Raw genomic sequence first — 115343 nt, 5'->3', positions numbered from 1 at the left:
GAATGGCAAAGAGATTATCCTTCTCGTCGTGGTGATGCTGCAAATATTGTAGATTACATGAAAGGTGAAAAATCGGGTATTATGCCAATTATGACAGACTCAGAAGAGATTTTACAGTTTGGAAACAATGCTTACGGAAAACCTGCAACTGCTCTTAATATTTTGAGAGAAACTGTAATGGGAAGAGAACTTTTTGATTATGCTTTCAAAGAATATGCAGAGCGTTGGGCATTCAAACATCCCAAACCTGCTGATTTTTTCCGTACTATGGAAGATGCTTCTGGAACTGATTTAGATTGGTTTTGGTGGGGTTGGTTCTATACGACTGATAATGTAGATATTTCTATTGAAAATGTAATGTTCTTTGAGCCAAATTCTGCCAATGCTGAAATAGCAAAAGCAACTACAACAGAACAAGAAAGCATCACAGCACAACGCAACAAAGCAGCTATCGAAAAAACTCGTTTGGAGCGTCGCCCACAGCTTAAAGATTTCTATAACTCGTACAATGATGGAATTACAGAAGCAGAAGCAAAGAAAAATTATGAGGATTATATGAGTAGTTTAACAGATGAAGAGCGTACTTTTATTAAAAACAATCCTTATTTCTATCAAATAGATTTCAAAAATATAGGTGGAATTGTAATGCCTGTTATTATTGAGTTTACTTACGCTGATGGCAGTAAAGAAACACAAAAAATCCCCGCAGAAGTGTGGAGAAGAGATAATGAAATGTTTAGTAAAGTCTTCATGACGAAGAAAAAAGTTGTTTCTTTCCATTTAGACCCAAATCTTGAAACGGCTGATACAGATGTGTATAATAATTCGTATCCTCGTCAAGAAGTTCCTACTCGTTTTGAGCTTTATAGAAGAGATAATAGTTACTCTTCTCCAAATCCAATGCAAATGAACAAAAAGAAGAAAAATTAATAGCATTTGATACATCAAATTATTACAAATCAAAAAACTCATTCTATAAATTTTTTATGGAATGAGTTTTTTTATGCCTCTACAAAATCATTGTACTATTACAAGCTATTTTCTCAACTATTAAATTTAAAATTAAAAACTACTTCTATTCATTGTATGCTATGTTTTTACAAAAAAAAATATAAAAAGTTGTACATGTAATTTTTTTTTCACAAACTATTTTTTTTAGTATTGTATATCAGTTGATTACTGACTAGGTTTAATTCTATTATTTAAACACTTAATTTTTTAAGAAAATGAAAAAATCAATGAATTTTTATGCGCCTATATGGCTGTTTGTGCTAGGTTTGGCTTTTGGGCTTTTTAGCTGTGAAAATGTGGATAAAGAAGGTGACCCTTGTTATGATGAGCCTAATCCTCTATATTTTGCTATTACAGACTCAAGTTATAATAATCTTTCTCCCACTAAAGAAGATAGTTATTATGATTTAGATTATGTTCACATAATAATGCACGATGGTAAAAAAGTAGATGATTTAAAATACATGTATGCAGGACAACAATTTGATACTTTTTTTTCAGCTAACAAAGGATATATTTTTGTTTCTGATTTCTTGGGAGATATCGCTAGTTCAGAAGAATGGAATTGTAACCATATACCTAGTGAAAATTCTATTACTTATATGAATAAACCATTTTACCTTCACTTGAGTATAGACGATATAGATACATTAATGTGGAAGCAAGATGGTTTATATCATAATGGACAAAAAGCTCCAGTAGATAAAAAAACACCATTTATAATTCGTAAAAAAGCTGACTAAGCAAAATAATAAAAAAACTGCTGTTAATTTTGATACTGTTTGTACTAGGTACAAATCTATCATTTGCTCAAAAAGAAAATGACCCAGAAAGGGCTTATGGAACTCGTAATATGACTGACCAAGAAATGGAAACCTTACCTTGATACGGAAATAATCAGTATTTATTAGACTTAGAATATTCATATAATAAATTCATTCATTACATTTGTAAAACTACTTATGAATAAAACTCTACTAGCTAATTTTTAGCTTTTTTATATTTCAATTTTAAACACTTAAATTTTTAATACTATGAAAAATTTAATTAATTTTTATGCGCCTATATGGCTGCTGGTGCTGGGTTTGGTTTTTGGACTTTGGGGATGTCAAGAAGATGCTTCTGAAGAATTTGATAACCCTAATGCTCTTACTATAGGTTCTCCTATGAATCTTCTAACGATGAATTTTGTGATTGCAGATTCCTCTTATACTAATTTAATGAAAGGAGAAGGTCGTAATTTTTATGACCCAGAATATATTTATCTAGAAACGTTTGATAAAAAACATAGAGATAATCTAAGTAAAAGGTTTCAAAATAGGTCTCATGCTCCTGTTTATGAGGGGTGGGTCTTTGAATCTAAATTACTAGCACAAATAGCTAAGGACAGAGATTATGAACCAAAATGTCAGAAACCAGAATATGCCAATAAACCCTTATATCTTCATTTAAGCCCTATAGATATAGATACACTAATGTGGAATCCAGCAGATACAAGTTTGTATCACAATGGAAAAAAGGTAAATAAATTTAATGCCTTACTTAAATCAACTAATGACTAAAATGAAAAAATATTTATTTGTTCTCTTCTTTATATTGAATTTTATCTCTTTTTCTTTTGCACAGAAAGTGGATAGTTTGTATGATTGTGCTACTCCTTACTTTACCAAAAGTCAGATGCAAGAATTACCTTGGTATGGAAATAATCAATATTTACTAAATACTTTATGAAAAAACTCTACTAGCTAGTTTTTAGCTTTTTTTAATTTATTTAAACACTTTAATTTTTAAGAAAATGAAAAATTTAAAATTCAATTTACCGATATGGCTGCTGGTGCTAGGTTTAGCTTTTGGGGTGTGCTTATCAAGTTGCAATAAGAATGAAGGAGAACCCATGACAAATGAAATAGCAGGAGATTTCGTTTTTGCTTTTGTAGATTCGAATGCTAACAATATTTGTAAATCAAAAGAAAATAGTCCCTACGATGTAGATGCTATCAAAATTGTTATGCATGATGGATATGAAGTAGAAGACTTATATTACTATACGCCTGGACAAGGACAGAACGATTCATCACACCCTTCTACTAGAGGATTAGTATTTGGTTCTCATTATATATTTACGATAGTAGCTGATTTTACAGAAGCACATCAAAAATATAGTGATAAGCCTTTTTACTTGATAATAAATGAAGAGGATACAGATACACTTATGTGGAATTCACAAGCAAAAAGATTCTTTCATAATGGTAAAGAAGCTCCTGTTGATAGATATGGTTCTCCACATATGTTAATAAAAGGAAAAGGTCTTTAATATGAAGAATATACTACTACTGTTTGTTTTGGTACTAGGTACGATACTTACAACTAATGCACAAGTAAAGGTAGGAGAATGTGGAACAGAACCTCTTACGCAAGAAGAAGCTCAAAATCAACCTTGGTTTGGAAATAATCAATTTCTATTAGACTTAGAATATTCATATAATAAATTCATTCATTACATTTGTAAAACTACTTATGAATAAAACTCTACTAGCTAATTTTTAGCTTTTTTTAATTTATTTAAACATTTTAATTTTTAAGAAAATGAAAAATTTAAAATTCAATTTACCTATATGGCTGCTGGTGCTAGGTTTAGCTTTTGGTCTTTTTAGCTGTGAAAATGTGGATAAAGAGGGAGAGCCTTGTTATGATGACATCACTCCTTTAACTTTTACTATGACTGATATGCTAGGAAACAGTCTTTCTTCTACTAAAGAAGATAGTTTTTATGATTTGGATTATGTACATGTGATTATGCATGATGGAAAAAGAGTAGATGACTTGAAGTATGAATATAACCCTTTCAAATCTTACCATCCATCGAATGAAGGGTATGCGTTTCTTTCAAATTTTTTAGGAGATATTGCTTATTCTAATATTAATAAATGTAATGGAGATGAAAAGCAAAACCCAAACTCTATAAAATATACTAATCAGCCTTTCTATTTAGTGTTAAGTCCAGATGATACAGATACTCTACTTTGGGATGGAACTAAACTTTATCATAATGGAAATCCTGCTCCTAAGGATTCTTCTCCATTTATGATACGTAAAAAAGGAAATTAAAAAACATGAAACAATTACTGTTGATATTGATGCTATTTGTACTAGGTACGAGTCCATCATTTGCACAAAAAGAAATAAACGAAACTGATACTTGTGGAACCAAAAAACCTACAAGAAAAGATGCAGAAAAGCTTCCTTGGTATGGAAATAATGAATTTCTATATGATTTTTTGGATATTTCAAAATAAATAAATTAACCTATGACAAAAACTCTACTAGCTAATTTTTAGCTTTTTATATTTCAATTTTAAACACTTAATTTTTTAATACAATGAAAAATTTAATGAATTTTTATGCGCCTATGTGGCTGCTGGTGCTTGGTTTTGCTTTGTTTAGCTGTGATAGTGAAGATATTACTGCTAGTGATGAAGAACCTATTTTTTATACTAATAGAGGAGGGATTGCTTTTGCAATAGTGGATAGAGAATATAACAATCTCTTTAAAGATGAACAAAACAGCATTTATGATATGGATTATATTCATATTGTTACTGCTGACGGAAAGTACAGAGACAACTTGAGAAAACAATATATAGAACATTATCATATACCCTATTATGAAGGATATACTTTTGTTTCTACTTTACTATCACAGATATCAGCATCTGGAAGCCATGATAAAGACCATATTAAACCAGAATATGCTAATAAACCTCTTTATCTTCATTTAAGTTCTACTGACATTGATACTCTTGTTTGGAATGGTAATGAGAAAAAATTGTATCATAATGGAAAAGCTACGAACAACAATGCAATCGTTAAAGATTTGAAGAAATGAAAAAGTATATATTTATTTGGCTGTTTGTAGTACTAGGTACTACATCAGTATTTGCACAAAAAGATGGTGACAGCACATATTATTGTGGAACTCCTAACCCTACAGTAGAACAAATGGAAAAACTGCCTTGGTATGGAAATAATCAATATTTACTAAATACTTTATGAAAAAACTCTACTAGCTAATTTTTAGCTTTTATTTAATTTATTTAAACACTTTAATTTTTTAATACAATGAAAAATTTAAAATTCAATTTACCGATATGGCTATTTGTGCTTCTTTTTTCTTTTAGTTTATTTAGCTGTGATAGTGAGGATATTACTACAGATAGTAACCAAGATTATGGAATGCCTAATAATAGTGGAGGAATGCTCTTTGTAATAGCAGATTATCAATACAATAATCTTTTTAAAGATACTAAAAAAGGTTATTATGATATGGATTACGTATATCTCATTACAGCTGATGGAAAATATAGAGATAACCTAGGAGAACAACATTTAGAAAGATCTATTGAACCTATTTATAAAGGATGGGCTTTTATTTCTCCTTTACTTGCTCAGATTTCTAGTAGTGGCATTTATGAAAAAAAGTTTTGGAAAACTGAATATGTAGATAAACCCCTATATCTTCATCTAAGTCCAACTGATATAGATACACTTATGTGGAGTAGTGAAGATAAACGCCTTCATCACAATGGTAAACTAATAAATAAATATAACGCAATATTAAAAGACGTAAAAAACTAAAACAAATGAAAAGATATATATTTACTTGGCTGCTTGTTATACTAGGTATTGGATCAGCTTATGCACAAAAAGACAGCTTGATTGAATGTGGAACTCCAAATATACCGAGGTCAGAAATGGAAAAACTGCCTTGGTATGGAAATAATCAGTTTTTATACGACTTTTTAGATGATTTAGAAGGTTCAAATAAACGTACAGAACGTGATTTTCAAGGCTATCAAGTTGCTGTACAGATTTGGGTATATCATAAAGACGATGGTAGTGGAACAGTTCCTGAAAACTGGGAAATTATGCGTTGGCTCAATATGGCAAATGATATTTACAAACTGAATAATATTCCTATAAAACTCTATTTGTTGTGTGATCCTGTTCATGTTAATCGGACTCGTTATTATGATAACATAACTTATGCAGAGTTTGAAAATATGATAGGTGAAAGCTATAACCCAAACGCATTAAACGTACATTTTGTCAGAGATAACCGTGTGAATGGAAGGTCTGTATTTCCTAATTATTTCCCAAATCCTTATAGTCTGATGATAAAGACTGGTGATAGAGATGTGATAGGAAGTTTAGAAAATATAGATAATGAAGATAATCAAAAAAGCTTTGTTTCTACACTTGTACACGAGATAGGACATACTTTAGGTTTATCTCATACTCATCAAGGAGGGGAAGTGACTAGTAATATTGCTAATAATGCTCTTGCAGGTAGATGTGAACAAGAGTATGTAGATAGAGGTAAAATATTAGAAGCTAGTTGTTCTCAATTTTATACTACCCCATTTTTAGCAGCCGAACGTAATGGAGATGCACTTATGGATACTCCTGCTGACCCAGATTTATTTTTAGACGATAGATGGTGGGTAACTGATGGCTGTAACTATGCTCCTAATATAGGAGGACATTCAATACCTATATCAAAAGATAAAGATGGAGTTTCTTGGCAACCTTCTGCTATTAATATCATGTCTTATTCTCGTCCTATTTGTAGAATTAGAGAAGGTTCTATTACTACTTTACAAAAAGGTGTAATGTTGTGGTATTTAGAAAATCATCTTCAAAGTAATTTTGGTTTTCCTCCTTATGATCCCAATCCCATTGTTCACAACGATGCCGAAATAGACGAATATGAAAACGACAACACTAGAGAAACAGCTAATTTTGTCAATCTCTCACGTCTGACACGTCAGCATCATACACTACACGTAGATAAGGGTGGAACGGAAAAAGTATGTGATGAAGACTGGCTTACTTTTGATGTGACTTATACTCGCAAGGTAATCGTAGTTACTCGCCCAGCACCAACAGGAAATCTAGGTGCAAATACTTATTTAGAGTTATTTAGGTATCAAGCAAATTCAAGTGGTAACTTTACTTTAGTGCCTGTTGCTCAAGATGCTAACAGTAGTATTTATGGAACAGGTTACTCTCGCATCATAGAAGATAATCTCCCAGCAGGAAGGTATTATGTAAAAGTTAGTAGTCTTTCAAGTGGCTTAGGACATTATGTAATCGGTATTTTTCCAGAAAGAGAAAGTTGGGGTGGCTATCCTAGTGGCTCTGGAGGAACTGGAGGAAGTACACCAGACGGAGAAGTAGAAGTCGTATTGGGTACTCCTACTGGTGCAGGTGGTGATATAGATGGAGATGGAACAGTTGATTATCTATGTGATGATACACAGTTTGCTATTAATGGAATAGATTTTAGTGATCCTTTATGGTCTGTAGAGTGGAGTGTAAATAATTCTATTGCTACAATTGGAAGTAATGGCTTACTTCAAACAAATGGTTTTTATGGCGATGTAGTTATTACAGCTATGATTAAATATGATGGTGTACTTGTAGCCAATGCAGTAACATCAGTTTGGATAGGCAAACCAGAATCACCAACTTTGAATATTACTGGTTTGCGAGATAATAATGTAAAATGTGAGGGTGAACCTATTTATTTGAGTGCTGCTAATTCTACCCAAGGTTTTGCGACTCACTACAAATGGACAGCTTATAAAAACTTAGTACAAGTTTATGAAACGACTACAACAGGTTCTTATTTAGGAGTAAACGCTTTTATAAGAAACTTACCTGTGGGTAATTATTTTGCAAAAGTATCTGCTTGTAATGATTGTGGATGTAATGAATCTCAATTTGTAAGTTTGACAGTTATTTCTAGTAAAGACCCAGAGTGTGGAAGTCTTGGGGGAGGAAGAGGAAAAGTACAAATCAATTCTATAATTGAAAATGAAATTGTTATTTATCCAAATCCAGTAAGTAATCAACTAACTATAAAACTTCCACCTATTTATAGTGATAATTCTACCCAAGTAGAATTATACAATAGCATTGGTCAGTTAGTTTTATCAAAGAGTTATGAAGAAACAAATATTGAACTTCCTGTTTTATCTTATCCAAAAGGATTGTATATTTTGAAAATACAAAACGGAGAAGAACTCAAAACAGAAAAGATAATTATAGAATAATTTGATTGAATAAAACATAAAACTCATTCTATAAATTTTTTATGGAATGAGTTTTTTTTTGAAAAATCATACTCTACCTTATACCAAAATCAAATTACATCTAAAAACTATATGATTGTCTGACAATTTTTGTGAAAGTCATCAATGAGGATTTTTCTGCAACTAGATGAAGAAAATGATTAAGGAATTAAAATTAAATAACATACTCATTTAAAATAACAAATTATTGATATTCAGCGCATTACATTTGTAATCTTTAATTATCTTCGCTGCTTTGGCAGGTCGTAATTGTTCCTAAAGGAATAAAATAAAAAATAAATTGTTACTTTCCATAAAAAAATGAATTATAGAAAATAAAAGCTCTCATTAAGTTTTATTGAAGATTTTATCAAAAAGATTGAGAAAGATTTTGAGAAAGACACAAATTTTATTTTCTTATTTGGCTATATTCTGTAAATTTACCATTACAAACGAAATTTAAAATAAAACAGACCTATACACACTAGCTCTATTTTCAAAAAATAGTAGCTTATAATATAAAATTTTATGCGAGTAATTCAATTTAGAGAAGCCCTACGTGAAGCCATGAACGAAGAAATGCGTCGTGATAAAAGCGTTTTTTTGATGGGAGAAGAAGTAGCAGAATACAATGGAGCTTATAAAGTCAGTCAAGGAATGTTAGAAGAATTTGGCGAAAAGCGTATCATTGATACACCGATTGCCGAACTTGGTTTTGCAGGAATTGGCGTTGGTGCAGCTATGAATGGCTTGCGTCCGATTATCGAATTTATGACTTTCAACTTTTCATTAGTTGCTATTGACCAAGTAATCAATTCAGCTGCCAAAACACTTGCTATGTCGGCAGGACAGTATGGCGCACCGATTGTTTTTCGTGGACCAACAGGAAATGCAGGACAGTTAGGCGCACAGCACTCTCAAAACTTTGAAAATTGGTATGCCAATACACCTGGATTGAAAGTGGTTGTTCCAGCTAATCCGTATGATGCAAAAGGCTTACTCAAATCATCTATTCGTGATAATGACCCTGTAATTTTTATGGAGTCTGAAATGATGTATGGCGACAAAGGTGAAGTTCCAGAAGAAGAATATTTAATTCCTTTGGGTGTAGCTGATGTAAAACGTGAAGGAACAGATGTAACTGTCGTTTCTTTTGGTAAAATTTTGAAAGTAGCTCAACAGGCTGCTGAAGAATTAGAAAAAGATGGAATTTCTGTTGAAATAATAGATTTAAGAACTGTTCGTCCGATTGATTATGCTGCCATTATAAAATCTGTCAAGAAGACAAATCGTTTAGTCATTGTAGAAGAAGCTTGGCCTCTTGCTTCTATTGCAACTGATATTACCTACAATGTTCAACGCCATGCTTTTGATTATTTGGATGCTCCTATTCGTAGAGTAAATTCTATGGACGTTCCTTTGAGTTATGCACCAACGCTTATTGAAGCTGTTTTACCAAATGTAAAACGCACTATCGAAGCGATTAAAGATGTAGCTTATGTGAGCTAAAAATTAAAACAAACCTACACCGTTTTTGAAACCTTGTAGGTTTAAACACTAAAAATATTTTGATTTATCAATAAAATAACGAAATTTACAGTCATATTACTGTATTTCAAAATTTATTTCTCTTTTAAAACATGAAAAAACGAACCATTTTTACTCTTGTATTTTGGCTTTGTGCAATTGCACTTGGTTATGCCCTTGTTGATACTATCAAAACGAGTATAGAACAAGAACAACTTATTAAAGAATCTGAAGCTCGTGTTATCGAACGCCTCAAAATCATTCGTGAAGCTCAAAAAACATATCAACTTCGTTATGGAAAATATGCTGCTAGTTGGGATTCACTAGAAAAGTTTATGAAGGAAGGTGTTATTTATAATGTCAGTAAAAGAGAAGTTGTAATTCCTAAAGACAAAATTCGTACACTTGAAACCTATTATTTAGGTGATAGCGTCAAAACTTATTATGATACATTAGGAACAATTCCTGCAATTAATAGTGTTTTTGAAGAAGGAAAACCTACTTTTAATTTGGATAGTATGAGGTTTATTCCTGGTAAAAAAGAAGGCAAGCAATTCAAGATGTTTGTAGAGAAAAAACCTACTGGAAAAACAGATATTATGGCAGATTATATTGAAGTAATTGACCCTTTTCCAGTTAATCCAGAGCGTTCTGATGAAAATACAAATCGTCGTACAAAATTCTTGCGTTTTGGTTCTTTGAATGAAGTTTCGACAGTTGGTAACTGGGAAGATAAATAAACAAAAAAGTATATCAGTTCTATCATAATAAAAACGATTATCAATTTATTTGGTAATCGTTTTTTTATGTGGAAAAATTGAAAATAATCTAATCTTTAAGTTGCTTATTTACGTTCAAAGTATAAGGATTTTCCTTGATAAATAAATTTAAAACAGCCAAATTATGAATGCTATAATTCTTCAAAATTGGAAAAGTAATAAAGCGTTTCTTTTACTTCTTATTCCCGTGCTACTTTTAATGGGACTTATTTTTTTGATTCAATCTCCTTATTTTAATCAAGGACTTACTCAATCAAATAATTTTATTTTAGCCATCAGCATTGATTTTGTTTTTACTATTCCACTTATTTATTTTTTTGCAATCCGAAAAACTAAAATTCCGAACCTGACAGCTATTACATTAATGATTGCAGGACTTTTTTTAGGGTTGTATTTTTTACCAAAAGAAAATCAGAATTACCTACAACTTTTTAAAACCTATTTTTTTCCTATAATTGAACTCAGTATTTTGAGCGTTGTAATTTGGAAAGTCAGAACAGCTATCAAAAAATATAAAAATCTGAAATTAGATTATGACAGAAATACAGCAGAAATATCTTTTGATTTTTTTACAGTATTAAAAAATAGTTGTGAGGAAATTTTACCAAAACTGCCTGCTTCTTTATTAGCTACTGAAATAGCAGTTGTTTATTATTCAGTTATTAACTGGAAAAAAACCAAAATAAATACTACAAAAGAATTTACTTATCACGCAACTAGTGGAACAGTCGGACTTTTAGGAGCTTTGGTTTTCATTATTACTATCGAAACGATTGCTCTTCATTTGTTATTAGGAATGTGGAGTAACATTGCAGCTTGGATTCTTACTATTTTGAGTATTTATACAGGTTTTCAGATTTTAGCTTTTGCAAAATCAATTTCTAAAAGACCAGTTTTGATAGAAAATGATATACTTTACTTGCGTTATGGCATAATGAGTGAAACTGAAATTGAACTAAAAAATATCAAATCAATAGAAATCTCTGAAAAACCATTAGAGGAATTAATGGAAATGGAAACAATAGAAAATAAGGCGAAAAGCAAATTGTATCAGAAACTTTCCCCCTTAGGAAATCTTGAACAGCATAATATTATAATTCGTCTTCATAAAAAAAGGAAATTAAATGGAATTTATGGAATAAATAAAGAATTTGAAGTCTTGGCTTTTCATGTAGATGAAAAAGTAGATTTTGTAAATCAGATTCAAGAAAGAATAGAATCAAAGTAAGAAAAAACAAAAGGCAAGATACATAAAATAGTATTTTGCCTTTCATTCATAATCTAATATTCAACATTCACAATTCTCTAGTGCGTATAATCTCTCATCAAGATAGCTTCTAATTGTTTCATTCCTTTTGTAGCTACTTCTTCTATAAAGTGAAGGTTAGGGAACGCACGAACAGCAGGAACTTTTGGGTCAATGATATATTTAGGAGCTTGGCGAGGGGCGTAATCAAGCAGACCAGCAGCAGGATAAACCAAAAGGGAAGTTCCCACAACGACAAAAATATCTGCTCCCATAGCTTCCATAACAGCTTGTTCCATCATAGGAACAGGTTCGCCAAACCATACAATATACGGACGCATTTGTGAGCCTTTAGGGCATTTTTCACCCATATTTAGCTCCCAACCTTTCATCGTAACAATATGCGAATCATCTACCGAACTTCTAGCCTTCATTAGCTCGCCATGAAGATGCAAAACGTGTGAAGAACCTGCACGCTCGTGCAAATCATCTACATTTTGAGTGATAATAGTAACATCAAAATTGCGTTCTAATTGAGCTAATATTCTATGTGCTTTATTGGGTTTTGCCTCCAAAACATTTTTTCTACGTTCATTATAAAACTTTAATACTTTCTGTGGATCAGCTTCCCAACCTTGGGGTGATGCTACTTCTTCTACTTTATGTCCTTCCCAAAGCCCATCAGAAGCTCTAAAGGTTGCAATTCCACTTTCTGCACTTACGCCAGCACCTGTCAAGACTACAATTTTTTTACGCATAGGTATCGATGAATAGGATTTATAAGATATATAAGATTTTAGATTGCGAAAATTTCGAAACATTTATAAAGTCAATTTAATCATATATAGCTATACTCCTCCATTAATTAGATTTCGAAACTTTCTCTTATCAGTACACCTTCAAGGTGTCAGATAGTTCGTTTTATTAACTGTACTGACACTTATTAAAATGTCCGACAGGTTTACTTTTTCGAAAACCAAAAGGGTATGAGTATAACATTTTTCAAACTGTCAGCTACTTTAAAACCAAATAAATAGCATATATTTTTTTCTATCGTATCATTTTAATAATACAAAATACAAAGTTCTCAAAATAATTTGAAATAGTAGTATAGAATTTAAAATAATTTAGTTTTATATTAAAATGAGATACAAAGCTACTTTGTTTGAATTTCTACTAATTTTTGAAGTTCTTTGTCTTGATAATTTTCTTTTACTTGTATGACTGCATTGATTTTCAGTTTACAATTCATCATTCACAATTTTTATTTTTATGCCCACCCAAGAACAAATTGTACATTATTTTTATCGTCTATTTCGTAGTGCAGGAATAGAAGTTCAGATGGCAAAATATCTAAATGCGCTGATTGGTGTAGTTGTTTTATTGATTGTAGTTTATATTTTGGATAAAGTTGTCAAACAGCTTTTTGTAAATCTTATTACCAAAATTTCAGAAAGAACGACGAATCAATTTGATAACTATTTAGTCAAAAATAATGCTGCTGGACTTACAGCTCATCTTTTTATTCTTCTTTTTATTGTCTATGCACTGCCTTTTGTACTTTGGGATTTTCCTCAAACATATATTTATATAGAAAAAGCAGTTGATATTTTTGCTACGTTTGTTGTTGTTTTGTTAGTTCAGAGTGTTTTGAGAACTTTTAGTGATTATCTCAAAACGATGCCTACTTTTAGAGATAAACCAATTCATAGTTATGTGCAGGTTTTTATGATTTTTGCTTGGTTGGCTGCTGTCGTGTATATTTTTACAATTCTGACAAATAAATCCCCTTGGACTTTTTTTTCTGCGTTAGGTGCGCTTTCTGCTGTAATTTTACTCATTTTTAAAGATACAATTTTGGGTTTTGTGGCGAGTATCCAAGTTACGGTCAATGATATGGTCAGAATTGGTGATTGGATAACGATGGACAAATACAATGCTGATGGCGATGTGATAGAAATTAGTTTAGCGACCGTAAAAGTGCAGAATTTTGATAAAACCATTACGACGATTCCTACTTATTATTTGATTTCAGATTCGTTTAGAAACTGGCGAGGAATGACACGTTCGGAAGGAAGAAGAATAAAGCGTTCGATACTTTTGAAAGTTTCTAGTATTCATTATTTGAGTAATGAAGAAATAACAGAACTCAAAAATATTGATTTGATAAAAGGCTATTTAGACACAATGGACAGCGAAGTAAATAATTACAACAAGGAACATAACAGCAATAAAACGCTTCTTTTGAATGGAAAAAACATGACAAATTTGGGTGTTTTCAGAATTTATATTGAAGAATACCTAAAACAAAACCCTCACATCAACAACGATATGATTATGATGAGCAGACAATTAGAAGCTACTCCACAAGGTGTTCCTTTAGAAATTTATGCTTTTAGTAAGACTAAAGTGTGGCTAGAATATGAAAAAGTGCTTTCTGATATTTTTGACCATTTATTTGCTGCTGTTCCTTATTTTAACCTAGAACTTTTTGAAGCTCCTTCGAATGTTTTGGCAATTAAAAGAGAGAAGAGGTAATTTCAATTACGAATTACGAATTAAAAATTACGAGGTAAGCCAAGCCTAAAACCTCCAATTCCTGCACATAAATCTGCGAATGTGAAATTGTTTTTTGTTGTTTTCATTTTGTAAAGATAGGAAATTAATGAATTAAATAAATGGCTATTTTTTTTGATTGAACTTACTAATATATTTATTATTTTGCCTATTTATAAATTTAATTATTGAATAATAATGAATAACTACGACTTCTCAACTCTTAATGATAAAGAATTTGAATCTCTTGTAAAAGATTTATTAAATGCTGAGTTTAAACTTGAATTACAAGATTTCAAAAAGGGAAAAGATAAGGGAATAGATTTGAGATATTCAACTTCTGAAAATGATAATTCATTAGTAGTACAAGTTAAACAGTATATAAAATCAAAATATTCTAATCTAAAGTCTGATATAAAAAAAGAACTTCCTAAAGTAAAAGAATTAAATCCAAATAGATATATAGTAGTAACATCTTTAGAGTTAGCTGCTTATGAAAAAGATGAATTGAAAAAGGAATTGCATCCATTCGTTTTGAGTTCACAAGATATAATTGCAAGAAATGAATTGAATGATTATTTATCCAAAAATGAAGAAATAGAAAAAAAATATTTCAAGCTATGGTTTTCAAGTATCAATGTATTTAATTCTATTCTAAATAATGCTGTTGAAGGAAGAACAAGGTATTTGCTAGAAAAAATAAGAAGAAAATTGCCATTTTACGTTCCTACTAAAAAAACAGATGACGCAAATAAGATACTAGAAAAAGAAAAGCTATTGCTTATAACAGGTCAGCCAGGAATTGGAAAAACTACCTTAGCAGAAATTTTATTGCTTGATAAAGCTGAAAAAGGATATAAAATATATCAGATTGAAAATGTAAGAGATGCAGAAGATGTTTTTTCTCCAAATCTTAAAGAAAAACAGCTATTTTATTTTGATGATTTTTTAGGTTCAAATTATTTAGAAATAGTAAACGCTGATAAAACTGAAACTCAACTAACTAATTTTATTGATAGAATTAGAAATTCAGAAAATAAGTATTTAATACTGACAACCCGTACAGTAATTCTCAACTATGCGAATGAAAAGTATGAAAAAATAAGTCGTGAATCTTTAAAAAGAGATAAGTTTGAAATAGAATTAACAGATTACAATAATTATCAAAAAGCTCTTATATTATACAATCATTTATATTTTAATCAAATTAGTAATGATTTATACGAAATTATTATTCAAGAAAGATTTTATTGGAATATTATAAAACATAAAAATTATACTCCTCGCCTTATAGAATTTTTAGTAGAGAAAAGAGAAATAGAAAACTTAAAACCCATTGAATATAAAGAGCTAATAATAAATAATTTAGAATACCCTGAAAAAATTTGGGAGTCTTCATTTAGAAATCAAATATCTGATTTAGATAGGTTTTTATTATTTACCTTATTTAGTTTTGAAACAGAACCTAAAATAGAAGTATTGAGAGAAGCATATGAAAATAGATTAAATTTCGAAAGAAAAGACCATAATCTATCTGTAAGTTCTAATGCTTTTGAGAAATCAATTAGAATTTTGCAAAATGGATTTATAGTATTAAAAATTTATGATAGAGATTCAAATAAACAATATTTTGATTTTATCAATCCATCATTAACAGACTTTTTGATTCCATATATTGAGAAATCCTACTCAACAAAAAAAGATATAATTTCTAGTGTACTTTATATAGAGCAATTCAGAAGGTTTAATCCTAGAGAAAAAGTGTTCACACTTGATAGTGACCTTCAAAATATCATTTTTGATAAGATAGCTAGTAATATTTGGACAGCACATACTGATGGTCTGTATTATAAAGACTATAAAGTTTATATAGAACAATTAGATATACTGTATAATTATTGTGAAAGCTGTGACATTGATTCTCAGTTTTTGACTATACTAAAGAATATCAATTTTTTAAATGTAAATGAAAAAATGATAGTGATTCTGTTTAATGCACAAGAGTTAGAGAATAGCTTTATTTATTTAAAAGAGAATTTTATGGAATATATAGGAATATTGATAGAGAGGGTAGATAGTATAGAAAATGCTGATAAAATAATAGAATTATTCGAAATTTATGGATATGATTATAAAGAATATTCAGATTATGCAGGGTCAGACTATATTCGTGAGATGATTGGAAATATATTATATAATGAAGAAGAAAAAATAAAAGACGAGCATGAAACTACTATTTTAGACTTTGATGATATATATTGGGAATATGAAAAGTTAGATGATTTATTAAAGAAACTACAAAGTCAATTCTTAGAATATGAAAAATTATCTCTTCACAGGGATTATAAAATGTATTTAGATGAGAATTATTGGGAAGAAATAATTGAACGAAATAAAGAAAAAGCAGCAAAGGAAGAATTGGCAGCAGAAGATAAATATGAGTATTATCAAGAAAGTAATGATTTTGAGATTGATAATTTATTTAATTAAAAAACTCCGAACTAAAACCACAAAAAAAACTGTTTGCCTAAAAAAATAGAACAAACAGAAATACAAAAATCAAGAGGTATAAGTATTGCAAAAGATACCGTTGAGGTAATCACAAATGAAAGTAGAGACATCAAAAATTCAAAAAATTACTGAAAATTTGGCAACAAAGGGGATTACATATTTTTTATCTACCACCTTATTCTCCACACTTAAATATTATTGAAAGACTTTGGAAAGAAATAAAAGAAGGCTAGATAAAACCATCTGATTATACAACTGCTGATGATTTATTTTATGTGTAAATAGAATATGTGAAGCCTATAGGAAAAGAGCTAAAAATGAACTTTTCTGAATACTCTTTTTAGGTATATTTAATTATGCTCAATTACTTATTACCAACAAGAATTCCTATAATCGTTTGTTTGTTATTAAAAATTCTACAGGTTCAAGTCCCTCAATGAAAAATATCAATTGCTTTACAATGATGATTAGTTTAGTTCCCCTTCCTCCCCTTTCTGAACAAAAAGCAATAGTAGAAAAAGTAGAGCAGTTAATGAATTTTTGTAGTGAATTAGAGAAGGAAATAGAAAAAAGTGAGCAGTATGCCGATAATCTAATTATTCTCTCTCAAAATAATTCAATCTCTTGTTTTTTTACAGTTTTATCTTGGTAAATTACTCTCAAAAAGTCGTTTTTATTTACTGTAAAAAATGGGAGAAATTGTTTAAAATTTCTTCATTTTTTTTCTAAAAAAAAATCATTCTTAACAATGTAAAATTCAAAATTTATCTTGCAGAAACGCTAATTATTTTTTAATGACTACGAAACTCAGAGTTAGAAGTAATCTAAACTTAAAAACAAAATTTTTTTCGCCTTACGTAACATTTTGGTAAAGATTAAGTAATACCGAAATCTACACGAACCCATTCAGAGTATCATAAACGGCGATTATGCGTTTAAAATAGTGGTATTACTATTAAAAAGGTAGCGTATTCTTAGATGAAAAACCGATTTTTTTTCTCAGTTTTTTTTCTCAATTTTGTTATCACAATCCACATACACGGAAAGATAATTACTAGCCTCTCTGTCTTTTTAGGAAAATCAATAAGCATGACAAATTTTATTGACTTTCAAAAAATAAGTTTACAAAAGAGGGTAGTTTTTGCACCCCCAGTTTTTGGTAAAATTAAATTTTTAATAAAAAATGGGTAAAGGAATTTTTGTCTTTATATAAAAAATATAGAGTAGTGGACAGGGTTATAAAATCTTCGGTGGGAACACTGACAATGGCTAGAATTTTAGATTTATTTTTTGCCATTGTTAATAAGGAACGTGAATTAAATAAATTTACATTTTAAAACAGGGAATAAAATAAACAAATAATGTGTGTGTTTTTCTTGAAAATGGGCTATTTTGATTTTTCAAAAGCTTTTTATTCAATCAACTTTAACTAATTGAATGCACAACTTTTGAAATTCTAAAAGTGTAAATTTATTTTTTTATCATTCCTAATTAAATACTACCGAAAATAAACCTTGTAGTTGTTGGTGTTCCCATCCGATGACAAACTATTACTCTAAAAAAATTTAAATTATAGATTTTATAATAGTAGAGCTACAGATTAGATTTTGTGGTTAGTTATCAAATCAAAGACAACCAATAAACTAAACAGGAATTAGAAAAACGAATACAGTAAAATAAAGACAACTAAAAGAATAAATTAGTACTCAAAAATAAAAGGCATTAATAGTAGTAAAATCTTTAATTAGATTGCCTTTTTTGATTTTATGAGTAAAAGAAATTTGGATAGTGTGTGGAAATTTAGTTTTTTAAATTAATTATGGTATCACTTTCTCAACAAAATACGGCTATCTCATTGAACCCACACTCAACAAATAGTGGTGGTTATAAGGATTGTCAGACAGTTTGGCAGCAGTGTTTGGAGGTAATTAAGTCTGAAATTCCAGAACAGAGTTTCAAAACTTGGTTTATGCCTGTCCGACCATTGCGCTTGCGCCAAAATATTTTGACGATTCAAGTACCGAGCCTCTATTTTTACGAATTTTTAGAAGAACATTATGTTCTTGTACTCAGAAAAGCGATTATCGAACAGTTGGGAACACATGGAAAATTAGAATATTCTCTTCTTCCTGAAAAAAAACAATCCCCTTTGTTTGATAATTCGTTTGACGAAAGTATAGAATCCACAAATCAGAATCAGCAAGGTCAAAAAATACAAAAAAATAATTTTAATTCTTCTTCTCATGTTCATGAGACTCATGAAGGAGATAATTCTGACACTACTTCTATTCAAACAAGTTTGTTTCAGAATCAAAATTCAACTCAACAAAATAATAATCAAAAGGATACAGATTCAGACAATCCGATAGTATTAAATGGCAATTCGAATTATGAAACGGCTACTTCTAGAAGTCAATTAACTAATAATAATTCAAATTCGACTCAGCAATCAACTAGACAGGAGTATAAACAAGAATACAGACCCGAATATAGAAAAAATAATGAGCTAGAAAACCAAGTAGGAAACCAACAATCAACTAGACCAGAAAACAGAACCAGTCATACTGCAAACCAGTTTAAACCACAGGTTCAGAAGTCGTCTAATTTTCAACCTTCTACTTCACAATCTTCTCAACAATTCTATCATCAAAATCAGCAGCGAACACAAGATGTTCAGCAACAGTCTAATTTTCGTCCTGTCAAGACAACACAAGCATTGCCTCACAATCTCAATCCGAGATATACCTTCGATACTTTTGTAGAAGGTGAGTGTAATAGTGTTGCTTTTGCAGCAGGTAGAGCGATTGCCAAAAATCCAGGAAGAACGAGTTTTCACCCTTTGGTTTTATATGGTGGTGTAGGTTTGGGCAAAACGCACTTGGCACATGCGATTGGCAACAAAATCTTAGAACATCATCCAGAAAAAAGAGTAGTTTATGTATCAGCCGACCAATTTGCAAATGATTTTGTAGCTTCTGTACGTGAAAACGAAATTACGCAGTTTACCGAACAGTATTATCATTTGGATGTCTTAATCGTTGATGATATTCAGTTTTTGTGTGATAAGGTAAAGACTCAAGAGAGTTTTTTCCATATCTTCAATCACTTGCATAGCGCAGGCAAACAGATGATAATGACTAGCGATTGTGCACCTGCTCAGATGAGAGGTTTGCAAGAGCGATTACTTTCTCGTTTCAAATGGGGAGCAATCCTAGATTTGAAAGTTCCTGATATAGAAACTAGAAAGGCAATTATTTATACAAAATTACAAGGATACGAAACGCAAGTTTCTTTAGATGTCATTGATTTTCTAGCAAAAAGTGTAACGACAAATGTTAGAGAATTAGAAGGTGTAATTACCTCACTTTTGGCTAAATCATCTTTAGCTGATATGAGTATTACGTTAGACCTTGCTCGTCAAGCACTTGGTGCAGTAGTGGCTCATCAAAACGAAACACACGAACTTTCTATTGATGCGATTGAAGAAATTGTAGCTGCTTTCTTTCAAGTTACTTTAGAACAACTTAAAGGAAAGACTAGAAAAAAAGAAATTGCAGTAGCTCGTCAGTTTGCCATGTATCTAACAAAAGAATATACTGATTTGCCCTTAAAAGCAATCGGTTGGCATTTTGGAAAAAGAGACCACAGTACAGTTATTCACGCTTGTAAAGTTGTTCCTATCAAAATGGAGCAAGAAGAATCTTACAAAAAGACGTTTGATGAGATTATTAAGCGAATAGAACAGCTTTAAATTTGAATTTAGTCGCTCGTGAGGACACAAGCAACGGTAGAAATTTAATTTTATTCATTTATAAAAAAAAGCCAATAAGTTCCTTTTAGTTCTTATTGGCTTTTTTAGTTGTTTGTTATTCTATTATGTCTTTGTTATTTCTGTTTTCTCCTTTAAAATAAGAATGACTCAATTCGAAAATACCAAAAGAATCTCTGTAAGCATTAAATATATTTTGAATATATTCTTGTTGATTTTGCGACATCATTTCATATATTTTTGATTTTATGCGTGGATATTCTTCAAAAATTTCTAATATATTAGCAAGTGGTAAAATATAAAGTTCGGTTACGGCATCACAACAAATGGCATTGTATAATCTATTAGTGCCATTTACTAGACAATTTTCTCCAAAAAACTCTCCCTTTGTTACCTTTCCTAACTCTTCAAAACGCTCTCCAACATCCAAATCTAGTCGTATTTGACCAGATTTTACCATATAAAGAGCTTGACTAGGATCATTTCTAAAAAATACAACTTCATCTTTTGAATAATTTCTTAAATAAAGATTAGGAAGAAAAACCATTAATTCTTCGTCAGTAAGACATGAAAAAATCAACATTTTTCTAAGAAAATCCATCAATTTTTTATCTTGAGAAGAGTATTTACGAGCAAATGGATTCCACATACAAATAAAGATTAGAAGTTTGAATTTAGATTTCAGAAGTGAAATACAATTATAGAAGTTGTTTAAGAATAGATTTTAAAAGCTAAGTTTGTTAGATGGTCTGTCCTTTGGAGCTGACCTATTTTATCCAAAAATATCCAGTAGTATGCTTTCTAACATCAAAATTAAGTAAAAATATGAAGTTAATTTTCAATATTTTCTTGAATAAAAATTTGACTTGAAGTCAAATCCAGACATAGCAAATTTCCCAAAAACCATTTTTTATTGTAAACACAACCATTATCTAAGCAAATTGAAGGGAGCTTTAAATTAATATCTTGTAAAATATACTCTAAAAAAGTGGGATTATGTCCGATGATAATCGTTTTATCATAAAAAAAATTATTTTTTCCTCATTAGTAATTGCAAAACCTCTCTTCCAAAGCATTGTTTCAAAATCTAAAAATGGATTATTAATTTCTACATTAAAACCAGCATGAACTAGAAAGTAATTATCTAATTCATAGAAATAAGATAAATTAGAAACGAATTTATAATGCAATTCTGAATAATTATTTGTCTTATCTAAATATTCATTTGTACTTATTCCTTCATAATCCTCAATGAGCATTTGTTCATGATTTCCACGTAAAGGAAAAATTTGATAACCATTTTTTTCTTGATTTTCTTGAAGTTTTATGATTAAATCTACTACTCCTTTGCTATTTTTTCCTTTATTGATATAATCTCCCAACAAAAAAAGTTGGTCATTTTTAGTTAATTTAATCTGTTTTAATAGGGCTTCAAAAGTAAATAAGCAGCCATGAATATTAGGAATAACAAGCTGTCTTCCATTTGGATTTTTAGAAACAAACTTTGAAAATTTTGCAAGTGTGAGTATTTCAAATCAGAAAAATACAAAATTCCCTAAAACTCACAGAGTTTTAGGAAGTTTTATATTTTTCTGATAACTGATTTTAGTAGTCGCTGTAAGTAGATTCATTTTGTGCTAAAGCAAGTTCTAATTGCTCGTCATTTGGAGCTACACCGTGCCATTTGTGAGTTCCCATCATATAATCCACACCATGTCCCATTTCTGTTTTCATCAAAATCATTGTTGGTTTGTCGTTTCCTGTAAGGTCTTTTGCTTGTCTTAATATTGGAATCAAAACATCAAAATTATTTCCGTTCTGACAAGTAATTACATTCCAACCAAATGCTTTGTATTTTTCTTCTAAGCCTTTAAGGTCTCCAAGGTTCATTACATCTTTTACATCTCCGTCGATTTGTCTTCCGTTTGCATCAATGATAGCAATAAGATTATCTACTTTTTGATGCGCTGCAAAGATAGCAGCTTCCCAAACTTGTCCCTCTTGCTGTTCGCCATCTCCCATCAGAACAAAAACAGTTTTATTGTCTTTATTCATTTTCTTAGAAAGAGCTGCGCCAATCGCCACAGAAAGCCCTTGTCCTAAAGAACCAGAAGCGATACGAATACCTTCTAACCCTTCTTCTGTTGCTGGATGTCCTTGCAAACGAGAATTTATTTTGCGAAAAGTAGTCAAATCATTAATATTAAAATAACCACTACGAGCCAAAACGCTATACCAAACTGGCGAAATATGACCATTTGACAAGAAAAATAAATCTTCATTAGGCGCATTCATATCAAAAGATGGATTGTGTTCCATAATCTCAAAATAAAGAGCTACCAAAAGTTCGGCACATCCCAAAGAACCTCCTGGGTGTCCAGAATTTACTTGATGCACCATTCTAACAATATCTCTACGGACTTGCGAAGTCATATTTTCTAAAAATTCTTTATCGTTTTTTTTGTATGAAGTCATTTTGAAGTGTTTTTAAAAAAGATTGAGTAAAAGTCGTCGGTGGGGACACCGACAACGGCAAAAATAAGTTTTTGTATTTTATGACACTTAATATTTTACAAAAGTACAAAAGACTGGCTATTCAAACTAGATTTATAGTGCATTATCGTAAAAAATATATAATTTACAATTTTCAAAATAGTAGGTTAAAGGCTTGCCTTTGACAGGAAGATAGTATTTTTTTTCAAATTAAATATAAAACAAAAATACAGTCAAAGGCAAGCCGTTTGACCTACGAATACAATTCAAAACAAAAAAATCAGAAAGCCTTTCGACTTTCTGATTTTTCATTTTAATAAAACAACTCAACATTATTTCAAACTTACTTTGAAACTTTGTTTTTTAGATTTATTTTGAATAAACCATTGTTTGAGTTACACGCTCACTTCCGTTACGGATTTCAGCGATATAAAGACCATTTTTCACTTTATTTTGATTTACATTCCAAGTATATTGGTGTGTTCCGATTCCATAAGAAGACAAATCAGCAGTTTCAACTACACGACCTACTGCATCATAGATAGTAAGAACGGCAGGAGAAGAATTTTTCAATTCGAAACTGATTGTAGTTTGAGTACTGAATGGATTTGGGAAAGAAGGCATCAATTTGATAGATTCTACACTATTTTCATTAATGTCATTTTTTGTATCAACATTTCCTAAAGTATGTAAAACACCATCTACAACTGCAATACTTGTAACTAAAGACTTGCTAAAGTTTCCGTTTTCAGCTTGAATAGTAATGCTATAAATACCTTCGTCTAATTTGTCATTTACAGTAGCTGTAAACTGACCGTTGTTTTGCTTAAATTCTAATACAACTGCTTTTTGTGATTTTACGTCGTTTGAAGTAAGTGTCATTACACCTGTTACTTTAGCACCTTGTGTATTGATTCCTAATTCGTTGATAAGAGAAATATTCAAGTTGATTGTTTCTCCCACATTATAAACATATTTTTTGTCATTCAAATCACTTGTCATACGAAGAGTAACTCCTTCATTTGCAGTAACTAAAGCAACAAATGGAGCTTGAGATTCAATAGAGTATGTTCCTACTTGTGGATTCTGAATAGAAAGTGTAGTAGCAAAACCACCTAACATATCATTTGCTTTTTCAGAAACACGTAGAGCTTTAGGACTTACTTTTTCTCCGTTTGGAGCAATAATTACAAACTCTTCGTTTGCTTCTAAGTGATGAATATCTAACATTGTTTCTGTTACTCCTTTTTCTACCATAAAATTACGGCTAGTTTTTTCAGAGCTAAGAACTTGTACTCTACTTTCAATAACTGCATTTGGATTAGTAAATTCGCCATCTACTGGTTTAGCACCTACTTTAGAAAGGTTATAAGGTAAATTATTTTTTACTGTATTCCACATATAGCTTCCTTCGTGTACTTCACTATGGTCAAGGTTTGTGGTAGAGTTTCCATATCCACTATGTAATGTTGTAGAATTAGGACGTTTTGAACTTTTGTAAGTAACAACACCATCATTTCCACCTGACCACATTCCACCACCATTCCAGTTTAAGTATTGTCCTGGAATCCAAAGAATTCCACCATACCCCCAAGCACCTACTGTACGGAAGTTAGTTGTATTGTTTGAATTATTGTCTGTTTGAGAACGGAAGTAACTTGCATAACCTGTTTGAAGACAGTTAGTAGCATCATTTACTTGACCAAAAACACCTGATAACCAAGAAACCCAACCACTTTGAGCTAAATCAGCTAGAGGAGTTCCATGGTGAGGAGAACTAAGTGTGATTACACGTTCTACTTTGTTTTTTCCTCCATAGTGTACTAAAGCTGCATCTGTATCCAAACCACCTTTACTGTGTGCTACAACAACTACTTTATTTACACCAAAACGATTTGTAATTGTTCCAAGCATTCCACTAAAAAGCTGACCATTTACCCACATGTCTTTGTCTGGGTTTACAGAAACAAATGCTGTGCGATAACCGTCTGCATACGCTTTATTATACATATCGTTTCCATCCCACCATGTACTAGCACGAGAAGAATAACCGTGAATAAAAACGATTACAGGAGAACCTGCTCTAAGATTTGAAGGAGTAGCTCCGTAATAAATGTTACCTGCATCACTTTCGCCACTTCCTAAAATATCACCAGCAACGCTAGTCATTTGAGTAGGAGCTACAAGATTTGTTTCTTGAATTTGTTGAGCAACTGCTCCAAAGCTAAAAAGCAAGAAAACGAAAAATGCGATGATTGATTGAAAAATTCTTTTCATAATGAGGGAATATTAATTGTTTGTGTGTATAACTTAAATAACTTGTCTCAATCTAATTTTTACCTATTTAGTAAACTAAATTACATCAAAGGTTAATTAATTGAATTAATGAGTATGTATTTTTTTTTAAAATTTTTATCTTATGACTGCTAGTCATAATGTGAGCCTTTATATAGTATGCGTGCATAACTATAACACAAAGTAAACACATAACTTTCTGATTTGCAAGTTATTACCAAAATAATTTTCAATATTTTTTAATAGTAAAGCTATTAATTTTCTCAAAAAAATACAATTCACTTCCTTTACTAATTTACTCAACATCGTACCACCGTTCACAAAAAAACACATTAAAACATACAGAGAGTAGTTTTTTGCTAAAATAGTATTTTTTAGTTAATTTGATTAACTAAGCTAATATTCTTCAAAAAATACAATAAATAAAATAGATTTTTTTTCAGTTTTGCAGAAAAACCAAATAAAAAAGGTTCTTTATGAATTCGGTTGCAAATACACTTTATCACTAAAAATAAATCGTATCATTTTCTTGAAATTATGAGTGTATCTAAATCCTCTAGCTACTCTTTTAATTACCTGTATAGTTGAATTAATTCCCTCTAAAATACCATTTGTTAGTTTAGAAGAAAAGTAATTTATAATACCTTCAAAATGACGATATATTGTCTTTGTGAATGGATTTTTGGGTTTTATTTCTTCTGCAAAATCAGCCATAAACAGTAATTGTGCTTTGGCTTCTTCTATTGATTTGTTCTCGTAAAAACTTTCAAGTTTTTCCATACTAAGTACTAGACTATCATAAATTGGTGTTTTCTTTAACTTTTCTAAGTGTTTGTATAATAACTTAATTACATGCCATTTATCAAAAGTAAGAGCTGCATTTGGAAAATATTCATTGGCTGCACTAATGAAAGCAGGAGACATATCAATAGAAATCTCCTTTACTGTATTAGGATTAGGATGGTGTAGAGCTAATTGCTCAAAAGTAGCCCCTGATTTCCCATCTTCTATTGCAATTATTTTTGAAGTTTCCATATCTATAAAAGAAGTGATATAATCATGTCCTTTTTTAGTAGAAGTTTCATCTGCTCCTATTTTTCTAACTGCTCCTAGAGGTGGATTTTCATTTAAGTCTTGCGTATAATAGTGATAAATGTGTTCCACTCGCTGTGTATAAATACCTAGTTGTTTAGCTACTTTTTGAAAACAATGATATATTTTTAGTAAATCCATTACTTTTTGCTCATAAAGTAGAGTAAAACGAGAAAACTCTCTAGAAAAATCTACTTTAAGTTGAGAAGTTTCTTTAGTAATTTTGTTTTGATAAATAGGTAGTTTACAATGAATAAAACAGCGATATTCAAAAATATTTAAATGCTCCCACTCTCTATCTTTATAGCTATGAATACGCCAGTCTTCAAAAGCAGAAGGACGGTAAGTAGAACAAACTTCAACATAAACATGAACCTTTTTGGCTAATTCATCTTTATCAATTTGACGAATATGAAAAGGAGCGACAATATGTAATAATTCATCAAAAACAATTACACTATCCATAAAAATGATATTTGTAATAAAGAGAAAATAAATGCTAATTTAAACATTTGCAACTAAAATCATAAAGAACCATAAAAAAAGGCTTTTTTCTGTGTTTGCAATAGAAAAAAAATCAGAAAGCCTTTCGACTTTCTGATTTTCATTTTAATAAAACAACTCAACATTATTTCAAACTTACTTTGAAACTTTGTTTTTTAGATTTATTTTGAATAAACCATTGTTTGAGTTACACGCTCACTTCCGTTACGGATTTCAGCGATATAAAGACCATTTTTCACTTTGTTCTGATTTACATTCCAAGTATATTGGTGTGTTCCAATTCCATAAGAAGCCAAATCAACTGTTTCAACTACACGACCTACTGCATCATAGATAGTAAGAACAGCAGGAGAAGAACTTTTCAATTCAAAACTAATGGTAGTATGAGCATTGAAAGGATTTGGAAAAGAAGGCATTAACTTAATAGACTCTATGCTATTCTCATCAATTTTAGTAGGAATTATTGTTTCTGCTTTTACATCATACAATACACCATCTACAACTGCAATACTTGTAACTAAAGATTTGCTAAAGTTTCCATTTTCAGCTTGTATAGCAATGTTATAGATTCCTGCTTCCAATTTATCATTTACAGTAGCTGTAAACTGACCATTGTTTTGCTTAAATTCTAATACAACTGCATTTTGTGATTTTACATCATTTGAAGTAAGTGTCATTGCACCTGTTACTTTTGCGCCTTTTGTATTGATTCCTAGTTCATTTATAAGAGAAATATTCAAATTAATTGTTTCTCCAACATTATAAACCTGTTTTTTATCGTTCAAATCACTTGTCATACGAAGAGTAACTCCTTCATTTGCAGTAACCAATGCCACAAAAGCAGATTTAGATTCAATAGAGTATGTTCCTACTTGTGGATTCTGAATAGAAAGTGTAGTAGCAAAGCCACCTATCAAATCACCTGCTTCTTCAGAAGCACGCAAAACTTTAGGACTTACTTTCTCTCCATTTGGTGCAATGATTACAAACTCTTCATTTGCATTTAAAGAATGGATATCTAACATCGTTTCAGTTACGCCTTTTTCTACCATAAAATTACGGCTTGTTTTTTCAGAGCTAATTACTTGTACTCTACTTTCAATAACTGCATTTGGGTTTGTAAAATCATTTTCTACTGGTTTGGCAGCTTCTTTAGAAAGGTTATAAGGTAAATTACTTTTTATAGTACTCCACATTTTACTTCCTTGTTGTATTTCAAGGTGATTTACGTTTGTTGTCCAGTTTCCAAATCCACCAAGTAAGTGCATCGCATTAGGACGTTTTGAACTTTTGTAAGTAACAACACCGTCATTTCCACCTGCAAATGGACCACCACCATTCCAGTCAAGATATGCACCTGGAACTGAAAGAAGCACACCATATCCCCAAGCACCTACTGTACGAAATTTAGCTTTAGAATAATTTGGGTGATTAGCTGTTTGTGTACGGAAACCACTTGCATAACCTGTTTGAAGACAAAAAGTAGCATCATTTACTTGACCAAAAACACTAGATAACCAAGATACCCAGCCACTTTGAGCCAAGTCTGCTAGAGGAGTTCCGTAGTGAGGAGTACTAAGTGTAATTACACGTTCTACTTTTGTATGTGCGCCATAGTGTACCACAGCAGCATCTGTGTCTAAACCACCTTTACTATGTGCTACTACTACTACTTTATTTACACCAAGATGATTTGTAATTGTGCCAAGCATGTTACTAAAAAGCTGACCATTTACCCACATATTTTTGTCTGGGTGTACTGAAACGAATGCTGTACGATAGCCGTCATTAAATGCTTTTGTGTACATATCATTTAAAATCCACCAAGAACTAGCACGAGAAAAATAACCATGAATAAAAACGATTACAGGAGAACCTGCTCTAAGGTTTGATGGAGTAGCTCCATAATAAATATTACCTGCATCGCTTATTCCACTTCCCAAAAGACTTCCAGAAATGCTAGTTATTTGTGAAGGAGGAACAAGATTATTTTCTTGAATCTGCTGAGCTACTGCTCCAAAGCTAAAAAGTAAGAAAATACAAAAGGCTAGTGTGGTTTGAAAAATTCTGTTTAATCTGTTCATAATAAAGGGATATTAATTGTTTGTGTGAAAAATTGTAATTCATCTTGTAAACCCAACTTAATGACTTATTTTATTGATAAATTACATCAAATGTTAATTAACTTGAGTTAATGAGTATGTATTTTTTTACAATTCTCATCTTATGACTGCTAGTCATACTGTGAGTTTTAATATAGTATGCGTGCATACCTATAACACAAAGTAAACATATAACTTTCTGATTTGCAAGTTATTACAAAAACAATTTTTAGTCTTTTTTAATAGTAAAACTATTATTTTTCTCAAAAAAATACAATTTACTTCCTTTACTAATTTACTCAACATCGTACCACCGTTCATAAAAAACACGACAAAACATACAGAGAATAGTTTTATTACAAATATCCACTTTTTTAGTTAATTATATTAATCATTATCAAAATTCTTAAAAAAATACAATAAATAAAAATCTATTTTTTTTCATTTTTACAAAAAAAAACAAATAAAAAAAGGCTTTTTTCTATTTTTGCAATAGAAAAAAGCCTTAATTTTGACATGTGCATAATTATTACACTACAAAAATTAGTTCTTCTTTAAAGATTATTGAACAAGAATTAGTTTATAGATTATCTCTGAATCTCCTTCACTTCTGCCCAATGTCATTTCTGTTTCTGTTAATTCTATAATGCTTGCATTATTAGGAAAGACATTAATTCTAGAAAACTCAATATATCTTTCATTAAAGATAAATTTCCATCTTCCATTCGAATTTGCTTCTCCATTTGTTAGTGTTCCTTTATCAAAGACACAATTAAATGTATATGTTCCATCAGTCTGATTTTCTCTAAAAAATTGAAGTGTATTATCTTCCTCATAATCATTAATTAATTCAGGACCATCATTTAATTTTATAGATGTAAATCTCCACGTTTTTGATACTTGTCCTGCTAGTAAATCTAATGGTGGAATCGGACGTACTTCAAAATTTAATACTTGAATAATAGTAGATTCTCCTCCTTCATTGGCTACTCTCAAACTCACATCATATCTACCAGGAGCATCAAATGGATGAGAAAGCGAAATTAGAGTAGAATCTTCGTTAATAATAATTTCTTGTGGGTTGGTTACTATTGTTCCATTTATTTTCCATTCCAATTCTTCAATATATCCACCTGTTTTAGTAGCTTGTAGCACCACCGATTCATCAGTATAAAATATTCTATCTGCTGACGGAGCATTTTGCCATGTTACAACAGGACGATCAGGAAGTTCTTTTGGCGTTGGATCATCTTTTTTATCTCCACAAGAAGACAAAACAAAACTAAATAAGATAAAAGCTAGAAAATAAAATACAAAACGATTTGACATATTTGAAATGATTAGAATAGATAAATTGATTTTATAAAATTGGTATAACTAAAAATAATACGTTAGTTTTGAACCTTTTAAAAAAATAAATAGAGGTTAGTAATTAGACTGTTTTTTGAGCTAAACTGCTGCATTAATCTTTAAAATGATTTAATTAGAAATTATTTTTGGCAAAAATCGTCATTTTTTTTCTATTTTGCTTTATAATTTTGGTTTTTAATCTCTTTACTACTATTTATATAAATTTTCTAGTCAGAATACATTAGTCATATTAAATGAATACATTCGAACATATTTTAAAGAATTGTAGCACAAAAGAAAAATTAGCTTACCTTCAATTAGTTATTTTTATTGCTTTTAGTGACCACCACTTATCCGATGATGAAGTTGCTTTCTTAGAAAAAATAACAGAAATAGCAGAGCTTTCAGAAGAGGAACAACAAATACTCGCTTCTTATTCTCGCCAACCAACAAGTATAGATATACAACTTTGTGCCCAAAATATAGCTAGAAGTCCATTACGAGAAATTTTATTGATTGATTTGATGGTAATTGCTCGTTCGGATGATGAAGTAGCCACCGAAGAACGAAGTGCCATTACTCAAATAGCTGTTCTTTTAGGTGTACCTTTAGATGAGGTCATTCGCTTGACCAATTCTGTAAATAAATTTAGTAATTCAGAAAATGATGCTCCTCAAGAATGGTTAAGTCAAAGCATGATTACTATCTTATATAAAAACATAACACCAACATCATCAAAAAAATTGAGTATGGTCGGAAAAATAAAGAAGTTTTTAGGAATTTTGAAGGGATAGTTTTTTTGTCAGTATTCAATATTAAATTCTTCTATCATTTTCAAATAAGCATTTTTCATAAATTCTATATTTTCTTTTGAATTCCAATGGTTTACATTGGGATGAAACTGTTCGATAATCAAACGAGAATTACTATCAAAATAGGTGTTCTGCTTGCTACTGATATTAAAAACAGGTTTAATATAATAAGCACTAGTATTAATTTTTTTTTTATACTTTATACCATCCCATATAGCAGTTCCTATAATTTTTTCTTTGGAAAAGTTCTTAGGAATAATAAATAACTCTGAATTCCACAAACCGTCTAAATTATTCCGATTTATTGTAAAATAAAGATTTTTAGTAGTGTCAATACAAACCAATATTCCAATATCATAAGGGGCTTTTAAAACAACAGGAGCAAGCGAATCTGTAGAAAAATTATATATTTCTTTATGATTACAAGGATAACCAATTTCATAATAGATAGCTATTTCTTGTATATTATCATTATTCAAATCTAATAATTCAATATTTTTCCAATAGGAATATAGCTCTTTTTCATCTTTGTCTATGATAGTAAATTGTTTATCATTCTGTTTTTTTGAAGCGTAATATCTGTAATATTTCATATTCATGTTTTCTGAAAAAACTACAAAGACAAAAACCTTATCTTTATGTTTTCGCTGCACAAACTCATAACTATACATAGATTTCTTATTTTTACTATAAATTGTATCTTTTATAATCGTATAAAAAGGAACATTCTCATGTTTTTTAGAAATTACATGAAAAAGTGAATCTGTATTTTGCCCAAAAACAAAACCTATTTTTAGCAAAAATAAAAGGGTAAGAACAATATATTTTGTCATTATTTTTTGTTTATAATATGATATAGTTAAGCTGTTGAAATAAAAATGAACGTATTTAGTACGACTGCTTTTTCATCAAAAAACTGATTTCTTACCAATAGAAAAAAATAGACAGAATTATACCCTTCTAAAGTAGTAAAGCTATTCGATAGCTTGGCAAAGACAATTAGAAAATTACAAACTGAATATTCAGCGTAGCTAATTATGATTAGAATACAAAAATAGCTGTATTATAGTTTAATTTTTAAGAAATTTATTGCTAAATTGAGCTATCAAAATATAGAAAACGAACTTATTTTATTCTATCCTTATAAAAAATTTGAAAATGAACGAAAGAGATAAAGAATACGAAGAATACAAAAAAGAGCAAGAAAAAGAACCAAGCGACTACCTAGAAGCCAATAAAAAAATGTGGAACTCACTTACTGAAGCTCACCGAGATTCTAATTTTTATAATGTTGCACAGTTCAAAAAAGATAGAAATTCATTGAATGCCATTGAAATAAATGAAGTAGGCAACGTAAAAGGAAAATCACTGTTGCATCTTCAATGTCATTTTGGAATGGATACGCTTTCGTGGGCAAATATGGGTGCAGAGGTTACAGGAATGGATATGTCTGATGCCTCAATAGAATTAGCAGGTGAACTTTCTAGAGAAATAGAAACACCTGCAAATTTTGTAGTTTCTGATGTCTATTCGCTTAGAGATAATTTAGAAGGCGAATTTGACATTGTTTTTACTTCGTATGGTGCGATTGGTTGGCTTCCCGATTTGAATAAATGGGCTGAAATAGTAGCAAGTTATATCAAAGAAGGTGGTTTTTTTTATATGGTAGAATTTCACCCTGTGATTTATATGTATGAATGGGGAAATAACTTTGCGCTTCAATATTCTTACTTCAATGAGTCTTCAATTATAGAAGAAGTCGAACAATCTTATACAGGCGATAGACACAAACAAAAACAAGTTTCTTATTCTTGGAATCATTCTATTAGCGAAATCATTAATTCGCTGCTTGCACAAGGATTGCAATTAGAATTTTTTAATGAATATGAATATAGTGTTTACAACTGTTTTCCAAATTTGAAAGAAATAGAAAAAGGAAAATTCCGTTTCAAACCTCCTTATGATAAACTTCCTCATACCTTTTCATTGAAAGTAAGAAAACCATTTTCTAAGAAAAAAATCAGTGGAAGAATTGATGTGTAAGACATCAATTAAAGAACTGGTTCAAGCGTCGACACTTGAACCAGTTTTTTAATTCAATTTTCTGGAAAATACTTCAAAAAAGGATTAATAATTTTTTCATCATTTGTTTTGATAGCAAAGACGACTTCTTCAAAACAGTTTTCAAATTTTGTAGTCAGAAGTTCGTAAAAAATCTTGGCAATATCAGCAGGTTCGTTTTGAAAAACTCCACATCCCCACGCTCCCAACACTAAATTTTTGTAACCATTACGATGTGCAATAGCCAATACTTTTTCAGTTCGCTGATACATAACAGGAATAATTTGGTCTATTCGTTTTCGCTCTTGCCTTTTGACCACTCCTGCATTTACGGCAGCCGAAGTAAGAATACTTACTTTTTGTGGTTTGTCTAAATATTCTCCTTCATCATTTTTGAAAATCGGAACATTAGGCGAATAAATCATTGTATCGGTATAAAGCATGCTTTTTCTACTGCGATGAAACTGATAATATTCTTCAAAAAACTCAAAACAACACGCACTAAGTCCTGTTACTCGTGCGATAGATTCCTCTTGTGCTTGCGCTCCAGTCAGAAAACCACCTCCAATATTTTTGGCAGAGGCGAAATTCAGACAAAAAACAGGTTCATTATTCGCCTTCAACAGATTATCAATTACGACCATAACTGATTCATTCTGTGTATAAAACTTTCTTTTTATACTTTTCAGAGGTTCATAATGAGCTTCTAGCATAAAATTATCTTTTGCTTCAAAAAGCTCTGAGTTTTTCTGTGCTTGTTCTTGAATTTTTGATATATCTACTTTTTCGCCTTTCTGATTGATATAAAAACCATTTTTGATGACCTCAACGGTATCTTTTGCAATACTTATACGTCTTGATTTTTGCATTTCTATTTGTTTGAGTTGTTACAGTTGTTAGTTGTTTTTTAGGCAAACAGTTTTCTATATGGTTTTAGTTCGGTTTTATGAGTATTCTATTTTTCAAAATTGTATTTCAGTAATTCATATCTGTCTATAAAATCTTGTCCACTATCATATTCTGTTGGATTTATATAGGAAATCACACCTATTTGAGAATCTAAAAATTGTTTTAATTTCAAATAATACTTCCTTTCTGTTTCCAATGTTCCATCTAAAGTTAGACTAACAACCATCATATTATCAGTTGTGATATTTACTCCTACCATAATTTTATCTAAATTATTTGGTTCTTTCGTCCAATAAAACCTTTGACTTAGATTTGGAGTATTTATAAAATAATCAATCATTTCCTCTTCTGATTCAAAAATATAATTTTCATCATCAATTTTAGAATAAGACAAAAGGTCTAATTTTTCATAAGTAGGCAAAAATTGATTCAAAAGTTTATAAATGACTTTTTTTGATTTTTGCTTTACCAAAACTTGACAAATAATATCTTTTATGACTTTTTTGTTTTGCATTTAATTTTAGAAATTGTTTGAAGAGTAGAAAAACTGTATTTTGTATGCCACATCACAACTATATTAATTGGTGTAATCTAAACAAAAATATAGTTTGACAGAATACATAACAAATATGGCGAAAATTAAGAATCAAAAATCTTTAATTATCGTATTCCACATTCACAAAAAAACCTAATAAATCCCCTTTCATTAGCCTGCCAAGAAAGTTTTATAAAAAGTATAGCTAAATTTAAAGTTGTAAAGAAAATTCAACTTTTAATAAACCTATACCCAAACATGATAAAACAGACAATAAAACAAAGTCTATTTTTACTACTCACTTTATTTGCATTTACAGCCTGTAAGCAAGAAGTAAAAAAAGAAACCACAGAAACACAGACAGAAAACACAACAGAAAATTTATTATTACAAGAATGGACAGGTGATTATGGTGGAGTTCCTGCTTTTGATAAAATGAGGCTAGAAGATATCAAACCTGCCATGCTCAAAGGAATGGAAATGAATTTGGCTGATATTGAAAAAATAGCCAACAATCCAGAGCCTGCTACCTTCGAAAACACCATTGAAGAAATGGAACGTGCTGGAAAAGAACTAGACAGAGCTTTCAATTATTACGGAATTTGGAGTAGTAATATGTCTTCGCCTGAATTTAGAGCGATTGATGAAGAATTATCTCCTAAATTTTCTGAGTTTCAGTCTAAAATTACTCAAAACGAAAAACTTTTTCAGCGTATCAAAACTGTTTATGATAACTCACAAACTACACCTTTAGAGGCTGATAAACAACGTGTTTTAGAACTGACCTATAAAAGTTTTGAAATGAATGGTGCAGAACTTAGTCCAGAGAAAAAAGAAAGATACGCAGCTATTAATAAAGAACTTTCAACACTTTACACTAAATTTTCAAATAATGTTCTGCACGATGAAGAAGGTTATATTACTTATTTGGATTCTTCTCAATTAGGAGGCTTGTCAGAAGGTTTTGTTAAGTCTGCTGCCAAAATAGCTACTGATAACGGAAAAAAAGGAATGTATGCCATCACAAATACTCGTTCTTCGATGGATCCGTTCTTGACATATTCGACAGAAAGAGATTTGCGTGAAAAAGTTTGGAAAAATTATTATTCAAGAGGAGATAATGCAGATGAATACGACAACAACAAAATCATTGCAGAAATCTTGAAATTACGTAGAGAGCGTGTTGAGCTTTTAGGGTATAAAAATTATGCAGAATGGCGTTTGCAGGACAGAATGGCAAAAACACCAGAAAATGCAATGAATTTGATGGAAACAGTTTGGAAGGCTTCTATTGCTAGAGTGGATGAAGAAGTCAAAGACATGCAAGCCATAGCAAACAAAAATGGAGATAATATCAAAATTGAACCTTGGGATTATCGTTATTATGCCGAAAAGGTAAGACAAGCAAAATATGATTTGGATTCGGAAGAAGTAAAACAATACTTGCAACTTGACAAACTTACCGAAGCGATGCACTATGTAGCAGGTCGTTTGTTTAATTTTAAATTTACACCAGTTCCAGAGGGTTCTGTTCCTGTTTTTCATGAAGATGTAAAGGTTTGGGAAGTAACCGACAAAGACACAGGCGAGAATATCGGACTTTGGTATCTTGACCCGTATGCTAGACAAGGAAAGCGTTCGGGAGCGTGGGCGACAAGTTACAGAAGTCATACAACTTTTGATGGAAAGAAAAATGTTTTAGCTTCCAACAACTCAAATTTTGTAAAACCTGCACCGAATCAACCTCTTTTAGTTTCTTGGGATGATGCAAATACATTTTTTCATGAGTTTGGACACGCACTTCACGCTCTTTCTTCAAATGTAAAATATCCAACTTTGAATGGTGGTGTGAGAGATTATACCGAGTTTCAGTCGCAGCTTTTGGAGCGTTGGTTATCTACTGACGAGGTAATCAATAATTATTTGGTGCATAATAAAACAGGCGAACCAATGCCAAAAGAGTTAGTAGAAAAAATCAAAAAAGCAGGAACGTTTAATCAAGGTTTTGCTACAACAGAATATTTAGCTTCTGCCATAATGGATATGAAATTTCACTTAGCAGACCCAGCAACTATCGACGTAGATAAATTTGAACGTGAAACATTGGAAGAGTTAGGAATGCCACAACAGCTTGTCATGCGCCACAGAACGCCACATTTTGGACACGTTTTTTCAGGAGAAGGCTATGCGACAGCGTATTACGGTTATATGTGGGCTGATGTTTTGACAGCTGATGCAGCCGAAGCCTTTGCAGAAGCTCCAGACGGTTTTTATGACAAAGAAATGGCTGATAAATTGGTAAAACATTTATTTGCGCCAAGAAATGCCATAGACCCAGCCGAAGCCTACAAATTATTTAGAGGACGTGAAGCAAATATGGAAGCTCTGATGCGTGATAGAGGTTTTCCTGTTCCGAAGAAGTAATTTTTTAGAATAGATAAATTTATTGAAACCACCTTTGAAAATATTTTTGTTTTTGGAGGTGGTTTTTTACTGGAAGTTATGTAATACCCAAACTTTTAATTGTTCTGGAAACTCATATCCTCCTCCATCATGTATAAATCGTTTTTTTAGTCTAGATACCTCTGCATTTTGTTTGTTTAGATTTCTTACTTCATCGAAAAACGTATAATATTCTGTTTCATTTATTAAATAAATTAACTGATTGCGTTTTTCTATATACTCTAAATATTCTATTACAGAATCTAATACATTTTCTCGTTTATCGAATAGTTCTGTTGGAATATTTTTTACTGGATTTTTATCTAAAAATAACTCTTCTAATCTAGGTAGTTCATTCAGAAAATCTAATGATATACTTGATATTTCATTACTACATATGTTAAGTCTTTGTAAGTGTTTTAGTCCTTTCAAAGCAGAAATATCTTTTATTTTGTTACATTCTACATTCAAATATGTTAGAATTTTTAAATTTTTCAAGAATGAAATATCTTCAATTTTATTCTCAAATAAACTAAGCGATTGTACTGTAGTCAAATGTTCAATGAAAGAATATTCTAAAATATTATTTCTACTCAAAAAAAGTCCTTGTAGTCTTTTCATTTTGCTAATTGGAGTATAGTCTTGAACAAGATTGTTACTCAAGTCAAGATGTTTCAAATTAGAATATTGTGTAAGAAAAGAAATATCTGAAATCTGATTATTTGCTAAATACAAACGTTCTATAAAATTCAAATTTGATAAAAAATCTGTATTTGTAATTATATTATCTTGTAATTTAATGTGATATAAATGCTTCACTTTTGCTAACTCTTTTAGCACCTCTTCATTACCAGTAAGTTTACATCTTGATAAATCTATAGATGAACTCTTAGTTTTTAAGTTTTCTTCAATACACTTTTCTATTTCTTTTATGTTAGACATTGTAATTATTTTCTTTAAATAGTTTAACAAAAGTAAATATAGCTATTTTTTACTTTTTGTGATAAAATGAAGCAAATTGTTTATTTGAAACCACCTTTGAAAACTCTTTTTTTGTTTTTAGAGGTGGTTTTTTACTAAAAATGAAATTTTAGCAGTAAATTGATGTTTTCTAAAACTCCAAAACAGACTATGAAAAGATTTATTCAATTACTTGTTCGCTTCATTTTTTATAGAACTTATCGTAATATTGAAAAGACGATTACTTCAATGATTGATAATTCAGAAGGAATACTAGAAGATATTAAAGTAGATGAAACAGTAAAGTTTAAGAGAAAATGGGAATCACAACTTTTTAATATTTATGATAATCCACAAGAATGTCCTGTTTCAATAAAAGAAAAATTAGATAAATATACTTTAGGACAGAACTGGGAACTAGCTTGGGTAAAAGCTACCTTTGAACTGATTGGACTGTCTCAAATAGAAAATCATGTTGATAAACTTAAAAGTATAATTGAGGAGTGTCATATCTGGTATTCTATAGAAGCAATGAAAGTATTAGTAAAGTATCCAGATTTTTTTGACGAGGTAGAGAATATTGAATTTATTGAAAAGGCTTTTGAAAAGAAAGGGAAGTTTGGTCCGTATGGACACATTTACATGAAATATCTTTCAGCTCTAAGAGATAAACCTCTAGTCATCTCATTACTTTCTAGATTAATTACTCGCAGTATAGTGAAAGATAACGATTGGGCTTATTTAAGAAGTTTCTATCTTATCAAAGATTTATACGAACAAGAAAACCCACTTATTGAAAAATACTGTTATTATTTTTTTGATATAGCTATTTCTGAGCAAAGAATTAAAGAAGGAAAATATTCTAGAAGGTTTAAATTTACTAAACCACTTAAAGCTCATTCTCTCAAAATGTATTTAGAAATAAAACCAAATGATGTTTTTGCCCTTGATGTTTTAGAAAAATGGAAAGCAAGAGAAACAGATGAGGAAATTTTGAAAATTTTGAATTGATTTAATTCTGAACCTTTCCCACCAAAAAAGCAGTTTCCTAACTACAATCATTTTCTATCAAAAAAAGCAAACTATCAATGAGTTGGAAAATTGTAGAACGAAAAATCGGAAAAGCAGGAAACCTCAAACAAAGACAAAAAAGACAGAGAGAATGGGATAAAAAATATGGCGATAATTGGCTTATCGGTTATGTAATTGATGGCGAATTTATTTCACAGGAAGATGCGTTAGAAAGTATCTATTATAAAAGTTATGAATTGCATTTTGAAAATAACCCTGCTGATTTGGAGGAATTGATACAAACTGCCAAATTTTTAGAAAATCCACATGCAAAAGCTACTGGAGGAGTAGATTTACAAGTTCCTGCCATTATGAGTTATTTGGATAGAAATGATTTGAAACTGCTCGGAAATGAAGTCGTTGATATTGGAACGTATGGAGAACCTTCGCACAAAATAAGTGTTCGTTTGAGTCCACTTACCATAAAAGTAGTTTTGAATCCTAAAATGATGTTAGAGAAATTTTGGCAAGAAAAAAAATGCTTGGCTATTTGGGAAGAGGAAGTATAAAACTAAATTTAAACACCCTTTTTTAAAAAAATCTAATAAGTAGTTATATGCTACAATTTTGTTAGATTTGATTTTTTATTTCAAAAAACACAATTTTATATTTCTGATGCGTTTTATAGCTCCCCTAAGTATTTTTCAAGAACAGGAACTTCGTCGTTATTTATCTAGTAGTGATGTAAAACTCTTACCAAGAGAACGTAAACGATTTAGTTCAATTTGTTTGAGTTCCAAACATAAGTTTACTATTAAGGAGCTTTCAGCACAATTTGATGTGAGTGAAAATAGTATAAAAAGTTGGTTTGATAGGTACGAATCAATGGGCTGTTTGGGGCTTTTAGATAAAAACATGGCTCATTCTCAAAGTAGTTTAGCTACTGAAAATGCAGAAATTATTTTAGAAGCTGTAAAACAAACACCTCAAAATTTAAAAAGAACCGTTGTTTTATTGAAAAAAGAACATCAAATTGAAACTAATCCTTCTATTCTAAAACGTTTTCTTAAAAAAAAAAGTGGAGTTGGAGACGAATACAAAAATCGCTAAAATCTCAACGAGATGAGTGGATGCACGACTTTTTTAAGAAAGAGCTTGACTGGTGGTTAAAAGAAGAAGAAAAGGGAGAGGTAGAAGTGTGGTTTAGTGATGAGAGTAGTTTTCATCTAAATCCTAATAGTATGTATGGTTGGCAAGAAAAGACTTTGGAGACGCTTAAAAAAGTATTTTTACCTGCCAACCGTGCTAGAGGAGCAAATATCTTAGGATTTATGCGAACTAATAATGAAAGCGAATTTTATGAATTCTATCAATCTATGGATGCAGATACGTTTATTGCTTGTGTAAATAATTTTATTGAAAAACGAGCAAAAGGGCAGAAAATACTCTTGATTTTAGATAGAGCGACCTCTCACAGCAATCATAAAGTAGATAAAGCAATAAAAAAGTGGAAAGAAAAAAATGTATTTATTCAATTCCTTCCTTCTTATTGTTCAGACTTAAATTATATTGAAATGTTGTGGAAACATATTAAGCATTATTGGTTAGATATAGCAGCTTGGACAAATGTGAAAACGCTCCAAAAGGCTGTTTTAGATATATTAGCTCAGTTTGGAAAAGAAAAAGAATATACTATAAATTTTGCACCCTCTTAATTAAAATAGCATTATTAATAAGAGAAAATCAAAAATAACAAAATTGTTATGAGCAACTACTTAATAAAAACATTCATTCAACAGACTTTCTAATAAACTAGAAAGTCTGTTTTTTTTGTACAAAAAGAATGTATTTTTATCTATATTTACAAAAATAGAAAATTGAGATTATTCATAACTGCTAACTGATTATTTACCGTTGTCGGTGTCCTCACCGACGACATTATCCATTTTTTTATATCTGTACAACTCGTCCGTAATTACCAAAGAGAACTTAGCAAAGTCAAAGATTTGGGTGCTAGAAACGAAATGGCTCTCAAACGTCCGTTTTCTAACCTTTTGTATGCGCTGTGTCAAGCCAAAAATCTAACTTTGGTAGAAGAGATTAGTATCAAAAATCCAGAAGGAAAGACAATCAGACCAGACGGAATTGTAAAAGGAGTAAACCGACTAGATTGGGGATATTGGGAATCAAAAGATGAAGCTGACGACATTGAAGACGAAATAAAAAAGAAATTTGCTAAAGGTTATCCCAACGATAATATCATTTTTGAAGATACACAACAAGCCATTTTATACCAAAATGGAAAACGTGTGGCTACGGCAGAAATGCAAGATGAAGGTGTAAATTTGTATTCTCTTTTGCAGCAGTTTGTTAGTTTCGAAAGACCAGAATATACCGAATTTAGACAAGCCTTAGAGAATTTCAAGACAGATATTCCTCCAATTATTAAGGAATTGCGTCAGCTCATGGACGAGGAAGCCAAAGAAAATAAGGAATTTGTAAAAGCAAAAACGAAATTTTTAAAGATTTGTCAAGATAGTATCAATCCAGATATTACACCAAAAGATATTCGTGAAATGCTCGTGCAGCACATTCTGACACAAGATATTTTTAATACCATTTTTGATGAAGCTGATTTTCATAGGTCAAACAATATTGCTTCCGAACTAGAAAATGTCTTGAAAACTTTTTTTACAAAGAATATCAAGAGAAATTTTTATCCCAAAATCCGAAATTATTATGCCGTCATCAAAACGGTCGCTGCACGAATAGAAGATGTACAGGAAAAACAAACCTTTTTGAAGGTCATCTATGAAGATTTTTATAAAGCCTACAATCCAAAAGGTGCTGACCGACTAGGAATTGTCTATACGCCCAATGAAATTGTACGTTTTATGATTGAGAGTACCGACCATCTTTTGTATGAGCATTTTGGTAAAGAACTGTTGAGCCAAGGCATAGAAATTCTTGACCCAGCCACAGGAACAGGTACTTTTATTACTGATTTGATAGATTATTTTCCTTCTTCAAAAATAGAACAGATAAGACACAAATATCAAAACGAAATTCACGCCAACGAAGTCAGTATTTTGCCCTATTATATTGCCAATCTGAATATTGAATATGCCTATCAACAAAAAACAGGAGAGTACAAAGAATTCGAAAACCTCGTTTTTGTGGATACCTTGGATAATATGGGTTTTGGCTTTGCAGGAAAACAAACAGGACTTTTTACGAGCCTTTCGGCTGAAAACTTAGACCGTATCAAGAGGCAAAATGAACGCAAAATTTCGGTTATTATTGGAAATCCTCCTTACAATGCCAACCAACAAAACGAAAATGATAACAATAAAAATAGAGAATATCCAGCTTTAGACAAGCGAATAAAAGATACGTATATAAAAGAAAGTACGGCACAAAAAACGAAAGTATATGATATGTATTCTCGTTTTTATCGTTGGGCTGTGGATAGATTGGGCGAAGAGGGAATTATTGCTTTTGTTACGAATCGTAGTTTTATAGATAGCCGAACTTTTGATGGTTTTCGAAAATGTATTTATGAAGATTTTGATTATGTTTATATTGTAGATACAAAATCAGATGTACGAGCAAATCCCAAAATTGCAGGAACAACACATAATGTTTTTGGTATTCAGACAGGTGTAGCAATTATGTTTTTGATAAGAAAAAAGGAGTAGATACACACCGTCATGTGTAGCAGATGTACACCGTCGTGTGCATAATGTGTGATAATGTATGCATAAATATTAAAATAAAATTATTATAGAGACGCACGATGGTGCGTCTGTACATAAGGAAAGGAGAAGAAATTAATTATGGCAAAATATAAAGGAAAATATCGTTCGGAGTCGCATCGTTTGAGAGGATGGGATTATAGCAGGGAAGCAATTTATTTCATTACATTTTGTGTGCAAGATTTCGAATGTTTGTTTGGTAGCGTTATCAATACCGTAGATTCGCATAATGTAGATTCGCACCGTCGTGCGAATCATAATGTAGTAGATTCGAACGACAGTGCGAATAATAATAATAATAATGAGACGCACGACGATGCGCCTGTACGGAAGAGAGCAAGGATGAAATTGAATGAATTTGGGAAGATTGTGGAAGCAGAAATTCAAAAATCAATAGAAATACGAAGCAACTGGATATTTCACGAATGGGTTGTGATGCCGAATCATGTGCATATGCTTATCGAAATTGAATCCAATGATAATTCTGTACAGATGCACAATCGTGCATCTCAAAATAATAATACTAATAATAGGATTCACGATAGAATGATTCACGACGGTGAATCACTACGATTACGGCGAATGCCAAATTCTATTTCTTCCTTTCTGGGAATTTTCAAAACGGTTGTAACAAAACAAATAAATCAGTTACGGAACACAAAAGGGGAAAGAATATGGCAACGCAACTATCACGACCACATTGTTAGAAATTATCAATCGTTTCAAAGAATAGCAAATTATATCGATCAAAACCCTCAGCGTTGGTATGAAGACCGATTCAATCCTACAAAAAAAACAAAAAATGAAAAAAGCTAAAATATACTACTTCACACTTACAGACGAACAACGAAAAGAAGAAAAATTAGAATGGCTAAAAAATACGAAGTTTAAGAAAATTCCTTTTGAATTAATTACACCAAGTAAAAAAAATAATTGGCTTAATCTGGCTGATACAGATTTTGAGGAGTTAATGCCTATTTGCAGCAAAGAAGCAAAAGCAGGAAAAGATGAAAAAGCTATTTTTAAATTGTATGCAAATGCTCCTTTATCAGCTAGAGATGAATGGGTTTATGATTTTGATGAAGATAATTTAAAAAATAAAACAGAATTTTTTGTAGATAATTATAATGATTTGTTATCTCAAAATGATAAATCTTGGAAAACTGTAATTAAATGGAGTGAATCATTAAAAAGTTTATTTAAAAGAAATATAGCTTTAATTTTTAATAAAGAATTAATTACTAAATCAAATTATAGACCTTATGTAAAACAGTTCTATTATGCTGATAAGTCTTTAAATGATAGATTAACACAAAATCATTATGATATTTTTGGTTTTGGTCAGAAAAAGGCAAAGAATTAATGGAATTGCATCTTGATTATGAAAAGGTAGAAAAACAGGATTTGCAGCGAGAAGAAAACACGCTCAAAAGTAGTAGTCTGAATAAAACCAAACTAAAAGCTGATAAGAAAAAGAGTGAGATTATTTTAGACGAACAAACGACACTCAAAAACATTCCTGCTCTTGCTTGGGAGTATAAATTAGGCAATCGGAGTGCTTTAGAGTGGATTCTTGACCAATACAAAGAAAAGAAACCACGAGATGAAACGATTAGAGAAAGATTCAATACCTATAAATTTGAAGATTATAAAGAAGAAGTTATTGAGCTTTTGCAGCGTGTTTGTACGGTAAGTGTAAAGACGATGGAAATTGTGGGGGAAATGGAAAAAATGTAGCCATTTAATTTATTAAATTCATTCTCATTTGATAAATCAAATAGTTACATCAAAATTTAATAAAAACAACATGAAACATATACGACACGGAAAATATCGTTTAACAAACTATGACTATTCAAAAGAAGGAGCGTACTTTATAACTGTACGTGTTTTGGATAAGGAAAATGTATTATCTAAAATAGAAAACAACTTAGTTTGTCTTACCCAGATGGGACAAAAAGCAGATAGAATAATTAATTTGACTGAAAATTAATATAAAAATGTATTTATAGACAAATATGTAATTATGCCAGATCATTTTCATTTGATTGTGAAGTTGTTTAAGAATGAGTTTTGTACGTATTTTTGTTGGTGTCGCTACGCTAAAACACGAACCTTTAGGTTTGTACTGACAACAATAGATGTAATTTCTTATCTTGTACTTGTTCTTTTTAATTTTTTAAGACTAAATCTTCTATTATTTTAAAATTTTTATTGTTGGGTACATGTTTCGAATTTTCTAACAAGATGATTTCATCTAGTGAAGGAAATATTTTTTTAGCTCTTTTTATCATTTTCTTACCAGGAAACATCAAGTCATTTTCACAGGCAAAAATCGTAATAGGAACTTTAATATTCATTGCCGAATTTCTAGTGATTATAGGCAAAGGAGAAAAATCCATATTACAATTCTGAAACGTAGTTGACATAAATTGCAAAGCAAAATCGTCATATTCAGAAAAAAGAACGTTCATAACCTTGTTAATATATTGTGGATTATTGGTTTTTATGAATTTTTTTAAAGGCATAAACATTTTAAATAAACCCAAAATAGGATTTCCATTTACAATATAAACAGGTGCAATTAAGAATGCTTTTTTTATAAGTGTTTCGTTGAACTCTAAAGTCTTTAAAGAGATGAAACCCCCAAATGAAAAACCAACTAATGTAACTTCTTTTAGGCTTAACTTTTCAATGAGTTCCATCAACCATTTTCCATAATCTAATGACCTCATATCCAATCTATTCTCAGCACTTTTATTAGGTTGTGCTAACACATCTACGGCATACACACAGTATTTTGAAGATAAATTTGGAAACGATTCTAAGATTTGAGGCGCACAACCACCTGTTCCGTGAATTAGTAATAAAGGAGGTTTTTTAGTATTACCAGTAATTATAATATTAGTAGCTCCGAATTTTGTTTCTACCAACTTTTCTGAATATTCAATATTCAACTCATTTAACTTTTGATTGTAAAGGGTTATAATTTTTTCTTTTCCTTCTTTTGATTTGAAAAACATGTGTTGTTTGTCTTTTGATTGATGGTTATGATTGATGTATTTAAAATATTATGACAAATGACTTGTGAATAATTGGATTTTACCTTTAAACATTTTTCACTTTGTTCAACTTTTTTATCGCTCTTGTATAAGAATAGTAGCGTTATGACCACAAACTTTTCAATTTAGACCAAAGTTCATTGTTGTTACTATTTTGGGTTTTGTTCTCTCCTAATGATTAACCAAATAGCAAAAGTTACTTCCCAGAACCCTGCTAATATTAGTAAGTACATACTCCATTCTTTGCCAAATAACTCCATTAAAAAGCCTATAGCCATAAAAGTGTATCCAATAAGCCCCCATAAAGCCAGCCATTTTGGTAAAAGATTATGTTTGTAGCATATATAACACATTGGAATACTACCAATTCCTAAAAAAAACATTGCAATAAAATAACCAAAATCCAAAGAAATACTAATTGCAGGAATTAGGTTTAAAAGAATACTACCAAGTGCTAATGCTTCGATTACTCTTGACAAAAAGTAAGTGTTTCCTATTAAAAGGTTAAACTTGATTATGGTTTTTCTTAGAAAAAAACCAATCAACAATACTGCAACTGAATTTATGATGATTAGCACAGACCCAAAGTATTTATAGGCATCTAGCTCACTTTCAAATAAACTGCGCCCAATACCATAAAATAAAAAAGCCAAAAGAAATAAGACACCAATAACTCTTGATTTTATAAACTGAATTGTTTTGTTATACTTTTTCATTTGTTAATTAAATTTTAATATTAAAGATTTAATTCTTAGGTCTTAATGCTTCAATGATTTGAGCATCTACCCAAAAAACATCTACATTTTCAAAATCATCTGATCCTACATTTCTACTAAAGAAAAGGTATTTACCATCTGGCGTGATACTCGCAGAAGCTTCCCATGCGTTGGTGTTTATTTTATCTCCCAAATTAATTGCCTTACCCCAAGTACCATCTTTTTGTTTAAAACTGATATAAATATCAGAGTCCCCAAAACCATCTTCTCTTTGAGCGTCAAATAACAAATACGATTCATCTGGGGCTATAAAAGGATGACTTAAAAAAGCTCCTGTGTTTATTGTTTTGGGCAAAGCTATGGGTTCTTCATGCTTTCCATCTATCAAACGTGAATAGCGAATTGGAAAAGTGGAATCAGACTCTATATAAGTGTCAAAATAATACGTGCCATTTGCAGATGATGAAAGACGCATAATATACATAGAATCATTACTTACCGTGGGTGGTTCAAGGTTTTGTAATTCCGACCATCCAGATTCCGTTCTTTTTAAATATCTGTCACCTAAATGCATGGTTTCACCGTCTGGAGAAATTACTGGTCTTCCTATCCATGGTGATGCTATTTCTGATTTTTCCCAAATCCCATTAATTTCATTGTATTTATATTCATAAAAAGCTGATTTTTTATTTTCTTCTCCTCTTCTAACAAAATAAAATGCCTTCATATCTGGGGTAAATGCACTAGTGGATTCATACAAATCTGTAGATACAAGACCTGGAGCAAATGGTATAGGCATTAATCCTGGTGGTTTTTGTCCAAGATAAATTTCTTCTAAACTTGCTTCCTTATTTACTTTTGATTTATGCTCTGCATTTTTACAGGAGCTAAAAACTAATGCTATTACAATTAGTAAAGAATAATGTGTTTTTTTCATTTTATAATTTTTAAGATTCACTTATTTTACCAAAATCCAAATTTCAAATAGTAACAAGTTGATACATATTATAATTCTACCCTACATATATGGCGAACCTATAACGTGAAAAACCAAATCCCAAATAATATGAGCTGTTATTGCTATTAATAAACCTCGTTTCCAATACACCCAACCAAAGAATGATCCTGTAATTAGATTACCTATCATGGTGGAGGCAACAGTAACCAAAGTAAAATTTGAAAAGCTTTTTGATAGTGGCAAATGCATTAAGCCAAAACATATTGCCGTAATTATTATGCCTACCCAAACCACAGTATTTGTAGGTTTAGTTTCCTTTTTTAAAAATTGAATTACTGCTATAATTAGAGACATTAATCCTAATCGAAACATAATTTCTTCTGTAATTCCTGCCGAAAATGATACGATAGCATAAAATAGTTTAGAAGGTCTTTCAATAATACTCGTTGCAGGACAGTAATATCTAATGAATTTATGAACTAAAAGTATTACTAATGCTAAACCCACGCTAAGACCGATAGAATATAAAAGTTTTTTAGTAAAAAATGGATATTTTGTTTTTTCACTATTTGAAAAAAAACTTTCTACTACAGGTACTCCTAACTTTGCATTTCTTGATAACCATAAGCCCACAAAGACCAAAACCACTCCTAAAATAAAACCATAAATACTTGTTTGTATTATATCAGTAGCTATCGAATCTGATAATTTTACACTTGCATCACCAGCTTCAATTTTTAATCGTTTTAATTCTCGACTAAAAGGAATATTTAGAAGTGTGCCTATTACGAATAGAATAACTATAACACTCGCTGTTTTAATATGCGTATAATTATTTGTTTTCATTTTGCTTGGCTAATTTATAGCTAGGTCTTATGCCAAAAATTAGTAAATAACCTATCATCCAAAATTCTCCTATGGTTGCAGGTAGAGTAAGAAAGTTATTGTAGCTAAAATCAATTCCTGTGTAGTGTATGACTGTAGAAATTAGATAGCCTATACCACCTAAAATAATTATTCTTCCTAACCAGACAGGTAACCTTTTAGATTTGATAACTATGTATCCCATTGGAAATAACCATAACCCGAAAAATAGACTACCAATACCCCAAGCATTCGAAATAATATTTTGAAAAACCTGAATTAGTAAAACTTTGTCTTCCATGGCACTTATTTCAGAATTTGCAATACCTATTGCTGAGGCGATTGAAATTGCACTAATCATAATGGCTAAAGCATTTACCATTCCCCATATACCTAGCGTCCATGCTTCCCATTCATAATTATCTTTAAATAATTTGAAAAACCAAACTGCGGTAAGTGCCTGAGAAATCACTATACCAAATTCTAATAGCAACCTAATTCTTGCTGTAGATTCTAATTCTACTAAATTTGTTAGCGTTTGTTCAGGATTACCAGACACAAATATTTGAGAATGAAAGACCATAAACCCTAGAATTCCTGTAATAGCCATCATTAAATACCATAAGCCAGTTATTCTAGCGGTCTTAATTAAATTTTTCTGTTCTGTATTTGCAATCATAGATGATTTATTTTTATTATTTTATACTAATTCTGACTCTGTAAAAGGGTAATTGTTACAGTTTTGCCCTAATGGCACTCAACGTGTTTATATAGTTTGTTACGTGTTTTAAGCAACTAATTACCGACCAAGAAAGTCCGCAAGGACTTTCGCAAGTAGGCAAAAAGCCAGCAATAAATTATATATGGTGTTACCAAACGTATTTGTTGATATTACCAGCTTCGAAATCATTCCTCTTGATTAATATATTTTAACCCTTCGTATAGAGCTACTAATGGTACAGAGCGATGGTTTTCTTTTTCAAAATATTCTATTTCGATATTTAGAGGTTTATCCGATTTCTTTGTTATTAAAGTATAGAGAGAGTCGTGTCTTTGTTTATTCCTTTCGTAATTAGCCTCTCCTTGATTGGCAGTAGCGATATAAAGTTTTTTATCTAATGATATTGAGGAAGTAGAATCAACTTTGTTTTTCATCATCTCCTCATTCCACCAAATACTTGGGTCTATAGAAATGTAAGCATTGAATACGCTGTTTTCATCCATATAGGAATTTAGTGTAAGTAGTCCTCCTAAAGAATGCCCAACAAGAGTTCTAAACGGCTCTGTCTTATACTTTTTATCAATATAAGGCACTAGTTCTTTCTCAATGAAATTCAAAAAAATCCTTCCACCTCCCATATTATTCGGTCGTTTGGTCTTAATTTTTGTAACTGTAAAATCTCGTTCTCGGTCAACATTCTCTATGGCTATAATAATACTTTCAGGCATTAAATTGTTTCGATTCCTATTAGAACTCATAAAATGTACTATTCCAGATGCTGTTTTAAAATGAGTATATCCATCCAATAATATGATAACTGGATATTTTTTATCAACTTCAGATGAATTATTGTATGAATCGGGAAGACTTATTAAACAGGTTCTTTCTTCATCTAAAATATTAGATTTAATAACGAACTTACTGCCTACTATAATATCATCTGTTTCATTCTGTCCAAATGTGGTTTGTACTCCTGAAAGAAGAATATATAAAATTACAAATGTCAAATTTTTCATAGTTTGCTTTATATGTTTGGTAACAATAGAATATATAAGTAGTAGGACATAATTAGCGAGTGATTTTTATGATCAATATGATAGTTACAGGATAATACAATGAAATTAAATAAGTATTAAAAAAAACAATTACTATTATCCGTATTTGTATTTATCTTGTATTTCATCTTAAAAATCATATAAATCCCTCGCTAATCAGTTATATGTATTGTTAATTTTGTACGACTACTTACAATAGATAAATTTTTATAACCAACTAAACCCTAATCCTACATTAAAGATTGCTGCATCTCTATTTGCATCTCCATCTAAAGACACATGACCAAAAACTAATTTTGACTGTACATTAAGTGCGAAGTTTTTCTTTTTATAAATTTCGTAACCTGAACTTACCATTATGGCAGTACCAAAATTCCAATCATCATTGACATCGTCTTCAATATCATATAGTGCTGGTGAATCTATTGCTAAACCAACTCCACCATGAATCCACCATCTATCTTTTACCCAATATTGTAGCGATGGAATAACACCTCCAAAGCTCCTGTCATTATCTTGAAATTCGTATATATTTCCTGGTAAAGAGAGAGTAATAGCAAGATTTTTATTTAACATGTGACCAAACTTTACATCTGGAAAAACGAACGTTCCTTGAGCTTTGTCGAAAGTTTGAATTTCATAGCTATCTTCTATACTGATAGCACCACCACCTACCACGAATTCAAAGATGAAACCGTCCCTTTGAGTGGATACTTCAGAATTTGCATTTTGTGCATAAGCTCTACTGGATAATAAAACGAAGGCTACAAAAGCCATTTTTAATAAAAATTGTTTCTTGATTGTTTTCATTTTTTTAGTTTTTGTGTTAATTGCATTTTTTAGTGTCATAATTTTACTGTTCTTTTGGTTAGTGGTAGAAGACAAAATTTTTATACAAAATAAATCAGTGATACTGACTATTCTATTAGTATGTACAGAGTCTAAAAAATAATACAAAAATGTACCTTTCTTTTGTTTATGCTTTTAATCTACTGATATTGAGTGTTTTATGTACTGTGTATGGTAAAGATTGGTATATATGTCGTTTTCTGAAGGGTATGGCTTATATACATTGTTAGCCTTTTGTTATTTTTTATTTAGGGCTTCAATTCTTTCTTTATAGTAATCGTTACCACTTAATTCAAATGCCTTATTTAAGTATTTTAAGGCATTTTCTTTATCGTTTTGAGATTCATAATACTCAGCCATCGAATCATAAGCATTTGCACTTGTTGGATTGTACTTAATATTCATTTCAAAAAACATGAACGCTTTTTTAGGTTGTCCCATTTGCATATTCATGTAGCCATAGCCATTTAACATTTCGTCTATCATTGGTGCAGTGGGAACACCAAAATGCTCGGTATAGATTTGTTCCTGCTCCTTCAATAGAGAAACCAATTCTTCTATAGGTGTTTCTGGATTATTATATTTTTGTGGAGATTTGAACTGATACCATTCAAAAAGAAATATAAGCCCATCTCTCATTGATGGTAACGGAACTGTACCATGTAAATCTTCATTATAAACCTTCCATGAAAAGTTTAATCCATTCTGTTTTTGAGATTTAGTATAATTTGAAAACTCAATGATTGAACGTGGAAACAAAGTATATTCTGAAGAATCCTCCATGATATTATCTATATTTATCTTTTCATTTTGCATATGTAACATCTCTGCAGCAAGTGAAACAAAAAGCGATTTTCCACTATAATCTTCCGTTTTTAATTTTTCTTTAGCTTGTTTTAATAATTTTTGGTCATCCCAATCCAAACTTGGATCTATAGCAATATAGTTTTGAAAGAGATGTTTATGATTAACCAACATATTTATAGTAAACTGACCTGCATAGGAATGACCAATTAATGTCCGATAGGGCATAGTTGGATACTTACTATCAATATATGGGATGAGTTCATCTTCCATAAATTTAGTAAAGGTTTCTGCACCTCCAGTTTCACTATCAAATGCACTACCACGTCTCATTTTTATCTGCGAAGTAGTTAAATCTCTTGTTCTATTTGTTTTATTAGAAACCCCAACAAGTATCATATGTGGTAGGTAATGCCCCCAATAATTGCCATAAACAGCTTCCAAAGTGCTTTCTAGTGAAAATCCATCCATAAGATAAATCACAGCATATTTTTCTTCACTATCTGGCTTGTAATTATCAGGCAATTTTACCCAAAAGCTACGGCTTTCACTTAAAGTTTTAGAATATATGGAATCCACTATTCGATTTTGAAATTGCTCTGTTTGGGACTCAGTTGTTTGTGCAATTGTATGTTGATTTACAATCAAAATTGATACGATAAGTAAAAATAGAAGTGTGTAATATTTCATTTCAAATGTAATTAAGTACAAAGTTTAAACTAAGGTTTAAGGTAATAAATTTGTACGGTTATAAATTTAATCATTTCTGACAAGTCAAGGATTCTTAGCCTTGGCTTGTCAGAACTAAATTTAAAACTTCCACCCCAAGTAAAGATTTGGCTCAAAAAGAAAGACGTTTCCATATTTATCGTCAAACTCCTTAAACCCTTCAGGAGAATTGTTGTCAAACATCCACTGGTTGCAATGAACCTGAGGTTCAATGAAAAATCGTTTTTTCTTCCCAAATGCAACATGGTAGCCCAAATGAAGCGAGTTATAAACTTTAAATCCATTTTTAATTTTATTACCGTCTAAATCCGTGTAGGTTTGAATTTGTGGAACGACTTCAATAGAAGTAAATAACCCTTTCCAAAGCATACGTTGGTACGTGATGCCAATTCCTGTTTCCCTTAAATATCCATCGTAATATTCAGTTCCAGAGTCTATTTTATCGACAACACCATCCCACCAAGTGATTCCCATTGGTTGAAATAATCGCCAGGTGACAAACTTTACCCCAATGATATTCTTATTATCTAGGTTGCGTTTAACATGTAACTCTACCATTTGAGTACTTGTTCGTTTGCCCCAACCAAAGATAAGCTCATCAGGAACAATATAAGGCATAACTACCCTCCACTTGTGATCCACTTCGGTTTCTTTAACTACTGTTGAGTCAGTTTGAGCAAAAGCACTAAACGTGCAAAAAAATAAAAGAATTGCAAATAAATTTTTCATAATAATAATTTTTTAATAAAAAAGTAAGTTCTACAAAGAACCTCCCATTATTTTTAGTTCAAGGGGAGAAGTCATCATCCGATGATTATGTACTCTGCTTTATCGATTTGATAATACAAAGATGGGGTATAAAGGAAGGTGAATCGTTCTGAATTATAATTATGCACTTAATAGTGAGATTTAGGACTTTTTAAACAGTCTTAAATTTGATTAGCCCTCAACCAAGCTTTTGGTGTCATCCCTTGGTTTTTTTTAAAGTAGGCATTGAATACCGATTTAGAACTAAAACCACTTTCATAAGCTAATGCTAAAAGAGTAAGATGGCTATTGGCAGGATTTAGGGCATTCTCTTTGAAGTTTTCCACACGGAAACTATTGATATATTCATTGAAGTTTTGACCAATTTGTTCATTCAGCAACCAAGAAAGCTTGTTACTGCTAATATTCACGCTTTCGGCTAACTCTCGTAAAGATAAAGATGGGTTCTGAAACCATTTTTCTTCCTGCATTCCTTTTTCTAAAACATCTAATGCAATATTGATTTCAATATCTGACATTAATGCTTTAGTAGAGGTGGTTTGTATTTTTATTTTGGGATTAGATGGCAATAGTTCTAATCGGAAAGCAGCTTGTACTAAATCCTGAAACCTCTTATACTGATATAGAGGTTTAAGCAGTGGAATATTCATAAAGTTTATGATTTGACCAGTATGCATCTTGATGTTTTCTTCCAAAAAGTCCAATGCCATTTCGTGTTTGTCCAAATGAACCAATAAAAAAAGTTGCCAAGGAAAAAGTGTTCCTCCAGAATCTTCTTTTATCATTAAACTAACCCTGCTGATATCAATGTCGATTTTATCTTCAGAATTGACTAATTTGTATAACACTCTACATTCTTCTGGTCGCTCAGCTAAAGGGGTTTGACTCAAGAAGTCATTTAGATTTTCATAATCTTTGGTAAGAATTAAGCACAGTTGTTTTAACGCAATGGAATGTGTGAAATTGGGGTTGATGCTCAATGAGGTTTCTATACACTCCAATGCTTTTGTGTAATCCTCACTTAAATAATGAATATTTGCTTTGGTAAAATAATGATTCGGAGATAAAGGATTTATTTTTAAAATATTATCAGTATGCCAGTGCGCTTTTTTGAAATAACCTACTGCTGTATATAATTCGCATAAACCTTCTTCTGCTTCCGTATAGGATGGATTAAGTTCTATTGCTTTTTGAAAAAATTTATGCCCATTGATGAAATCCCATTTGCCCCAAAAGGACAATGTTGCTTTACTAAAACTCCCTACATAGGATTGTTTGTCCAGCTTAAAACCTTTACTGAGCTTCTCTTCTGACATCTGCAACAAGCCTTGATTATTTCCCCAAGATCCAGCCATGGCATAACAATACGCCAAACCAAAGTAAGGCAAAGCAAATGAGGGATCTATCACTACACATTGCTCATAAAGTTCTATTGCATTCGCAATTCCTTCACCATCCCACATTAAATGCTGATAACGACCTTTAAGATACAGGTCGTAAGCCTCCATATTTTTAGTTGGAGGTTCAATTAAATGTTTTTGAATATTGAGGTGACCAAAATTTTCTCGAATCTGGTCAGCAATGAGTAAACTGACTTCATCTTGTAGTGCAAATATGTCTTCCAAATCCCGATCGAAATTCCTTGACCAAAAGTGAGTACCGTCGTTAGTACTGATTAATTGCGCTGTAATGCGAACCCTGTTTTTGGCTTTCCGAACGCTTCCCTCCAAAACTGTACTTACTCCTAACTGCTTACCAATGGTTCGCACGTCTATATTTTTATTCTTAAATGCAAAAGAAGATGTGCGAGCAATGACTTTTAAGCCTTTCACTGTGGTTAGTGCATTGATTATTTCTTCAGTAATGCCATCACTGAAGTATTCGTTCTCAAGGTCAGCACTCATATTAACAAAAGGGAGAACCACAATGGATTTGTTGGATGATGATATGGGTACATGGTTGCTCATTTTCTACTATACTTTATCAAGGCTTCTACAAACTGACATTGAATTTTTAATAATTTTCTTTTTAATTGACTACAATGTTGTTAATAAGAGCAGTTACAGATTAAATGCACTTAACTTTCGAATGGCAAGATACTTAATTAAAACCAAAACTGTTTCGCTATTTCTCCCAAATTGCTATTATACATTGTGTGTGTCTTAAATGGGTTGTGCAGTAAAATTGTGTTTTTTCATTTTTGTCAATGGTTAAAATAAAAGATTTCGTTTATAATAAAAAACTCTTCTTGTTATCAAACACAATTTTACTGCACTACCAATTATCTCAGTATAATAATTATCATTTATAACTTACTTAGGATTTGTAATCCAAACAGTTGCATCAGTAATAAAACCGACATCATTCATAGAAAGAAGAGATAGTATAAGCAATTTTAGTTCCTTGTAGTTTTGTTGGGTTAGTTTTCTCTTGATTCATACCTACTTTATCAAAAAATGGTGTTACAACCCCTAAGATTCTTTGAGAGCTTAGGGGTAGATTTCTAAATACTATTTAAATTTTGTAGGTGCTGTGTCCAATTTTGTAGGGCGAAAAATAGTTGCTTTCTCTTCAATTTTAACAAACGGAATTTCATCTCCATCTTTAAGTTTAAATAACTCAACTGTTTCTAATAAAATACCTTCTTCATATTTGTAATGTTGGGTAATTCTCATTGTATTATAGGGTGCAAAGGCACTAATTCCATCTAAAGAAAATGTCATCATTTGTTCTCTAAATTCATTGTCAGATTTGCCTGTTCCATTTCCTAATGATGAATTTATAGTAGAAATGATTTGGGTTTGATTAGCTGAAAAGTCAATTCCAAAGAACATCGTTTGTTCTCTTTTTCCAGCTTTCCCATCATAATTTGGATGAATACGGTGCATATTTTTGACCGATTTCCATGAGTTGCCATATCGTCGTTGCACAACTTCAAAAGTATAATCATTTGATTGATTTCTTTGATATTTTCCATCAACATAAATATATGATTCTCCACTTCCTTGCCATATAATAGGATAATTATCTTCTAAGTTTGGAAGTTTTTCACTTGTCGGAATAATTATTTGACTAGATGTACCACAAGATGTTAGAGAAAAAGAAAAAATAATTGCTAATAGAATATAGATTGCCGTTTTTGTCTGTTGCATAAAAAAATACTTTAAGAGTGAATAATAATTACACTACAAAAGTATGGAGCTATGCTTTGAAAAAAATTGATGTATGTTACAATCGAAATTTAGTTTGCAATTTCTTTTCGAATTCGGCTCAAACTCTCTCTTTCAATTCCTAAGTAAGAAGCTAAATGATAGAGTGGTATTTTTTGGATAAATAGAGGATAATCTTTTAGCATTTGTAAATATCTTTCTTTGGCTGACAAAAATAAGAAAGACTCAAAACGATTTGTAGCTGTCGCATATACACTCTCAGCAATAATTCTTCCAAACCTTTCCCAGTTTTTAGATTCTTGATAGGCAATTTGCAAAGATTGGGAGTTAAATGTAATTAATTCACAATCTTCTAAGGCTTGAATATAATATCTACTTGAAGTTCCTTTCAAAAAATCTAAATATGAAACAGCATAATCATTTTTTAAGAAAAAGTGACTATTGATTTCTTTCTCGTCAGATGAATAAAACAAGCGCAAAACACCTTTTTCAACAAAAGCAATTTCATTTACCTTTTGTCCTTCTTTCAATAAAAATTCTCCTTTTTGTACTGTTTTATGTTTTAAATGTGGAGCAAACATAGAACATTCTTTTTCCGAAAAATCAGTTATTTTTCTAATCTGTATTTTGAAATTATCTAAATTCATATGCCATTTTTCATAAAAAAAGTTTTTTTTAATATTTTTCTCCCCTGCTGTCCCTCACAAGATTGCCCTCGCCGAGTGAGCAATATGTATTCGGCTTGTAGCCGTGTATTTGTATTCAATGTTATATAGTTACAAACCTAAGAAAATTCTATCAAAATCACGAAATGTCAATATAGTTAAATGCAAAATTCCCTAAAACTCTTTTGAGTTTTAGGGAGTTTGTGTTTGCCCATTTCCTAATTTCTATTCTCTAATTCCTACTTTGGATTTGTAGCCCAAACAGTTGCATCAGTAATAAAACCGACATCATTCATAGAAAGAAGAGAAGATATAGTGTGAGCAATTTCACTTCCTTGTAATTTTGTTGGATTGGCTTTGTCTTGTTTTGCTCCTAATTTATCAAAAAATGGTGTAACTACTTCACTAGGATTGACTTGCATAACTCTGACATTGTATTTACGAAGTTCTGCACGCCAACATTCTGTCATGGCAGCTAATGCAAATTTACTAGAACAATAAGCTGTTCCGTTTGCAAAACCTTTTTGAGAAGCCGTAGAAGCAATATTGATAATATTACCTGTATTTTCTTTTTGGAAATGTTTGGCTGCTTCTTTTCCCACCATAAATGCACCTTTTACATTTACTTCCCAAACTTTGGTAAAATCTTCTACTGAAGTATCTACAAGTGCATTAAAATTTCCAATTCCTGCATTATTGATAACAACATTAATTCCTCCCATTTCTTGAAGAGCTTTTTCGAAGAGATTCTTTACATCAACTTCATTCGAAACATCAGCCGTTGTTCCTTTTATTCCTAATTCTGAAATAGCCTTTTGTACGTCTTTTGCATGTCTAGCACATATAAAAACATCTGCTCCTTGTTCTTTTAAAAGTTTAGCTGTTTCATAGCCAATTCCTGTACTTCCACCTGTCAAGATTACTTTTGCGTCTTTGATATTCATAAAAAATGAGGGTATTTTAGTTAAAATATAAATGTTCAATCAATCAAAGGAATTAAAATCAATATTGTTTTAAAAATAAAGTAAGAAGTCAAATTTATGAAGTTAGAAGTAAATGCAAAATACATTTAAACCACAGAGGAATAAAGAGTTTAAAGAGAATATAAAATATAAATCTTCTTATAAAACATCTTTCTCAAAATACAACTCTTCCGTAATCCGTAATCTAAAATTCGTATGTTTCTTTCCACTCTTTAATAGTATTACGTTTTTTGATTATTTCTCCAGTTTCTTCGACTATTTGTGGTTTTATTTTTTGTCCTGTCGTGATTTTTTTAATCTTGAATTTTGGCAATTCTTGGGTATAATAGAAAGGTTGATTTGGTTTATAGATTTCTGTATCCATATTGTAAAATGGAATAACTACATAGCCATATAATCTAAACTCTTCTGGTAAATCTTTTTTATTTTGAGGATAGACATATAAGAAAAATTCATTTTCAAGATTTCTAGCTGGTAATTTTGGATTGTAGTAGGTTAGTTTTTGTTTGTCTTCACTCAAATAAACACCAAAAAATTCACTATCAATAATTCTATTTCCATCTACATCTTTTACTTTATAGGTGTTTTTGGCTGCTTCTTCGGTACTTCTTCCTTGCATAATTTTATTATAAGTCGGTTTTTCTTCGATGCGCCATTCAAAATTATTAAGTTCAGAGTTTTTCTTTGTTATAAGTTGAGGAGGAATTACTTGTCCTTCGGGTTGTTGTAAAAATAAAATTTCTTCCAGTTCATTATCTGCAATAAATTTCATAATGATATTACTGCATTTTATATAATTCATTCCTTTTAAGAGCGTTTCTTTATCTTTTTGTTCATCCAAAATAAAATAAATACTCTCGCCATTTCCATCGACATTTACTCGTTTGATATAACCACTATCAAAAACAGCCAGTAAATCCCGTCCTTTTATTTGATTGAATTGTCCAAAAACATCAGCCGAAATAACAAAGGCTTTGTCTGTAATTGTCAAAGAATCAACAGTATTATCTCTTAATTTTGCTTTAATTTTTGTTCCTGAAAGTTGATTTGAAGTATTCCACAAAACAGGGTCATCATTAAAATAAATAATCGAATCCTTCAAATCATAATTCAAAGAATCACAAATTCCTTGAATGTCTCTTTTGTAAATCTTGACATTTCGATATCCATACAAACGCTGTTCAGTTATGGTATCATTTACTGCAATCAATGTATCAGCCGAAATATAAAGTGTATCATTTTTGAAAGGTTTTACCAAAAGAGCATCGCCATAAGCATCCAAACGGCTTTTTATTCCATCATAATAGGCTTCATCTCCAAAAATGGTAATTTTTTCTTTTTTGTAAAAAAGTTGGACATTTTCTTTAAACACTCCTTTTTCAGTCAGGTTATCATAATCGATAAAATTTGCCGAAATAATATATTCTCTATTTTCGATACGAGTGGGTACATTTGCTCCTTCTGCCGTTTTCAAAATGCCTGTTTGAGCATTGATTTGAGTTCCCTTTACTGCATTGATTGTTCCGTCTTTATTAATTATTTTTCCTTCTGAGTCAAAAAATATAGTTTTTGTTTGTGTATTATAAACTACTGATTCAGCAATTAATTGTTGGTCTGGACTCAAAGCCTGTACATTTCCATTAAAAGTAGCCACCCTAGAATTGGTATTATAAGAACCTCTATCACTTGTCAGTCGTGAAGTTTTGTCAGTAACCGTTCCTCCTTCAAAATAATTAGCCGTTTTTGTTTTGAGGTCATAATTTAATTTTCGTGTTCTGACCGTTTTTTCTTGGTCTTGCATCACTACATTTCCTCTTACTTTTGCTATTTTGGTATAACCATCATAATATAATGTATCGCCAACAAGCGTAAGGCTATCTTGTTCCACAAAACGAATATTTCCAAACGCCTCAATTTGATTTCTATCAATATATTGAAAAACACTATCAGCATACATAACCGTATTTTTTTGCTTAAACTGAACTTGTCCACGTTCGTCTTTTTTAAGAATACGTATTTTTTCACCATTTGGTAAGACAGCGCCTTCCAAAACACCAGCTTGTAAAAGCTCTACCCTTGATACAGCTTGAGTGGTATCTTCAATAGTCTCTAAAGTTGGTTTTTTTTCTATGGTTTTGTTAGTTGCTCCATTAGTTGATTTTTGGGCAAAAGAATTTTGAGAAGAAAATCCTAAAAAAATAAATAGTATAACAAATAAAAATCTCATAAAACTATAAAGTAGATTAGCTCGTGTCCTCACCATAGCTGTAAGGTTAAAAATTTATTTGTCTTTCTGTTCCGTAGGAACTTTATATTGGTAGCAAAATAAAAGGTAAAATTGTATTCTGTTCCGTTAGGAACTTTATATTGGTAGAATTTTTAATACAAAATGTTACCAATATAAAACTCCTACGGAGTAAATGAGATATAATTTCATCGTTTTTACTACCAATATGAAACTCCTAATGGAGTAAAAATCAAAATTCGTTAATAGCCTTACGGCTATGGTGTCCTCACGAGCGATTATTTAATTCAATCTACAAAGTTAGTCTATTTTAATTCCATTTTTAATAAACCTATTCAGAAAACAAATTATTTTGTATTTACTTAATGATTGATAAAGCTATTTAACGGATTTGACTGTATTTTTTCTGTTTTACTAAAAAGGATTCAAAGAGGAAGTTTTAAGTATTTTTTGTTTTTTTAAACTTTATTTTCTAACAATCCGTATTTTAAAGTATATAAAAAGGGTTTCCTCTTTTGAGAATTTAAAAAATATTGAACTCACCAAAAATATTATTGATTATGAATAAGTTTGACAAAACACCTGAAAATGATATAAATGGCTATGAACTTTTCTGTAAGAGATGGAATATAGAGGATGTTAAAACAGTAGAAGATATGTATCACTTAGAAGATTTGAAAGCATTTTTGCCTGATGAGCCAACAGACAAAGATAAAGTAGCTTTAAATAGTGTTTTGGGGGCAAGCTTCGATAATTTTTATGGCTATATGGATTACCAAAAATCTACAAATACATTTGAGCTTATTATGCAATGGCGTGAAAAAACAGGGAAGTTTGAGGTGTGATTGTAAAATGTAAATCGTAAATTTGCTATTGTGATTTTTAAAAAAGACAATGAATTTGGGATAATAGAAAAAATATGAAGGGTAGTATTAATAAAAATCTTATCAATAGTTTATTAGAAAACAATCAAACTCAAGAAATTGAAAAGCATTTGATTTATTTTTTTGTACAGAATAATGTTGGAGACTTAGGAAAAGTTTCCAATCTTAATAGAAATATTTCTTTTACCACTTTCTACACTTGCAACATAACTTCTATATAAATCAGAATCATAAGCCAAATTTTTTTGAGAAATACCTTTAATTTCTCTAAGTTCTTTGATACGATTTCCTATTTTAGATTGTATTTCCATATTGCAAAAATGAATTTTTGTGGACTATAAGTAACAATTTAGAAAAAAAATAAAAAAAAAGAACACAAAAAAAAGCCTATTCAAATGTTGAATAGGCTTTTTGTACTCCGTAGGGGAATCGAACCCCTGCTACCAGGATGAAAACCTGGCGTCCTAACCGCTAGACGAACGGAGCATTTTTTCACTCTAAAATTTCTACTTTAACTTTATAACCAAAAAATAATCTATTATGATTTACCATAAGGTTATGATGTTGTACTCCGTAGGGGAATCGAACCCCTGCTACCAGGATGAAAACCTGGCGTCCTAACCGCTAGACGAACGGAGCATTTTTAATTGTTCTTATTAATATTGAACAATTTTGCTTTGCTTTTTTAAAGAATTTCAAACCATTTTTGTGTGTTTGTTTTCCCTTAATGCGATGCAAAGGTACGCCTTTTTTTTATATCTGCAAATAGAATTTTAATTTTTTCTTAAAAAACATCATCTTTTTTCTTTGTCTAACTCATTTGAAAGGCATTTTTAGCTTTTTGATTTTGAAATTTAGAGCTTTTTTTTATCCTAAATTATTGATTTTCAAATCTTAACAAAATTAAAATCCTTATTTTGCTTGTCATAAATACTCAACTTATTTTTTTTGAAAAAAATTCAAATTAAATTAATTTATTTCAAAAGGAATAGATTTATTGAATCCTAGTCTGATAATTTTAATGAATTTGTGAGAAAGTTTGCTTCTAATTTTTTGATAGGTGTAGCATTGATTATAAATTTGAAATTACTACAATAATAAGCCACAAAATATAAGTAAATTGCTAAAAGGATTATTTTTTTAGAAAAAATAAAATTATTTTTCAACCCAATAAAATTCTATAAAATCACAGAAAACCCAATTAAACTCAACGTATAAACACTTGAGATAAGTAGGCAAGAGATAAAAAAGAATGAATTTTGAATTTTAATTTTGTTTAAAAAGATTCAAAAAGCAGATTAGTAATGAATTATTAATCCTATAAACTGTTGTTTTATAAAATAAATTACGTAATTTTGCACCACTAAGAAAAAAAACAATTCGTAACTCACTATGAATCAATAGAATAAATAAAAATAGCGATTTAAGCATTTTTAGTTTTTTCTGAAAAATTGATTTAGAATTTGTTAAATAATTATAAAAATACTCTCAAGCCTTTTACATTAGTTTTTACTACCTTATGCAGTCTATTAGAAATATCGCTATTATTGCTCACGTTGACCACGGCAAGACTACTCTTGTTGATAAAATGCTCGTTACTGGAAATTTGTTTAAAGAACACGAACGTCCAGGCGAACTTATTATGGATAACAACGACATTGAGCGTGAACGTGGAATTACAATTTTAGCTAAAAACGTTTCTATTGACTACAAAGGAACAAAAATTAATATCATAGATACTCCAGGTCACGCCGATTTTGGTGGTGAAGTAGAACGTGTTTTAAACATGGCTGATGGTGTGCTTTTGTTGGTTGATGCGTTTGAAGGTGCTATGCCTCAAACTCGTTTTGTACTTCAAAAAGCAATCAACTTAGGTTTGAAACCTATTGTAGTTGTAAATAAAGTAGATAAATTGAACTGTAAGCCAAATGAAGTTCAAGATCAAGTATTTGACTTAATGTTCTCTTTGGGGGCAACAGAAGACCAATTAGACTTCCCAACTATCTTTGGTTCTGCCAAAAATAACTGGATGAGTACAGATTGGGAACAACCAACTGATAGTATTGTTCCACTTTTGGATGCTATCATGGAAACGATTCCTGCTCCAGAAATCGAAGAAGGAACTACTCAACTTCAAATTACATCTTTGGATTATTCTACTTATATCGGACGTATCGCTGTTGGTCGTTTGGTTCGTGGAACACTAAATGTAAATCAGACAGTTTCATTGATGAAGCGTGATGGAACAATTAAAAAGAATAAAGTAAAGGAATTATACGTTTTTGAAGGATTAGGAAAACGTAAGGTAGAAGAAATACAAGCAGGAGATATTTGTGCGATTGTAGGATTAGAAGATTTTGAAATCGGAGATACTGTTGCAGATAGAGATGAGCCAGAAGCATTGCCTCCAATTTCTATTGATGAGCCTACAATGTCGATGGTATTTACTATCAATAACTCTCCTTTTTATGGTAAAGAAGGTAAATTTGTTACTTCTCGTCATATCAAAGAGCGTTTAGAAAAAGAATTAGAAAAAAATCTAGCACTTCGTGTTGAGCCAACAGAATCAGCAGATTCATTCAATGTATTTGGTCGTGGTGTTCTTCACTTGTCAGTTCTTATCGAAACGATGCGTCGTGAAGGATACGAGCTTCAAGTAGGTCAGCCTCAAGTAATTATCAAGCATATTGATGGTAAAAAATGTGAGCCGATTGAAGAATTAACGATTGATATTCCTGATAATCTTTCTGGAAAAGCGATTGAATTAGTTACTCAAAGAAAGGGTGATTTATTAGAGATGAATCCGAAAGACGATCGCACTATCTTAAAATTTGAGATGCCTTCTCGTGGAATCATTGGTCTTCGTAACCAACTTCTTACAGCAACAGCAGGAGAGGCAATTATGTATCATCGTTTCAAAGCATTTGAGCCTTTCAAAGGAGAAATCAAAGGTCGTCAGAGTGGTTCACTCATTTCTATGGAACTTGGAAATGCTATTCCTTATAGTATAAACAAATTACAAGATAAAGGTATTTTCTTTGTTGATCAGAATGAAGCAATTTATGAAGGTCAAGTTGTTGGTGAGCATACTCGTGGAAATGATCTTGTTGTGAATATCACAAAAACGAAACAATTAACAAACATGCGTTCTTCGGGTACGGATAGTAAAAACAAAATAGCTCCTCCTGTAAAATTCTCTTTAGAAGAAGCATTAGAATATATCCAAGCTGATGAGTATGTAGAACTTACTCCAGAATCTCTTCGTATTCGTAAAATTTATTTGAACGAAGGAGAAAGAAAGCGTAATGCAAAAACATTTGTTACTGTATAGTATTACAAAAAACCCTAAGGGCTTTAAATACTCTTAGGGTTTACACATTCTGTTGAAAATAAATAGTTGTATTTGCAGCAAAGAAAAATCAATTTTCGTATTAATTAAAAATATTTCTATCAGAGAAAACAAAAGATAGAAATTTATAAGATATTTTATGTTTTATCATTAAATAATGATGAAATATACTGTTTTTAAATAGGATAGCTACTTGTTTTTAATAGAATTTCGTCTTTTATATTTTCATTTTTAACAAAAAAATAGAAAAAGATTGAAAATATTGCAACAAATGGCTTCCTTCTTCCGTAAGAAGGAAGATTAAGTTTTATATCTGTAAAGGGGATATAGAGTAAATTAAAGGTAATCACATTTGTGGTTGCCTTTTCTTATTTATAAGATTTTTGTGACAATAGAGTAAAAAAAAATAGATAATTTTTGCCACAAATTATAAAGAGTTTACGTATAGAGAATAAATCCAACAAGAATAAATTACTCAAAAAATTCTATTACAATAAAAATTCTATTACAATTTAACTTTTATAATTATGTCAAAATTAAATTTAAACTCAAAACAAGAAATTATTGGTTCTGCTAAAACGGCATTTTCTATTAATTTTCCTTTTTATGTCTTTGCGCTAGGAATCCTACTTGCTTTTTCAGCTTTTCAATGTCAAGAGGGTTGTGAAGAAGGGTATGGAGATCCTCTTTATTGTGGAGTTGGCGAATGTGAAACTATCAATGTCGCTGAAATAACTGTCGAAGAAGTAATTTGTGGAGTGGGAGTTTGGGATAACTTTTGGTTTAATGATGGCTCAAACGTCTATTTACAGCCTTATTCTTTGGATGAATATGTAAAAGCTGATATTGAAAATATGGAAATAAAAGATAACATGAGATTAAAAGTTTCTTTTCAATATACTCAAGAAGATAATCGTTATGATGGCATAGCTGTTTGTGAAGCGTATGTAGGCGAAAAGAACCCTATCAAAATTATGGCTATTGAAGTAGTGAATAATTAAAAAATAATTTGACTTGCAAAGTAAAAAAGCAATCTGAATCACTTCTTTTGAAAATAAGGAAGTGATTTTTTTGTATGATGATATAGAAAATCCAAACAACAAAAAAGCCTAGCATAATTTTTCATTATCCTAGGCTTTTCTTATATATATTTTTTGAGCTAAATTTCAGTCTAAATCTGAAAGAGAAGGAATATCCACATGACTCAAATAAACACTTTTTGCATTTGTACAATCTATAATTTTACTATCTTTTGAGCGATAGGTAATATTTATGACTTGGTTGTGAGAAGGTTCTTTTAGAAAGCTATTTAGGTTGGTAGGTAAAATGTATGTTCCATCTTTCAATAAAAAAGCTACTCTATAACCACAAAATTTATCCTCTTGTTCTGTACTATTTTCATCAATTACTTGAATAGTTGCAGTACGAACTAATAAACTCCCTTGAGAAGTTTTTTCTTTTGGACTAATTTTTTGACAGGCTGTAATTCCTGCTCCAAGCATCAAGATAATCATCAAGATAAATGGAATATTGTGGGCTTTCATGAGAGTACAATTTTGAGATAAATGAGTGTATAATAATCAAAATGGAAAAGTTATTTTATGAAATTAAGTATATTATGTCAAATAATATGACCTAAATAAAATTATATTAAATTCCCTTTATTATCATGACCCAAAAAACAGCAAAAAGGTTGCAATCAAACTAAAAAAAATGATTTTTTTTATGTTAATTCTATTTTAAGGCATTGTTTACTCCAAATTAAGCAAAAATCACAATTTTTTTAGGATAGCACTCATGTTGATTTTTAAATTAATTTTACAATTTTTAAGCTAAACCGAAGTACCACATCACTATAAATTGCAATATTCCTGCAAACATTCCCAAAACTGCACCTACCAAAATCAAAATCCATTCATCTTCTTGAAAAACAGGGCGTAAAAACTCCTCAAATTCTTTAAAAGAAAGATTACCCATTCGTTCTGCTAGTGTATTTTCCAAGTTTAGAGCTTCTTCTGCATAATCTTCTGTTTGTTTGACAACAATAGGAAGTTCTCTCATAAAATGAAACATTATAATATTTTTGGCAATATCCATTCGCTTTCCTGCTACAAGCGTAAAAATAGGACGAGATGCACCAGCCATATCTTCTACTACATCATCAACCAAATTACTAACTTCTTTATTTATGATTATAGCAAGTCTATCTGATGCTGGTCCTCTTACCAAATACTCTGTCATCACTTCAGTAGGTAATATTTTTTCTGTGATTACTTTTGCGTATTCTCTAGCTACTTCTTTCTGTCTTTTGAGAAATAAACCTTGAAATTTATAAATACCCAAAATATTGATAGGTTCTAAAGGTTCAAAAATCAGTTTTAAAGCTAAAACATTTGTCAAATAACCCACTATCAAACCACACCCTGGAAGAATAAACCAAGAACCAGAAGGGAAATTATAGGAAAGAACCATCTGAGCCAACCCAAAAAGCCCACCAAACCAAAAACCTGAGACTTCAATAAACTTAAATTCTTTGTCTCCACAACGCAAAAATATTTCATTAACAAGCTGTTTGTCAGCCATTAGAGTTTCGATAGCAATACGTTTGAGGTCTAATAATTTGTCAATTTGTCCATTTACCTCAAGCATAATATCTACTACTGCATTAGGAATTTCATCTTTTGCACGCTGATAAATTTGTTTTTTTATAGGTATAGGAGTGTTTTTCCAAATTACACCTGCTTGTGCTTCCATGGCTTCATTGATAATCTTTACACTAAGAGTTTCTAACTCTGGTTGCATCTGACGAGCAACAATAATAGGGTCTAGTTGTTCGAAGCGTTCTTCTATACGCAAGAGTTTGGAGGTCAGCATTTCTACTGATTTGGTAGCCATTTTTTGTGCTTTTGATGGAATAATTCCCTGCCAACCAAAAGGTTTAATTCCTATATATTCAAGGGGATAAAAAGTCATTAAGAGAGCCATCCAGTTAGTAGCCCAGCCAATAATACCACTTGAAATAGGAATAGATAGATACACCAACAACACCTTGATTTGCGCCCAATCTAGGTTTGAGAAAAAGCCTGAAAAGTAGTCTGAAATAGTTAAAACGATTTCCACTTAGTTGGTTGAATAAATTACGACCTGCAAAAGCAGTGAAGCCAGTTAAAAATTATGATAGATAAAACTATACTAATTAGTTAAAAATAACTGTAATGTGTTGGAATAAATAGATTAAAATATTTGTGTGTAAAAATTAAAGCAAGTACGAAAGATAAAAAAACTCTTCTTAACTAAAAATGTTTTTTGAAACTAAACCAAAAAAATCCTCTTTTTGCTAGAACTGAATCATAGAAAAAGAGGATTTTTTTAAAACTTATATAAGAAATTATAGATTTAGAAAATAAACGATGTCTATTTTACTTTTTCTACAATCGACTTAAATGCTTCAGGATGATTCATAGCCAAATCAGCAAGAACTTTACGGTTTAATGTAATTCCTGCTTTATGAATTTTGCCCATAAATTGAGAGTAAGACATTCCATGCTGGCGTGCGCCTGCATTGATACGTTGAATCCAGATACTACGGAAATCACGTTTTTTGAGTTTACGACCAACATAGGCGTATTCAAAACTCTTTTCGACAGCATTTTTTGCTACTGTCCAAACATTTTTACGACGACCAAAGAATCCTTTGGCGTGTTGCATTACTCGCTTACGACGAGCTCGTGAAGCGACATGGTTTACCGAACGAGGCATAATTATAACAATTTTTGAGAGGAGGCGACAAAAAATAATTATGTTTTGTACTTGTTCTTATTGAAATTAGAATTTTTTGAAGCAAATGCTTTCAAATCACTTATCATCAATGAAATTTCAACTGTGCTGAATTTTCATTCATAATTCGTAATTTTTAATTCGTAATTTATACTAAGAGCCTATTCTCTGGTAAAAGAAACCTAAAATTAAAAAAGATGCATACACGATTTGTATGCGATAGTTGTCTATTCTATGATTAGTTAGGTCTAATATAGAAAAATCAAAATGATTTACTTAGAAATAGAAATTAAATAAATATCAGTTTTAGAATTATGAAATATTCAGTTCAGAGAATTAATTCGTAATTCGTAATTTATATTTATTACTTCATGTTGATAAGCAATTTTTTGATACGCTTTTCGTCAGTTGAATGAACGATAGCAAATTGAGCAAGACGCTTCTTACGTTTGTGTGACTTTTTGGTAAGAATGTGGTTCATAAATGCGTGTTTACGCTTTATTTTTCCACTACCAGTAAGTTTAAAACGTTTTTTTGCGCCTGAGTTGGTTTTCATCTTAGGCATAATTGCACTGTTTTATTGAATTAAAAAAAGCAACTTAAATCAAAGTAAAGTAATTTATATAAAATCTAAAATCTAAAATCTAAAATAATCATTCATAAATAATTATGGATAATCACATACATTTAATTCATATCATACAAGGTACTCCATTTGAGCCTACAAAGGTAGCATTTTTTCAATTACTTTCTAAATTATTTAATAATATATTTTGATAAGTTTCAAAAAAAAAGCAGCCAAAATATGATTTAGCTGCTTTATCATGAAGTTGTATAACAAATATCTAGCTTTCTGTTTATTCTTCTTCTTCGTTGTTTTCCTTTTTAGGAGAAGATTTTTTGCTTACAGGAGCTTTTTCATCTTTATTAGAATCTTTGTTTTCTTTAGAAGACTTGCTTGCTTTTGGTTTATCACTTTTGCCAGACTCTTCTTTTGTTGTTTTCTTTTTAGGGATTGCTTTTGGAGTAAACATAATAATCATACGTTTTCCTTCCATTTTGGGATATCCTTCTGGCTTTCCTTGTTCTTCTATGGCTTCTGCAAAACGGTCTAAGATTTCTCTTCCTCTGTCTTTAAAGACAATAGTTCGTCCTGCAAATTGCACATACGCTTTTACTTTGTTTCCTTCTTCAAGAAACTTTTGAGCGTGTTTTGTTTTGAAATCTAGGTCATGTTCGTTGGTATTAGGACCAAAACGAATTTCCTTAACCACTACTTTATGAGCATTGGCTTTGAGTTCTTTTTGTTTCTTTTTCTGTTCGTATTTGAATTTCGAATAGTCGATAATTTTACAAACAGGTGGTGTAGCATTAGGTGCTATTTCTACTAAGTCAAGTCCCAGTTTTTGAGCTATTTCTAAAGCATCGGCAGTAGAATAAATTCCATTTTCAACATCATCACCTACGATGCGAATTTCTTTTGCTCTGATACGGCGATTAATGCGATGAGGGTCTTCCTCTCTTCTGATAGGTCGTCTGCCCCCTCTTCTGTATGTTTTTGCGATTGTATACCTCCTTATTTAATGAAGAATTTGAATATAAAAAATGAGCTTTTGAATAATGATAAATCTATGGTATAAATTACTCATTTAAAAATAATTTACTCATAAACTTAAACTCACTACTTCTTTTAACTCACAGATAAAAAAATAGTTTTGTAAATTGCATTTTTGTTGCAATTCTATTTTTTAATAAAACTATATATTTTTTACTGAATATGCAAATTTAAACTTTCTATTCGTAAAATACCAATACTTTCATAAGTAATTACGAATTAAAAATTAAAAATTACGAATTTTTTTAGCGAAAAAAGTGTGTTTTATCTATCACTCTGCTTTATTTTGTGTTTGATGTAGAATCAATAAAAAACCTTCACTCTCCAATTTCCATAATATTATCTTCCAAATTTTTATCTAAACGTGTAAAAAATGGGTCAATACTAGCATAAATAGGCAGTTCATTGACATAGAAAGTAAATGTATTTAGTTCTTGATCGATATTTTTAGAATCTAAATAAATGATTTGCTCACTTTCTTTTTCTTTATCAATTTGAGAAGGCAAAACAGAAAAAAGTCCAATCATAATAGGTTCATTAATAGGAATAGAAACTATTTTTTCACTTGTATTGTGTTGGTTTTCTATTGTTTCAAAGCGTTTTGCTTTTACTTGTAACGTAATTTCATAGTTTCCTCGTGCATCATTAGTGAGCTTTTTTGAGCTTACATTTTCGATTTTCAAATCATAAATAACTCGCTTTTTAAACCAATCATTTACCAAAGAATGATATTTTTGAGGTGTAACTTTATAGACCTCTTCCAAAAAATCTAAAGAAGTTCCTGAAAACTCACTTTTATTTTTATGCTTTTCTAGTAGATTTTTCAAAACTTGATTTACTTTTCCTTCTCCTATCAGCTCCTTTAAGGCAAACATCACAGTATAACTTTTTCCATACGATAAATAACTTTCTCCTCTTGCCAAATATAAAGCTGGTTCGGTTTCACTTGTATAGGTTTTGCCTTTGAAATATTGTTTGTTTGCTGTTTTAGCGAGTTGAAAAAGGTGTTTTTTACCAATCATTTTTTCCATAATCATAGCTTCATTATACTTTGTAAATCCTTCAACAATCAAACTTGAACCTTCAATATTTTTAGGCGATAAAGCGTGTCCCCACCATTGATGTGCCACTTCATGAATGGTTCTTTTGGTTACTAAGTCAAAATCATTGGTATTTCTTCTATCAATCAAGTACAATCTATCTTCTACCATCGAAATCATTCCTGCATGTGCAAAGCCTCCAAAACTCCAATAAGCAGGGATTTCAGCAATACGTAGCTCTTTAAAAGGATATTTGCCATAGTTTTTCGTACAATAATCTAGTGTTGTTTTGATGCTTTCTATGATTTGTTGATTGTTATAGTTATGTGAAGGATGATAATAATGTTCAATCGCAATTTCGTTATAATTTTCTCTCTGAACAGCATAATTTGCAGAGAAAAAAGAAACAGCAGGCGAAATCAAAATAGGCGTTTTGTAATGGTAATAGTTTCTTTGATTTTCAGTCCATTTTTTAATCAAATTTCCTGAGCTAATCGCAATTTGGTCAGAAGATGTAGAAACAATTGCTTCAAAATTAATTCTTCCAATTCCATTATAATCCTCATTATTTAAGTCATCATCATTAACTTTTTCTTCTATTCGTTTGGGTAAATTTCGCTTTTCTCTTTCATGTGAATTGGTAATTTCCCAACTTTTTGCATAACTCAAAATAGGAGAAAAATCTCTCAAACCAATGTAAGAACCATTTTTTAGAATGCTTTTTGAAGTTTCAAACTTTTTTACTTCTTTGGTTATTTGATACGAAAAAGCAACTTCTTGATTGGGCAAAATAGGCTTTTCAAACTCAAAAATCAGAATTCCCAAACTAGAATCTTGTTCTATCAATTTTGCATTTTGAAGAATTACATTTGATAATTTCTCTTTTTCTGTAATAAATAATGTATAGATTTTTTTATTGCTTTTATTTCTCAAAATATACTTTCCAACAGCTTTGTATTTTTGCTGATTTGGAAAAATATCCATCTCAATAGCAATAGAAACAGGAACTAATTTTTCGATGTTTTCATACGATTTATACTTCCTTTCATAACTTTCTTGTCTGTCTAATTGCTCATTTTGAGTCAAATATTCAGTTTCAATATTGGTTTGATAGAATATAAATAGTGCCGAACATAAAGGCAAAATAAAAGCAATTCCTAAAATAAAATTTGATTTTTTGATTGTCAATAACTCAGAAATTGAAATTGTTTTTTCTCCTCGTTTCCAAATTTTGAAAGTCAGAATAGTTAAAAAAAGTCCAATTAAAGTCCAATGAAGAGCTAAATAATGAAAACCTCCCACGCTATAGCCATTCATATCTGAATAGTTGATAGTAGGCAAATTTCCAAAACGCAGCAAAGGGTGTTCAATACCAATTCCAAAAGAAAGAGAAGTTCCAAAAAACAGAATAAAACAACCCAAAAGTAGCATTCCCAAGTATTTATTTTTTATAAGACTTTGAATAAATAGAGCCAAAATGCTATAAAAAATCATCCTTACACCTTCATAATAGAACAAAGAAACATATAAATCAAATTCAAAATTGAAATAGCTTTTCGAAATCTGCAATCCAATAGATAAAAATATTCCTACCAAAGTCAGAATGAAAGGTAAGGCAATCAGCACCGTTAATTTTGAGAAAAACAAAGTCATATTTTTGACTGGCAGAGCTTCCAAAATTCCATTAAATTTCAATTCTCGTTCCTTCCAAACAATTTCTCCACTATAAAAAACAATCAAAAACAGAGCTAATGGCTTCAATACATCTTTAAAAAGGTCTATTAAAATAAATGTAACAGGAAACCAACTTTCATTATATGCACCTCCATTTGTAGTTCTGGTATAGCTTTCTATCAGAACAATTATCATAAAAACTAAAAGCACAGCCACAAAAGGCAAACTTTTAAAAATGAGTTGTAGATTGATTTTGGTTTGAATCAAATAACTATTCCAATGTGTTTTGAAAGTTTTGTAATTAGGTTCAATGGAATCAAAAGTGAATGCAGAAATAAAATGATGATTCTGTTTTTCTGTACTATTTTTTTGTTTTTTTAGGCTTGTGTTGCTACTTCGAAAAGAAAATAATTTATAGGCAAAACCTAAAATAAAAACACCTATTGTTATCCATAACATTCTGTTTATGAGTAAATTATCTGTAAAAGAAATCCATAAAGTATTTTTTTCTTGATTTGTCCAGTAGGTAGTTTGTTCGAAAAAAGCAGAAATTCCAAACGGGTCTAAAATGGCAGCAAGTTGCAGGTTTTCAGCAGACGTAGAAGTCGAAGAAGCCATTAAAGGCGACTCAAAAAATATAGAACACAGAAAGTAAAATGCATAAATAAAAACGGCACTGCTATAAACTGCTAAACTATTTTTACTCAAAAGTGCCACCGAAAAAATAATAGAAGAACAAATAAATACGTTTGGCAACGCAAAAATAAACCAACTCCACAAATACATCAAAATATCAAAATCAGCAATTCGTACAGCATCCAAATCGTGTATAAAAAGTCCAAGTATCAAACCCAAAAATAGAAAACTAAATGCCAACAAACTAAACACAAAAACACCTAAAAAACGGCTTATAAAAAAAGAAGTTTTGGATAATTTTGTAGTGAAAATAAGACTTTCAGTTTCGTAATTTCTCTCTCTCAAAACGCCACTAATCACAAAAAACATAATCATAAAAACACTTCCCAAGCTAACTAAAGCCGTTTGATTACTTATTTTGTAAGAAGAGTTATAATTAATATTGTAAGTCTGTTTGACTAAAACAAGTCCAAAAAACATGAAAAGAAAAGCTCCAAGAAAGAAAAAATATTGTTTTCTTTGATAAGAAAATTCGAAGGAAATGAGTTGAGAAAGCATAAGTGTTTTATTTGATTTGTGGTAGTTTTTGTAGGTGTCGCTGTGCTAAAACACCAACAAAGGCAAGGAGTGTTTTTGGCTGGTGTTGTTGCGATAAAATATCAATGAAGGCAGGGCTGTTAATCAGAATATTAAATTCGTAATTTTTAATTCGTAATTCGTAATTGATATTAGCTTTTTGTAAAGTAAAAATCTTCTAAAGTTGCCATTTTAGGCTCAAAACCTTCATTAGGAGCTGTTTTTGAAAAAATAGTAAGTTGTGTTTTTCCTCCTATGAGTTTTGTAGAAATGACTTGAAACCTATTTTTAAGGTGTAGAACTTCATTTTTTTCTACCATTTTCGTCCAAATACAATTCTTTAAAGTAGAAATAAGCTCATTAGGATTTCCTTTTGTTATAATTTTTCCTTGTCCCATAATTGCCATATTGGTACAGAGTTCTCGTATGTCTTCCACAAAATGCGTCGATAAAATAACGATTCTGTTTTCGCCAATTTCACTCAGAAGATTCAAAAAACGATTGCGCTCTGTGGGGTCAAGTCCTGCTGTGGGTTCATCTACAATAATCAGTTTTGGATTTCCCAATAATGCTTGTGCAATTCCGAAACGTTGGCGCATTCCACCTGAAAAAGTAGCAACTGATTTTTTGCGTTGTTGATATAAATTTGTTTGCTCTAAAAGTGCGTTTACTTGTTCTTTTCGTTCTTTTTTATTTTCTAACCCTTTCAAAATTCCTAAATAATTGAGCATTTCTTGTGCTGAAATTTTGGGATACACACCAAATTCTTGAGGTAAATAGCCAAGTGTATGACGAATTGCATCTGGATTTTTTAGAATATCATTTTTATTGAAAGTAATAGTTCCTAAAGAGGGTTCTTGTAATGTGGCAAGGGTTCGCATGAGAGACGATTTTCCTGCTCCATTTGCTCCTAATAAGCCAAACATTCCGTCTGTAAGTTCTAAAGAAATAGATTGTAAGGCTTCTGTTCCGTTGGGATATGTTTTTGAAAGGTTTTCAATAGTGAGTGTGTTCATTTTGGTAGAGATTAAATGAAGAATGTTTTTTCTACTGCCGTTGTGGGTGTCTCACCAACGACTGTTTTTTTCTATATTCCAAAACTAAAACACTATTTTTTCTCTATCTAATAAGAATGACAAACACGTTTTTTTTGACTTTATACACTTTTAAAAGACTGACAAACCATTTTAAATCAAAAAACAACTTGTTTGACCTTGTTTTTACTGGGTTTGTCATGATTTTTATGAATGAGAGTAAAGAAGATGTATTTTCGTAAGACAAAAATTATACTTCACATGAATCAAATTATTACTCTTCTCAAGAAATATAAAGCCGTTTTGATAGGCTTTCCACTTACTTTTATTCTTGTAAAATTATTGCAGTACAGCAAACTGATTTTGATAGATGAAAAGGAGTTTTTTATGAATACTTTTTTTCTGTTGCTATATGGAGTTGTTATTTCGTTGATGATTTATACCTATTTTAAAAAAGGAGGAAACTATTTATATCTACTTCTAGGACTTCTCTTATTAATTGGAGTTTTGGCTTTTGTACGACTTTCTATGCAGGGAATGACTGATAATCCTGTAATTATTTTAATTATGATTTTATTTTGGATGGGTGGATTTTATGCTGCTTTTCCGTCTTTTTTTACAAAATATAAAATCATTATTTGGGGAGTTTATGGGGTTTCATCGCTTTATTTTCTGTATGTTAGGTTGTTTTCTGGTGGATTGGAAATGTATTTACAGAAAAAAGAAACAGCTCTTAGTTTTTTTATTTTGCCTATTCCTGCTTTTTTTCTGATTTGGATATATGAACAATGGAAATGGTTACAAAACTTAAAAGCACAAAAAACGACTGCCGAATTAGCTCTTTTGAAAACTCAAATAAATCCTCATTTTTTCTTTAATACGCTCAATAATCTTTATTCTTTGACAGTTCAAAATTCAGAAAAAGCTCCTACAATGATTTTGCAACTTTCTGATATGATGCGTTACACCATTTATGAAGGACAAAAACAGACCGTTTTGGTACTTGATGAAATAGAATATCTAAAAAATTATATCGAACTTCAAAAAATTCGGTATCAAAAAGACGTAGAAATCAGTTTTTCAGTTGGACAAACTATAAATACAGAAACTACTCAAATTGCGCCTTTACTTTTCATTATTTTACTTGAAAATGCCTTCAAACATGGCGTAGAAACATTGAGAGAAAATGCTTTTTTGACTATTCAACTAGATTTGATTCAAAATAAAAATCAACAAGAACTTATGTTTTGGATAGAAAATAATTTTGATTCAGAAGAAAATAATCAAAAACAGACAGAACAAGGAATTGGATTACAAAACCTCAAACGAAGGCTAGAACTTCTTTATCCTCATAAATATTCTTTAGAAATTGAGCAAAAGGAAACTATTTATAGTGCAAAACTGAGAATTGAGATTGATTAAGCAAATTTTTGATGTGTTGCACAACTAGAAACAGAGAACCTATTTTTTTAAGAGAGTAAATAATATTATTTTAAACCTCCTGTCCTTTTTGATAAGCCACAGCAGCACGCAATTTGACATAACTCATTTTTTCTTCTAAATACTCAAAGACAAATTTCATTCTGAAAGTTTCATCTTTTGGTATCCTTTTTCTGACTGTTTTGATGGCTTTTTCGATAATTTCTATTTCTTCTAGGGTTACAAATTCTAACCAATCAATTTCAAATCCGTCTTGACTTGCTTTATACAAATGTCCTAAAACAGTTCCTTCAGTAATATTTCGCTCTTTTGCTATTTGAGCTAATGATTTATTTTCTTTTGTAAACATTTCGTAACTCACTTGATGCGAACTTGTCAGTTTTGCTTTATCTGCAACATCTTGATTTTTGAGAAAATTTACTATTGTATCTAAAAATATTTGTCCAAATTCTCTCAATTTTACATCACCAACACCAGAAACTTGGCGCATCTGAAACAAATGTGTAGGCGATTTATCGACCATATCTTTGAGTGTTGCATCTCCAAAAACCATATAGGGAGCAATTCCTTTTGAGTCTGCAATCTGTCTTCTGAGCTGACGCAATTCTTCAAATAATCCGTCTTGAAGTTCTCGTTTTTTACTTTTTGGTCTTTCAAATTCTTTCTCTCTTTCTTTCTTAGATTTAAACTCAAATTTGACTAAATCTACTTTCTTTTTTTGAAATAAAATAGCTTTTGCTGCCTCTGTTAGCTTTAAAGCATTATTTTGGTCATACGCAATTTCTATCAAACCCATATTCAAAAACTGTAATAAATGCTGTTGCCAAATTCCAGCCGAAATATCCGAACCTGCACCATACGTTTTTATTTTATCATATCCTCTTTCCAAAACTTCCTGTCGCTGCGAACCACGCAAAACATCAATAAGCATCGTAAAACCTACTTTTTCATCCATTCGCATCATTGCCGAAAATGCTTTTTGTGCGATGATTGTTCCATCAAAATGTTTAGGAGGATTTTTACATACATCACAGTTTCCACAGTTTTCTAATAAAGTTTCTCCAAAATAACTCAATAATATCTTTCTTCTACAAATTTGAGCATCTGCGTACTGTTGCATTCGCTCTAGTTTGGCAAGTTGAAGTTCTTTTTGTCCACTTTCTTCTGCAAAACCTTTCAATACTTCCAAGTCATTAAAACTATAAAAAAGCAGTGTATCGCCTGTAAGTCCATCACGTCCTGCTCGTCCAATTTCTTGATAATAGCCTTCAATATTTTTTGGAATATTATAATGCATTACCCAACGAACATTTGGCTTATCGATGCCCATTCCAAAGGCAACTGTTGCACAAACAATAGGTGTTCGGTCTGCAATAAAATCATCTTGAACTCGGTTTCTTTCGTGAGCAGTTAGTCCTGCGTGGTAATAATCAGCTTTTACACCTGCTTTTTGAAGCCTTGCAGCGATATTTTCTGTATTTTTTCTGCTCAAGGCATAAATAATTCCTGATTCATTTGGTCGCCTCAAAATATAACTTACAATGCTATCCATCCTTTTATAAGCAGGTAAAACATTGAGTGAAAGATTAGGACGGTTAAATGAAGCCACAAACTCGGTCGGATTTTCTAAACCTAATTGACTGACAATATCTCGCCTAGTAATTTTATCAGCCGTAGCCGTAAGAGCAATCATCGGAACGAGTGGAAAACGGTCTTTTAACGTTTTGAGTTGTGTGTATTCTGGACGAAAATCGTGTCCCCACTGCGAAATACAATGCGCTTCATCGACAGCAAAAAGTGAAACAGGCAAAGAACTCAAAAAATAAAGAAATGAATCTGTCAATAATTTTTCTGGTGAAACGTACAAAAGTTTTATAATTCCTTGTTTTACTTCTGCTTCTATTTCTCTTTGTTCGCCTGCATCTTGTGAAGAATTAAGAAAGGCTGCCGAAATTCCGTTGGTTTGAAGTGCATTTACTTGGTCTTTCATCAGCGCAATCAAAGGCGAAATAACAATACAAATTCCATCTAAAGTAACGGCAGGAATTTGATAACAAATAGATTTTCCTCCACCTGTTGGCATCAAAACAAGTGTATCATTTTTTGCATAGACAGAAGAAATAATATCTTCTTGCAACGGGCGAAAAGTAGAATAACCAAAATATTGTTGAAGAGCGTGGCGAGCTTTATTGAGATTCATTGATGAATAATTACGAAATGGATATTCAGCGAAGCTAATTATGAAATAATCAGCATAGCTAATTAAAAATTATGACCTACTAAGTATTTTATAGATTTAAAGGTACTAATTTTAGTAGAATTTTAAAATTACTTTAGCAAAAGCTGTTTTTTTATCGGAAATTTATTCAAAAATGAAACCTACGAATTTATTCGTGGAGAAAAAGGATTAACTTTCTCTTCTCAACCAACCTGTCATACTCATTCTGTTTCGTTTTTCACTCGGCAAAACTTCATGCCAAATAAGTTCGCTTCGCATACATACAAAGCGATTAAAGATGGGCAAAATATCAGTTTCTACTTTATGTTTATCGTCTTTATCGTAGATTCTCAATTTGCCTCCATCTTCTTCTTTCCAATCTTGATTGAAATAAAGAATACAGGAAATAAACCGTTTTTGGGCTGACTGATGATTGTCTAAATGTTTTTTGTAGAAACTTTTAGGTGGATAAATAGCAAAATGCCCTTCAAAATTATTTAGGGATAAATATAATTCTTGATTAATTGCTTGTTTGAAATTATCTATTTGAGTCCAATAAAGCTGTTGAAATTCTGTCAATTCATTGGGTTGCAACCATTTTACATAATCGCTTCTTATTTCTGGTCGTAATTGCCAATCTACACCACGTCTTCCTATTCCTGCTGGGTCAAATTCCCCTTTTTCATATTCATCATTTAATTCTTTTCTAAGAGAATTTGCAATTTCTAAAGGTAAAAAATCATCAACAGTTGCCCAGCCATTTTCTGCCAAACCGTCAATGAGAAGATTTATTTTATCGGATTCTATCAAACTTATTGAATTCATAATTTTATTTTGAATGATTTTTTTTTTGTAAAACAATTTTCTACTACATTTATTTCTTATTGTCAATCACAAAGTTACAGATAAAAAGCGAGTAAAGATTTTTTATAATCAGCTTATATCAAGTAGTTTGATACGACTTGTTTTGATATGAAAATTTAAAAAAATAGCAAAATTTTGAAATAAAACGTGTTTTTTAATGAATTGCTATTGGTATTTGAGAATTTTTGAACGTATATTTGTAGCTATATTATTTCAATAAATGAATCTTTAGTAAGTAATTTATTCAAACGCAAAAATAGACCTAAAAAAACAGAATACATGATCAATTTAACTGTAATTCTTGCAGGACTTGCCGTTTTCGGAGTTGTTACTCTTCTGCTTGTAGGATTGCTTCTTGTTGCAAAGGCGCAATTAGTACAAAGTGGAGACGTAAAAATCACTGTCAATGGTAATGAGGGCGATCCAATCGTTGTTGCTGCTGGCTCAACACTTCTTTCTACTCTTGGTGAAAACAAAATATTTTTACCTTCTGCCTGTGGTGGTGGTGGTACATGTGCCATGTGTAAATGTATTGTAGATGATGGTGGTGGTGATGTTTTGCCTACCGAAGTCGGACATTTGAGCCGTTCTGAACAAAAAGAAAATGTTCGTTTGGCTTGTCAAGTAAAAGTAAAGAAAGATATGCAAATCCGTATTCCAGAAGAAATTTTTGGAATTAAAAAATGGGAATGTACTGTTAAATCTAACTATAATGTAGCCTCTTTTATTAAAGAATTTGTAGTAGAATTACCTGCAGGGGAGAGTTTACACTTTGAGTCGGGTGGATATATTCAGATTGACGTACCACCAATTACAGTAGATTTTAAAAATATAGATATTAGCCCACTTCCAAATGACCCTGGTGGAAAAGACAAGTTCAGAGATGAATGGAATAAATTTGGTCTTTGGGATTTGAAAATGGTAAATGATGAGCTAGAATTTAGAGCTTATTCTATGGCAAATCACCCAGCAGAGGGAAATATTGTCATGCTTAACATTCGTATTGCTACTCCACCTTGGGATAGAGCAAATAACAAATGGATGGATGTAAATCCAGGAAAATGTTCTTCTTATGTATTTAATTGTAAAGAAGGAGATAAAGTAAATATCTCAGGACCTTATGGCGAATTCTTTATTAAAGATACAGGTAAAGAAATGATTTATATTGGTGGTGGTGCTGGTATGGCTCCATTGCGTTCTCATATTTTCCATTTATTCCATACTCTTAAATCTGACCGTAAGGTTTCATTTTGGTATGGTGGACGTTCGAAAAGAGAACTTTTCTACGTAGAGGAATTTAGAGCTATCGAAAAAGAATTTCCGAATTTTACATTTAATATTGTACTTTCAGAACCATTACCAGAAGATAACTGGGATGGTAAAGTAGGTTTTGTTCATCAATCTTTGATTGATAATTATCTTTCTAAACATGAAGATCCAGAAGAAATTGAATTTTACTTCTGTGGACCTCCAATGATGAATGCAGCCGTTTTGAAAATGTTAGATGATTATGGCGTTCCACAAGAACACATTATGTTTGATGATTTTGGTGGATAAGAATATAGTTATAAGTTGTTAGTGGTAAGTTATAAGTGAAATTACCATTGACTTTATAAATACAAAATGCTTGAAATTTCCTGTTTTTATGGGAACTTCAAGCATTTTTTTTGTGTTGTATAGTGTTGCCAGACTCTTTAGGTGTAACAAAAATTAAATTATCAACTTAACTATACAATACAATGAGAAAAATTATTTATTATGTAGCTTGTTCATTAGATGGATTTATTGCAGGAGAAAATGAGGATATAAGCCAATTTATATTTGAAGGTAATGGAGTTACAAAATATCAAAATGATTTGAAAGAATTTGATACTGTAATTATGGGAAGAAAAACATATGAATTTGGATATAAATATGGTTTAGAAGTTGGCAAAGCTGCTTACTCAACTATGGAACATTATATTTTTTCAGATAATCTAACATTTGAAAATGCTGATGCAAATGTTCACATAAAAAGTATAAACCTTTCTGAAATAGAAAAAATTCAAGCACAACAAGGAACTGACATTTATCTTTGTGGAGGAGGAAGATTTGCAGGGTGGTTGTTAGAAAACAAAAAAATCGATATTCTAAAAATTAAGTTAAATCCTATTCTGTTAGGTAAAGGCATCAAAATTTTTGGAAATTCTCAGAAATCCTATCAGTTAGAGCTTTTGCAAACTGAATCGTATGAAAAAGGAATGCAAATTTTGACTTATAAAATTTTGTATTAGTTTTTATAAAATGGTTATTATTCTTTAAAATAGTAACCATTTTTAGTAGTATCAAAACAAAGTCATCTCCCCACAAAGAGGAGTTTGTAGTAGTTCAATTATTTTTTCCTTCTCTTTTTTGTTGTCGTAATTGCCAAAGAGATACATAAGTTTTGTTAGAGCTGCCTCGGAAGTCAAATCATTTCCACTGATTACACCTATTTGAGTGAGCGCATGACTTGTTTCATAATGTCCTTGCAAAACATAACCACCAGCACATTGAGACACATTCACAACGACTACTCCACGATTAATTATTTTTTCTAAAATATCTATAATCCATTTTTCAGTTGGGATATTTCCAGAACCAAATGATTCTAAAACTACACCTTTTAGGTTTTCACTTTCCAACATAGGAAGATAATATTTTGGATTCATACTAGGATGTATTTTCCAAAGAATAACATTATCATCCATTGCACTTTTAAAATTTAGTTTTTTATTCGAAACAGGAAGGATATAGCCTTTTGCATAATTAATGAAAATTCCTGCTTCGGCAAGATGAGGATAGTTTTGGGATTCAAAGGCTGTAAAATTCAAACTCTGCACTTTCTTCGAACGATTTCCTCTCAAGAGTAAATTATCAAAATAAACACAAACCTCTGGAACTAAAGCAACATTTTGTTCTTTAATTATTTCATTTCCCTCTTCTGTTATTACTATTTGCTGTTTGTTTTCTTGCATAGAAGCAATTTCTAAAGCCCCAATTAGGTTTTCTCTTGCATCGGTTCGGTGTGCGCTTATCGGAATTTGTGCGCCAGTCAAGATAACAGGTTTAGCTAGATTTTGAAGTAAAAAACTCATAGCTGAAGCTGAATATGCCATCGTATCTGTTCCATGCAAAATCACGAAACCATCAAACTGATCATACAATTCTTCAATCAGCCAACTCATACTAAGCCAATGTTCTGTTCCCATATTTGATGAATCCATAGGTTCGAAAGGAACAAGCATCGTAAGCCAAAACTTAAAACGAGTAAGCTCAGGAACTTTTTCTAACAAAATTTCAAAATCAAAAGGAACAAGACTACCATTTTCGTCATAATCCATTCCGATTGTTCCTCCTGTATAAATTACCAAAATTGACGTTTTGCAGTCCTCATCAGCAGCAGTACGTAATTTTATGATGTTGTATTGGTCTAAAAGCATATTTTTTCAGTTACCAGTAATCAGTTAATTTCATTAAACTGTCAAGACAGTTGTATTTCATTTGTAGTTCCCCATGTCCCAATTTCTATTCCCTAATTCCCAAATAATTTCTTTGCATTTTGAGTAGTTTTTTCAGCGACTTCTTTTATTGTAAGTCCTTTTATTTCAGCGATTTTTTTGGCGATAATTGGAATGTAACTGCTTTCATTTCGCTTTCCTCTATGTGGAACAGGCGAAAGATAAGGTGCATCAGTTTCCAAAATCAAATGTTTTAAATCTACACTTGGTAATACTTTATCCAAACCTCCATTTTTATAAGTAACCACTCCACCGATTCCCATCAAAAAATCTAGTTTTTGGATTCTTTCAGCTTGCTGCAAAGTTCCACCAAAACAATGAAAGACACCTTTTAACTTTTCATCTTTGAGATTTTCTAAAATATCTAATGCTTCGTCAGTTGATTCTCTTGTATGAATAGCAATCGGAATATTGAATTTTTTAGCCCAATTTATTTGAATTTCGAAGGCTTCTTTTTGTTGTTCGAAAAAGGATTTGTCCCAGTATAAATCCAGTCCAATTTCTCCAACGGCTGAAAATTTACGTTTATTTAGCCATTCTTCTACAATATAAAGTTCTTTTTCAAAATCTTTTTTGACAGAACAAGGATGCAATCCCATCATAGGAATAAACCTTTGTTTATCTTTTGCTTCAATTTCAAACATAGGTTCGATGGAAGCGTGGTCAATATTTGGTAAGTAAACTCGTTCTATTCCCGTATCATTGAGTCTATCTACTAATTCGTTCCAGTCAGGTTTAAATTTTTTGTCATATAAATGAGCGTGCGTGTCTATAAAATTCATAATTTCAGTTATCAGTAAACAGTTACCAGTAATCAGTTAATTACCTTTGATTTTGTATCTTGTTACAAAGATAAAATAAAGTCGCTTAGTCTTCTTTTAAATCTTCTAAATTTATTTCGTTTTGAGGAAAAACTATTCTTTTGATATAATTCATAATTGATTTTTTAGCATTTTGACTTTATTTTAGTTTGCTCAAGTCAAATTACGACGATGTATTTGACTTCCAGTTGTGATTTTTAGATTTCAAAAACTAGCTTTTCTATCAAAATAACCTTAGCCTTACAAAAAATAATTCTAAGGCTATTTTTGATTAAATTTGTATTTTAAGTTTGAGGGTCAAAATAAATCTCTAAAAATGAAAAGTAGTATAGTTTTTATAATGGTTGCTTTATTTTTAATGAGCTGCGAGCAGCGTTCTGAAGAAAACATAAAAGTAGAAAATATAACCTTAGACAATGGAAAATACTTAGAAGTAGAGAAAACAAATAAAGAAACTACTCATATAGGTTTGATTACAAAACATAATTATGGTACAACTCACAGCTTTAAGTATAAAGTAAATCTAAAAGAGAATGAAACAATATGGAAGGGTAAAAAAGACCAAGAACCTAAACATATTATTTTTTGTCAAGACACAATTTATATGCACTATTTAGAAAAACAGTTTATATCTACACAAACTATTGATACGCTTACTCAAGATACACTCTATGGTTCTTATTTTGAAGTAAAAGAATTTTTCTTGAAAAATATAGATGAACGTTATCTGAATAATTTATTGGGGCAACAAAATTGGAAAGATATGTCCATTCAAGAATACAATACTCTAAAACAAAAATGTAAAGAATATAAAATCCCTAATGATGAAGAGTTGGTAGTGGGAAAAGTTGAGTGATTTTTCTCTAGTTGAGTTTTAATGCATTGAGAGTATTCCGAAAAATTGAAAATATCAATTAGCAGCATTTTCTATTTCCTCCAACATCCATTTTTGATTATTGAAAGTAAATTTATAAATCACAAGAATACCATTGTCAATTCCTCTCATTTCATATAAGACCAAATTCTCATTACCAATTTCCTTTACATATTCGTATTGGTCATATTCAGTTTTATGGTTATCTTCAAAATTATTAAATTCCCAATCGCTTTTTGGGATAAAAGTAGTCGTAATTTCTTCCAATTCTATATTGACACATTTGAGAGGAAATTTTGTGTGATTGACTTGAAAAACTGAATCAGAACGGTATTTTTGAAAGAATGTATCAAAATCTGTTTCCTCTACTTTCTCTGTTTCTTCTTTTTTGATAGAATTTTCTTGAGTGGAATCTGTAATTTCTTTGTTTTTGGAATTGTTATTTTGACAAGAAGAGAAAAAAACTATAACCACGAATAGTGAATTTACTAATTGCTTCATTTTTAATATTTAGATGACACGAACAATTTATTTTTTTGAATAAAACCAAATTTCAATAAAAATCGTTATCTTAAAAAACATTTTAGATATAAATAAGAGGAGAAGAAGCAAAACACTACAATTATGCAAAACTTATTATCACGCATTACAATAGATTCAGAAATTTGTCATGGCAAACCTTGTATTAGAGGAATGCGTTTTCCTGTGGAGGTAATTTTGGATATGCTAGGAAGTGGCATGACGTATGACGAAATTATAGAAGACCATCCAAGTTTAGAACTAGACGATATTAGAGCTTCTTTACAGTTTGCTAAAGTATGGGTTAGTACAAAATCTATTAAAAATATAGCCTAAAAAGAGATTAGAAAATGATAAAAATAGTCTGTGATGTTCATATTTCTTTTAAGGTTGTTCGTTTTTTAGAATCTAAAAATGTAGAAGCTGTTCATGTAAATGATATTTTAGATGGTGATACTACAAAAGACAATAAAATAGCTGAATTTGTTGATGAAAATAATTATACTTTAATGAGTAAAGACGCAGATTTTCAAAACAGTCATTTTTTAAATAAATCTCCTAAAAAACTAATCAAAATTAATTTAGGCAATATTAGTACAAAAATGCTGATAGATATTTTAGATGCAAACTTTGATTTTATTTACACTCATTTGTCAGAAGATAGCTTTTTGATAGAAATTGATAATGATATGATTCGTATTAGAGAATAGTTTTCAAAATTATTAAATTCCCAGTCATTTTTTTGGATAAAAGTAATCTCATCTTCTTCCAATTCCATAGTTATACATTTGAGAGGAAATTTTGTGTGATTGACTTGAAAAACTGAATCAGAACGGTATTTTTCAAAGAATTTATCAAAATCTATTTCCTCTACTTTCTCTATTTCTTCTTTTTGGATAGAGTTTTCTTGAGTTGAATCTGTGATTTCGTTGTTTTTGGAATCGTTCTTTTGGCAAGAAAATAAAGCTAGGAAAATGAGTGAAATTGAAATAACATGTTTTTTCATAGAGATGTTTGAACTTAGAAGTAGAAATGGTTGTTTTGTTTTTTCTTATTAGATAGTTTTTCAAATTCAGAAATTAATTTACAAAATGAACACAAATGCAATATATAGTTTCCGTGTAAACCGAAATAATGAAACTGGTATTTCAGTACAATACTTTGACAAAAATATTACTAAAGGTAGTTTTCAAATCAGTTTAGACTCTTCTCCTCAAATTACTGTAATACAAATAGAAGATGTTACTCTACTAGAAAAGGTAACAAATGAAGAATATTTCAAAAGACTTTTGAGAGATATTCGTTCTCAAGATACTTACACAAGAGATGCAGCAGCTTTTATACTCTCAGGTTTCATAGAATTTTCATCAAATACTATAGATTTTGATATTATAAAGGAAGGAATAGAAATTGTAATTGCACAGATTAGTGTAGAAAAACAATATGAAATAGCACATTATTTAGCTGCTAGTATTTTTGAATATATTTGGTTAGAAAAGTTAACCTCCCAAGAAGAACGACAATTTATTATTCGTCTATCCAACATCGATGCTGACAATTTGTATGGATATTTAAATAATGATGATGAATATTTAGAAATACCAGAAGTTCAGGCTTATATAGAAAGAACAGAGAAAAGGTGGAGTGAACAAAATAAACCTTAATCAAATAACAATCTTCTCCTTTTCCACCCACTCCAAAAACTTCCCATAAAATTTCCCAGTCTTCAAAACTGCTGGATTACCTAGCAAAATCAACTGTTCTTTGGCACGACTAAGCGCAACATTTAGTTTTTTATCAACGGTTTGTTTTGCATTCAATGACTCCAAAAAGCGCATTTGTGCAGCGTGATTTGTTGCCATTGACAAAATAATAATTTTTCGCTCACTTCCTTGATAGCGTTCTACGGTATCGACGGTTATTACTTTTCTTAGATTTTCGTCTAATCGCTGATAAATTTGTGCAATTTGCGCTCGGTAGGGCGTAATTACTCCGACAGTTTCTTCATCAAAATCATCTCCAAAAATTCGGTGTATGGTGCGTAAAAGTTCGACTACTCTGTCGGCTTCTTCGCTATGAAATTTTGTTCCTTTTTCGGATTTGGTAGGAATAAATAAAACTCTTTTTTGTGCTAAGAATTTCTCTAGTTCGTCTTCTGAATTTGGATTGTAATAACTCAATTTCTCAAACTGTCTTTCACTTCCTGCTTTTAGTGTTTTATAAAATTCTGTACTGATAAACTCGGCAATATCTTGGTGCGTTCGATATTGTGTCGAAAGCATTGCTACACATTTATTCCAATTTCGTTTTTCGGCATTTTCTACCAAACGCTCAAAAACAGACTGACTCAAATCTTCAATTCCAATCTCATGCAACAACGGACTTTTAGCTTGACTTAATTTTGAAGGCTGCGTAACAACGGCAGGAAGTTGTTTTTCATCTCCAATCAAAATAAAACGTTTAAATTTTGGCAAAATTCCACACAAATGAGGTTCTAAAAGTTGTGAAGCCTCATCGACGATAAGTGTATCAAAAGTCAGTTTTCCTCCATTTGGGTCATCTCTATTTAAGATTCGAAGATTTGAATAAAAGGAAGAAACCGTCGAAACAAAAACTCTTGACGTATGAATTTTGGCTTTTAGTTCGTCCAAACTTTTTGAGGCTTTCAAACTGTTTTCAAAGAAAACACTATCTTCTCTTACATTTCCCAAACGCACAAAATCATCTCCACAAACGAGTTTTACTTTTTGGCAAATTTCGTCTGTTGCACGGTTTGTAAAAGCTAAAAGAACGACAATTTGGTCAGTTTCATTGTAGAGATAATCGACCATATTTTTGAGCATAGCCGACGTTTTTCCAGTTCCAGGAGGACCTTGTAACAGGAAATAATCTTTTGCAGAAAGCGCACAATTAAAGATTTCGTTTTGTTCTTCGCTCAGTCCTTTTTCTGTGTAATCTACTTTAAAATTCTCATCAAAACGAGGTTTTTGTTTTCCGTAAATAATTCCTTTTTTGTGATTATCAGCTCCCAAAAACTCGGCTAATGATGCGCTAAGGTCGTTAAAAGTACGTTCCATTAAGTTAGGTTCGATGCCCCATTTTGGATAGGATTCGAAAAATGCTTGGTTGATATGCTTACTCCAAATCTTGACAATTACTTTTTCTGACGAGATTTCTTCAATATTTCCCTTCAAAATTTGATAATGTAGCGCAGAATGAGGTTTTGTTCCTTCTTTTTCTTCTTCTATTGGATAAATTACAATAATATCGCCTGTTCTGAAAGAAGTAATCGATTGATTTTCTGGGCGTTTCAGAGTTAATAACGTTTCTTTTTTGTCCCATTCTTCATAAATCAATTCATTTAATAAAGAAAAATTATTACTTTTTTCGGTGGGTGTATTTCTCCAAAGACTTGCAAAACCCTGTACTGGCTCTGTTCCTGCCATTCCTCCTACCTTTGCAAACATTGCCTCACGCATCACAAGGGCAATAAATTCGATAAAATAAGCTCTATCCAACTGACTTGCTTTTTGCCATTTATCATTAAAATCTACTGCTTTATCTCTGTCAAAAAAAGCAGGATTTGACATTTCGACAGACTTCAATAAATTATCAAAAACTTTTACACTTCCATTTGCAATCCACATATCCATCGAAACAATTCTGTTTCTAATTTCCATAGCCGTTTGTTTGTCAAAGTCAAGACTTCCACAATCTCGCAAACCATTTTGAGAATCACTAGAATATAAAAGCGCACTAATTCCTGTTCGTTTTTCGAAAGTGCTATCAATCAAAAGGTTATAACAAGCGACTTGTATCAAATCATTTTTCCAACCATTCGAAATATTCATATCAGGAGCTTTCGAACTCTTTAATTCTATAATATCTTTTCGCTCTCTTAATTCTGTTTCTCTGTGTTCGACAAGCAAATCGATACGTCCTTGTAATCCATATTTACTAGAAATAAAAGTTGGTTCTGTCGTCAGTAAATTTTCAAAATAGGGACTGATATGTTTCTGAACTACAAAAAAATGTTCTTTTAACTGTCGGCTAATTTCTTTTAGTTTGTCTTTATCGATAAAGGCAGCATCGATACTATTTTCTATAAAAGCATCTTTGTAGGACTCTGCAAAAGTAGTTTCTGGATTTTCTACCAATTTATCTAAAAGTTCGTTGATTACTTTTCCTCTAAATGTTCCCTCATTTCCTGCAAAAAATTCAAGTTTTGAAAGTAGATACAAATAAGGTGTTTGTCCTTTAAAGGTTTTGCATTTTGCAATAGCAGAAGCATCAACCAAATAATCTGGATTCAAGATAATGAGCGATTTATCGGTACTGACAAATTGATTTTCTCCTATCAATTCCAAATTTGTAACACTGACAGGTTGATAAGGCATCAAACGAGGAATTTCTCTACTTAAATTATGCTGATGAAAAATAGTGTTTTTCTTGGAATAATAATGAACATCAGCTACTGAAATGCTAATCATTCCATGTTCTTCTGTAAAAAGTTGGAAAGAAGCCGTACCACGTCCTTTGTCATCATAAATAATTTCAGTGTCTTTTTCTTGCACTGTTCCGAAAATTCTACCGACTTTTTGCTCTGCTTCTTCTTTAAAAGCTAGGCTAATTAGTTCTTCATTTTCGTAGTTACTTTTTAATAATTGAGGAGCATCTTCTGTTGCAAAAATTTGAACCAAACGAGTAAGCAAGGACAAAGCCGTCAGAAATTGAACTTCTGAAGGATTAAAAAAGACTTGTAAACTATTCTTTCTTAAGAGTCTTCGTAACCCTTGCAACTCACTTTCCCATTCAGTTCCCAACCCATACGCCTGACACACAAAATGAAGTTTTGCATACCAACCAGTAAAAATCTGCTGCTCTCTATCTTCTGTCAGATTATTTAAAAGACTCAAAAAAGCGACATACAAACGTTGTAAACGCTGTTTTGGAGTTTCTTCGCCTTTGGTAGATAAATGTTGAAGTTGGTCGTAATAATACTGCGTTTCTAGTGCGTTGAGAATGGTTTTTCGCATAATGTTTTCCTGTAGTTCAGACATCTTGTCTGAACAAAATGACTATAAGTTTTTTTAAAACAACAGACTGGAAGTCTGTTATACAATTAGTATCGAAGTTACTCTATTTTTTAGATTCTTGCAAAAAATTTGAGCACGATTAATTCTTGCATTTTTATTTTACTTCCAATATTTTGAAAATTCTTTTTCTACACTCTTGTTTAATTCTATTATTATTCCTCTAAAATATATAGAACTTATAGTCTTTTGATAAAAGTATGGTTTTCTGTTTATATCATTGTATTCATAATTATTTCCAATTAATTTCCAATAGAAGGTTATATTTTCTTTTTTATAGTTTGCTCTTATGATAAAATCATCAAAATTTTCTGTCAGACTAATATGTTTACTAAATAATAGACTTTATTACGATAATTTTTGATAGGTTATTCTTGTCTTTACCCTTAAATTATGAATACCACACGCAATTTCCATGACTTGGTCTCTTACCTCTTCTCCCCACAATCGGATTTCATCTAAGACAATTCTAAGTCTTTTTACTCCTGCTATGCTGTGTTCTGCACGTACTCTACGACTAGACTTTTTACTATTTTCAGCCTTGTCCTGCTCCGATAATTCTTTTCCTCTAGGCTTTTTTTTGGGTTGCTCAATAAGGACACCTTTAGGTCTATGACCTTGATAACCAGTATCTTGATGAAGAATAGTTCCCTCAGGAAAGGTAATATCATCTTCTTCTAATAAACGTTTATCGTGTACTTTTCCTGTTTCTGTATCTCCTAAAAAAACTACCTCTTGATGTTTATCTGTAACTAAAGTATTTTTTATAGTGTGCTTTTTTTTTTCCACTATATACTTCTTTTTGAGCTTTGTAATCGGAGGGACGAGGAATTTCACGTTCGCTTCCATCTACCCATAACTCTAAGGCTTTACCTGCTTCTTCAACACGATCTGCAAGTTTTATTGTCCATTCCGATTCATTTCTTGCAGGCAATACATTAATTTTTCTTAAACTTTCTTTTAAAATGGGAAGAAGGCTGTTAATCCATTGATTAACTTTTCCTTGAGAAACATCAAAAGTAAGAGCTAAAGATTCCTGTAAAGGGTTGTTTTTCAAGTAGTAAAGGATAAAAAAAAGTTTCATTTCACTACCTTTTAGTTGTATTTTTGCGTGTTCTCGGAAGGTGGGCTTATTTCTAGCCTTTCCTTTGAGGTCATAATACATATAATGTTTTTCCCAAAGTGGAGAAAAAGTAGCTAATAACTCATCAAACTCTTTGATAGTCAAGCTAGTAAGAGCCATAAAAGGCTTTTCTTTTTTACGTAAGTTAGGTAAATCAATCATAAAGTAAGGATAAAATGACCGCTAATATAATAAAATTTACGTTTTAAAGTCTAATAGATTATAACTATTCTCTTTCATAATTCTTAAACAATTAATAAAAGAACCCATCATTATTTCCTCTTGAATAGCTCCTAAGGGATTATTATTTATCCATATTCTAGTATTTCCGTATAAACGATTACTACTAGTTAAACGAAGTTTTACTTCTATAGCAAACTTAGACTTTTCTCCTATGATTTTTGTTTTCATATATTTCTATTTTTTAATTACTACACTTGGTTCTTTAATATATTGTGAATACCAGTAAATAATAGAACCTATAAATGTTTCCAGTTTGTTTTTTGATTTTACATATAAAGCTCTCATTTTTACTCTTCCATTAACTAGCATATCATTAGAAAAAGGATTTTCAGCATATTCAGATAGATATTCATTCTTAAATTTGAAATCATCTTTCCACCAAGATTGAGGTTCTGAGGAAATGATATTTTCTTTATTCAAAAAAGTAATCTTATAAGAAAACCAAAACATATCTTCAAAATTAGCTTCACTTAATTTTGCTATTACTTGTCCATTTAATTCGACAAGCCAAATGGAATCTCTACCATAATTAGATAAAGCTATTTTTTTGACTCGTGTTAGAAATTTTCTCATTGAAATAATTTTTGTCCTAAACTAACTCAAAAAAAGCTATCAAATTTCATTAAAATTTGATAGCTTTTTACTTTTTATACAAAAAAATCTTATTGTCTTTCGAACGTATAAGTTCCGTTTACATCAAGTGTTTGAGTAGTACCTTGCTCCTCAACCTCTTGAGTGTGATTCCATTCTACTTTTAAAGTATTACCACTATTTTCTAAGACAGTAAGCGTGTTTGTTTCACCTCCACTAGAAATAATAATTTGGTCACCATCTTGACTCCAAGTACCAGCACCTACAAATCCTACAGCATCATAACGCTGTTCAATAGACTGTCCAAAGAAACTTGTAGTCAGAATAATACTATAATCACCACTTGTGGTGTAATTCATATTATTATCGAATTGCATTTCTAAATCCATATCTACGCCTTCTCCTTCGAAATCTGCTTCAAATTCAACTCCTTGTTGTGATGCTGTAGTAGTTCCAGTATAATCTATTTCAGTAACTTTCCAAGTTCCGATAATACCATCTCCAGAAGGAGTAGTGTTTTCATCATCATCATTTCCACAAGCTGATAAAAAAGAGATAAGCGCAAATACAAATACGAATTTTAATAATTTCATAATGAATATAAATTTTGTTTTAGTTAATTTAACTGCAAATATATTACATTTTTTTTGAAATCAATTATAACTTAGGAATGATTACGAATTAAATATTACGACATGCAAAAGCAGCGAAGCTAATTACGAATGTAATGCATTGAATACCAATAATTTATTGTTTGTGATTTTTTTCCTCTTCTAAAAGCTCATTTATCCATTTTAGAGCTTCTTCTTTATTCTCACAAATTTTGATTTTACTAGGATAAGATATAATTAGAAAAACAGCTTTTGCGAGTGTTCTTTTGATAAAAGAAGGAGCTATTACTGCCAATCCGATTGCTTTATTCTCAATTTCTTCTTTATTTTTTCGTATGTCTTTTGCTTGCAAATCACGGTATTTGGATTGCACATATTCTACTTTCGAAATATCATATATCATAGCATACCTATTCCATTCAAATGCTTTGTGAGATTGTAGTGTATATTCTTCAAAATTTTTATCATTAAAGTCATTTCCTGTAAAAGTTACAAAAACAAACGGTTTTTCAAATTCAAAAATAGCTATTGATTTATTTTTCATAACTGATGTTACGCAATTTTCACAAATATATAAAAAAAAAGCGTTAATTTCGTACATGAATACCCTACTTGATTTTTATACAGACTATTTGATTAGTAGCACTAGTCAAACTAGTGCAACAGGTTTATCCAATTTATTGGATAATGAAATTAGTCATGATGATGTCACTCGTTTTTTGAGTGGCTTCGATTTTGATAATAAAACTCTTTGGCAATGGACAAATATTAAATTATTAGCATTACCTAATAATGCTCCTGTAAAAGTTTGGCTAAAAGGTATGAATTTTCCTGTTCTTTTAGTTAAACAAATCTTCACAAACGAAGAAAATATAAAAACTGGAGATAGATTTTTGGTAAGTAACGATTTTAGTCTGACCTATGAAAACTTCGTTACAATCTACAAAAAAAGGTGGGGAGTAGAAGAATATCACAAAAGTTTAAAGCAAAATGTAGGAATTGCAAAATCTCCAACTCGTAAAGTAAAAACACAAACAAATCATATGTATTGTGCTATTCAAGCATATATTAAGTTGGAAAAATTGCAAATTCAAACACAACTAAATTACTTCCAAATAAAAGCTAAGATTTATATTAAAGCTCTAAAAGCAGCATACCAAGAGTTGATAAACATTAAAACTAAAAGCACTGCTGTTGCGTAACATTAGTTAATTAGCAAAAAAGACTAAGTACTGCGTAACATAAGTTTTGCAATGTTTTTTTATATTAAAAATAACGGTGCTTGTAGGTTAAAGGCTTGCCTTTGACTATATTTTAGTGCGTTTGAACCGTCATTGAGGAAAAAAACAAAATGTAAAGTAATTTACGTTACACGGTACTAAGTTATCGTATTTTTATAGGATGATTTTATAAAAATAGTATAATCCAAAAAGTTATGCTATACACACAATTCAACGCAAGAGAACTCTCTAAAAAATTTGGTATTCAATTTAAAGCCACACATTTTTTTGATACAAAAGATTTACCTATTGTTCAGCCTACTTCTTGGATTGTTGAAGCGATAGAAAAAGCTATGAAAATAGGTTTTAGTTCTGAAAAATCACGTTCGGAGCATATTGTTTCGCCTATTTTGATGGAACTTAGTTTGATGAATAACGAAGGTTTTACGATTTATTCGGGAATGAATTTGAATGTAGATGAAACAACGGGACTGAATGGAGAATGTGATTTTATGCTTTCCTTTAGCAAAATTCAAGATTTTGTAGTTGCTCCTATTTTTGCGATTATGGAAGTCAAAAAACAAGATATTGAAAGTGGTACTATTCAATGTGCTGCCCAACTTATTGCAGCCAATTTATTAAATCAAGAAGAAGGGCATCATTTCAAAACGCTGTTTGGGTGTAGCACAACAGGAACAGAATGGCGTTTTCTAAAATTGGAAAATAATGTAATTACGCTAGATACAGAACGTTATTTTATTACCAATCTAACAAAATTGATGAGCGTTTTGCAGTTTATTTTGAATGAGAGTGAGAAGGAAATGGTGGGAAACTAAAACTAGACCGTCGTTTAGGCTTATAGCCGTAAACGAGGTTTCATTTACCTAAACGACGGCTTCAGTCCTCGTTTACGGTGGAATTACTTCAAACTATCCACAGCATCATCAATCTCTTGTGCTAGTTTTTTAAAGTATTTGTTCAATAATCTAGCTTGAGGTTTTGGAATATCAGCTAAATCTTCAAACGGCATTAAATCATTGATTTCATTCAAATCTTCGATATCATACTCATTCTTGTAAGTTTTGAAAAGCTGCATCTTTTTCAATATTTCATTATTTCCAAAACTACAATCTCTCAACAAAATAGGAACAATCAAATAATCTTCATTCTCTTGTTTATCTAACATTATTGTTAATTCCTCTCCTGTACAATATTCAGAAGCCAAAAAATCTGGACTTACCAATAAAATACCAATTGTTGATTCATTCAATGCGTCTTGAATTTCTTTATCCCAATCATCTCCTACTTTAAGTTCTACATCAGACCAAATAGTTTCGTAATCATTTTTTGCTCCTTGCAAATACACTTTCAAACGATTTTCCATAGTTTGACGTAGTTTACGGTCATAACTACAATAAGAAATAAATATTTTCAATGGCTTTTTTTCATTCATAACAGTAGTGTTTTTTTTGTTTTTGGCTTCCTCAATAAGTGAATTTTTATCTTCTTCTTGCTGTTTTGGGTGTTGGTCTTGCTTTACATTTGATTTTTGAGCTAACCTAAACTTTTCAGCAAAATCTTTTACTTTTAGAAGTTTATCATTTTGCGTTCTGATATTGCTTTCGTAATTACCATCCTTTATTTGCTCTAATAGTTTTTTGCCTTCTACAAAACCCTCTCCATCAAGCGAATAAAAAAACGTTACCTTTTCAGAAGGATTAGTTTGTGAACCTTCATCTAAAATTTTATTGAGTTCTTTTAGTATTGCTTCCAAAAGCTCATAGTTTTCAGTAGAAATATTGACTTCTTTCTTTTCTCTATCAAAAGTAATTAAGGCTTCTGTATCTCCAAAGGCTTGACTTTCTATACGGATTCCATCTTTCCATAACTCGTTTTCTCCACTCAAACGTCCTAAACGACTCAAAAAACGCTCTGCAATTCCTTTATGGAAAAAAGCAGGTTTGTAAATTATATAAAAACTATTGTCCTTTTCCCACTTCGTAACAAAACGGCTTGGCTCTTCCAAATAATGAGGAACAATAAAAGTAGGATTTTCTAATTCTCTATAATTTTGCTGTTCCTTACAAAAACAAATTTCAGAACTAACCATAAAATCAATAAAGGTTTTGGCTTCTGTTTTTGAGTAGTTTTTTTCAAGCCAAAAACTTTCTAAATCTTCGTATTCTAGTTTTCCTTTTGCTCTTTTGGCTATACTTTTTGGTTTTAAGGCTTCATAAATGGCTTCTATTGCCCACGTCTGATTGAGAATAATATTGTTTGATAATTGTGTATCATAATACAAAAAGCCTGTTCGATGTAAAAAAGTAAGAACCGTTTCGGCTTCTGATTCTTCTATTTCATAGTTGGCACATTCTTTCAAATAATCTTCTTTTGAAATTTCGTTTTTCTTATCTTCTTCATTTTCTCTTAATTTCCTTAAATCATCACGAAGAAACGACCATTTTTCAGGAATTTTTGTTTCTACCCTATCTGAAAGTTTATCCTTTATAGCTTTTCTAATGGCTTTATTTAGCTCTTCAACTCCTATTTTTTCCTTAGCCGAAAATGGTAAATATTCTTCTATAATATTGTCTTTGTATTTTTCATTCCAACCAAGCATTTTTTGTTCTCTTATTTTATCTTGGTCTTGTTCACTTTCCTTATCAATCTGACTATGCACCAAAATTATAGGACTATCAATAGCCAAATCTTGTGCATAATCTAACCAATAATTCAAATCTTGACGGATTTCTTCTTTTTGTTCGTCCGTTTCCAATGTCCAAACAATAATATAAACAGCATCTTTGTCTAAAAAAAGACGATGCGTTCCATGATAAACTTCTTGTCCTCCAAAATCCCAAATGTTCAAGTTTATTTCTTCATTTCCTTCTAACTTGAAATCTTCCTTTCTCTCTATTGCAACTCCTTCTGTACGTTTACTAACATCTATTTGTATTTCTGTTTCCCAATCGCCAGTAGGATTCAAAAAACGCTTCAAAAGCGTACTTTTCCCTACCATTCCATTACCTAAAATGACTACTTTTATTTCTTTGTTTGGAACAAAATCTTGATTTTGGTAGTAGTTTCTTAGGTCTTGGAGGCAGTTGTCTGATGGGTGACTTCCTAATAGTTCTTTTGGTAGATAAGGAATATTATTATCATATAAATCAAGCCCCTTTAATTTCTCCTTTTGTATTATCTTTATAATATCTTTTGCGTTTGAAATTGGATTAGAATTTAGACTTAAATATTTTAAGTCTAACTCTGTAATAAAAGAAATATCTGAAACTTGATTATCACTAATATTCAAATCAAGCACTTTTTTTAGTTCTGATAAAACTGAAATATTTGATATTTTATTCTTAGATAAATTTAGAGAAGCAAGTTTATTTAATTTTGATAAAGCTGAAATATCTGATATTTGATTATAATCAAGATTTAAATTAATTAGTTCTTCTAATTCTGATAGAGAAGAAATATCGGATATATTATTATGACTGAGTTTCAAATACTTTATTTTTTTTAATTTTGATAAAGCTGAAATATCTGATATTTGATTATAATCAAGGTTCAATCGTATTAAACCTTTTAGGTTTTTTAAAAAAGAGTAATCTGAACATATGTTATCACTAAGATGCAAGCTAGTTAAGTTCGTCAAACTAGACAAACAGGAAAAATCTAAAATTTGATTGCCACCTACAGATAGTCTTTCTAGGTTTATTAAGTTAGACAAAGGAGAAATATCTAATATTTGATTCCAACTAAGCTCTAAATTAGTTAGATTTATCAAGTTAGATAATGAGGAAAGGTCTGAAATGTAGTTACCAAAAATATTTAAATCAGTTAAGCTTCTTAAGCTGGATAAAGAAGAAATATCAAAAATACCATTCTCAATGAAACGCAAGTGCGTTAATTGTGTTAGTTCAGATAAATAAGAAATGTCTATTCCTTCATTCCAACTAAAATCTAAATAAAGTAAATTCGCAAAATTAGATAAAAAAGAAATGTCTGATGTGCAGTAATTATTAAATTTCAATCCTACTATTTCATTATATTCATTAATAGCATAACTTGTCGAACCTGAATCAAATAACTCTTCTTGTGTTTCAAATCTCTCAAATTTACAATGAAGCTGTTCCTCAAGCCACAAAACCTGTTCTGGTTTATTTACTTTTTTCTTATCCATTAACTGTATTTTTAGATTTTTTGTGAGCTAATAAAGAACGCAACTATTTTTATCAAAACAAAATGGTTTTTGGTGTTTTTTATTGGTAAACTAACCGTCGTTTAGGCTTTTAGCCGTAAACGAGGATTTACATACCTAAACGACGGCTAGAAGCCTCGTTTACGGTTGGCAAAACATAATTCCTTAAAAATCAAGGAACTAAAAATTAGTAAAAAACGCTACATTATTGTAATTTTGTATATTCAATTACGAATTACGAATTAAAAATTACGAATTGAAAAGACAACATGAGTAATTAACTGATTATAAAAAGTACAGTCGCACAGTTGTGCGTCTAAATGACAACTGAAAATATATGTACGACGTAATAATAGTGGGCGCAGGACACGCAGGTTGTGAAGCAGCCCACACAGCAGCCACATTAGGCTCAAAAGTTTTGTTAGTAACAATGAATATGCACACGATTGCTCAAATGAGTTGTAACCCTGCTATGGGAGGCGTTGCAAAGGGTCAAATCGTGCGAGAAATAGATGCTTTAGGTGGAATGTCTGGAATAATTACAGACAAAACAATGATACAATTCCGAATGCTCAACCGTTCGAAAGGTGCTGCAATGTGGAGTCCACGTTGTCAGAGCGACCGAATGCGTTTTGCAGAAGAATGGCGAACAGCTTTAGAAAACAATAAAAATATTGACCTTTGGCAAGAAATGGTCGAAGGTTTGGTGGTGCGTGATGGACGAGTTTGTGGAGTAAGAACGCAATTAGGAATTGAGTTTGAAGGAAAAACTGTAATCCTTACCAACGGAACTTTCCTAAACGGACTTATTCATATTGGAGAAAAACAATTTGGAGGAGGACGTGCAGGCGAGCGAGCAGCCACAGGAATTACAGGACAATTAGTAGAATTAGGTTTTGAGGCTGGTAGAATGAAAACAGGAACGCCACCACGAGTAGATGGCAGAACTATTAATTACGAAGCCATCGAAGAACAAAAGGGCGACGAAAATCCTTCAAAATTTTCGTATTCTGATGAAACGACCTCTTTAGTAAATCAAAGAAGTTGTTATATCACTTATACCAATCCAAAAGTTCATGAGATTTTGCAAACTGGTTTTGAGAAATCGCCTATGTTTGCAGGACGTATAAAAGGATTGGGACCAAGATATTGTCCTTCGATTGAGGATAAAATTGTTCGTTTTTCGGAGCGTGACAGACACCAAATTTTTGTAGAACCAGAAGGTTGGGATACTGTAGAAGTGTATGTAAATGGTTTTTCGACTTCGCTTCCGTATGAAGTTCAGCAAAAAGCATTAAATCAAATTGTAGGTTTTGAGAAAGCAAAAATGTTTCGTCCCGGATATGCAATTGAATATGATTTTTTCCAACCCACACAATTAAAGGAAACTTTAGAAACAAAACGCATTGAAAATCTGTATTTTGCAGGTCAAATCAATGGCACAACAGGCTATGAAGAAGCTGCTTGTCAGGGACTTATGGCAGGAATAAACGCCCATCAAAAAGCACATGAAAAAGAAGCCTTTACGCTTTCTCGTTCTGATGCTTATATTGGTGTTTTGATTGATGATTTGATTCATAAAGGCACAGATGAGCCGTACAGAATGTTTACTTCAAGAGCCGAATATCGTATTTTGTTACGTCAAGATAATGCTGATGTTCGTCTTACTCAAAAAGGTTTTGATTTGGGATTAGCTTCTGAAACTCGTCTTCAAAAAATGAAACAAAAAGAAGAAGAAGTAAAAGAAGTTATTAAAGTTTTGTCTAAAAGAAGTCTTGAGTTAGAAGATGCAAATCCTGTTTTGGCAGCATTAGGAACTTCTGAATTAAAGCAGAAAGTAAAATCGATTGATGTTTTGAAGCGTCCACAAGTTCAGCTTTCTGATTTGGGTAAAATGGACAGCGAAATCGCTAATTTGTTAGAAAAATATTCTGTTTCTGATTCAGAAAATGGAAGCAGTACAAACAATAGGAATAATGAAGAGATTTTGGAACAAGCCGAAATTCAAGTCAAATATTCTGAATATGTAGAGAAAGAACAAAAGCTAGTTGAGAAAATGCACCGTTTGGAAGGACTTCATTTATTTGATGGTCTTGATTATCATTCTATGCCTTCACTTTCTATGGAAGCACGTAAAAAACTAACTCAAATTCAGCCTCGCACATTAGGACAAGCATCACGAATTAGTGGAATTAGTCCTTCTGATATTTCTGTTTTGATGGTTTATTTGAATAGGTAAATACTGTAACTGATTAGCGAGTGATTTGTATGATTCTTATGATGAATGAAGATAAATACAAATTACTTTTTAGAAAATGAAAAAGCCTATTAGATTTTTATAATCTGATAGGCTTTTTTGTGTTTACTAATAGGAGTAGAGGTAACAACAAATAGGTTTAGTTTTTGTCTTATGGATTCATTATTAATCCATAAACTATTATAAAAATCCTATCTATGAAAACTTATTTATCTTCTTTTTCCTTTATTGTATATCTTGTGTTATTTAGTCATTTTTCTCTTGCTCAGAATACTAATTGTACAAAAGCATTGTCTGATTATTTATTTCAGAGTAAAAAGAATTTTATTGAAAGGCAAAGTATTCAAAAATCTAAATTAGAGGCTGCACTAAAATTAAGTAAAGAGAACTGCCTAAGTACAGCTCAAATCAAATTAATCATTTCGTTATTTACAGGAGATTTAGAGAGGCTTTTAGTTGCAAAAAACGCATATAATTCTAGTATTGATAAAGAAAACTTTCATCAAATCTACGATACTTTTTCTACTTTTTCTAGTGCTATTTTGTTATATGATTTTGTAAAAAGCAAAGAATCTCATCATCCTTCTAGTTCCCATTCGTCAAACATTCATTCTACTTATTTTATAAGTACTGAAGAATTGCAAGAAATAAAAGAATTGATGAAATCTGAATCTATCGACAGTCGGAAAAATGACAAAATAAAAAAGATTTTGAAGAAATATCCTCCTTGTTTTTCTATAAATCAAATTAAGGAACTAATGAATCTGTATAGTTTTAGTAGTTACAAATTAGAGTTTACAAAAATTATGTATCAATATGTACTACCAAATGATAAAAGAAGGTACTATCTAATAGCTGAGGAATTTTCCTATTTTGATAAACAAGAACTATTAGAATATATAGAGGATAATTAGTCAATTTGAAAATAAAGAAGCCTATTAGAGTTATAGAATCTGATAGGCTGCTTTGTGGTTTTGGTAAATCCAGAATTGAAATGTTAAATTTCAGTTTTTTTATATTTAATTGCAGCAAAATTTGTACTTTTAGAGTATTAGTAAAAAAGACAATCTAATTATCTACTTCAATAACTGCAATTCATTCTACTATGAAAAATCAAAAAGCATTTCATTTCAATCTAAAATCAATACTTTATCTTTCCTTATTAGGAACTGTTTTATCATTTTCGGCTTTTTCTTGTGAGGTATATGAGCCTTTGGAAATTAGAATCGAAAATAAAACAGGTTATGATTTGACAGAAATTAGAGCTGATAAGCTAGAAATTTCATCTTTGAGAAGTGGGCAGATTTCAAATTATACATCTTTAGAAGATTTTAGGTATTTAAGAGGTGTTTCGGTAGTAGTAAGTGAGAAATTTAAGCGAGGTTTAAGTAGTGAGTATAAAGAAATAAATCATTGGGGTTGGTGTGGAACAGGATTAACCGATGAGGATTATAAGCGAATGGATCAAGCTAGTAAAGCTGATGTGCTAAAATCAGGAAAACATACATTTGTTCTCACTATTGAAAAAGGAGTAGATGGTGAAATTCTCTATTTTGAAAAAAAATAAATACGATTAAATAAACCTATTATGAATATTCAAAAAATAGCTCATTTCAACTTAAAATCAATACTTCACCTTTCCTTATTAGGAATTGTTTTATCGTTTTCTGCTTTTTCTTGTGAGGTGTATGAACCTTTGGAAATTAAAATTGAAAACAAGACAGGGTATGATTTGACAGACATCAAAATTGATGAAGTAAGTATTTCATCATTAAAAAATGGCGCAACATCAAACTATATTTCTACAAAAGATTTTGAATATATGAAATCTATCTCTGCAAAAGTAAAAGGCAAATTTGAAAAAGAATTAAGCAGTTTTGGAACTGATTCAGGTCTTTGGTGTGGTTGGGGAAAATATCCTACTAAAGAATCTGGCAAACATAGTTTTGTTATCATCTTATACAACAATGATGGCAGAGAATCACTCGGTTTTGAGGAGAAATAAAGTAAATAAAAAGCTAAAAACATCCATAAAATAAAAAACTTCAATCAAACTATTTTAGAAATAGCTGATTGAAGTTTTTTGTTTTCCTTTGGTTAGAAGGAATCTAAACCAATTTCTCCAAAATTCTACTCATAGAACATTCATAAAGTAGTTTTGCTTTCAGTTCTGAAATAGGAATACGGATTTGTTCCATTGTATCACGATAACGAAGTGTAACTGTATTGTCTTCCAACGTATCGTGGTCGACAGTAACACAAAACGGAGTTCCGACAACATCTTGACGAGCATAACGCTTTCCGATAGAAGCACTTTCTTCATAAAATGTTTCTAAATCCAAACTCAATTCTTTCAAAATTTCTTGTGCTTTTTCTGGTAGTCCGTCTTTTTTGGTAAGAGGAAAAACAGCAACTTTTGTTGGTGCAAGTGGCGCAGGAAAAGAAAGAACAATACGTTTTTCGACGTTACCTTTGTCATTTGTAGATTCAATTTCTTGATAGGCATTGCTCATCACAGACAAAAACAAACGGTCAAGACCGATAGAAGTTTCGATGACATAAGGAATATAATTTTCCTTTGCTTGTGCATCGTGGAAACGTAATTTTTTCTTAGAATATTCTTCGTGTTGCTTCAAATCAAAGTCTGTACGAGAATGAATTCCTTCCATTTCCTTCCAACCAATTGGATAATTAAATTCTATATCTTCGGCTGCATCAGCATAGTGAGCTAATTTGTCATGAACGTGAAAACGAAGTTTTTCGGCAGGTGTTCCGATAGCCAAATGCCATTTATGACGATTTTCTTTCCATTTATCAAACCATTCTTTTTGTGTCCCTGGTTTAATAAAAAATTGCATTTCCATTTGAGTAAATTCACGCATACGCATGATAAACTGACGAGCTACAATTTCATTTCTAAATGCTTTACCAACTTGTGCAATACCAAAAGGAGGTTGTAAACGGCTTGTTTTCTGAACATTTAGGTAATTTACAAAAATACCTTGTGCAGTTTCTGGACGAAGATAAACTTGACTAGATTCGTTATCTACCGAACCAATTTGAGTAGAAAACATCAAATTAAACTGACGTACTTCTGTCCAATTTGCAGTTCCTGAAATTGGACAAGTAATATTTTCTTCGACAATCAAATTATGAACTCCTTCTAAATCTTCTTTCTTCAAAAGGTCATTCATTTTATTTACCAAAGCCTGTGCTTTTTCTTTATCGCCTTCTTTTTCATACTGTTCTGCTCGGTCTTCAATGATTTGGTCAGCACGATAACGTTTTTGAGAATCTTTGTTATCAATCATTGGGTCATTAAAACCTTCGATGTGTCCAGACGCTTGCCACGTCGTTGGGTGCATAAAAATAGCTGCATCAATTCCGACGATATTATCATTCAAACGTGTCATGGCAAGCCACCAAGCCTGTTGAAGGTTGTTACGAAGAGCAGAACCATTTTGTCCGTAATCATAAACAGCTTGCAAACCGTCATAGATTTCAGACGATTGAAATACAAAGCCGTATTCTTTACAATGTGAAATTATTTTTTGAAAAACCTCATTTTCTGGGCTTCCCTTTTTTTTCTTATTTTTTTTTGCCGTGCTTTCCATGAAAGTCTTTTTAGATATATGATTTAATAATTTTTTCGATAGAATAGACAAAGATAAGGATTCTATATGAAATCATTTGAACAAAAGAAAAACAAAGTCTATCAATTTAATAAAGCCAAAACTTCTTTGAAACGTTTTTTTTGCTAATTTATCGAAAAAACGCTTAACAACGTGCAAGAATTGAGAAATAATTTATACATTAGAGTACCCAAATTTATCTAAAATTGTAATTTATGAATTTTTCTTTATCAAAAACACTACTATTTTTTAGTTGTTGTATTTGCATTTTCTTGTTGTATTTTACTTCCTCACAGGCTCAAAATCCTCATTTTCGTACTTATACTATACAAGAAGGTTTGCCACAAAGTTCTGTTTATTCTCTTCTTTTGGATAATCAATCCAAGCTTTGGGTAGGAACGCAGGGAGGAGTAGCTTCTTTTGATGGGCAAGAATTTACGACCTATACACAAAAAGAAGGGCTAGGAGATAATCATGTAACTACAATTTATCAAGATAATCAAAATCAGATTTGGGTAGGACATCGTTATACAGGAATTTCTCTCAAACAAGGAAATACATTTATAAATTTTGCTTCTGATACCATAAAAGCTGTAAATTCTATCTTACGAGTAGAAAATGATAAGCTTTGTGTAGCCACAAATACAGGTCTTTTTTTGGTAGATGCAATTACTGGAAAGCTACTTTCTCATCATTTTCAAACTAATTTTATCAGTCAGGTTTTTACAGAAAATGATGAAACATTTGCTGTGGGAATAAATGGGTTACATAAATTAAACACTACCAATCAAATACCAAAACTTGATTCACTTCTTTCTCCCTTCAATCTCAACTCACAGGCAGCAGGATTTTCTGATGTCAAATTTATAGATAAAAATACACTTTGGGTAGCTACAGGAAATGAATTATTCAAAATTTCACTAGAAAGAGCGCAGAAAGCTACTGTTTTAGAAAAATATACAGTCAATGAAATTCCTCTTTTGAATGGAATAAACTCTCTCAAGTTAGCTAATGATAAAAGTATTTGGGTAGCTACAAATGGAGGAGTTGTTCATATAAAAAACAAAGAAATAGAAACTTTTACCACTCAAAACGGACTAGCAGGGGCGCAAGTAGTTACTATCGAACAAGACCATGAAGGACAAGTTTGGATAGGAACACACTTGGGAAAAGGACTTTCACTTTTTCTAGGACGTTATTTCGAAAAGATAAAACAAGCTGAAGACGAAATCATTTTTGCAACCACAACGGATAATCAAGGAGGAGTTTGGACAGGTACACTGAAAGGTTTATATCGTTACACATTTACAAATAAAGCTCAAAGTAATATTGCGAATGTAGAACAAATAAATATTTTTCCAAATACATCAATTACGTCACTTTATACAGATTCAAGAGGTTTGGTCTGGATAGGTGCGAGAGGAAAATTGGCGAGTTACAATCCTCAAACCAAACAAATTTCAGATTATTCAAAATTGATAAATGGCAATCCAAATGCGCCTATTATTTCAATCAATGAAGACAAAACAAATCAGATTTGGGTTTCAGTTTTTAGACAAAAATGTGTTCGTTTAACTATGCAAGGACAAAAAGCTGTTTCTACTCAAGATTTTACAACCAATGAAGGACTTGTCAGTAATGTAATTTGGACTTTGTATAAAGACAAAAAAGGTGATTTATGGTTTGGAAGTAATGATAATGGACTTTCACGCTATGATGGGACAAAATTTCATTCACTTACCAAAAATGAAGGTTTACCTCACAATCGCCCTGCTGCCATTACCGAAGATGAAGATGGTAATTTATGGTTTGGAAGTATTGGAGGTGGAATTTTCAAGTATGATGGAAAAGATTTCAAAGTTTATACAACTAAAGAAGGTATCAGCTCTGATAATCCCTATTTGATTCAAGGAGATGCCTTAGGAAATATTTGGATAGGTACAAATGATGGTGTAAACTGCCTAAATCCAAAAACAAATGAAGTAAAAAAATATAGTTTTAAAGAAGGTTTTACAGGAATGGAAACGAATCAGAATTCAGTTTTTAGAGATAAAAATGATAATCTTTGGTTTGGTACAATCAATGGACTTATGAAATGTAACCCTACTTTATTTGAAAAAAATGATACTCCTCCACCTATTTTCTTAGAAAATGTTCAATTATTTTTGAGAGATACCATTCAAATCAATAATCAAGAATTAGCTTACAATAAAAATTATTTGACTTTCAATTTTATAGGAATCAGCTACAAAAACCCTAAAGATTTACGTTATCAATACCGTTTGACAGGGTTAGATACAGAATGGTCTCCACCAACAACCATAAATTCAGCAACTTATACCAGTCTTCCTGATGGAAAATATAATTTTGAAGCTCGTGCTATTAATGCTGACGGTGTGGTTTCTCAAGAATTTGCAACTACTTCATTTGTAATCAGTCCAGCTTTTTGGAATCGTCTTTGGTTTCAAATTTTGGCTGGTATTGTTGTTTGTTTTGTAGTTTGGGGAGGACATAATTTGCGTATGCAAAAAATTAAAAATGATAAATTACATTTAGAAAAAATCGTAGAAATTCGTACTGAAGAAATCAATGCTCAAAAAGAAGAGATAGAAGCTACAAATGGTTCATTATTAGAAAGAAATGCTGAAATTATGCAGCAAAAAGAAGAGATTTTGGCACAGCGAGATGATATTAGTTTACAAGCAGAACAACTTTCAACCATTTATTTAGAAGCTGATAAACAGAACAAAAAAATTGGGCAAAGTATTCGGTATGCAAAGCGCATTCAACAAGCTATGTTGCCTTCAGAAAGATTATTATTGAAGCTTTTACCAAATCACTTTGTGTATTATCAGCCAAAAGATGTGGTAAGTGGAGATTCGTATTGGATAGGAAAAACGGATGAAAAAACTCTTATTGCAGGGATTGATTGTACAGGACACGGCGTACCAGGGGCTATTATGGCGATGGCTGCCAACTCTGCGCTCACTCAAATAATTGAAGCAGAGGGAGAATGGCAACCTCACAAAGTTTTGAGTAGATTGCATACACTTATTCGTCAGAGTTTATCACAATCTGAAAATAATATTAAAGATGGAATGGATATTATTTTGTGTGCTTTTGATAATGATAAAGTTGAAAATAAACAAGTCTATTTTGCAGGTGCAAAACGTCCTTTTATTTATGTTCAAGATAAAAAACTTCATTCTGTAAAAGGCGATCGTCATTCTATTGGAGGTAAAGAAGAAGATATAGAGTTTACATTGCACACTCTGTCTTTAGATTCAGACACAACATTTTATCTTACTTCTGATGGCTATCAAGACCAATTTGGAGGAAAAGAGAATAAAAAACTGGGAAGACACGATTTTTATGAAATGATTAAAGAAGTAGCTCCTCAACCTTTAGACAAGCAGAAAGAATACTTTACAGATTTTATGGGAAAATGGAAAGAAGAAGGGAATGAAGACCAAATTGACGACCAACTTATTTTAGGTTTTAAGTGGAGTTAGAAATGGATTGTGTTTTTCTATCTTCTCTTATAATTTTTATAATGGTTTTTATGTTGGTTTTGATGATGATGATTTCTGTTTTTACTCTGTTTAGATATTTTTTGACTTTTTGTTAAGTCTATTGGACTGGTTAACTTTTCTAGCGAAACAGATTCATTTTCAGCTTTTGCTTTATAGCGAATCAACTCTTTTTTAGGTTCTATTTTTTTAGGTTCTTCGAAAATAATATCTGTATAAAGCATCAATTTTCTTTTCAACAAACGAATTCTATCAATAGGAAAATTAGTCAATTTAACCTGTGAGTGATTCGAAACTCCTTTTTTTGTTTTGGCTAATCGTATCAGAAAAGTAGTTATTCGTTCTTTTTTTGAAAAAATCAAAGGAATACTAATTGCCTTGTTATTTTTATCATTTTTTTTCAAAATTAAATTAATACAACAACTAGATTGATATTGAATTTCTATCTTACCAATGCGTGTAAGTTCTATAAAAATACCTTGTTGAATTTCCTCAAAATAGAAAAACAAACTATGATTGAAAATACCAAAAGTAATTGAGTTATCACTATTTTCATTATCGTTTCTTATGACCTTTTTTTTACTAAAAAAATTGTATTTATTTGCTACTACAAAGAGGAAAGCCACCAAAACATAAGATATGACTACCAAAACCTTTGATAATGTTGTTTCTATTATGGCAGAAAGAGGAAAAGCTGTAATAAATGCAAAGACTACAAAAATTATAACACCTTGCATTATGTCATCTTCCCAATTTCCTTTTTTTTCTATTTTTATCTCTTGCTCTGTTTTCCTTTCAGGTTTTCTTATCGCCTTTTCTAGTAATCTATTGTACTGTTCTGTTCCTTTTTTCAAAATTGGATCTAAGCGAATCTCTACTTTTTTATCTCTTGGGTTAAAATCAGAAAGCATTTCCAAATACTTTTCAAATGATACAGAGGAAGTCGTAAGCGTAATAAAATGAGGTTTTATAATCGAAACATTCAATAACAAGGGTTTAGAAATAGGAACAGAGTTAAGCGTTTTGGTCTGTCCACAATGTTTTCTATCCATATATTCCCACGAATCTTTGAAAAAAGCAGACTTACAAACTGCACAAAAAACAACCTCGTCATTTGCTTGAATCAAATCTCCTGTAATGGCATCTTTTCGTTCTTCTTCTAAAAAAGATTTGTGTAAATGGCTGTTTATTTTATGTATGTTCATTTTCAAAAGTGATATTTGGATATAATCTTAGGCTATTTTGCAAAGAAACTTTTTGGTTAATGGGAAAATTAGTAACTACTATTTTTGAAGGGTTTGAAATCTCTTTATTGGACAAACTTAATTTCATCAAAAATTTTATTACTCGTGAGTTTTTCGAAAAAACCAAAGGTATTTCTATTTCCTCACTAGCTTTTTTATAGCTTTTCAAAACTAAAAGGACATAACAATGTGCTTGATATTTAATTTCTATTTCAGATATTTTTGCTAATTCGACAAAAATTGCTTGTTGTAATTCTTCAAAATAAAGAAATAGATTGTGATTGAAGATACTAAAAGTAATTGAATCTTTGTATTCAAACTTGTTTTGTAGATTTCCTAAACGAATTATTTTCCTTTTGTGTTTTTTTCCCTTTTGAAATTTCTCTTTTTGCTCTAAATTTTTCTTTTATTGAATCTATAGCCTCTTGAATGAGTGCTAAAATAAGAAAGAATAAAATAATGGCAGGAAATACTTTAAGTACGGAATAATCTTTGGGGATAAAATAAACAATACCGATTAGCACTAGAGCGATAATTAGAGTTGTAGAATTTACAAGTGATTCGTCTTCAACTTGAGTAGTACTTAGAGTAACTTTATCTTGTTCTATTTTCTTTGTAGTTTTTTCAAGTAGATTGGTGTATTCTTGTGTTCCTTTTTTTACAACAAAATCTAATAAAATATCTATTTTTTTATCTTTTGGATTAAAAGAAGAAAGTAGATCTAAACATTCTTCAAAAGAAGTAGAAACATTTGTAAGCGTAATAAAATGAGGTTTTATACTCGTAATATTCAATAACAAAGGCACAGAAACAGGAACTTTTTTAAGTGTTTTAGTTTGCCCACAATGCTTCCTATCCATATATTCCCACGAACCTTTCAGAAAAGCAGACTTACAAACTCCACAAAAAACAACCTCGTCATTTGCTTGAATCAAATCTCCTGTAATGGCATCTTTTCGGTCTTCTTCTAAAAAAGAGTGGTGTAAATGACTGTCTATTTTATGAATATTCATGTTTTTTGATGAAAATGTTTTTTATTGTACTGTCTAATTCAGATTTTAGTTCTTGTTTCTCTGTTTTTTTCTCATTTTTTTTCTTTCATTTACTCTACTACTTTTCAATTCTCTTAATGTAGATTTTTTATAATCTTCTGTTTGGGTTTCTGTTGAGTTTTGTATAAATAGAAAGTTTTTATAACGGAATGATTTTTCTTTGTAATTCCTTATTATGCTAGAAGGAAAATCTATCAATGTCATTTTTGTTTTACTAGAAAGTTCTTTTTGCATTTTTCCCAACTCCAACAAAAATAAGTCTAGTTCTTCTTTATTCAAAAAGACTAACGGAATAGTTACCTCAACATCTTTTTGTTTGTGTTTTATTAGTGTAATATACCAATACGTATCGGATTGATAATTAATTCTAATTTGATCAATTCGTGTAAATTCTAGGAAAATAGCTTGTTGTGCTTCTTCAAAATAAAAAAACAGACTCTTATCAATCATTCCAAAAGTAACAGCATCGTGATTATCTGAAGAATGCATGCTTTTGGGTGGAAATTTATGTATTACCTTATTGCTTATTTCTTCCTGTTCTGAAATATCCTTTTTGTTTTTTTGCTTATCTTCTTGTTCAAACGAAGCATATTTTAAGAATTTATGTATAAGAAAATAAATTACACTTATAATTACCAAAGACAAAACTATTCCCCAAGTCCAACCTAATTTTACAAACTCGTTCAGTTTTAGTAATGTTATTGGTAAAAAAATAACTGATACTCCCAAAGTGCCTGCACAAGTATTAAATAGATGCTCATTTATTATTTCAATAGGCTTGTAATTTTCTCTCATCTCATCTCCTATGCGCTTACTTTCTATTCTTTTACATTGGTCTAATAACTCATTGTATTTTACCGTTCCTTTCTTAAAGTCTTCTTTCAAATAAATAACTGTCTTTTTATTGCTTGGCTTGAAAGTAGAAAGAAATTTTTGACACTCTTTAAAAGAAATATCTGAATTTATGAGCGTAATAAATTTAGGGATAATTTTGAAAACGCTAAGTGATAAAGGCTGAGAAATAGGAACAGAATCAAGCGTTTTGAAGTCATTACAATGCTTTTTACCCATATATTCCCAAGAATCCTTCAGAAAAGCAGATTTACAAACTCCACAAAAAACAACCTCGTCATTTGCTTGAATCAAATCTCCTGTAATGGCATCTTTGCGTTCTTCTTCTAAAAAAGAGTGGTGTAAATGGTTATCTATTTTATGAATATTCATGTTTTTTGCTCTGTAATTCTACTTATTTATCAATTTGTAACATAAAATTAGTACAATTCTTGAAACTATTTTACTTAATACAGACGTTATCTATTTAGTTTTGTTTGGGTAAATTGTATCTATATTTGACTTATAAACAAAAAAGCCTCATACAAAACTAAATTATCTAACAAAGATTTATAAAAAACAATACTCAATTCACTAAAACACAATTCATTATGAAAATTTCTACTCCAGATAAAATTATTTACATTATTAGGCACGGAGAAACTGAATACAACCGACGAGGTTTGGTTCAAGGCTGTGGTATAGATTCCGATTTAAACGATGTAGGAAGACAACAAGCAGATTTATTTTTTCAAAAACATGGAGAAACAAAATTTGATAAAGTCTATACCTCAATGCTCAAACGAACGCATCAAAGCATACAAAATTTTTTAGATTTAGAAATAGCATGGGAAAAACTTGTCGGACTAAACGAAGTTAGTTGGGGCGATAAAGAAGGCAGACCTATTACAAAAGAAGAAAATGATGCTTACTTTAAAATGTTAGAAGGTTGGCGAAATGGCGAACTTCATCTAAAAGTACCAAAAGGAGAAAGTCCTCTTGAAGTAGCCGAAAGGCAAAGAGAAGCATTAGAGGTAATTCTTTCTCGTCCACAAGAAAAAAACGTTTTGGTTTGTATGCACGGACGAGCAATGCGTATTTTGCTCTGTCAGCTTATGCGACAACCGATTTCTAAAATGGATGACTTCGAACATTCAAACTTAGGACTTTATGTTCTTCATTATCATTATGATACGCATAGTTTCGAACTGCAATTAGCCAATGATAGAAGTCATTTGGAAGAAATGAATGTTTCTAAATAATCAGAATATCTCATGCATGGGAATAGTGCATGAGATTTTTTATAAAAACTTACTCTACTCTCAGAGAATCTTTACGAGCCTGCAAAGTATCTTCTACAATGAATAAAAGAAGCTCTGAACGTTTTGGCATTTTCATATAATAATTATAGTTTTTCATAAAGTAGTTAGAATCAATTTCATGCTTTTTATAAATATTATATCTGTATTTTTCAAAACGCATCAACTTTGATTCTTTTGGGTCGTACTGTTGCACTACGGCAGATTCAGCCGTCAGAATATCAGCAATTATTTGTACAAATTTTTCTCTAGGCAAAATACTATCAGGCAATTCTTTTGAAGTAGAAAAAAAAGACTCATTACTTTTCTTTTTTTTACCTCCACAAGAAGAAAAAATAGCAATACTACTAAAAATCAAAAGAAAAAGTAAAGGAAAGTTGATTGTGTTTTTTTTATAGAAACCCTGTAAGCTCATAAATATAAATTTCATAGAAAGTTTTTTTGAATAAATAGTTTACAAAAATGCGATAAAATCTAGTATTTTTCTACTCACTATGTCATTTTTGATAAAGCAATTAAGGAAAGAAGAGAATTTTTAATGAAAATTGAGAATATTTACTTTAGAATCCATAACTCTACTCTTTTTTATAAAATTAGGCGTGATAAAATTTGTAAAAATAATAGATAAAAACTAACTTTGCAGTTCGCTAAAAGAAACAATGCAGATTTTTTTGTAGTTCTATTAGTAGAAGTTTTAATAAAAGAACAAATTAAAAAAGTAGTTAGTAGGAGCTAATTACACCATTATAAAACTTTATATATTCTATTTTAAATCTAAATTTTGTTATAATTTATATCAAAATATAAAAAAAATAGAATAGAAAAATATTATTTTTTCTCAATGATTACTCCTAAGTAATTAAAGAAAAATTCAAAACTCATTTATTTCATTTAATAAACTCATTTTTATATGTTATCTATCAATGTAAAAGACAACGAGTCTATCGACAAGGCTCTTAAACGTTTCAAGAAAAAATTCGAAAAAGCTGGCGTTTTGCGTACAGTTCGTAGCCGTAACTACTTCGAAAAACCATCTGTAAGCCGTCGTACTGAAAAAATCCGTGCAGCTTACCGTCAGAAAATGCAAATGCAAGACGAAGAAATGTAGAAATATTTTAGAATTATTCTTTAATTCTAAGAAAGTTCTATCACATTTTTATTAAAAAAAGGCTTTTATTTTTTAACTTACTTGCTAAGTTGATAAATAGAAGCCTTTTCTGTTTAATTTAGTAAAGCCGACTTTTTTTAGTCTGTTTATTTATTATAAAATTTTAAATAAATGAATTTTATCAAGCAACTATTTTTTACTGTTTGTATTTTTATTTTAATACAAACAAACTTGTCTGCTCAAATCTTAAATATAGAAAAAGAAAGACAAGAAATAGAAGTAACTGATTCGACAGTTTGGAGAGGAAACTTTATTTTTGGATTTGATTGGACACGCCAACAAAACACTGTATTACAGTTTGATAACGATGATTATTTACTTCTCATGACACCCAAACATGCCTATATTTGGATAGCTCATATCAACCTTATAAAATCAGAAGGAAAAAATGTTATTAGTGAAGGTTATTTTCATCATAGAATTAATTTTTGGAGAAAAAAGAAACTTTCGGCTGAGGTTTTTGCACAATATCAATACAATGAAACTAGAGGACTTATAAATCGTGGGCTTATAGGAGCAACTCCACGTCTAACATTAAAAAACTCCGAAAACTTGGATATTGCTATCGGAACAGGTGCAATGTACGAATGGGAAGAATGGAAACTTGAAGAAAATTATGAACTTACTCGGCTTGTAAAATCTACCAACTATATAAATTTTCATGCGAAATTTAATGAAAATACAGAGTTAATGTTTATCACTTATTATCAAGCTCGTTTTGATATGTTTTTTCATCCTCGCATTAGTGGTGATGCAAATTTTAGAGCTAGACTTTCCAAACATATTTCATTTAACTTAAAGTTTGTGCCTTATTACGATGCTGCGCCTGTTATTCGTATCGAAAAATGGAATTATGAAGTTACTTCTGGAATTGGTATCCAGTTTTAGCAAACACAATAAAAAACTTCTAACTTCTTAAATCTGACTTCTAACTTTATTGATTCCATTCTCTACTTTCATTTTCTTTATTTTTATCTCTAAAAGCTTGTGCTAAATCTATCTCAAAATGATTCGAAATATCTAATAGATAATTCAATACATCGGCAAGTTCGGAGGCTAGTTCGGCTTTTGTTTTTTGTTGTTTTTCTTCTGAATCTTGTGCTTTTTGAGTGTGTAAATTAGTATGATTTCGAATAGCCTTTGCTACTTCTCCAATTTCTTCTGTCAAGAGCAAAAAAAGCTGTGAAGGTGAGTTTTTGTCCCAACCTCTTTCTATACAAAGTTCTTTTATGTATTTTTGAAATTCGTTTAAATCGTTTGTTTGTGGTAAATTTGGCATAGAATAATAGTGATTAGTTATTAACGTTTAGTGATTAATAGAAATACAATTCATTCAAAAGTAATTAAAAATTTGATTTTTGATTTAAAAAAATGTATTTATCCTATATTTCATCCTATAAATCTTATAAATCATTTACCAATCCTACCCTAGCATTTTCGTTTACTCAATTTCAAAATGATAAAAATAACAAATCTCACAAAACTTTACGGTTCACAAGCTGCTGTCAATAATCTTTCTTTGGAAGCCAAAAAAGGAGAAATTTTGGGTTTTCTAGGACCAAATGGAGCAGGAAAATCTACAACGATGAAAATAGCAACCTGTTATATGGCTGCAAGTAGTGGAAATGTAGAAGTTTGTGGAATTGATGTAGCTCAAAATCCAAAAGAAGTCAGAAAAAAAATTGGCTATCTAGCCGAAAATAATCCTCTCTATTCGGATATGTATGTAAAGGAATATCTAGCTTTTATGGGGAAATTTTATGATTTAAAAAGTGTAAATCTGAAAAATAGAATTGATGAAGTAATTCAGTTAGTAAAACTAGAAAGAGAATCACACAAACAACTTCACCAACTTTCAAAAGGTTTTCAGCAGCGTGTCGGACTTGCACAAGCACTTTTACACGACCCAGAAGTTTTGATTTT

Annotated in this window: 107 protein-coding genes and 2 tRNA genes (2 of these 109 running past the window's edge); 53 read left to right on the top strand and 56 right to left on the bottom strand. The window is 30.9% G+C overall.

The annotated features are described in order from the left end of the window. The 15 genes from ACE193_RS03330 to ACE193_RS03260 all read left to right on the top strand — a co-directional run. A protein-coding gene (locus tag ACE193_RS03330; RefSeq protein ID WP_375561597.1) for a M1 family metallopeptidase crosses the window boundary here: on the top strand, positions 1 to 930 show its end. It extends 1404 nt beyond the left edge of the window; only the last 930 of its 2334 coding nucleotides appear in the window; its start codon lies off the left edge, out of view; it ends in the stop codon at positions 928 to 930. A 296-nt stretch (positions 931 to 1226) separates the two neighbouring features. Then, complete coding sequence (locus tag ACE193_RS03325) at positions 1227 to 1754, top strand: hypothetical protein (RefSeq protein WP_375561596.1); 528 nt, start codon at positions 1227 to 1229, stop codon at positions 1752 to 1754. A 291-nt stretch (positions 1755 to 2045) separates the two neighbouring features. Further along, positions 2046 to 2573, top strand: a complete 528-nt coding sequence (locus ACE193_RS03320; protein ID WP_375561595.1) for a hypothetical protein — start codon at positions 2046 to 2048, stop codon at positions 2571 to 2573. Position 2574: 1 nt separating this feature from the next. Next, positions 2575 to 2742 carry a hypothetical protein gene (locus tag ACE193_RS03315; protein WP_375561594.1) on the top strand — a complete coding sequence of 56 codons (168 nt, stop codon included), beginning with the start codon at positions 2575 to 2577 and terminating at the stop codon, positions 2740 to 2742. A 64-nt stretch (positions 2743 to 2806) separates the two neighbouring features. Beyond that, a complete protein-coding gene (locus tag ACE193_RS03310) occupies positions 2807 to 3325 on the top strand; it encodes a hypothetical protein (protein ID WP_375561593.1) in 519 nt (172 codons plus the stop codon). 1 nt (position 3326) lies between these two features. Next, on the top strand, positions 3327 to 3536 hold the full coding sequence (locus tag ACE193_RS03305) for a hypothetical protein (protein WP_375561592.1): 210 nt from the start codon (positions 3327 to 3329) through the stop codon (positions 3534 to 3536). Between the two features lie 61 nt (positions 3537 to 3597). After that, on the top strand, positions 3598 to 4119 hold the full coding sequence (locus ACE193_RS03300; RefSeq protein WP_375561591.1) for a hypothetical protein: 522 nt from the start codon (positions 3598 to 3600) through the stop codon (positions 4117 to 4119). A 5-nt stretch (positions 4120 to 4124) separates the two neighbouring features. After that, the gene (locus ACE193_RS03295; RefSeq protein WP_375561590.1) at positions 4125 to 4307 is read left to right on the top strand and encodes a hypothetical protein; all 183 of its coding nucleotides are present in this window, start codon (positions 4125 to 4127) and stop codon (positions 4305 to 4307) included. Positions 4308 to 4390: 83 nt separating this feature from the next. Then, positions 4391 to 4897 (top strand): hypothetical protein, encoded by a 507-nt coding sequence (locus tag ACE193_RS03290; RefSeq protein WP_375561589.1) that lies wholly within the window; start codon positions 4391 to 4393, stop codon positions 4895 to 4897. Further along, complete coding sequence (locus ACE193_RS03285; protein ID WP_375561588.1) at positions 4894 to 5064, top strand: hypothetical protein; 171 nt, start codon at positions 4894 to 4896, stop codon at positions 5062 to 5064. The genes ACE193_RS03290 and ACE193_RS03285 overlap by 4 nt, the downstream gene beginning before the upstream one ends. A 105-nt stretch (positions 5065 to 5169) precedes the next feature. After that, on the top strand, positions 5170 to 5646 hold the full coding sequence (locus tag ACE193_RS03280) for a hypothetical protein (RefSeq protein WP_375561587.1): 477 nt from the start codon (positions 5170 to 5172) through the stop codon (positions 5644 to 5646). Between the two features lie 5 nt (positions 5647 to 5651). Beyond that, a complete protein-coding gene (locus ACE193_RS03275; protein ID WP_375561586.1) occupies positions 5652 to 8126 on the top strand; it encodes a zinc-dependent metalloprotease in 2475 nt (824 codons plus the stop codon). Between the two features lie 546 nt (positions 8127 to 8672). Beyond that, entirely contained in the window at positions 8673 to 9653 is a 981-nt protein-coding gene (locus ACE193_RS03270) for a pyruvate dehydrogenase complex E1 component subunit beta (protein WP_375561585.1), read from the top strand. Positions 9654 to 9784: 131 nt separating this feature from the next. After that, entirely contained in the window at positions 9785 to 10411 is a 627-nt protein-coding gene (locus ACE193_RS03265; RefSeq protein ID WP_375561584.1) for a hypothetical protein, read from the top strand. 163 nt (positions 10412 to 10574) lie between these two features. After that, entirely contained in the window at positions 10575 to 11678 is a 1104-nt protein-coding gene (locus tag ACE193_RS03260; RefSeq protein WP_375561583.1) for a hypothetical protein, read from the top strand. A gap of 77 nt (positions 11679 to 11755) precedes the next feature. Here ACE193_RS03260 and ACE193_RS03255 read toward each other — a convergent pair whose 3' ends face one another. Then, on the bottom strand, positions 11756 to 12454 hold the full coding sequence (locus ACE193_RS03255) for an NAD-dependent deacetylase (RefSeq protein ID WP_375561582.1): 699 nt from the start codon (positions 12452 to 12454) through the stop codon (positions 11756 to 11758). A gap of 514 nt (positions 12455 to 12968) precedes the next feature. On the opposite strand from ACE193_RS03255, the gene ACE193_RS03250 reads away from it, so the two are divergent. The 5 genes from ACE193_RS03250 to dnaA all read left to right on the top strand — a co-directional run bounded on the left by ACE193_RS03250 (position 12969) and on the right by dnaA (position 20514). Next, on the top strand, positions 12969 to 14234 hold the full coding sequence (locus ACE193_RS03250) for a mechanosensitive ion channel family protein (protein ID WP_375561581.1): 1266 nt from the start codon (positions 12969 to 12971) through the stop codon (positions 14232 to 14234). Between the two features lie 216 nt (positions 14235 to 14450). Further along, entirely contained in the window at positions 14451 to 16742 is a 2292-nt protein-coding gene (locus ACE193_RS03245) for a restriction endonuclease (protein WP_375561580.1), read from the top strand. Between the two features lie 149 nt (positions 16743 to 16891). Next, complete coding sequence (locus ACE193_RS03240; protein WP_375563339.1) at positions 16892 to 16996, top strand: transposase; 105 nt, start codon at positions 16892 to 16894, stop codon at positions 16994 to 16996. Positions 16997 to 17094: 98 nt separating this feature from the next. Next, positions 17095 to 17415, top strand: a complete 321-nt coding sequence (locus ACE193_RS03235) for a restriction endonuclease subunit S (protein ID WP_375563338.1) — start codon at positions 17095 to 17097, stop codon at positions 17413 to 17415. A gap of 1167 nt (positions 17416 to 18582) precedes the next feature. Beyond that, positions 18583 to 20514, top strand: coding sequence for a chromosomal replication initiator protein DnaA (gene dnaA / locus ACE193_RS03230; RefSeq protein WP_375561579.1), 1932 nt, complete (start codon positions 18583 to 18585; stop codon positions 20512 to 20514). Between the two features lie 115 nt (positions 20515 to 20629). On the opposite strand, the gene ACE193_RS03225 is transcribed toward dnaA, so the two are convergent. From ACE193_RS03225 to ACE193_RS03195, 7 genes are all read right to left on the bottom strand, one after another. Then, complete coding sequence (locus tag ACE193_RS03225) at positions 20630 to 21181, bottom strand: Crp/Fnr family transcriptional regulator (RefSeq protein WP_375561578.1); 552 nt, start codon at positions 21179 to 21181, stop codon at positions 20630 to 20632. Positions 21182 to 21512: 331 nt separating this feature from the next. Then, entirely contained in the window at positions 21513 to 21989 is a 477-nt protein-coding gene (locus ACE193_RS03220) for a metallophosphoesterase (RefSeq protein ID WP_375563337.1), read from the bottom strand. Between the two features lie 148 nt (positions 21990 to 22137). Continuing rightward, a complete protein-coding gene (locus tag ACE193_RS03215; RefSeq protein ID WP_375561577.1) occupies positions 22138 to 23007 on the bottom strand; it encodes a transketolase in 870 nt (289 codons plus the stop codon). Between the two features lie 387 nt (positions 23008 to 23394). Beyond that, positions 23395 to 25302, bottom strand: a complete 1908-nt coding sequence (locus tag ACE193_RS03210) for a T9SS type A sorting domain-containing protein (RefSeq protein WP_375561576.1) — start codon at positions 25300 to 25302, stop codon at positions 23395 to 23397. 492 nt (positions 25303 to 25794) lie between these two features. Next, the gene (locus tag ACE193_RS03205; RefSeq protein ID WP_375558860.1) at positions 25795 to 26877 is read right to left on the bottom strand and encodes a transposase; all 1083 of its coding nucleotides are present in this window, start codon (positions 26875 to 26877) and stop codon (positions 25795 to 25797) included. A gap of 200 nt (positions 26878 to 27077) precedes the next feature. Next, positions 27078 to 29000 (bottom strand): T9SS type A sorting domain-containing protein, encoded by a 1923-nt coding sequence (locus tag ACE193_RS03200; protein ID WP_375561575.1) that lies wholly within the window; start codon positions 28998 to 29000, stop codon positions 27078 to 27080. A 579-nt stretch (positions 29001 to 29579) separates the two neighbouring features. Next, positions 29580 to 30347 carry a lipocalin family protein gene (locus tag ACE193_RS03195; RefSeq protein ID WP_375561574.1) on the bottom strand — a complete coding sequence of 256 codons (768 nt, stop codon included), beginning with the start codon at positions 30345 to 30347 and terminating at the stop codon, positions 29580 to 29582. A 275-nt stretch (positions 30348 to 30622) separates the two neighbouring features. On the opposite strand from ACE193_RS03195, the gene ACE193_RS03190 reads away from it, so the two are divergent. After that, entirely contained in the window at positions 30623 to 31162 is a 540-nt protein-coding gene (locus tag ACE193_RS03190; RefSeq protein WP_375561573.1) for a hypothetical protein, read from the top strand. A gap of 8 nt (positions 31163 to 31170) precedes the next feature. Here the strand turns inward: ACE193_RS03190 and ACE193_RS03185 are convergent, their stop codons facing one another. Continuing rightward, positions 31171 to 32013: a hypothetical protein gene (locus ACE193_RS03185; protein WP_375561572.1), complete on the bottom strand. Its 843-nt coding sequence runs from the start codon at positions 32011 to 32013 to the stop codon at positions 31171 to 31173. 325 nt (positions 32014 to 32338) lie between these two features. Here ACE193_RS03185 and ACE193_RS03180 point away from each other — a divergent pair, with 325 nt between their 5' ends. Beyond that, on the top strand, positions 32339 to 33223 hold the full coding sequence (locus ACE193_RS03180) for a class I SAM-dependent methyltransferase (RefSeq protein ID WP_375561571.1): 885 nt from the start codon (positions 32339 to 32341) through the stop codon (positions 33221 to 33223). A 53-nt stretch (positions 33224 to 33276) separates the two neighbouring features. Here the strand turns inward: ACE193_RS03180 and ACE193_RS03175 are convergent, their stop codons facing one another. Continuing rightward, on the bottom strand, positions 33277 to 34110 hold the full coding sequence (locus ACE193_RS03175) for a TIGR02452 family protein (protein WP_375561570.1): 834 nt from the start codon (positions 34108 to 34110) through the stop codon (positions 33277 to 33279). 86 nt (positions 34111 to 34196) lie between these two features. Next, the gene (locus tag ACE193_RS03170) at positions 34197 to 34664 is read right to left on the bottom strand and encodes a hypothetical protein (RefSeq protein WP_375561569.1); all 468 of its coding nucleotides are present in this window, start codon (positions 34662 to 34664) and stop codon (positions 34197 to 34199) included. 279 nt (positions 34665 to 34943) lie between these two features. On the opposite strand from ACE193_RS03170, the gene ACE193_RS03165 reads away from it, so the two are divergent. Then, positions 34944 to 37109, top strand: coding sequence for a M3 family metallopeptidase (locus ACE193_RS03165; RefSeq protein WP_375561568.1), 2166 nt, complete (start codon positions 34944 to 34946; stop codon positions 37107 to 37109). A gap of 66 nt (positions 37110 to 37175) precedes the next feature. Here the strand turns inward: ACE193_RS03165 and ACE193_RS03160 are convergent, their stop codons facing one another. Further along, on the bottom strand, positions 37176 to 38069 hold the full coding sequence (locus ACE193_RS03160) for a leucine-rich repeat domain-containing protein (protein WP_375561567.1): 894 nt from the start codon (positions 38067 to 38069) through the stop codon (positions 37176 to 37178). Between the two features lie 189 nt (positions 38070 to 38258). Here ACE193_RS03160 and ACE193_RS03155 point away from each other — a divergent pair, with 189 nt between their 5' ends. From ACE193_RS03155 to ACE193_RS03115, 9 genes are all read left to right on the top strand, one after another. Further along, on the top strand, positions 38259 to 39098 hold the full coding sequence (locus ACE193_RS03155) for a hypothetical protein (RefSeq protein WP_375561566.1): 840 nt from the start codon (positions 38259 to 38261) through the stop codon (positions 39096 to 39098). Between the two features lie 77 nt (positions 39099 to 39175). After that, complete coding sequence (locus tag ACE193_RS03150) at positions 39176 to 39667, top strand: hypothetical protein (protein WP_375561565.1); 492 nt, start codon at positions 39176 to 39178, stop codon at positions 39665 to 39667. A gap of 106 nt (positions 39668 to 39773) precedes the next feature. Next, positions 39774 to 40208, top strand: a complete 435-nt coding sequence (locus ACE193_RS03145; protein ID WP_375558687.1) for a hypothetical protein — start codon at positions 39774 to 39776, stop codon at positions 40206 to 40208. A gap of 20 nt (positions 40209 to 40228) precedes the next feature. Next, positions 40229 to 40813 carry an IS630 family transposase gene (locus ACE193_RS03140; RefSeq protein WP_375558686.1) on the top strand — a complete coding sequence of 195 codons (585 nt, stop codon included), beginning with the start codon at positions 40229 to 40231 and terminating at the stop codon, positions 40811 to 40813. A gap of 291 nt (positions 40814 to 41104) precedes the next feature. After that, entirely contained in the window at positions 41105 to 42796 is a 1692-nt protein-coding gene (locus ACE193_RS03135) for an N-6 DNA methylase (protein WP_375561564.1), read from the top strand. Positions 42797 to 42934: 138 nt separating this feature from the next. Then, the gene (locus ACE193_RS03130; RefSeq protein ID WP_375561563.1) at positions 42935 to 43669 is read left to right on the top strand and encodes a transposase; all 735 of its coding nucleotides are present in this window, start codon (positions 42935 to 42937) and stop codon (positions 43667 to 43669) included. Then, positions 43656 to 44216, top strand: coding sequence for a type ISP restriction/modification enzyme (locus ACE193_RS03125; protein WP_375561562.1), 561 nt, complete (start codon positions 43656 to 43658; stop codon positions 44214 to 44216). The genes ACE193_RS03130 and ACE193_RS03125 overlap by 14 nt, the downstream gene beginning before the upstream one ends. Next, positions 44216 to 44590: a type ISP restriction/modification enzyme gene (locus ACE193_RS03120; RefSeq protein WP_375561561.1), complete on the top strand. Its 375-nt coding sequence runs from the start codon at positions 44216 to 44218 to the stop codon at positions 44588 to 44590. Before ACE193_RS03125 ends, ACE193_RS03120 begins: the two co-directional genes overlap by 1 nt. 70 nt (positions 44591 to 44660) lie before the next feature. Continuing rightward, positions 44661 to 44846: a hypothetical protein gene (locus tag ACE193_RS03115; protein WP_375561560.1), complete on the top strand. Its 186-nt coding sequence runs from the start codon at positions 44661 to 44663 to the stop codon at positions 44844 to 44846. A gap of 178 nt (positions 44847 to 45024) precedes the next feature. Here ACE193_RS03115 and ACE193_RS03110 read toward each other — a convergent pair whose 3' ends face one another. The 14 genes from ACE193_RS03110 to ACE193_RS03045 all read right to left on the bottom strand — a co-directional run bounded on the left by ACE193_RS03110 (position 45025) and on the right by ACE193_RS03045 (position 60424). After that, complete coding sequence (locus tag ACE193_RS03110) at positions 45025 to 45876, bottom strand: alpha/beta fold hydrolase (RefSeq protein ID WP_375561559.1); 852 nt, start codon at positions 45874 to 45876, stop codon at positions 45025 to 45027. A 188-nt stretch (positions 45877 to 46064) separates the two neighbouring features. Further along, positions 46065 to 46631: a DUF4386 domain-containing protein gene (locus tag ACE193_RS03105; protein WP_375561558.1), complete on the bottom strand. Its 567-nt coding sequence runs from the start codon at positions 46629 to 46631 to the stop codon at positions 46065 to 46067. A gap of 28 nt (positions 46632 to 46659) precedes the next feature. Further along, positions 46660 to 47568, bottom strand: a complete 909-nt coding sequence (locus ACE193_RS03100) for a hypothetical protein (RefSeq protein WP_375561557.1) — start codon at positions 47566 to 47568, stop codon at positions 46660 to 46662. A gap of 81 nt (positions 47569 to 47649) precedes the next feature. After that, complete coding sequence (locus tag ACE193_RS03095; RefSeq protein ID WP_375561556.1) at positions 47650 to 48435, bottom strand: CPBP family intramembrane glutamic endopeptidase; 786 nt, start codon at positions 48433 to 48435, stop codon at positions 47650 to 47652. Beyond that, on the bottom strand, positions 48422 to 49132 hold the full coding sequence (locus ACE193_RS03090; RefSeq protein ID WP_375561555.1) for a DUF4386 domain-containing protein: 711 nt from the start codon (positions 49130 to 49132) through the stop codon (positions 48422 to 48424). The genes ACE193_RS03095 and ACE193_RS03090 overlap by 14 nt, the downstream gene beginning before the upstream one ends. A gap of 227 nt (positions 49133 to 49359) precedes the next feature. Beyond that, complete coding sequence (locus ACE193_RS03085) at positions 49360 to 50190, bottom strand: alpha/beta hydrolase (protein ID WP_375561554.1); 831 nt, start codon at positions 50188 to 50190, stop codon at positions 49360 to 49362. Positions 50191 to 50436: 246 nt separating this feature from the next. Beyond that, positions 50437 to 51078, bottom strand: a complete 642-nt coding sequence (locus ACE193_RS03080; protein WP_375561553.1) for a hypothetical protein — start codon at positions 51076 to 51078, stop codon at positions 50437 to 50439. A gap of 237 nt (positions 51079 to 51315) precedes the next feature. Beyond that, positions 51316 to 52572 (bottom strand): alpha/beta hydrolase-fold protein, encoded by a 1257-nt coding sequence (locus ACE193_RS03075; protein WP_375561552.1) that lies wholly within the window; start codon positions 52570 to 52572, stop codon positions 51316 to 51318. A gap of 120 nt (positions 52573 to 52692) precedes the next feature. Then, positions 52693 to 53340, bottom strand: coding sequence for a hypothetical protein (locus ACE193_RS03070; RefSeq protein WP_375561551.1), 648 nt, complete (start codon positions 53338 to 53340; stop codon positions 52693 to 52695). A gap of 200 nt (positions 53341 to 53540) precedes the next feature. After that, complete coding sequence (locus ACE193_RS03065; RefSeq protein ID WP_375561550.1) at positions 53541 to 55346, bottom strand: helix-turn-helix domain-containing protein; 1806 nt, start codon at positions 55344 to 55346, stop codon at positions 53541 to 53543. A gap of 543 nt (positions 55347 to 55889) precedes the next feature. After that, a complete protein-coding gene (locus ACE193_RS03060; protein WP_375561549.1) occupies positions 55890 to 56531 on the bottom strand; it encodes a hypothetical protein in 642 nt (213 codons plus the stop codon). 89 nt (positions 56532 to 56620) lie between these two features. Continuing rightward, positions 56621 to 57196: a Crp/Fnr family transcriptional regulator gene (locus ACE193_RS03055; protein WP_375561548.1), complete on the bottom strand. Its 576-nt coding sequence runs from the start codon at positions 57194 to 57196 to the stop codon at positions 56621 to 56623. 257 nt (positions 57197 to 57453) lie between these two features. Further along, positions 57454 to 58158, bottom strand: coding sequence for an SDR family oxidoreductase (locus ACE193_RS03050; protein ID WP_375561547.1), 705 nt, complete (start codon positions 58156 to 58158; stop codon positions 57454 to 57456). 223 nt (positions 58159 to 58381) lie between these two features. Continuing rightward, positions 58382 to 60424, bottom strand: a complete 2043-nt coding sequence (locus ACE193_RS03045) for an OstA-like protein (RefSeq protein ID WP_375561546.1) — start codon at positions 60422 to 60424, stop codon at positions 58382 to 58384. A gap of 578 nt (positions 60425 to 61002) precedes the next feature. Here ACE193_RS03045 and ACE193_RS03040 point away from each other — a divergent pair. Then, positions 61003 to 61287: a hypothetical protein gene (locus ACE193_RS03040; RefSeq protein ID WP_375561545.1), complete on the top strand. Its 285-nt coding sequence runs from the start codon at positions 61003 to 61005 to the stop codon at positions 61285 to 61287. Positions 61288 to 61472: 185 nt separating this feature from the next. On the opposite strand, the gene ACE193_RS03035 is transcribed toward ACE193_RS03040, so the two are convergent. The 3 genes from ACE193_RS03035 to ACE193_RS03025 all read right to left on the bottom strand — a co-directional run bounded on the left by ACE193_RS03035 (position 61473) and on the right by ACE193_RS03025 (position 61965). Beyond that, positions 61473 to 61637, bottom strand: coding sequence for a helix-turn-helix transcriptional regulator (locus ACE193_RS03035; protein ID WP_375561544.1), 165 nt, complete (start codon positions 61635 to 61637; stop codon positions 61473 to 61475). A gap of 103 nt (positions 61638 to 61740) precedes the next feature. Then, positions 61741 to 61812: transfer RNA gene (locus ACE193_RS03030), tRNA-Glu, on the bottom strand. A gap of 81 nt (positions 61813 to 61893) precedes the next feature. Continuing rightward, positions 61894 to 61965 (bottom strand) — tRNA-Glu (locus ACE193_RS03025). Between the two features lie 880 nt (positions 61966 to 62845). Here ACE193_RS03025 and typA point away from each other — a divergent pair. Both typA and ACE193_RS03015 read left to right on the top strand, forming a co-directional pair. Continuing rightward, on the top strand, positions 62846 to 64657 hold the full coding sequence (typA, locus tag ACE193_RS03020; protein ID WP_375561543.1) for a translational GTPase TypA: 1812 nt from the start codon (positions 62846 to 62848) through the stop codon (positions 64655 to 64657). Positions 64658 to 65202: 545 nt separating this feature from the next. Next, positions 65203 to 65676 (top strand): hypothetical protein, encoded by a 474-nt coding sequence (locus tag ACE193_RS03015; RefSeq protein ID WP_375561542.1) that lies wholly within the window; start codon positions 65203 to 65205, stop codon positions 65674 to 65676. Positions 65677 to 65841: 165 nt separating this feature from the next. Here the strand turns inward: ACE193_RS03015 and ACE193_RS03010 are convergent, their stop codons facing one another. The 7 genes from ACE193_RS03010 to ACE193_RS02980 form a co-directional block, all read right to left on the bottom strand. After that, positions 65842 to 66219, bottom strand: a complete 378-nt coding sequence (locus ACE193_RS03010) for a hypothetical protein (RefSeq protein WP_375561541.1) — start codon at positions 66217 to 66219, stop codon at positions 65842 to 65844. Between the two features lie 283 nt (positions 66220 to 66502). Continuing rightward, on the bottom strand, positions 66503 to 67795 hold the full coding sequence (locus ACE193_RS03005) for a hypothetical protein (RefSeq protein ID WP_375561540.1): 1293 nt from the start codon (positions 67793 to 67795) through the stop codon (positions 66503 to 66505). A 294-nt stretch (positions 67796 to 68089) separates the two neighbouring features. Then, positions 68090 to 68434, bottom strand: coding sequence for a 50S ribosomal protein L20 (rplT, locus tag ACE193_RS03000; protein ID WP_375561539.1), 345 nt, complete (start codon positions 68432 to 68434; stop codon positions 68090 to 68092). 382 nt (positions 68435 to 68816) lie between these two features. Next, positions 68817 to 69017, bottom strand: a complete 201-nt coding sequence (gene rpmI / locus ACE193_RS02995; protein WP_014796322.1) for a 50S ribosomal protein L35 — start codon at positions 69015 to 69017, stop codon at positions 68817 to 68819. Positions 69018 to 69309: 292 nt separating this feature from the next. Continuing rightward, positions 69310 to 69981, bottom strand: a complete 672-nt coding sequence (infC, locus tag ACE193_RS02990; protein ID WP_375563336.1) for a translation initiation factor IF-3 — start codon at positions 69979 to 69981, stop codon at positions 69310 to 69312. A 403-nt stretch (positions 69982 to 70384) separates the two neighbouring features. Further along, positions 70385 to 73975 carry a M1 family aminopeptidase gene (locus tag ACE193_RS02985; protein ID WP_375561538.1) on the bottom strand — a complete coding sequence of 1197 codons (3591 nt, stop codon included), beginning with the start codon at positions 73973 to 73975 and terminating at the stop codon, positions 70385 to 70387. Positions 73976 to 74145: 170 nt separating this feature from the next. Continuing rightward, positions 74146 to 75009, bottom strand: coding sequence for an ABC transporter ATP-binding protein (locus tag ACE193_RS02980; protein ID WP_375561537.1), 864 nt, complete (start codon positions 75007 to 75009; stop codon positions 74146 to 74148). A gap of 279 nt (positions 75010 to 75288) precedes the next feature. Between ACE193_RS02980 and ACE193_RS02975 the strand changes: the two genes are divergently transcribed. Next, positions 75289 to 76449 carry a sensor histidine kinase gene (locus tag ACE193_RS02975; protein ID WP_375561536.1) on the top strand — a complete coding sequence of 387 codons (1161 nt, stop codon included), beginning with the start codon at positions 75289 to 75291 and terminating at the stop codon, positions 76447 to 76449. Between the two features lie 70 nt (positions 76450 to 76519). On the opposite strand, the gene recQ is transcribed toward ACE193_RS02975, so the two are convergent. Both recQ and ACE193_RS02965 read right to left on the bottom strand, forming a co-directional pair. Beyond that, the gene (gene recQ / locus ACE193_RS02970; protein ID WP_375561535.1) at positions 76520 to 78667 is read right to left on the bottom strand and encodes a DNA helicase RecQ; all 2148 of its coding nucleotides are present in this window, start codon (positions 78665 to 78667) and stop codon (positions 76520 to 76522) included. A gap of 207 nt (positions 78668 to 78874) precedes the next feature. Continuing rightward, entirely contained in the window at positions 78875 to 79510 is a 636-nt protein-coding gene (locus ACE193_RS02965) for a 2OG-Fe(II) oxygenase (protein WP_375561534.1), read from the bottom strand. Positions 79511 to 79828: 318 nt separating this feature from the next. Between ACE193_RS02965 and nqrF the strand changes: the two genes are divergently transcribed. Together nqrF and ACE193_RS02955 are read left to right on the top strand one after the other, a co-directional pair. Then, entirely contained in the window at positions 79829 to 81106 is a 1278-nt protein-coding gene (nqrF, locus tag ACE193_RS02960) for an NADH:ubiquinone reductase (Na(+)-transporting) subunit F (protein ID WP_375561533.1), read from the top strand. A gap of 182 nt (positions 81107 to 81288) precedes the next feature. Then, on the top strand, positions 81289 to 81822 hold the full coding sequence (locus ACE193_RS02955) for a dihydrofolate reductase family protein (protein ID WP_375561532.1): 534 nt from the start codon (positions 81289 to 81291) through the stop codon (positions 81820 to 81822). A 51-nt stretch (positions 81823 to 81873) separates the two neighbouring features. Here ACE193_RS02955 and ACE193_RS02950 read toward each other — a convergent pair whose 3' ends face one another. Continuing rightward, positions 81874 to 83010: an asparaginase gene (locus ACE193_RS02950; RefSeq protein WP_375561531.1), complete on the bottom strand. Its 1137-nt coding sequence runs from the start codon at positions 83008 to 83010 to the stop codon at positions 81874 to 81876. A 92-nt stretch (positions 83011 to 83102) separates the two neighbouring features. Then, complete coding sequence (locus ACE193_RS02945; RefSeq protein WP_375561530.1) at positions 83103 to 83870, bottom strand: TatD family hydrolase; 768 nt, start codon at positions 83868 to 83870, stop codon at positions 83103 to 83105. Between the two features lie 355 nt (positions 83871 to 84225). Between ACE193_RS02945 and ACE193_RS02940 the strand changes: the two genes are divergently transcribed. Beyond that, positions 84226 to 84765, top strand: a complete 540-nt coding sequence (locus ACE193_RS02940; protein ID WP_375561529.1) for a hypothetical protein — start codon at positions 84226 to 84228, stop codon at positions 84763 to 84765. Between the two features lie 54 nt (positions 84766 to 84819). On the opposite strand, the gene ACE193_RS02935 is transcribed toward ACE193_RS02940, so the two are convergent. Continuing rightward, on the bottom strand, positions 84820 to 85284 hold the full coding sequence (locus ACE193_RS02935) for a DUF4348 domain-containing protein (RefSeq protein WP_375561528.1): 465 nt from the start codon (positions 85282 to 85284) through the stop codon (positions 84820 to 84822). Positions 85285 to 85407: 123 nt separating this feature from the next. Between ACE193_RS02935 and ACE193_RS02930 the strand changes: the two genes are divergently transcribed. Together ACE193_RS02930 and ACE193_RS02925 are read left to right on the top strand one after the other, a co-directional pair. After that, positions 85408 to 85638, top strand: coding sequence for a DUF433 domain-containing protein (locus ACE193_RS02930; RefSeq protein WP_375561527.1), 231 nt, complete (start codon positions 85408 to 85410; stop codon positions 85636 to 85638). A 14-nt stretch (positions 85639 to 85652) separates the two neighbouring features. Next, positions 85653 to 86012 carry a DUF5615 family PIN-like protein gene (locus ACE193_RS02925; protein WP_375561526.1) on the top strand — a complete coding sequence of 120 codons (360 nt, stop codon included), beginning with the start codon at positions 85653 to 85655 and terminating at the stop codon, positions 86010 to 86012. Here ACE193_RS02925 and ACE193_RS02920 read toward each other — a convergent pair. Further along, positions 85949 to 86308 (bottom strand): hypothetical protein, encoded by a 360-nt coding sequence (locus ACE193_RS02920; protein WP_375561525.1) that lies wholly within the window; start codon positions 86306 to 86308, stop codon positions 85949 to 85951. The two genes, ACE193_RS02925 and ACE193_RS02920, sit on opposite strands and share 64 nt — an antisense overlap. An 85-nt stretch (positions 86309 to 86393) precedes the next feature. On the opposite strand from ACE193_RS02920, the gene ACE193_RS02915 reads away from it, so the two are divergent. Beyond that, positions 86394 to 86966 (top strand): hypothetical protein, encoded by a 573-nt coding sequence (locus ACE193_RS02915; protein WP_375561524.1) that lies wholly within the window; start codon positions 86394 to 86396, stop codon positions 86964 to 86966. Here the strand turns inward: ACE193_RS02915 and ACE193_RS02910 are convergent, their stop codons facing one another. The 7 genes from ACE193_RS02910 to ACE193_RS02880 all read right to left on the bottom strand — a co-directional run bounded on the left by ACE193_RS02910 (position 86967) and on the right by ACE193_RS02880 (position 93507). Next, positions 86967 to 90338 carry an AAA domain-containing protein gene (locus tag ACE193_RS02910; RefSeq protein ID WP_375561523.1) on the bottom strand — a complete coding sequence of 1124 codons (3372 nt, stop codon included), beginning with the start codon at positions 90336 to 90338 and terminating at the stop codon, positions 86967 to 86969. A gap of 405 nt (positions 90339 to 90743) precedes the next feature. Then, positions 90744 to 91184 carry a transposase family protein gene (locus ACE193_RS02905; RefSeq protein ID WP_375558619.1) on the bottom strand — a complete coding sequence of 147 codons (441 nt, stop codon included), beginning with the start codon at positions 91182 to 91184 and terminating at the stop codon, positions 90744 to 90746. Then, complete coding sequence (locus ACE193_RS02900; RefSeq protein ID WP_375558620.1) at positions 91138 to 91680, bottom strand: transposase family protein; 543 nt, start codon at positions 91678 to 91680, stop codon at positions 91138 to 91140. The genes ACE193_RS02905 and ACE193_RS02900 overlap by 47 nt, the downstream gene beginning before the upstream one ends. A gap of 36 nt (positions 91681 to 91716) precedes the next feature. Further along, positions 91717 to 91929 (bottom strand): hypothetical protein, encoded by a 213-nt coding sequence (locus tag ACE193_RS02895; protein WP_375561522.1) that lies wholly within the window; start codon positions 91927 to 91929, stop codon positions 91717 to 91719. A 6-nt stretch (positions 91930 to 91935) separates the two neighbouring features. Beyond that, positions 91936 to 92334: a hypothetical protein gene (locus ACE193_RS02890; protein WP_375561521.1), complete on the bottom strand. Its 399-nt coding sequence runs from the start codon at positions 92332 to 92334 to the stop codon at positions 91936 to 91938. An 89-nt stretch (positions 92335 to 92423) separates the two neighbouring features. Then, positions 92424 to 92945: a hypothetical protein gene (locus ACE193_RS02885; protein ID WP_375561520.1), complete on the bottom strand. Its 522-nt coding sequence runs from the start codon at positions 92943 to 92945 to the stop codon at positions 92424 to 92426. 154 nt (positions 92946 to 93099) lie between these two features. Next, on the bottom strand, positions 93100 to 93507 hold the full coding sequence (locus ACE193_RS02880) for a hypothetical protein (protein WP_375561519.1): 408 nt from the start codon (positions 93505 to 93507) through the stop codon (positions 93100 to 93102). A 55-nt stretch (positions 93508 to 93562) separates the two neighbouring features. Here ACE193_RS02880 and ACE193_RS02875 point away from each other — a divergent pair, with 55 nt between their 5' ends. Beyond that, entirely contained in the window at positions 93563 to 94165 is a 603-nt protein-coding gene (locus ACE193_RS02875) for a transposase (protein WP_375561518.1), read from the top strand. 233 nt (positions 94166 to 94398) lie between these two features. After that, complete coding sequence (locus ACE193_RS02870; protein ID WP_375561517.1) at positions 94399 to 95019, top strand: hypothetical protein; 621 nt, start codon at positions 94399 to 94401, stop codon at positions 95017 to 95019. 83 nt (positions 95020 to 95102) lie between these two features. Here the strand turns inward: ACE193_RS02870 and ACE193_RS02865 are convergent, their stop codons facing one another. Continuing rightward, complete coding sequence (locus tag ACE193_RS02865) at positions 95103 to 98369, bottom strand: COR domain-containing protein (protein WP_375561516.1); 3267 nt, start codon at positions 98367 to 98369, stop codon at positions 95103 to 95105. A gap of 355 nt (positions 98370 to 98724) precedes the next feature. Between ACE193_RS02865 and mnmG the strand changes: the two genes are divergently transcribed. The 4 genes from mnmG (at position 98725) to ACE193_RS02845 (ending at position 102649) form a co-directional block, all read left to right on the top strand. Further along, a complete protein-coding gene (gene mnmG / locus ACE193_RS02860; protein ID WP_375561515.1) occupies positions 98725 to 100626 on the top strand; it encodes a tRNA uridine-5-carboxymethylaminomethyl(34) synthesis enzyme MnmG in 1902 nt (633 codons plus the stop codon). A 215-nt stretch (positions 100627 to 100841) separates the two neighbouring features. Further along, entirely contained in the window at positions 100842 to 101558 is a 717-nt protein-coding gene (locus ACE193_RS02855) for a DUF4476 domain-containing protein (protein ID WP_375561514.1), read from the top strand. 191 nt (positions 101559 to 101749) lie between these two features. Beyond that, positions 101750 to 102211, top strand: coding sequence for a hypothetical protein (locus ACE193_RS02850; RefSeq protein ID WP_375561513.1), 462 nt, complete (start codon positions 101750 to 101752; stop codon positions 102209 to 102211). A gap of 21 nt (positions 102212 to 102232) precedes the next feature. Next, positions 102233 to 102649, top strand: coding sequence for a hypothetical protein (locus ACE193_RS02845; protein ID WP_375561512.1), 417 nt, complete (start codon positions 102233 to 102235; stop codon positions 102647 to 102649). 103 nt (positions 102650 to 102752) lie between these two features. On the opposite strand, the gene ACE193_RS02840 is transcribed toward ACE193_RS02845, so the two are convergent. Next, on the bottom strand, positions 102753 to 104258 hold the full coding sequence (locus ACE193_RS02840) for a glycine--tRNA ligase (RefSeq protein ID WP_375561511.1): 1506 nt from the start codon (positions 104256 to 104258) through the stop codon (positions 102753 to 102755). 233 nt (positions 104259 to 104491) lie between these two features. On the opposite strand from ACE193_RS02840, the gene ACE193_RS02835 reads away from it, so the two are divergent. Then, positions 104492 to 107788, top strand: coding sequence for a two-component regulator propeller domain-containing protein (locus ACE193_RS02835; protein WP_375561510.1), 3297 nt, complete (start codon positions 104492 to 104494; stop codon positions 107786 to 107788). Between the two features lie 17 nt (positions 107789 to 107805). On the opposite strand, the gene ACE193_RS02830 is transcribed toward ACE193_RS02835, so the two are convergent. The 3 genes from ACE193_RS02830 to ACE193_RS02820 form a co-directional block, all read right to left on the bottom strand. Beyond that, a complete protein-coding gene (locus ACE193_RS02830; protein WP_375561509.1) occupies positions 107806 to 109011 on the bottom strand; it encodes a hypothetical protein in 1206 nt (401 codons plus the stop codon). 353 nt (positions 109012 to 109364) lie between these two features. Beyond that, positions 109365 to 110063 (bottom strand): hypothetical protein, encoded by a 699-nt coding sequence (locus tag ACE193_RS02825; RefSeq protein WP_375561508.1) that lies wholly within the window; start codon positions 110061 to 110063, stop codon positions 109365 to 109367. Positions 110064 to 110108: 45 nt separating this feature from the next. Next, positions 110109 to 111326, bottom strand: a complete 1218-nt coding sequence (locus tag ACE193_RS02820) for a hypothetical protein (protein ID WP_375561507.1) — start codon at positions 111324 to 111326, stop codon at positions 110109 to 110111. A gap of 218 nt (positions 111327 to 111544) precedes the next feature. Between ACE193_RS02820 and ACE193_RS02815 the strand changes: the two genes are divergently transcribed. Continuing rightward, entirely contained in the window at positions 111545 to 112195 is a 651-nt protein-coding gene (locus ACE193_RS02815; RefSeq protein WP_375561506.1) for a histidine phosphatase family protein, read from the top strand. 49 nt (positions 112196 to 112244) lie between these two features. Here the strand turns inward: ACE193_RS02815 and ACE193_RS02810 are convergent, their stop codons facing one another. Beyond that, positions 112245 to 112682, bottom strand: a complete 438-nt coding sequence (locus ACE193_RS02810; RefSeq protein ID WP_375561505.1) for a DUF4296 domain-containing protein — start codon at positions 112680 to 112682, stop codon at positions 112245 to 112247. A 480-nt stretch (positions 112683 to 113162) separates the two neighbouring features. Here ACE193_RS02810 and rpsU point away from each other — a divergent pair, with 480 nt between their 5' ends. Together rpsU and ACE193_RS02800 are read left to right on the top strand one after the other, a co-directional pair. Beyond that, positions 113163 to 113360 (top strand): 30S ribosomal protein S21, encoded by a 198-nt coding sequence (gene rpsU, locus ACE193_RS02805; protein WP_338766118.1) that lies wholly within the window; start codon positions 113163 to 113165, stop codon positions 113358 to 113360. Positions 113361 to 113531: 171 nt separating this feature from the next. Next, a complete protein-coding gene (locus ACE193_RS02800) occupies positions 113532 to 114308 on the top strand; it encodes a DUF481 domain-containing protein (protein WP_375561504.1) in 777 nt (258 codons plus the stop codon). Between the two features lie 46 nt (positions 114309 to 114354). On the opposite strand, the gene ACE193_RS02795 is transcribed toward ACE193_RS02800, so the two are convergent. Then, on the bottom strand, positions 114355 to 114699 hold the full coding sequence (locus ACE193_RS02795; RefSeq protein WP_375561503.1) for a MazG nucleotide pyrophosphohydrolase domain-containing protein: 345 nt from the start codon (positions 114697 to 114699) through the stop codon (positions 114355 to 114357). Between the two features lie 177 nt (positions 114700 to 114876). Here ACE193_RS02795 and gldA point away from each other — a divergent pair, with 177 nt between their 5' ends. After that, positions 114877 to 115343, top strand: partial view of a gliding motility-associated ABC transporter ATP-binding subunit GldA gene (gldA, locus tag ACE193_RS02790; protein WP_375561502.1) — the 5' portion only. Its footprint extends 460 nt past the window's final position; 467 of the gene's 927 nt are visible here — the first part of the coding sequence; its start codon is at positions 114877 to 114879; its stop codon lies off the right edge, out of view.

Source organism: Bernardetia aquimarina (assembly GCF_042180575.1).
GTDB lineage: Bacteria > Bacteroidota > Bacteroidia > Cytophagales > Bernardetiaceae > Bernardetia.
This window is presented reverse-complemented; position numbering and strand designations above follow the sequence as displayed.

What these genes read in the sequence shown, in the direction of transcription:
- ACE193_RS03155 (WP_375561566.1), top strand. Translation starts at nt 38,259, where the DNA reads ATGAAAAGATTTATTCAATTACTTGTTCGCTTCATTTTTTATAGAACT.
- ACE193_RS02915 (WP_375561524.1), top strand. Translation starts at nt 86,394, where the DNA reads ATGAACACAAATGCAATATATAGTTTCCGTGTAAACCGAAATAATGAA.
- ACE193_RS03080 (WP_375561553.1), bottom strand. Translation starts at nt 51,078, where the DNA reads ATGACACTAAAAAATGCAATTAACACAAAAACTAAAAAAATGAAAACA.
- ACE193_RS02975 (WP_375561536.1), top strand. Translation starts at nt 75,289, where the DNA reads ATGAATCAAATTATTACTCTTCTCAAGAAATATAAAGCCGTTTTGATA.
- ACE193_RS03045 (WP_375561546.1), bottom strand. Translation starts at nt 60,424, where the DNA reads ATGAGATTTTTATTTGTTATACTATTTATTTTTTTAGGATTTTCTTCT.
- ACE193_RS02840 (WP_375561511.1), bottom strand. Translation starts at nt 104,258, where the DNA reads ATGGAAAGCACGGCAAAAAAAAATAAGAAAAAAAAGGGAAGCCCAGAA.
- dnaA (WP_375561579.1), top strand. Translation starts at nt 18,583, where the DNA reads ATGGTATCACTTTCTCAACAAAATACGGCTATCTCATTGAACCCACAC.
- ACE193_RS02800 (WP_375561504.1), top strand. Translation starts at nt 113,532, where the DNA reads ATGAATTTTATCAAGCAACTATTTTTTACTGTTTGTATTTTTATTTTA.
- ACE193_RS03120 (WP_375561561.1), top strand. Translation starts at nt 44,216, where the DNA reads ATGGAATTGCATCTTGATTATGAAAAGGTAGAAAAACAGGATTTGCAG.
- ACE193_RS03100 (WP_375561557.1), bottom strand. Translation starts at nt 47,568, where the DNA reads ATGAAAAAAACACATTATTCTTTACTAATTGTAATAGCATTAGTTTTT.
- ACE193_RS02895 (WP_375561522.1), bottom strand. Translation starts at nt 91,929, where the DNA reads ATGAAAACAAAAATCATAGGAGAAAAGTCTAAGTTTGCTATAGAAGTA.
- rpmI (WP_014796322.1), bottom strand. Translation starts at nt 69,017, where the DNA reads ATGCCTAAGATGAAAACCAACTCAGGCGCAAAAAAACGTTTTAAACTT.
- ACE193_RS03325 (WP_375561596.1), top strand. Translation starts at nt 1,227, where the DNA reads ATGAAAAAATCAATGAATTTTTATGCGCCTATATGGCTGTTTGTGCTA.
- ACE193_RS03040 (WP_375561545.1), top strand. Translation starts at nt 61,003, where the DNA reads ATGAATAAGTTTGACAAAACACCTGAAAATGATATAAATGGCTATGAA.
- ACE193_RS03060 (WP_375561549.1), bottom strand. Translation starts at nt 56,531, where the DNA reads ATGCAACAGACAAAAACGGCAATCTATATTCTATTAGCAATTATTTTT.
- ACE193_RS03010 (WP_375561541.1), bottom strand. Translation starts at nt 66,219, where the DNA reads ATGAAAGCCCACAATATTCCATTTATCTTGATGATTATCTTGATGCTT.
- ACE193_RS03270 (WP_375561585.1), top strand. Translation starts at nt 8,673, where the DNA reads ATGCGAGTAATTCAATTTAGAGAAGCCCTACGTGAAGCCATGAACGAA.
- ACE193_RS02815 (WP_375561506.1), top strand. Translation starts at nt 111,545, where the DNA reads ATGAAAATTTCTACTCCAGATAAAATTATTTACATTATTAGGCACGGA.
- ACE193_RS03300 (WP_375561591.1), top strand. Translation starts at nt 3,598, where the DNA reads ATGAAAAATTTAAAATTCAATTTACCTATATGGCTGCTGGTGCTAGGT.
- ACE193_RS03090 (WP_375561555.1), bottom strand. Translation starts at nt 49,132, where the DNA reads ATGATTGCAAATACAGAACAGAAAAATTTAATTAAGACCGCTAGAATA.
- ACE193_RS03115 (WP_375561560.1), top strand. Translation starts at nt 44,661, where the DNA reads ATGAAACATATACGACACGGAAAATATCGTTTAACAAACTATGACTAT.
- ACE193_RS03180 (WP_375561571.1), top strand. Translation starts at nt 32,339, where the DNA reads ATGAACGAAAGAGATAAAGAATACGAAGAATACAAAAAAGAGCAAGAA.
- ACE193_RS03185 (WP_375561572.1), bottom strand. Translation starts at nt 32,013, where the DNA reads ATGACAAAATATATTGTTCTTACCCTTTTATTTTTGCTAAAAATAGGT.
- ACE193_RS02955 (WP_375561532.1), top strand. Translation starts at nt 81,289, where the DNA reads ATGAGAAAAATTATTTATTATGTAGCTTGTTCATTAGATGGATTTATT.
- ACE193_RS03150 (WP_375561565.1), top strand. Translation starts at nt 39,176, where the DNA reads ATGAGTTGGAAAATTGTAGAACGAAAAATCGGAAAAGCAGGAAACCTC.
- ACE193_RS02935 (WP_375561528.1), bottom strand. Translation starts at nt 85,284, where the DNA reads ATGAAGCAATTAGTAAATTCACTATTCGTGGTTATAGTTTTTTTCTCT.
- ACE193_RS02795 (WP_375561503.1), bottom strand. Translation starts at nt 114,699, where the DNA reads ATGCCAAATTTACCACAAACAAACGATTTAAACGAATTTCAAAAATAC.
- recQ (WP_375561535.1), bottom strand. Translation starts at nt 78,667, where the DNA reads ATGAATCTCAATAAAGCTCGCCACGCTCTTCAACAATATTTTGGTTAT.
- ACE193_RS03170 (WP_375561569.1), bottom strand. Translation starts at nt 34,664, where the DNA reads ATGCAAAACAAAAAAGTCATAAAAGATATTATTTGTCAAGTTTTGGTA.
- ACE193_RS03125 (WP_375561562.1), top strand. Translation starts at nt 43,656, where the DNA reads ATGAAAAAAGCTAAAATATACTACTTCACACTTACAGACGAACAACGA.
- ACE193_RS03310 (WP_375561593.1), top strand. Translation starts at nt 2,807, where the DNA reads ATGAAAAATTTAAAATTCAATTTACCGATATGGCTGCTGGTGCTAGGT.
- ACE193_RS02885 (WP_375561520.1), bottom strand. Translation starts at nt 92,945, where the DNA reads ATGAAATTATTAAAATTCGTATTTGTATTTGCGCTTATCTCTTTTTTA.
- ACE193_RS03175 (WP_375561570.1), bottom strand. Translation starts at nt 34,110, where the DNA reads ATGCAAAAATCAAGACGTATAAGTATTGCAAAAGATACCGTTGAGGTC.
- ACE193_RS02920 (WP_375561525.1), bottom strand. Translation starts at nt 86,308, where the DNA reads ATGAAAAAACATGTTATTTCAATTTCACTCATTTTCCTAGCTTTATTT.
- typA (WP_375561543.1), top strand. Translation starts at nt 62,846, where the DNA reads ATGCAGTCTATTAGAAATATCGCTATTATTGCTCACGTTGACCACGGC.
- ACE193_RS03015 (WP_375561542.1), top strand. Translation starts at nt 65,203, where the DNA reads ATGTCAAAATTAAATTTAAACTCAAAACAAGAAATTATTGGTTCTGCT.
- ACE193_RS02985 (WP_375561538.1), bottom strand. Translation starts at nt 73,975, where the DNA reads ATGCTTTCTCAACTCATTTCCTTCGAATTTTCTTATCAAAGAAAACAA.
- ACE193_RS02945 (WP_375561530.1), bottom strand. Translation starts at nt 83,870, where the DNA reads ATGAATTTTATAGACACGCACGCTCATTTATATGACAAAAAATTTAAA.
- ACE193_RS03210 (WP_375561576.1), bottom strand. Translation starts at nt 25,302, where the DNA reads ATGAAAAGAATTTTTCAATCAATCATCGCATTTTTCGTTTTCTTGCTT.
- ACE193_RS02930 (WP_375561527.1), top strand. Translation starts at nt 85,408, where the DNA reads ATGCAAAACTTATTATCACGCATTACAATAGATTCAGAAATTTGTCAT.
- ACE193_RS02825 (WP_375561508.1), bottom strand. Translation starts at nt 110,063, where the DNA reads ATGAATATTCATAAAATAGACAGTCATTTACACCACTCTTTTTTAGAA.
- ACE193_RS02980 (WP_375561537.1), bottom strand. Translation starts at nt 75,009, where the DNA reads ATGAACACACTCACTATTGAAAACCTTTCAAAAACATATCCCAACGGA.
- ACE193_RS03215 (WP_375561577.1), bottom strand. Translation starts at nt 23,007, where the DNA reads ATGACTTCATACAAAAAAAACGATAAAGAATTTTTAGAAAATATGACT.
- ACE193_RS02910 (WP_375561523.1), bottom strand. Translation starts at nt 90,338, where the DNA reads ATGCGAAAAACCATTCTCAACGCACTAGAAACGCAGTATTATTACGAC.
- ACE193_RS03205 (WP_375558860.1), bottom strand. Translation starts at nt 26,877, where the DNA reads ATGGATAGTGTAATTGTTTTTGATGAATTATTACATATTGTCGCTCCT.
- ACE193_RS03140 (WP_375558686.1), top strand. Translation starts at nt 40,229, where the DNA reads ATGCACGACTTTTTTAAGAAAGAGCTTGACTGGTGGTTAAAAGAAGAA.
- ACE193_RS03315 (WP_375561594.1), top strand. Translation starts at nt 2,575, where the DNA reads ATGAAAAAATATTTATTTGTTCTCTTCTTTATATTGAATTTTATCTCT.
- ACE193_RS03255 (WP_375561582.1), bottom strand. Translation starts at nt 12,454, where the DNA reads ATGCGTAAAAAAATTGTAGTCTTGACAGGTGCTGGCGTAAGTGCAGAA.
- nqrF (WP_375561533.1), top strand. Translation starts at nt 79,829, where the DNA reads ATGATCAATTTAACTGTAATTCTTGCAGGACTTGCCGTTTTCGGAGTT.
- ACE193_RS03105 (WP_375561558.1), bottom strand. Translation starts at nt 46,631, where the DNA reads ATGAAAAAGTATAACAAAACAATTCAGTTTATAAAATCAAGAGTTATT.
- ACE193_RS02880 (WP_375561519.1), bottom strand. Translation starts at nt 93,507, where the DNA reads ATGAAAAATAAATCAATAGCTATTTTTGAATTTGAAAAACCGTTTGTT.
- ACE193_RS03195 (WP_375561574.1), bottom strand. Translation starts at nt 30,347, where the DNA reads ATGTCAAATCGTTTTGTATTTTATTTTCTAGCTTTTATCTTATTTAGT.
- ACE193_RS02820 (WP_375561507.1), bottom strand. Translation starts at nt 111,326, where the DNA reads ATGAATATTCATAAAATAGATAACCATTTACACCACTCTTTTTTAGAA.
- ACE193_RS03065 (WP_375561550.1), bottom strand. Translation starts at nt 55,346, where the DNA reads ATGAGCAACCATGTACCCATATCATCATCCAACAAATCCATTGTGGTT.
- ACE193_RS02865 (WP_375561516.1), bottom strand. Translation starts at nt 98,369, where the DNA reads ATGGATAAGAAAAAAGTAAATAAACCAGAACAGGTTTTGTGGCTTGAG.
- ACE193_RS02810 (WP_375561505.1), bottom strand. Translation starts at nt 112,682, where the DNA reads ATGAAATTTATATTTATGAGCTTACAGGGTTTCTATAAAAAAAACACA.
- ACE193_RS02965 (WP_375561534.1), bottom strand. Translation starts at nt 79,510, where the DNA reads ATGAATTCAATAAGTTTGATAGAATCCGATAAAATAAATCTTCTCATT.
- ACE193_RS02835 (WP_375561510.1), top strand. Translation starts at nt 104,492, where the DNA reads ATGAATTTTTCTTTATCAAAAACACTACTATTTTTTAGTTGTTGTATT.
- ACE193_RS03260 (WP_375561583.1), top strand. Translation starts at nt 10,575, where the DNA reads ATGAATGCTATAATTCTTCAAAATTGGAAAAGTAATAAAGCGTTTCTT.
- ACE193_RS02890 (WP_375561521.1), bottom strand. Translation starts at nt 92,334, where the DNA reads ATGAGAAAATTTCTAACACGAGTCAAAAAAATAGCTTTATCTAATTAT.
- ACE193_RS02950 (WP_375561531.1), bottom strand. Translation starts at nt 83,010, where the DNA reads ATGCTTTTAGACCAATACAACATCATAAAATTACGTACTGCTGCTGAT.
- ACE193_RS03290 (WP_375561589.1), top strand. Translation starts at nt 4,391, where the DNA reads ATGAAAAATTTAATGAATTTTTATGCGCCTATGTGGCTGCTGGTGCTT.
- ACE193_RS03095 (WP_375561556.1), bottom strand. Translation starts at nt 48,435, where the DNA reads ATGAAAACAAATAATTATACGCATATTAAAACAGCGAGTGTTATAGTT.
- ACE193_RS03050 (WP_375561547.1), bottom strand. Translation starts at nt 58,158, where the DNA reads ATGAATATCAAAGACGCAAAAGTAATCTTGACAGGTGGAAGTACAGGA.
- ACE193_RS02900 (WP_375558620.1), bottom strand. Translation starts at nt 91,680, where the DNA reads ATGATTGATTTACCTAACTTACGTAAAAAAGAAAAGCCTTTTATGGCT.
- ACE193_RS02830 (WP_375561509.1), bottom strand. Translation starts at nt 109,011, where the DNA reads ATGAACATACATAAAATAAACAGCCATTTACACAAATCTTTTTTAGAA.
- ACE193_RS02870 (WP_375561517.1), top strand. Translation starts at nt 94,399, where the DNA reads ATGCTATACACACAATTCAACGCAAGAGAACTCTCTAAAAAATTTGGT.
- ACE193_RS03190 (WP_375561573.1), top strand. Translation starts at nt 30,623, where the DNA reads ATGAATACATTCGAACATATTTTAAAGAATTGTAGCACAAAAGAAAAA.
- ACE193_RS03160 (WP_375561567.1), bottom strand. Translation starts at nt 38,069, where the DNA reads ATGTCTAACATAAAAGAAATAGAAAAGTGTATTGAAGAAAACTTAAAA.
- ACE193_RS03055 (WP_375561548.1), bottom strand. Translation starts at nt 57,196, where the DNA reads ATGAATTTAGATAATTTCAAAATACAGATTAGAAAAATAACTGATTTT.
- ACE193_RS03035 (WP_375561544.1), bottom strand. Translation starts at nt 61,637, where the DNA reads ATGGAAATACAATCTAAAATAGGAAATCGTATCAAAGAACTTAGAGAA.
- ACE193_RS02875 (WP_375561518.1), top strand. Translation starts at nt 93,563, where the DNA reads ATGAATACCCTACTTGATTTTTATACAGACTATTTGATTAGTAGCACT.
- rplT (WP_375561539.1), bottom strand. Translation starts at nt 68,434, where the DNA reads ATGCCTCGTTCGGTAAACCATGTCGCTTCACGAGCTCGTCGTAAGCGA.
- ACE193_RS03145 (WP_375558687.1), top strand. Translation starts at nt 39,774, where the DNA reads ATGCGTTTTATAGCTCCCCTAAGTATTTTTCAAGAACAGGAACTTCGT.
- ACE193_RS03200 (WP_375561575.1), bottom strand. Translation starts at nt 29,000, where the DNA reads ATGAACAGATTAAACAGAATTTTTCAAACCACACTAGCCTTTTGTATT.
- ACE193_RS02855 (WP_375561514.1), top strand. Translation starts at nt 100,842, where the DNA reads ATGAAAACTTATTTATCTTCTTTTTCCTTTATTGTATATCTTGTGTTA.
- ACE193_RS02850 (WP_375561513.1), top strand. Translation starts at nt 101,750, where the DNA reads ATGAAAAATCAAAAAGCATTTCATTTCAATCTAAAATCAATACTTTAT.
- ACE193_RS03110 (WP_375561559.1), bottom strand. Translation starts at nt 45,876, where the DNA reads ATGTTTTTCAAATCAAAAGAAGGAAAAGAAAAAATTATAACCCTTTAC.
- ACE193_RS02940 (WP_375561529.1), top strand. Translation starts at nt 84,226, where the DNA reads ATGAAAAGTAGTATAGTTTTTATAATGGTTGCTTTATTTTTAATGAGC.
- ACE193_RS03250 (WP_375561581.1), top strand. Translation starts at nt 12,969, where the DNA reads ATGCCCACCCAAGAACAAATTGTACATTATTTTTATCGTCTATTTCGT.
- ACE193_RS03070 (WP_375561551.1), bottom strand. Translation starts at nt 53,340, where the DNA reads ATGAAAAATTTATTTGCAATTCTTTTATTTTTTTGCACGTTTAGTGCT.
- ACE193_RS03295 (WP_375561590.1), top strand. Translation starts at nt 4,125, where the DNA reads ATGAAACAATTACTGTTGATATTGATGCTATTTGTACTAGGTACGAGT.
- ACE193_RS03320 (WP_375561595.1), top strand. Translation starts at nt 2,046, where the DNA reads ATGAAAAATTTAATTAATTTTTATGCGCCTATATGGCTGCTGGTGCTG.
- ACE193_RS03225 (WP_375561578.1), bottom strand. Translation starts at nt 21,181, where the DNA reads ATGTGGAATCCATTTGCTCGTAAATACTCTTCTCAAGATAAAAAATTG.
- ACE193_RS02925 (WP_375561526.1), top strand. Translation starts at nt 85,653, where the DNA reads ATGATAAAAATAGTCTGTGATGTTCATATTTCTTTTAAGGTTGTTCGT.
- ACE193_RS03165 (WP_375561568.1), top strand. Translation starts at nt 34,944, where the DNA reads ATGATAAAACAGACAATAAAACAAAGTCTATTTTTACTACTCACTTTA.
- ACE193_RS03275 (WP_375561586.1), top strand. Translation starts at nt 5,652, where the DNA reads ATGAAAAGATATATATTTACTTGGCTGCTTGTTATACTAGGTATTGGA.
- ACE193_RS03265 (WP_375561584.1), top strand. Translation starts at nt 9,785, where the DNA reads ATGAAAAAACGAACCATTTTTACTCTTGTATTTTGGCTTTGTGCAATT.
- ACE193_RS03305 (WP_375561592.1), top strand. Translation starts at nt 3,327, where the DNA reads ATGAAGAATATACTACTACTGTTTGTTTTGGTACTAGGTACGATACTT.
- rpsU (WP_338766118.1), top strand. Translation starts at nt 113,163, where the DNA reads ATGTTATCTATCAATGTAAAAGACAACGAGTCTATCGACAAGGCTCTT.
- ACE193_RS03285 (WP_375561588.1), top strand. Translation starts at nt 4,894, where the DNA reads ATGAAAAAGTATATATTTATTTGGCTGTTTGTAGTACTAGGTACTACA.
- mnmG (WP_375561515.1), top strand. Translation starts at nt 98,725, where the DNA reads ATGTACGACGTAATAATAGTGGGCGCAGGACACGCAGGTTGTGAAGCA.
- ACE193_RS03085 (WP_375561554.1), bottom strand. Translation starts at nt 50,190, where the DNA reads ATGAAAAATTTGACATTTGTAATTTTATATATTCTTCTTTCAGGAGTA.
- ACE193_RS03130 (WP_375561563.1), top strand. Translation starts at nt 42,935, where the DNA reads ATGGCAAAATATAAAGGAAAATATCGTTCGGAGTCGCATCGTTTGAGA.
- ACE193_RS03245 (WP_375561580.1), top strand. Translation starts at nt 14,451, where the DNA reads ATGAATAACTACGACTTCTCAACTCTTAATGATAAAGAATTTGAATCT.
- ACE193_RS03075 (WP_375561552.1), bottom strand. Translation starts at nt 52,572, where the DNA reads ATGAAATATTACACACTTCTATTTTTACTTATCGTATCAATTTTGATT.
- ACE193_RS02845 (WP_375561512.1), top strand. Translation starts at nt 102,233, where the DNA reads ATGAATATTCAAAAAATAGCTCATTTCAACTTAAAATCAATACTTCAC.